Source organism: Glaciecola sp. 33A, assembly GCF_002836745.1.
In the GTDB taxonomy this organism is placed as follows: domain Bacteria; phylum Pseudomonadota; class Gammaproteobacteria; order Enterobacterales; family Alteromonadaceae; genus Glaciecola.
Map to the genome: position 1 here is coordinate 1 of NZ_PJAR01000044.1, position 115,343 is coordinate 115,343.

Here is a 115,343-nt window from a genome sequence, read left to right on the forward strand (position 1 = left end):
GTTAAAAGATGTGTTATCAGAAATTTTAAACATAGACACCTCAAATTTTATGCATAGTACGAAGTTATTGGGAGAACTAAGCGAGCTGGACTCAATGTCCATTGTCTTAGTCTTAATAGAAATAGAAAAACGATTTTCATTGGAGATTGATATCGCAGACCTCGAAGCTAAACACTTTGAAACGTTTGGTAACTTAGCATCATTCATTAAAAACCCATTAACGGTATGAAAGGTTTAACCTTATCTCAACGAGTCGCCGCTAAGACGATATTAGTGATAATTTTCTTATTTAAGTTAAGAAATAGAGCAGCAAGAAAGAAAATAGCGTTTGGCATTGCCCGACTAATCTTTGCTTTCTCACCAAAAACCAGAAAACGTTCGATCAATAATTTACGAATGGCGATGCCGGATCAAAAAAGTGATGACAGAATACGATATTTAGCAGTCACTGCTTATCAGTATATCGTTTTTGGCGTTTTAGAAAATTTTTGGTTTGAAGATATTGAATACACGTTTGAGATGGATGCAGCAACAAAAGCCTTAATCACATCAGGTGGTCCTCTTAGCATCGCGACTATGCATCTTAGTTGCTACGAAGCGGTTCCATTTGCCTTGCAAAAGCTAACAGGAAGAGTTACTACCCTTTCCAGGGTCCCAAAATTCGCTGCTGGCCTGCATAGTGTTTATGCCAAGAACGGTGTCTGTTGTGTGGATAAATCTCAAGCGGGTGCGTTCTTATCTCTGCTGGGTAAAATCGGCTCAAATGGCGTTGTTTGTTTGCATTCGGACCACTTTGGAAGTGACACAGACCTTGACTTCTTTCAGCAAAAAACTAGCGCTCCTGCTGGTTCAGCTATGTTATCCGCCTATGCAAAAACGCCATTGCTTATTGCTTACGCCGTACTACAAAAAAATAATACTTATACAATACACATTGAAACGGTTTCTGAATTTCCCATAGGACAATCACCAAAAGCGTTTCAGTTCGCAATGCAAGCAATATATCGACAGTTCGAAACTATCATCCTCCAATACCCAGAACAATGGTGCTGGTTTTACAAAAGATGGCGATAGAGTTGCATACCTTTTAAGGAGGCAGCAACTCAAATTTATTCAATTACACACTTACAACAGCATTAGTATATTAGGTTCTAAATGATAAAAACAATTCATCAGCTGGTAAAAGTTCAAGCCGAGATACGACCTTATTGCCCTGCAATAGGCGAGAAGAAACGATGGTTAACATATGCGCACTTAAATGAAGAAATAGAAACTCTCGCGCGTTCTTTCTTGTCGCTAGGTCTGAATCAATCAGAAAGAGTGGCTGTTTTCTTACCCAAATGCTTTGAAAGCGTGATCAGTATCTTTGCCACAAGCGCTGCTGGAGGAATATTTGTTCCTATCAACCCTGTGCTTAAATCACCGCAAGTAGGACATATTCTGTCTGATTGTTCAGCAACAATTCTTATAACCAGTAAGGCCCGATATGAAACCCTAAAGTCGGTTTTACCAGCAGCAATAAAATATATTGTGTTAACCGATGATACTGATGAATACGCCAGTTCCTCAACCGTTTTATCATGGTCCCAACTACACACACTCGCATTGCGTGATAGTTCTCTTCCAGACATTCTAGAAAGTGATACCGCTGCAATATTCTATACATCAGGAAGTTCAGGTCCAGCTAAAGGCGTTACCTTAACTCAGCGTAATTTAATTCTTGGTGCGCAAAGTGTTGCTCAATACCTAGATAGTTCTTCATCTGATCGCTTGTTACTTGCGCTACCAATTAGTTTTGACTATGGCTTTAGTCAATTGACTATTTCGTTTTTATCTGGCGGTAGCTGTTATTTATTTGACTATTTGTTTGCAGCAGAGTTGATTAGAGTCGTGCAACAAGAATTGATTACAGGGCTTGCTTTAGTGCCTACAGCGTGGAATCAACTTGCCAATTTGGAATGGCCTAAAGAAGCATCGCAAAATCTCCGATATATAACGAACTCTGGCGGCTCCTTATCAGAAGAAACTTTAAAAAAGCTTGTAAGGGAAATGCCAAACGTTAAGCCCTTTTTGATGTATGGGTTAACCGAATCTTTCCGTTCTTGTTTTCTTCCGCCAGAACAAGCCTTGAAGCGTCCTAAGTCAATCGGTAAAGCAATACCAAATGCGAAAATTTTTATTATAAATGCCAATGGTGAAGAGTGTGAGCCCTATGAGCAAGGAGAGTTAGTTCATGCTGGACCTCTCGTAGCCCAAGGATATTGGGCGAACCAAGAAATGACTGACTACAGATTTAAACCAAGCCCAAATACAATCACTGAAGTACCTAGCGAGCAGTTATCCGTGTGGTCAGGTGATATTGTTACCAAAGACAAAGAAGGCTTCATGTATTTTGTTGGACGTAATGACGACATGATCAAGACCACCGGGTATAGGGTGAGCCCGCAAGAAATTGAAAGCGTTATCGATAAACATGATTCGGTAGTAGATATCGTGGCATTTGGCGTACCACACACACACTTAGGCCAGGGTATTGTTGCACTAATAGCCGTTAAACCTGGTTTGCAGGTTAACGATCTGTTGCTCTCTATTAGGCGTTTTTGCAGCCTACACTTACCTACTTATATGAGCCCACATTACATAGATTTTTGCGTAGAAATACCCAGAAATCCTAATGGCAAACATAACAAGACAGCACTGAAAGAAAAGTATCAAAATATTTTTCAGGAGATATCTTCTAAATTGGAATTACAGTAAATGTTATCAATCGATAAAAAACACAATCAACTTATTTTTGCCGGTAAAACGCCCAGTGAACTAGAGCATATAGCGGGTGGTACTCCCTGCTATATATATGATCGCAATAAAATTAAAAGCAATATTATAGCCCTAACAAACTTACTACCGAAAAAGGTAAAGCTACATTATGCAATTAAAGCAAACCCGATGCCTAACTTGGTTGCGCATGCCGCTAATTATCTTGATGGCTTAGATGTAGCCTCTCATCAAGAGTTGCTAACTGCACTAAGTACAGGTATAGATCCTCGTAAGATCAGCATTGCAGGGCCAGGGAAAACGCAAAAAAGTCTGCTGGCAGCAATTATTTCTGGTGCCGTTATAAACGTTGAATCAAAGACTGAATTGGTTCGGATCCAGCAAATGTGCACCTTACACAACAAAAAAGCAAACGTTGCATTCCGAATCAATCCTGATTTTGAACTTAAGGGAGCCGCCATGAAAATGTCTGGAGGCGCTAAACAATTTGGTATCGATGCTGAAGTATTTGCTGACGTTTTTTCGACTATGAATGAGCAATCAATAAATTTCGTCGGATTTCATATTTTTAGTGGGTCTCAAAATTTATCAGTTGATTCACTATTGGAGTCTTACCGAAAATCATTGGTATTAGCCTTTGAGTTATCTAAGCAAATCAATGTTATTCCCAAACAAATTAATATAGGCGGTGGAATTGGTATTAATTATCATAGTGGCCAAGTACCAGTGGATATTGAAAGTTTGTGCATGGGTTTACATAAAATAGTAGAGGAATTAGATAAAGAGTTAATGGATATAGAGATCCACTTAGAGTTAGGTCGTTTTTTAGTCGCAAATGCGGGTATGTATTTATGTAAAATAGTTGATATTAAAGAGTCAAGAGGTAAGACCTTCTGGGTATGTGACGGTGGAATGCATCATCATTTGGCTAACTCTGGTAACTTAGGGCAGGTATTTAGAAAAAATTATCCAGTTCTGCTGGCCAATTGCATAGAATCAAAAGTAACCCACGATGTCGATATTGTTGGTCCTTTATGTACTCCACTCGATATTATTGCATCGAATATATCCCTTCCGATTTCTGAAATAGGAGGTTACGTGGCCGTAATGTTATCAGGGGCTTACGGCGCATCAGCAAGTCCCCAAGGATTTTTAAGTCAAGGAGAAGCATTGGAAGTGCTTCTCTAAAGAGCGTAAAAGTAGTATTAGTCGTACGTGGATTAGTTTTACATTGCGGATGACAGAAAATAGTATGAGCAACAACAAAATGAAGGTATCAGTCTTTTCTGCGGTCGTTGTCAATATAAGGCAAGTAACATTAATATAAAAAGAGGGTGATTATATGAATTTAAGAGTGCTTTTAGTTGAAGACAATATTGATTTAGCCAATAGTATTTTGGAGTTCTTTGCTCTCAAAAATATTATACATGACTTCGCTGGCAACGGTAATATTGGGCTTTCTTTAGCCAGTAGCAACGTTTATGACGTTTTGGTATTAGATGTGAATTTACCAGGTATCAATGGTTTAAAGGTTTGTTCGCAATTAAGACTGAAGGGAATTGATGTACCCGTGCTCATGTTAACAGCAAGAGATACTCTGTCTGACAAACTGGACGGGTTTGATTCTGGCGCTGATGATTACTTAGTAAAACCATTCGCGTTAAGCGAATTATTAGCCAGAATATACTCGTTATCAAAACGAAAAAGTGGGCTAAGTAAGTTTTTCAAAGTTGATGATCTGGAGATGAACATCCAAAAAAAGACCGTTTTTCGAGGCGGTATAAAATTAGAACTTACGCCTATTTGTTGGACGATTTTAGAAGTGTTAATGCGTAATTCACCGGACCTCGTTCCTAAAGAAGAATTGCTTTTTGCTATTTGGGGGGAAGAACAGCCAGATAGCGATAATTTAAAAGTTCATATTCATAAGCTTCGACATGTTTTAGGGCCGGGGCCAACGCTTATTCAGACAATACGAGGGCATGGTTTTGCTATTAGAGAACAGAAACTGGAGTGTTAAAAATTACGTTTTATCCGTAAGCATAATAATCATTTCGATATTATTGGCTTTTTTTGTTTGGAAAGGGGCTACAATTTTTGATAAAGGCACCGATATTCCAATCATCTATATTATGGATTCAATGTCTGAAAATTATCTGGCTGAATATCAGTTGGACCGCGCTAGTCCACTGCCCAAAGATGCAGATTTTTTGTTTTATACTGAGGCCGAAAAAATGCCTCAAGACTTAGCTTTGTATATAAGCAAAGATACTTCATGGACGGGTTTTAGGTCTATTAAGTTATCCGAACGGATTTATTTAATTGGTCGAAAAAAGCTAAACGTGGATGATTTTCTGACAATCGCTTATCTTAAAACTGATGATTCAGAACTGTCAATGTCAGTCAATTCCTATTTGAATGAGGCTTTTGAACCCATTTTATGGGCGGTCATTGTCACGTTTGTTTTATCTATTTTCATGATTGTCTATATGACGTTAAAATTCATTCGCCCTCTTAGAGATCTAAACGAATGGACAGCACAATTAAACGAAAATAATAAGATTATAAATATTCCTAATTTTAAATTTGAAGAGCTCAATGAACTTGCCAGCACATTAGCAGTGTCATTGAATGAAAATTTACGATTGATTGAAAAAGATAAGTTTTTTCTCAGAGCGGCTAGTCATGAATTACGAACACCAATATCTGTTTCCTCAGTGAATATTGAGCTAATGAACATGTATTTAGAAGTTCAACATGTTTCTCCAAAACTCACTGTACCACTTTTAAGAATAGAAAATGCAGTGAAGGACATGCAGCAGCTCTCAGAAACACTTCTGTGGTTAGATCACGATGGAGGCTCATCCATTGAAACAACGCAGTTTGATTTAAAGTCGACCATACACTCAATTGTCTCTGATAGTCGTTATCTATTGACCAATAAAAATGTTGATATCGCGATCAATTGTGTCAATGCCAACATCACCTGCAACTTTCCCTCATTCAAGATAGTTTTGGGCAATATCGTACGAAATGCCATGCAGTACACAAACAATGGTCGAATTGAAATTAATTTGGATGAACGAGTGGCACTTATAAAAAATGTAGATGCTAATGAAACTCCGATTAGTGTGGATAATTCCGACTATGGTTATGGCTTAGGTTTAATACTGGTTGAAAAAATTTGTAATAAAGGAAGCTGGAAATACTCAACACGCAACATTGTTGGCGGCAGGGAAGTTCAAATATTGTTTAAGTAAAATGTCAGGTCGAAGAAATTCGACCAACGTATTCGGTCATGATTATAAGTGCGACATTGAAGATAAAGGTAATAATAATCAACATTACGTTTCGGTATTGCATGATTATTTTAGTCATTACATTTTATGTTTTATAGTAAATAGCCCATTACTATTAGCTATTTGGAGTTCAAAAATATAGGGGATATCGTTTTCATCGACCGCAAACCAGATATTAAGAGGTGGCTTGGTTTCTGAAGTTAGGGCGTAGTGTTTTGTTGATACTTCATTGCCGCCTAAAGTCTTCATTTTAAGCCCTAGGTCTTCAGTTTTCATTTGAGTAATTGACGTTGTTTCAATATCTAATAAGCGTATTTCGGCGGGTAACGTTTGTCGATGAATTGACCAGTATTTTGGTAAGTTGGCTAACGTGGTGTGATGCGATTTTTTAGGCAATCGTAAACTTATTGGTGCCGCTTTTGTATCGGCGAACAGAAGTTGAGAAAGTCCGAGAACTTCGCCTGCCTGGGGGATGAAATTATCTAAGACTGCAATGGAAAAACCAAGCAGTTCACTCTCTTCCTTTTCTGCGAAATTTTTTATTTCTGAAAAACTCATCCAAAGATCGGCACCAGAGTTATCTATTTTTGACCAGTAGGCTTTTGTTTGATCAAAGGTCTTTTTATCTGCGCTAACAAGATTATTTTCACGCGAATACAATTCATTTGCTGTTGATTTGAGGTTTATTTCATCCCAGTTACTGCTTTTTTTAATCGTTGTGCTCTCTAAAATTTGATACCCACCTTTTGGTTTTTTTATGATTTGAACCTGCATATCTCCGATGTCATCGCCTTCAGCAAAAATATCGTAGCTAAATGTGGCGTGCACTTTGTCCGCCGCTTGTAGTCCTTGGATTGATGTGGTGGCAATAAGCATTGCAGCTAAAATGGGTGTTCTGAGCATTATTTTTTCCTGTTTGAGTATAATGTCCCTATTCAAAACGAATAGGGATGGGTTAAATTATGATGGTTTTTTTTATTGCGCCTACATTACAGATGAAGATTGCTATCACGGCTATTTTACCATTTTTCGAAACACCCACTCTAATGGACCAACATCAAAAAATCTAAGCCATACAACACTGAAAGCTATACACCCCGAACAAAATATTAATGCGCTGAGTAGAGAAAAATCGATACTTTGGTTTTCTAAGCGTCCAATAGACTCGAGGAAACCCATGCCAACGATGATGTGTGCAAGATATAAGGTAAGAGACAGTTGCCCTGTTCGATAAAGATACTGGGTGATCTTTCGTCCAGAGAATCGTTCTGATAAATATAGACATGCTATGAGAACTAAAACGGCAGAGCTGCCAGCAGAAATAATATATTGGGGCAACGGAGGAATCATGGATGTGGAAAAAAGGAATGTGATTTCTTCAGCCGTCATTGCTAATCCGCTAGAGTCGTCGAGCATGTTTCGTAAGTAATAAAAACTACATTCAGTGATAACTAAAGTAATCAGAGCGCCTAAAAACAACTTTTTTCTTATTAACTTTAGGCAAAGGTCTTGTCTACCCAGCCACATACCAAAAGTCATGAAAGCGGCCCATGGAAAGACAGGGTGAAAACCGTTAAAAAATATGTGCCTAATCATTCCATCAACTGACCAAAAGTTATTATACGTTAATGTTGCCCAATTCCAGTTCTGTTCAAAATTAAACAGCAGCATCAACACTGGAAAAATCAACATGATAATTATCGATATCCACAATAAGGACTTCTCTCGAACCATAAAAATAGCGGCTGCAAGTAAGAAATAAAATCCGTAAAAATGAAGAATGTCGGCGGCCCATATTGGCGTAAATATGAGGCCCATGACCACAAGTAATAAGCCGCGTTTCGCCACTGAGATACGAGTTTTTAATACCAATGTTTTATCAACTGAATTTCTTGCTTTCGCGGTTAAAAAAGTGATACCAACACCTGCAAGCATCACAAATAAAGCAGATGCACGCCCTTCAAGCAGGGTTGCAAAATTTATCAACAATGCATGACCCGTTTCAGCACTCATTGCGACTTTAAAGTTAACAATAACCATGCCGAATAACGCTAAAGCTCTTGCGAGATCATATCCTGCTACTCGTTGCTTCATCGAAATACCTCTTAAACATAAAATCTATTAATAGGGATAATAAATTAACTAGCTAACTAATCTTTGGATGAGATAGAAAGTGCCTAACGAATTTGAAATTCTAAAGATGAAGAATAACTTCAATGCAAGCATGTTATATCGAGCCAAGTTAACAATCGGTTAATTGGGTCTACAATTTTTACTGTAAGAAGAGTGAATTCCAGCGATGCTCGCAAACAGCATTTTAGTGTTAACCGATTATTAATGTGCTTCGACTTACTCTCGCTTTGGTATTAGCGACAACACGACTGTCCGATAAATTAGCTGACTTCCGGTAAAACAAGGCATCCGCAATGTTCGTTCTACTCTCTAGATTACTAATTGCGACTATTTTTATTAAGCTACACGATATTAGCGAGTATAGAAAACCAGCAACGACAAAGGTTGATATCTTGTAATTTTGTACTACAGTTAAATGGACAATTAATATGGCAAAAAAAATTTGATTATAAGAGCAGAGAAAAATACAACTTAAGGGAGGAAATATGTTCAGTTCTGGCCGGACGGCAGAATCTAAGAAGGAGAGTAAAAATAAGGTTACCGAACCTCATCAAATTGGTGAACGCACCATAGCAGACAATTTCTGTTCTACGTATTGTATTTTATGTTCAAAGCAAGTACATCCTATCTATATAGACACAGATGTGTTTATTGAACGATACGCTATAACAATACGAGGGAGTAAATACAGAATATCTAATCCTACGTTCAGAATTCTATGTGCTTTCAACGAGCACAAAGGAAAGACACTCAGTAGAGCGTTCTTATTAGTATATGGTTGGGGAATAGATAATAAAGTTAACAATAATGTCACTGTGGCGATTTCTGAATTACGCGCTTTATTGAAAAACAAGTCTAACTTAGAAATAATCACAATCCATGGAAAGGGATATCAGCTGTTTAATCAAAACAAAAGTATATTTAAGGGATAATAATCCCTTCAACATTTATCAAAAAACCAGATATATAATACCTTGTTTATCCCTGAGTTGATAACAGATTGCATGTCAAAACAAGTAGCGTGTTAGAAGCGCTGTTTGTTGAGCATGCATCCTCAATTGCATGAAACCACCATTAAGACTGATGCATTACCACCTGAAGTGAAACAAGACGCTTCACTTTTCATAATATACCTTTGTCATTATTAGCCATATCACGAAGTTCAAACTTTTTGATTTTACCAGTTGAGGTCTTTGGGAGATCCGCAAACACGACTCTAGTAGGGGCTTTGAAATGTGGCATACGGTCGCGACAGAAATTAATAATATCATTTGCAGCGGTCGACTGTCCGGGTTTTAAGGTCACAAAAGCGCAAGGGGTTTCACCCCATTTAGCATGCTCCATGGCAACAACTGCAGCTTCCTGTATTGACGGATGGCGATAAAGTATATCTTCTATTTCGATACTGGAGATATTTTCTCCTCCAGAGATGATGATATCTTTTGAACGGTCCTTAATCTCGATGTAACCATCTGCATGCCACACAGCCAAATCGCCAGAATGAAACCAACCTCCCTCAAACGCCTTGTTAGTGGTTGTAGGATTTTTCAGGTAACCCTTCATAACTAGGTTTCCCTGCATAAAAATCTCACCCATAGTTAAGCCATCTTGTGGCACGGGCTTAAGGGTGACTGGATCGGCTACCATCAGGCCGTCTAGCATGGGTGCGCGTACCCCTTGACGTGATTTCAACTGAGCTTGTTTTTCTAGTGGCAGTTCGCTCCAATCATTATGCCATGCACAGACAACTGAGGGGCCGTAGGTTTCGGTCAAACCGTAAACATGGGTCACTGTAAACCCGAGCGCTTCCATCCCCTGTATCACTGCAGCAGGTGGAGGCGCGCCAGCAGTCATGACGTTAACCTTGTGTTCGATACCAGACTTGAGTGAATCATCAGCTAAATTGAGCATATTCAACACGATTGGCGCGCCACAAAAGTAGCCTACCTTTTCCTGCTTGATTGAATCGAAGATGGCATCAGCCCGCACATGACGCAGACAAACGTTAACGCCGGCCATCAAGGCCACGGTCCATGGAAAGCACCATCCGTTACAATGGAACATCGGCAGCGTCCAAAGATAAATTGGGTGCTGATGCATGCCCCAAGACATTGCGTTGCTGATCGAATTGAGGTAGGCACCGCGATGATGATAAACGACGCCTTTGGGGTCACCGGTAGTGCCCGATGTATAATTTAGCGTAATTGCATCCCACTCATCTTTGGGCGGCTGCCAGTGATAACTGAGTTCACCGGTTGCTAGAAACGCTTCGTAATCAATTGAGCCAATCAACTCGCCGCCCTGCCAATAAAGATCGTCTATATCGATGACCAAATACTCATTGGGTATGATCTTGAGCGCGTTTGCGACCATTTCACTGAACTCTCTATCGACAAACAGTACTTTGGCCTCGGCATGCTGCAGGATAAAGGCAAAGGTTTCCGAATCGAGTCGTGTATTAATGGAGTTGAGCACTGCACCGCACATAGGCACGGCAAAATGCAATTCAAAATGTTCAGGAATATTTGGGGCAATGAGCGATACAGTATGGCCCTTACCAATACCATATTTACTCAATGCACTGGCCATTTGCTGGCAGCGCTGGTAAGTTTGGGCCCAGTTTCTGCGAGTGTCACCATGAACCACCGCAGTACGTTCTGGGTATAGCTTGGCGGCTCGATCCATAAACGTCATCGGTGACAGGGCTGTAAAATTTGCACTGTGCTTGTCGAGATGGTCTTGGTAAGGGTTACTATTATCGGTCATGGTGAAGCTCCTTTATATATGTTCTACTCAGAACTTTGCCTTTCTCAGTAGCCTTAGTTTGTGATCAACCTAACAAACTTTTTTCAACAAAAACATCGTTGAGTAAAGCGGTCTTAAAACAAAATAACTAAAAAGGTCTGGGCCGTTTTGGCTGTTGTAGTGGTGCATTCTGATATCTTGGCGATGGGGCAGGTTGCATAACTCCATTTAGCGATATAAATGCACCTCTGGCTGAATTTTGTGGGTGTTCGACTGCCTGTCTGATAGAAAGAACGGGGGCAAAACAGGCGTCGATTCCTTCCAGACTTCTACACCATTCACTCTGCGTTTTAGTTTTGAAAATATCAGTGAATAATTTGGATAGCCTAGGCCAATGTTTTTGGTTTAGGTGATCATTTATGCATGGGTCATCAGACAAGCCTAATTCCGCCATTAAGATGTGGAAAAACTCTTGTTCTAAAGCGCCAATGGCAATATGTTCACCATCTAATGTTTCGTATGTGTCATAAAATGGCGCGCCGGAATCTAGCAAATTTTTGCCTCTTTCCATTTCCCAGCCATATGTTTCTTGAAAGGCCCAAACGGTGCTCATTAAAAGAGAACTGCCTTCTACCATTGAGCAATCTATTATTTCCCCCTTACCGGTTTTTTCTGCCTTGAGCAGTGCAGCAGTCATTGCAAAAACTAACATCATTGCACCGCCCCCAAAATCACCAACAGTATTAACCGGAGGAGTGGGTTTTTCGCCAACTCGACCAAACGCATGGAGTGCACCTGAAATAGCAATATAGTTAATATCATGCCCTGCTGTTTGGGCGATAGGGCCATTTTGCCCCCAACCAGTCATGCGTCCAATGACCAATTTCGGATTACTTTGAATTAAATTATCGGGTGCTAAATTAAGGCGCTCAAGCACGCCAGGTCTAAATGCTTCAATTAAACCATCCGCAGAATTAATGAGCTCACGCACCATTTCTAGGTCGTCTTTGTCTTTGAGGTCTGCAGCGACGGTAAGGCGAGATCGATTTAAAGGATCGCGGGGGTTAAGAGGTGCTCCTGGGCGGTGAACTGTAATAACTTCTGCGCCGTGATCCGCAAACATCATAGCCGCAAAAGGTCCAGGCCCAATACCGGCCAATTCCACTATGCGTATTCCTTCTAATGGCCCTGACATGTTCTTTCCTTATTGAATAGTAAAATTTGTGCCTGACGCTATTGCCATTAGCTTATATTGACGCGACTGAGTCTGATAATCTTAGTCGGCAGCGGGATTTGTCTATCCATCAATACTTAGTATCTCGACTTAAACTCTATTTTTTTTATATGAAAGCATTTTTAAAGCCTCATATCAAAGTATATATATTTAAAAAATATACTCAATAGTATAATTAAATATTTCCGATATAATTTAATACTATCAGTATAAAAAAATAATGTCAGTATTTAAAAAATGGTAGTAGTATGTAAAAAATGGTAGTAGTATGTAAAGATAATGTTAGTAAATGTAATGTATTTAGTAAATTTAAGTGATTTTTAAAAGAGGAAATAGTTATGTCTGGGTCGCATCAGGTAATTTTAGCGGCAACCGAACAGGTCATGTTTGGTCGCCCTGCTAGTGAATGTGTAAAAGAGTTAGTTCAGCAACATGATTTTAAACGAGTTCTGATTTTGGCTAGTAGCTCGCTCAAGAATAATACGTCTGAGATCGCTGATATAGAGTTAGCACTTGGAGAACGCCACGCGGTAACCATTGATGGCATAAAACCACACGCACCGAGAGCGGACGTTGTCAGAGTTGCAGATGCAGCCCGCAAAGTAAACGCTGATCTAATACTAACCGTTGGTGGCGGCTCGGTAACAGACGCAGGTAAAATTGCAGCCCTTCTGGTTAAGCATAATGTAACTGATATAGCACAAATGGAAGCATTACGAATAAATGTCACCGATACGGGTGAATGGATAAATCCACTTGATAATATGCCTGATGCAGCTCCTGATATCGCGACTATTTGTATTCCAACAACCTTGTCAGGCGGCGAGTTTAACCCGTTGTCTGGTGCGACCGATGAAGTAAGTGGTCATAAGCAAGCGTACATGCATCGAAATATGGCGGCCAAAGCTATCATTCTTGATCCAGCAATGACGGTGCACACACCAGAGTGGCTATGGTTATCAACAGGAGTGCGGTCGGTTGATCATTGTGTTGAAACACTAGCTTCACTTTTATCCAATGATTTTGCTGATGGCTTAGCATCAAATGCCCTGCAAATGCTGGCTAAAGGCTTGAAGCAAGTAAAAGAAAATCCTGAAGATCTTGACGCACGGTTAAAATGTCAAATGGGCGCATGGCAATCAATGGTGCCAATTATAGGAGGAGTACCAATGGGGGCTAGCCATGCTATTGGTCATATTTTGGGAGGCGCGTGTGATGTGCCTCACGGCTATACATCCTGTGTAATGTCCCCTTATGTATTGAAATGGAATGAATCGCACAATGCAAGCCGTCAGACTCGAATATCTGACGCTTTAGGTGCCGGAGACAAAACTGCGTCACAGGCGCTTGATGAGTTAATCAGATTTCTTGGCATGCCGCGAACATTGACTGAAGTTGGTGTTAGCAAGGATAAGTTTGACATGATTGCTAATTTGACACTTGAAGACATTTGGGGACGCACAAATCCCCGACCTGTTGAAGGTGCCGACAATATTAAAGAAATTCTTAGAATGGCGATGTAATAATTATGAGTTTAGATACTGAAATAAAACCAGGCGATAGCAAAAAGCAAGCTGGCGACGCAAAAAGTGTTAAGGGCCACCTTAAGCGTGAACTACTTACTCTTAAGCGCAACCGAATAATAGAAGAAGCAACAATACTTTTCTTTGATGAAGGATATGCGGGTACAACAATTGAGGCAATTGCGGATAGGCTGCAAGTGACAAAACCCTTTATATATAGTTATTTCAAAAACAAAGAAGCAATATTAGCGGCTGTATGTGAAACCGGTATCAGCGAGGCGCTAGAAGTGCTTCAAAGCGCATTGTCAACCGATGGTACTTACCGCGATATTCTTATTCAGACTCTCTGGCAGGTAGGAGATATTGTTATAAAGCGCCAAGCATGTGTCGTGACTTACCTGCGAGAAATTAAAAAACTAAACCCTAAAGATGCTGCACGTATCTTGCAAAAACGTAAAGAATTTGATCATAAAATTGCTAAATTAATTGATGATGGTACGAGTGCTGGGGAGTTTGACCTTGGACCCCGTGCTATGGACGCTATCTGGATTGGGGGTCTTATAAGTTGGTTACCAGTTTGGTTTTCGGCAGCAGGAAAATTATCGAAAAATGATGTTCTATTTGGTTTAGTGAGTGCCGGATTAAAGTTAATTGGTGCGGCAAAAATGTCCGAAGCAGAGAAAAATAATATCACTAGATAATAGACCAAAATTAGACGTCGATTCAAATCGGAGCTAAAAAGCGAATGAAAAAAAGTGACTTTTATGACCAAAGGATACCTGACCGCGATCAGTGTGTAGTGCGATATCTAATTGACCGCTGGGCGCAGGAAGCACCAGATAAAGTATATGTCAGATTTGAAGATGGCGATACTTGGACATATGCCGAACTAAAAGAGCGAGTCGTTAAGACCGCTGTCGGGTTTCAGAAGCTGGGCGTGCAGCAAGGTGAAACTGTCGCTGTTTGGTTACCTAATGGTCCTGATGCATTGCTTTCTTTTTATGCGTTAAATTATATTGGGGCTATATTTGTGCCTTTTAATACGGCGTTTTGCGGCAACATGTTACATCACGTTATCGACAACTCTGACGCCAAGATTATTGTTGTCCACAAAGACTTGGCGCCACGACTGACCGAAATTGATTTGGCTAAGCTAAAGGTCCAGATACTTTGTGGTGGGACCTGTGATACCGATACTGGTTTAGAGAGCCATATTTTTAATGATTTAAAGGCCTTCCCTGATGAGCTTATGCCGCTTGTTCGGGCTATTGAGCCTTGGGATCCACAATCCATTATTTATACTTCAGGAACAACCGGTCCGTCAAAGGGAGTGCTGTCATCATATTTACACATGTACAGCAATGCGGGTCCCGAATCTTGGCCAATGGTTACTCGCGAAGACCGCTATTTAGTCGCCGCACCTTTTTTCCATATCGGTGGTATGGCGCCTCCATTTGTCATGTTAGTCCGAGGCGCATCATTTGCGCTGTTGAGTGGATTTTCGACTGACACGTTCTGGGCATCTGCAAAACAATCACAAGCTACGGTTGTTTTCTTATTGGGCGTAATGGCAACTTTTTTAATGAAACAGCCACCAAGTTCAAACGATAAAGAGCACGGAGTAATGAAAGCATTTATGGTGCCATTGTCTGATGATGCACCCGCCTTTACTGAGCGTTTTGGCATCGATATTTATACGATTTTTAATATGACAGAAATCTCATCACCCATAGTTTCAGAGCCTAACCCGACCGTAAGAGGTACTTGCGGAAAGGTACGTCCTGGCGTTGACGTGCGATTGGTGGACGGCAATGACTGCGAAATTCCAGTAGGGCAGGTAGGTGAAATGATTATTCGCACCGATCGTCCATGGGGCATGAATAGTGGCTACTACAAAAATAGCGAAGCTACAGCCGAGGCTTGGCGAAATGGTTGGTTCCATACAGGAGATGCTTTCCGTCAGAACGAAGATGGATACTTTTATTTTGTTGATCGCATAAAAGATGCCATTCGTCGAAGAGGAGAGAATATCTCTTCGTTTGAAGTAGAAGTTGAGGTTTGTAGTCACCCCGCAATACGAGAAGCGGCTGCGATAGGCGTGCCCAGTGAGGCAACAGAAGACGATGTTATGGTCATAATTGCTCTTGTGGAACACGCAACTATCGAACTGACAGCACTGTGTGAATTTTTGGTAAAGCGGATGCCATATTACATGGTTCCACGGTACATCAGGATAGTAGATACATTGCCAAAAACACCAACCCAAAAAGTGCAGAAAGCTCAACTTCGATCCGAAGGCGTAACAACGGATACGTGGGACCGGGACAAATCAGGTTTGAGGTTAAAGCGAGAAGTGTTGAAACAAAACTAAAAAGTATAAAAATTAAATATTTTGAGCAATATTAAAGGGGTTAAATCATGAAAATACAAAATAAATTTGTTGCGGGAGTCGCAATGGGTGCCGTCATATTGCCTTATCAAGTATGGGCGCAAGACAGTAGCGAAGATGAGTTAAAGGACGTTGAGGTCATTATTGTTCAAGCAACAAGACGAAGCGCAGCCCTTGAGGATATAGCGGGATCATTAAACGTTATATCGGGTACTGAAATTGGCGCAGGAGGTATACAATCCTCGTCTGATCTAGCGCTTGAAATTCCTAATTTTTCGGTTGGTGAACAGTTTGGTGTAAACCGGGCTTTCATTCGAGGTATCGGCTTTAATAGCATCGACCTTGGTGCAGATGGAGCGGTTGCCTTTTTGCAAAATGGTGCGGTTATTACAAGGCCTGCGGCGCAGCTAGCTGGCTTTTACGATCTATCTCAAGTAGAGGTACTTCGAGGTCCACAAGGCACATTATATGGACGCGGCGCAACAGCGGGTGTTGTCAATATGGTAACAACCCGACCTTCTGCTGAATTAGAAGGATATAGCCGCTTTACTTACGGAAACTACGATGCTCTGAGTTTTGAAGGCGCGGTGGGCGGTCCGATAAACGATAAATTGATGTTCCGTTTTGCTGGTGAGTACGAAAGCAGAGATGGTTATGGGGTCAACCGGGCAACAGGTAACTCTGTTGATGATCGTGATGCATATGCAGTGCGTGGTTCACTTTTATATGATGTAAGTGATAACTTGGAAGTATTAGTGGTTGCCGACTTTTTCCGTGAAGACGATTTCAACTATGCTTTCCATGATTTTGGGCCGTCTATTGTGCCTGCTGAATTAATGCCTGGCCCTGTTTTTGGAGGGAGTACCATTTTTGATTTGACAGGTGATCCTGAAACACGCGACATTAACTCGGATCAAGATGCAGTCAATGACCGAAAGGGTTTGGGCTTACAGAGCATAATCACATGGCGCCCCGGCGATTTAACAGTTGAATCAACAACCTCTTATCGTCAGTTCGAGCGCTTTAATCGGAACGATCTTGATGTTACTGATGTTGATGCTTTTGGACAAAACAATTATACCGAAGATAGTGAAGCGTTCACACAGGATATTACCCTGAATTATGTCCAAGATGGATGGTCATTACTCGGCGGTGCCTCATATCTTTATGAAGAGCTCGATGGCGAAGTGCTGGTGGTCTTAAATAATCTCGGTCCTATTGTTTTTGGTGCCCCTCCAGGAGTTATCCCAGACGGAATTTTCCGTCAAAATGGGACGGTAACAACCAATGCTTTGGGCCTATTTATTGAAGGTACATTAGAAATTTCTTCAGAATTCCGGGTAACTGCTGGTGCGCGCTACAACTATGAAAAACGCGAAGGGAAAGGTGATTTTACTTTCTCGGCGTTTGACACCTTTGTTAATACTGACAAGACAGAAAGTTGGAATGCAATTACCCCCAAAGTGATGTTGGAATACGATGTAAGCGACGACGTGATGCTTTATGCGGGCGTTACGAGAGGCTTTAAAAGTGGTGTCATTAATATTGGTAGTGTCAATCCTATCATTGAACCAGAATTTATTTGGAGCTATGAAACAGGCTTTAACCTGCATGACAAAGCAAGCGGTTTCACCTTAAATGGCGCTGCGTTCTATTACGATTATTCTGATTTACAAGTCGGGTTCGTCAATGCGGCTAGCCTTGTCGAAACTATCAATGCGGCATCAGCTAAAATATGGGGCATAGAACTTGATGCGTCTTATGATGTTACTGATCAATTTTCAATTCGTGCTTTTGCAACTTACCTCAATACGGAATTTACAGATTTTTGCAATGGTTATTATGCTAATGGACAAGCATCAAGACGTCAGTTCCCGATATGCCCTTCGGACCCTACTATTAGTGATCTGTCAGGTAATCAATTACCAAATGCGCCTGAGTATACAGTAGCGATTTTTGCTGACTATTATGTCGACTTGGGTGATTCTGGTCAGATGGACTTTTCTATCGACGCCAATTACCAGGACGATGTGTATTTTACTGAGTTTAATAATCTCGACGCTTTTCAGGAAGGTTTTATTAATATCAATGCAAATCTTACTTTTTCACCTAAAAGTGATGATTGGTCCATTTCTGTATGGGCACGTAATTTGACGGACGAATATATCGTGGCGAACAATATTACCGCAGCCCCGTTGTATAGCTTCGCGCGTGTAGGTTCGCTGCGCCCACCAAGAACATTCGGTATTACTTATAATATGACCTTTTAACTTTTCGCCTGCTGCGGACGTATCGTCTGCAGCACATTATTTTTTAAGAAATTAGTACAGGAATCTGCCATGTCAGACTGGATAAATACTCAAATCGATCCCGCACTTGAAGTTCGACTTCGCAAAGCAATCTGCACAGCCAATATTCCTACTTTACTAATGGTACTGGTTCAATTGACCGGTGATAAAGCTTGGCTTTCTGCGCCTTATATGCCAAGCAGGGCTCGCGGTTTAGATGATAACGACAGCGGTGGTCTACCAGAAGATATTCAAGGTGAAATTCGGATGGTTGCGGCTGATGCGATTATTGACTGGAAAAAGGGAAAACCCGTCGCCATTCCTGATCCCTCGGCTGACTTATTAACCCACATGATCAGTGTATCGACGGGGGAAAAAGTTCCCGAAAACTACGGAGAGATTATTGCTGCAGAACTATCGCCATCTGTTCCGCAAAAAAATGCTCGCACTTTTTCAGGACAAGTTCCTGAAGATTTTAAAGCTATCATTATTGGCGGTGGCGTTTCCGGCATATGCGCTGGAATACGACTTCAGGAATATGCTATCGATTTTACTATAATCGAAAAAAATGCTGGCTTTGGCGGAACATGGAAAGACAATAAATACCCTGCAGCAGGAGTAGATACCCCCAATCATTTATATTCTTTCTCCTTTGCACCGAACGATTGGAGTCGTTATTTTGCCCTGAGAGGCGAGATTATTGCTTATATTGAAGCGGTAGCTTTGGACTATGAGTTATCGAAAAATACACATTTCGAAACAACAGTGGTGGATGCAAAATTTGAAACCGGTTCTAAGAAGTGGCATGTGCGAACACGGGGTCCCAATGGTCAGCAAGAAACGTTGATTGGTAACGTAATATTAAGCGCTGTTGGATTATTAAGTGTCCCTTTTGTGCCAGATATTGCAGGGCTCGATACCTTTACAGGAAAGACCTGTCATACGGCTCAATGGCCAAGCGATTTGGATTTAACTGGTAAGAAGGTGGCTATCGTCGGTAATGGAGCCAGTGCCATGCAGGTTGCACCGGCAATAGTAGATAAAGTAAAAAGCTTAACGATTTTTGCGCGTTCAAAGCAATGGGCCGCGCCTTTCCCTCAATTCCAGCAACAAGTTCCTGAACATATACGCTTTCTGCTAAAAGAGGTGCCGCTTTATCAAGGCTGGTATCGTCAGCGTCTTGCCTGGACATTTAACGACCGTTTACATGGTGCGTTGCAGCGGGATCCAGAGTGGCCGGATAAAGCGCGTTCCATTAATGCTACAAATGACCGTCATCGTAAAATTTTTCTCAACTACATTGAAAACGAATTAGGTGATAGGCAAGACCTGCTGGAAGATCTAGTTCCAGATTATCCTCCTTATGGAAAAAGAATACTTCTTGATAATGGATGGTATCGAACGGTCGCAAAGCCGCATGTCAAATTAGTTCCGGAGAGACTAAAAGAAGTTAAAGGGGATACACTTGTTGCCGACAGCGGAAAGAGTTTTGATGCCGATGTTTTGATAATGGCGACGGGTTTTAAAAGTACGGAGATATTATCTTCTCTTGATGTCATCGGATCTCACGGCCAGCATTTGAAAGACGCATGGGATACTGATAATCCCAAAGCATATATGGGCACATTGGTACCAGATTTCCCTAATATGTTCGTTTTACTTGGACCAAATACAGGCCTTGGTCATGGGGGCAGTATTATTCCGGTGGTGGAGCGACAAATAAATTATGTATTATTGTTGCTTGAAAAAATGTTTGAAAATCACAGCAGTACAATCGAAGTTCGCAGGAATATCTTCGAAGATTACAATGAAAAGGTAGATAGTGCGCATGCTAAAATGATCTGGACGCACGAAGGTACAACCAATTGGTATCGTAATAAAAGAGGTCGTGTTGTTGCAATTACACCGTGGCGTAATGATGATTTCTGGCGAATGACTAGGAAAATAAACGCCAAAGACTATATTTTTGAAGGTGATGCCTGCGCAACAAAATCAAGCTAAATAAAACAATGAAATAGAAGCCTCATGATGACTTTCATATCTTCATTAATAATAGTTACAGTTAGCCGCACAGTGCTTGGTTAAGCCAGCACTGTGCGGTACTCGTCAATACAGGTTGGTAAGTGCGTGTATTTGACCTAAGCAAAGACAATGACTAGAGACTTTGGATCGGTAAGTAGGCGCGTGAATATAATCACGAGCCAAAGGTATCTGTTGCTTCCTTATTATTTGATTTGTTGTATTGTTTTATTAAGAAAATTACTTATCGCATCGCTTGTGCCATTAGGGTCAAGATAAGGTTCAAAATTAGACCCTTTTAACTCCACTGCACAAGCAGCAGGTCTCGCCTCTTTTGCTCGCAAATAACCTTGATATAGCACGTCGTCAGGCGCTGACATAAACAGCATAGGACATTTTAGTAATTCAAAAAAATTCTCAAACGGATAGTCCCAAACGCAGCCATAAACCATACCTCGAGCTCTCCAAGAACGCAGTGCTTGCCAGAATTCTTCATGAAACATTTCCAAATTCACACCTGCTCCGTTAGTTTCTAAGTATTCCCATGTGGCCTTTAAATACTGCGCATCTTTGTCAGGTTCGGCAGAGCCTTTAAAATTATCACGATACCACTGTTTTTCTTCATTTGTTAACAGGAGCGGTCCGATCATCATTACTGAGCGCACGCGTTCTGGTAAAAGCACACCAATCTCTGCCGCTATGCCAGCTCCAGTATGTTGCCCACATAAGTGAAATTCATCTATTTCCAGGCCATTGATCGCTTCTATTATCGGCAGTGTTAGCTCACTGATGGAGTCGAAATCAGGTGGTTCATAACTCTCGCCAAACCCAGGCAAGTCAAAAGCGATAACACGGTGAATATTGCATAATTTTTCCATAGTGCGTTCGAACATTTTTGAAGAACTGGTGTTCTGATGCAAAAAAATAATAGGAATAGCTTCAGTAGGCCCGCCGTAACGAAAATGTATCTGCCCTGATAAGGTATCAACATATGCTTTTTTGATTGTCATAAAATTTTTTCCTTAGTTAAGTAAGTAAACTATTCCAAACCCAGAGAGCCAGGATTTACTTTTCTTTCTGGGTCTACAGCATCTTTGATTTTATTTAACAAGCTCCACAGCGGTTTTCCCCGTCCCTCAAGTGCTTCTTTGTAAGGGTAGTATTTCCCATTTTGCATATGATATCCGCCATGTTTAAACATAATGTCACGAATACCAACTCGCAGTTCCAATGCGATTGCACGCGCTTCTGGTTGTTCAGGACGATTTTTCCACTTTTCCTGATATTCTTCTTCAAGAAATTCGGCACGAAAATCACCAATTTTATCAGGCCAGTACATGGATGGCTCGATGAGAAACTCATGAGCTGAAGTACACATAAGATAAGAATACCTTATTTCATGTTTATCCATCCGTTCCTTGTTTTTAGCGTAATACTCTTCGATTTCCAGCGATACCTCTATTGCTTTTGATAAAGGGAACATTCCATGGATCGGAAACCAGCAAGCGCCGTCTGAACCTAAAATGTATTGTCTTACAGGTTGAAACGGCACGGCACGAATAAGAACAGGAATGCTTGGTGTCAATGACTTACCCTGGTATTTTCTGCAAATTTTTCTGGCAATTTTGAGTGATGCTGACGCTCCCTGTTTTGTATTGCTATCGATCGTAAGATGAATTGAGTATTTAACTCGCGCCAAAAATCCTTGTCCCCCGATGCCCACCTTTATGGCATTCCATAACCCCGCTTCCTTAATGATCTGTTTTCCAACCTCTTTTTTCTGGGATGGTGAGACCTCCATCTTGGAAAAGTTCATATTATAATAAGGGTCGAAGCCGTAACATTCTCCAGCAATTCGCTGACGAGCTATCTCTTTTTGTGCACCGAGCATATCCTCTAGCTTTTCAAAACCATAAGAAGCAAATCCTGTTGCCTTTGGAAATGGAATTAAGCGAAGCGTTGCAGTGGCTTTGAATCCCATTGAGCCGGTATCTGAGGTAAATATGCCGGTTAAATCTGGGCCAAAGTGTCTTGCAAAAGGCACTCCGTTCTGATGAGCTTCAGATCCTGTAACCAGAACGCTGCCGTCCGCCAATATAACGTGTAAACCAATGACGCTATCTGCAGCACTGCCGTATAAGCCTGACCCCATAAAAACACTATTTTGCGATAATGCCCCGCCAACAGTCGAATATAGTCCGGATAAGGGCCCATAAAATGGAGTTCTGAGGCCTAGCTTTTTAAGTGCTTCATAAATTACAGACCAGTTACAGCCGCACTCTACAGTGATATACATATCTTCTTCATTGATTTCAAGAATACGATTCATCCGACGCATATCAATAGTAATCGTGCGTTTGTGAGCAGGTGTGTAACCGAGCGAATAAGACATTCCGGCACCGCGAGGTACACAGTTAAAGCCGCCAGCTATTGCTGTCTTAACAACGGAAACTAATTCTTCACTTGAATTAGGGGCCACTGCCATTTCACATATCTCTACAGAAAGCCAGCTTAGATCGGTCGAAACTAGCGTGCGGGGCTCCTCATTAATAGAAACATTGCCATTGCCAACAATTTGTAGAAGTTCTTCAATCATAGACTCTACGCTTTCTTTTTTTAAATTAAGTTCTGTCATATACCTTCCCCCCAAGTTTAGATTTTTCTTTGTGGTTAAATAATATTAATATACTGTTAAGTATATTAATATTATTTAACATTTATTTTATACTCTGTTAACATTATCTATACCATACATATTTTATATTGTATAGCGAGTATGTGATGGCTTTGATTAATTAATTAGTTCTTGAGGTGTTTTATGGACAAATTTCAAATTGGAAATATTAGTGTAAGACGAATTGAAGAATGGCAAGGCGATTTTATGAAGCCAGTAGATTTTTTTGTTGGCTATGAAAAAGCGTTATTCGACAAATATAGTGTTGATTTTCCAGCGGATGTATATGATAAGGAAAGCGGTCTGTTTTACGCTTTTTTACAGAGCTGGCTTATCGAAATAGGTGATAAAAAAATCATTTACGATACAGGCGCAGGAAATAATAAGGAAAGACCTGGTATACCGGTATTCGGTGGCTTACAAACTGACTTTATCGAGAGACTTAAAGCTATTGGCATCGAGCCAGAAGACATCGATATTGTTATTTGTTCTCACCTCCACATTGACCATGTTGGCTGGAATACAACACTACAAGCGCAACATTGGGTACCAACGTTTCCAAATGCTCGATATCTATTTTCAGCTTCTGATATTGAATATTGGGATCCAGCAAACATCAAAAAATTTCCTGATAAAATTGGTGAAAAGGTCAACCAAGGTGTCTTTGAAGATAGTGTGCAGCCTATTATTGACGCAGGAAAGGTTGAGTCGATAACGGGCCGTTTCGAGGTTTTACCAGGAATAGTACTTGAACCCGCTCCGGGACATACCCCAGGGCACATGGTGATGAAGGTAGAATCGTGCGGCGAACATGCAATATTTGTAGGTGATATATTGCATCATCTTATCCAAATTCATTGCCCAAACTGGAACAGTATTTTTTGTGAAATGGCTGAAGATGCGCGTAATACAAGGCGAAATGTTTTGTCTTATGCAGCACAAAACAGTGCACTAATTTTTCCTGCGCACTTTGGGGGCCAGCATGCAGTGTGGGTGACTGAAAAAGACAACCGTTTTGATGTCGCCTATACCAAGCCGATATAATGTTTGATATGACGTTATGGTGTCCCCAGCTGGAATCGAACCAACATCTAAGCCTTAGGAGGGCCTCGTTTTATCCATTAAACTATGGGGACAACTTTACATTTTAATGCGCACTTAAAATGACACTTCTTAAGCGGCCCTGCTTCAAATTAAGGTCTGCAGGACGAGCGGTAGTGTGCGCGAAAATGAGAAGTAAAACAACAGTGCTTTTGATGAAGTGAGCAAATCCAACCTTATTGTCGCGCAACATAGTCATTTGCTTGAATATTCGCCAGTAAACTGCGATCGCGGCTAGTCACCGTTGCTGTTTCGGCAAATACTTGAGTGACCACAAGTGCGGTAGGGTGCAATACAAATTGCTTATACTCTTGACCAAAAGAATCCCTAATTTGTTTTACGCTAAACAGAGTTAATGTATCGCCTGCTTTCACTTTTTGATTTTTACCTAGGTTTATTTGCAACTGATTATTGGCGACCGCCAAAATTCTGCCCATCGTGGGTTCACAAACCGCAAACTCTTCTACATCTATTGCTGAGGTCTGCATGGTTTTAAGTATGGCTCGGCCATAACGACTTCGCCAAAATTGGTCTGAATTGACATCCAGTTTACGGGTCATATCAAATTCCCAAGCCTCTGACGTACGATATTGTTTAGTCATTAGTTCTTCGCCTGACGCCCCATTCAAAAGAGTTAATGTGTAAGCAAAGTTACGCACAGCGTGTTCACCTTCCCAAAATTTAAATGCATTTGCTTGATTACGTTCAACACTAATATCATCTATAGTGACGGCAATTACATATTGTACATCTGTTTTCTGAGCTAATTTACTGGCTTGAATTTGTTGGTCAGTATTGTGCCAGTTAAGCGTGTAGGGCTCGACTTCACTGAGCGTTAATGTGGTACTTATTTGCGAAAATATTTCTTGCAGCTTTAATGCTGCCGCAGCGCCTAATTTATGTATTTGTCCATCTGCTGCTTGTGAACCATAACGAATAGGGAAATAGGTTGTAGCCAATCTTTTTGTATAGTCAGCGGCTGAACATTGAGTCTCTTGTGAAAAAATATCGGCGCGAATAGACACCGTGACATAGCCATCCGAATAGACCTCGTCTATAAGTTCAAGAGTGTTAACTTCACCGCTTGAGCGAATTTCCAAATGATCATCCAATAACAAACCGTTTGTCATTTGTTGCACGCTTCTAACTGATGCGCCCGCAAAAAGTAATGCTTGCTTAATAGCCTCTTCGGTAGCCTGTTGTTTTGCAGCTGTTTTATCACCATTTAAAATAGCAGCTTGCCCTGTTGCTGAAAACCATGCTGCACTGGCTGTTTGGCCTAAGGTTAATGTGGTTAATAATAATGTGTAAGTTATACAGTGTACAAATTTCATTGGTCATTTCACTTTTTGGCTTGTATGGTGACTAATCAGTGGCGCGCATCAACAATTGGTTATTAGCACGCAGGTGCTTTCTATACACAAAGCTATACAATTTATGTGCCACACTATTCAATTTTCAGTTCTGTGAAAAATGGTGCATATTTTGCATTGATCCTTCTATCGACAAACGTTGAGTAAACGCACTGATTTATGGCCCTTAACTAGCCGCATAATCAATAAAAATATGGATAGGTAGAAAATGCCAAAGATGAAAAAAATACGCGTCACTGTAGCTTCTGTTGCAGTTATCACTTGTTTAGGCCTATCAGGCTGTAGTTCACTGTTTACTAAACATGTAGAGTGGGAAACCATTGAGCCGGCGAGTTATCCTGTGCTAACCGCCGTAGGATATGCGCCAATTTCAGCACAACTTGGCAGTGATGAGTCTACAAAAACACTAATGGCGATAAAAGCATCGAAATTAGATGCTTATCGAGAACTTGCTGAGCAGGTTTTTGGCCAAAAAGTTGACGGTGAGCAGGAGTTGGCAAACCTAATTTTAACCAACAATCAATTGAAAAGCTCAGTCGAGGGTGTAATACGCGGCGCAAGAGTGCTAAAAAGTTACCCTGTAGGTGAAGACACTTATGCAACTGAACTTGAGCTTGATATGTCTCGTGTTTTTGATATTTACCTGTCGACAGCAAAACCTAAGAAAATTAGAAAAGTGACCTATTATTAAAGCGTACTAACTAGAACAATATGCACAGTTCTAGGATAAGTTAACTTTTATTAAGCCAGCATTGTTCGCTGGCTTTTTCATGTGCAAAAAAGTCTTATTGCCCTGCAATAGCCGCAACAATAGTGATAACAAGAATAGTGATAACAAGAATTGTGATAACAAGAATAGTAGTGAGAAACAAAGAATAGTAGTGAGAAACAAAGAATAGTAGTGAGAAACAAAGACGGTAGTGGTAAATGAAAGTAGTCGTCCAATTAGGGTATTTTATTCCTTTTTTTAAGCATTGGGCATATCCGGTGATTTTGTATTACCGTTATGCAGTATATCCTTTTGACCCACTATCACCTGTAGTTTTGCCACTTCGATCATAGGTCATGGACTCGCGAGCGCGAAGTTCCATCATAAGGTTACGAAGATGCGTTAGCCGCAATTGACCTTGCTCAACCGATTTTGCGTTTATTTGAGTTAGATACTTACATTCATGAATAATTTTGTCACAACCGCCCATCGCTGCTAAGGATTCATCGATACTTTCACCGCTCGTCCTTGCCTTCTCGAACAACGAAGATATAGAGTTGTCTTGCTCTTCAATCAGGGTAAGCATTTCTTCTTTGTCTTTCAATAGGGCCATCAATTTTTCAGGCTCTCTTGAACTGATCAAGTGAAGCTCATTTTCCAACAATGCTTTCAGCGCAGCTAACTGCTCGGATTGTTTATCAATTGCACTTAATAAACTCATCATCATTTAGACCCTAAGCTCCATTCCCGAATATTTGCGATTCCAATTTGGCAATTTTCTGCGCCAATACTTCAGGATTTATTTTATAATCGCCGTTAGTGATAGCCTGCTTAAGCTTATCTACTTTTTCTTGATTTACTGGTGCCTCTACGTCCTTCTTCTGCGCCTGTGAAAGCTGTTGTGCAGATGGCGTTAAAGACACAGAGTCTTGACGCAACACAGCTGGCTGTGTCGCAACTTGTGCTGCTTTTGTATCCGTCGATTGACCCTGCGTCTGCTGTTGTGCCAGCTTTTGCCCATCAATTTGCGGTTTATTTATGTTGTTGTTTATATTGTTTATAGTCATCATTTTTTCCAGAACCAATAACACCTCGTTAATGTTATCGACTTCGTATACCTTAACTTTAGCAAGAAAGTGAAATAAAATCACATTTTCTGCAGCTTTTGCTCAAAATACCACGTCTTATTTTCATTCATAACGCCAAAGCGTCAAAATTTTATCTTTTTTTATTAAATTTGGATACTAACTTCACGCGTACTGGACACCGTTGCCGATACTATTTTTTTGGAAGAGGCGTTCTGCACTCTTATCGTGTCACCTAAGTTTCCATCCTGTTGCGCAATACCCGATACCTTTAGGCTTAAACCAACAGATACCGCCATGATAGTTACTTTATCACCTTTACAAACGAAGCAAAGCATACCGTCATTAATAATTTGGCCTGGTCTAACTCGGCGCTTAAGTCTTGCTCCCACTAAGTTTTCAGTGCTGCTGTAAGTCGATCCTCTAAGCCTGTTAGTTGGTATATCGGCAATGTATAGATTTTTTTCAGTTAAAAGTGAGCCTGGACTCATTGTTTCTGACGTAACTACCACCGGTTTCGTTTGTTCTACCTGAACCGACGTAAAAAGATACCAGTTCGTATTAGGGCAAGTTACTTTTACCGATACGTTTGATTGTTTAAGACTAGCAGTGGAGGATTCAAATTCAAATGGTGCCTTACAGGCGGGTATATGTATTCGACTATCAACTTCGGCTGCTTGAATATTTACATCAGCGCTATTGTCAATAAATGCATTTTGTTGAACATACAACGCTGCTTGATGCTGTATACTCTGATGCATAGACGCATTTGCGGTAGTCGCAAATACGAATAAAAAATAGGTCAAGCCAACGCCTAATGCTGTCGATAACGACTTACTTGTGTTTTTTTGCATTTGTCTTTTACCTATTTTTCTCTTGTTGGGATGAATAAAACTGCACAGCACAAATCGCACTGCATAGAGAGTGTCAAAAGTTCGGCGCATTTAACGCTTAAACGTGCTTCTTTAATACGCTATATTAGATAAGGCAACAATCATGCCTAAACTGAAATTGGAGGTAATGAATGTCCAGTATTATGGATTCGGTTAATCAACGAACGCAGTTAGTGGGTCAAAACCGACTGGAACTTCTGCTGTTCAGACTCAATGGTAAACAGCGCTTTGGCATCAACGTATTTAAAGTGCGTGAAGTATTACAATGCCCTCCACTAACGCAAATACCAAGACTTAACGCATTGGTTCGCGGCATTGCTCACATCCGCGGCCAAACCATCTCAATTATTGATTTGAGCCTAGCAACTGGCGGGCGTAAGATTGAAAACTTGGAAAATGGGTTTATTATCATCGCGGAATATAATCGCTCTGTACAAGGCTTTTTAGTCGGCTCAGTTGAACGCATTATCAATACTAATTGGGATGCTATTCTGCCACCACCCAAAGGAACAGGGAAAGCAAGCTACTTAACGGCAGTTACTGAAGTGGAAGATGAGCTTATCGAAATTCTCGACGTCGAAAAGATTCTAAATGAGATTTCGCCATTGAAAACTGACATTAGCGATGCCCTAGCCGCTACCTTAAATGTGAAATCAAGTGCAGGCAAAATTATTTTTATTGCCGATGATTCTTCAGTGGCAAGAAATCAAGTTAAAAAAGCGTTAACTACGTTAGGCCTGGAAATTGAAACGGCGAAAAATGGTCAAGAGGCGCTGACTCGGCTTAAAGAGCTCGCCAGTGAAACCGGCGATGTTACTGATAAAGTGGGTATTCTTGTATCGGATATTGAAATGCCAGTAATGGACGGTTATACACTAACAGCCGAAATTAAAAATAACCCTGAATTAGCGAAATTACGCGTTGTATTACATACGTCATTGAGTGGTGTATTTAATCAGGCAATGGTCAAGAAAGTGGGCGCAGATGATTTTATTGCAAAATTCCATCCAGATGAACTCGCCACTGCCGTTGAGAAATGGTTGGGTTCAGACTCAAAAGAGAAATAATGCGGCGTGAATAAACAATTATCTCCAGTTTCATATGAACGATTCGGCCATTTTTTACATTCAAAAAGTGGCATCGTATTAGGCGCAGCTAAACAGTATTTAGTGAGAAGTAGAATGGTGCCATTGATGCATCGTTTTGCCAGTACTGACATCGACAGTCTGATTCAAAAAGTCATATCGCAACAAGACCCTGTATTAACACAAGCTGCTCTTGAGGCGATGACAACTAATGAAACTTTGTGGTTTAGAGATAAATACCCTTTTGAAATCCTGCTCAGCAAGCTATTGCCGGAGCTGGCAGAAAAACAAGATAGAATAAGAGTTTGGAGCGCGGCAAGTTCCACAGGGCAAGAAGCGTATTCTATTGCTATGACGATTGCTGACTTTTCAAGGGTAAATAGAGGCGCTTTTAATCGCGGTATCGACATCATTGGTACTGACTTATCAAGCAAAGTAATAAAAATTGCGAGCGCTGGCACATATGACACGTTGTCATTGAATCGGGGCTTAACTGATGACGTTAAACGTCGCTATTTTACGTTAAACTCAGATCAGAGTATGACCATAAACGCCGATATTAGACAATGGGTTTCGTTCCGCCAGTTTAACCTGACCTCAAATTTTTCTACCCTTGGTAAATTTGATATCGTATTCTGCCGTAACGTACTCATTTATTTTGATGCGGAAAGAAAAACGGTAATACTGCAAGATATTTCCGCTTGTTTGCAGTCAGAAGGTACTTTACTACTTGGTGCATCTGAATCGTTAGGTAATGCTAGTAACAAATTTAAAATGATCACCCAGCCTGCAGGCCTCTATTATCTTAAGGTCTAGTCTTTACTCTTTGCAGTAAAACCATTTCTTTTAGTTCCACTTTCTATATTGGCACATGATTTGCTCAACACTAGCAAGTAGGTTTGTAATTGAGCAAAAACACATGGCCATTAGTTTAGACCGATTAGTTGGATTTCATCAAAAAGCATTGTCTGTTCGCAGTGACAGGATGGAAGTGATTTCTGGTAATTTGGCGAACTCAAATACCCCAGGATATAAAGCACGAGATATCGATTTTAATAAGGCGATGAAAAGTGCTCAGTATGACCAAGGAGGCTTGGTTAAAACTCATGATAAGCACCTTTCAGGTCGTTCACAAATGCAAGCAGAAATTGAATTCAGAGTACCTGATCAGGCGGATACCGGCGATGGCAATACCGTTGATGCTCAGGTTGAAAGAAATAACTTTCTAGAAAATGGTATGCGTTATCAAGCCGGCTTAATGATATTGACTGGCAAGATAAAAGGCATGAGAAAGGCACTAGGCGGGGGTCAAGGCTAATGAGCTTATTTAATATTATGAAGATAGCGAGTACTGGAATGGGCGCAGAAAGTGTCCGTTTGAACACAACGGCAAGTAATATAGCCAACGCGAACTCGGTCAGCAGTAGCTATGAAGAAACATACAAAGCACGCCACCCAGTATTTGCCGCAGCGTTAGATCAAGCTAGCTCCGATATGACTAAAGGCGCTGGTGTTAAAGTGCTCGGGATCGTCGAAAGCACCAAACCCTTGATGGTTGAATATGCTCCAGGCAATCCACTTGCTGACGCGAATGGTTATATATACAAGCCGAACGTGAATATTGTAGAGGAAATGGCAGATATGCTGTCAGCTTCCAAAGGTTACGAAACGAATGTACAAATTGCAGACACAACAAAACGTATCTTCAGACGAGTGTTGCAGTTAGGTCAAGGTCAATAGAGTTAGGTTAACGTTGTTAGTTATAGCGGAGATAATCAAGTGAATACATTAGAAAGTAAACAAACTGGTTTAAATACAGACCTCTATTGGAAGCCAGAGGCTGTAAAGGTAGCGGACGGCACAGAGCAAAGCTTAAAACAAGCAGACTTCTTTGCCCTGCTAACCGAGCAGTTGGCAAATCAAGATCCAACAAAACCAGTTAACAATGACCAGCTTGTTGCACAGATGACGTCATTTACAATGGCAGATGGTATTTCGCAGTTGAATACCAAATTTGGTGACTTTGCGGCATCAATGACATCTAGCCAAGCGTTGCAAGCATCTAGTCTGATTGGGCAAAATGTACTGGTAACCGGCAACATTGGCCATATGTCCGAGCCTGGTCAAGGTGTGACTGGCGTTATTATTAACGAGGAAACATCGCAAGATACTAAAATTGCGATTCAAAATAGCCAAGGTGAAGTTGTACGTACAATGAATATTGGCACACTTGCAGCGGGCAATGTGCAGTTTAATTGGGATGGCACAGACCAAGACGGCAATCCATTGCCGGCAGGTGACTACGCCATTCAAGTTCAAGGCGATGTGCTTGGAGAACCGACATCTTTGCCAACAGCCATAAATCGACATGTTGATAGCGTTAGTCTTACTGGCGCTGGCCAAGGTGTTATTCTTAATTTAGACGGTGACGTTAGCATTAAGCTTGATGACGTTATCCAAATCGGTAATTAACAGGAGTTTTTCCCCATGTCATTTAATATTGCACTCAGTGGTGTCTCGGCCTCTCAAAAAGACTTAGACACAACAGCTAATAATATTGCAAACGTTAATACGGTTGGTTTTAAGGAGTCTCGGGCAGAATTCGGCGACGTCTATGCTGCCTCTCTGTTAGCGTCAGGTAAAACCAAAGTAGGAGACGGTGCTTTGACGCAAGAAGTTGCGCAGCAATTTTCTCAGGGTAGTTTAAGTTTTACCAACAACTCATTAGATTTAGCCATTACGGGCAACGGATTTTTCGCCACTATCCCAGAAATTACATCGCGTGACTTTTCTTTTACTCGCGCCGGTCAATTCAAATTAGACTCGAATAATTTTGTGGTTAACTCTGCTGGTGACAACTTGCTGGGTTTCCCTGTAAACAATGATGGAACGTCTGCGTCTGTCGCGTTAAGTACAACGGTGCCTGTGCGCATTCCTGATTCATCGGGTTCACCACAGCAGACAACTGAAGTTGACGTTCGCTTTAACTTACCAGCAGGTGACCAAGCTAAAGTCGCTGCTGACTTTGATCCAACTGATCCATTAACATACAACGCGGCAACGTCGGTAACTATTTATGACTCGCTGGGCGACAGCCATGTTATGACTTACTACTTTATAAAGGACAACGATCCTGCGGTAGTCAACGAATGGTATGTTGCTACTGCAGTTGATGATCAATTGGTAGATGCAACAAACTCGGATGGCTCTGACTCTGACCCTACAACAGCCACAAATGCGGTTGGGACGAATACGGGTAATGGTGTGTCGACGGCTAAAATTTCATTTAGTGAGGGTGGTGACTTCATCGGTATTGCGTCTGCGGATGGTCTACCACAATTAAATTCTAAGTTTCAAACTGAAGCCTTAGGTGCAAATATCTTGAGTAACGGTTCTTCTCCTTTACAACAGATTACGATCGATTTTAACCTCGATCGAACCAATGCGACACCGAATGAGCCAACACAGTTTGCGTCTGCATTTGAAGTAACGTCACTTGAGCAAGATGGTTTACCAGTAGGACGACTGACCGGCATTGATATTGGTGCTGATGGTCTGGTTCGTGCCACTTTCTCCAACGGAACATCTGAGCCTATAGTGCGTGTGGCACTGGTACGCTTTTCAAATGAACAAGGCTTAACTCAGCAAAGTGGAACGCAATGGAAAGAAAGCATTCTTTCTGGTGAAGCCCTAGCAGGTGAAGCAACAACGGGCACATTTGGTGACATTAACTCGTCGGCACTCGAACAAGCCAACGTTAACTTAACCACAGAACTGATTGACATGATCATCGCTCAGCGTAACTTCCAAGCCAACTCAAGAGCGCTTGAAGTCAACAACCAGCTCAACCAGACAATCCTGAACATTCGATAAGCGCTAGACAAAACACCTAGCCGACATGACCGTCGGCTTTTTTTTGCGTGCGCGAGATATAATTATTGTTGATACACTTTAATAGTAACTAGTTCCCTCCTCAATCTGCACCGCTATGCTAACTAGACAAGCAAACCTTAAAAAATAAATTAGTGAGCATGACCTCAGATCAACCTGTAATAAGTCACAAACAAACCTTGGCATCGTCCTTGCAAACAAATTTGTATTCACATCTATTTACGTCAAAAAAGAGTCGAATACAATGGATAAAATGCTCTATATCGCTGCCAGTGGTGCCAAGCAAGACCTGCTTGCTACCGCGGTGCGCGCCAACAATTTGGCTAATGCCCAAACGAATGGCTTTAAAGCGCAGTTAGAACAAGCGCGAGCTATGCCTGCATACGGCGCTGGTTTGCCGTCTCGTGTGTTTAGCATGACCGAAAGCCCGACTAATAACTACGAAAGTGGACCGCTAATTACGACGGGTCGAGAACTTGACGTTGCTATCCAAGGCGAAGGTTGGTTTTCAGTGCAAACACCTAAGGGCGAAGAGGCTTATACGCGCAGTGGTAGTTTGACAATGACTGTCGATGGTGCGCTGCAAGACTCCAAAGGCAATTTGATTATGGGCGAAAACGGCCCCCTGTTTTTGCCGACGCCCGTGAGTAATATTACGGTCGGTAACGATGGTCGAATTACGGCTCGATTGCAAGGTGCGCCTGAAAATCAGATAGATGAAGTCGGGCGACTTAAACTCGTCAACCCGCCTATTGAAACAATGAAACAGCGCACAGACGGTTTGTTTGATCTTAAGGACGGCAGTATTGCGCCGCAAGACATTAGAGTGGGAGTGGGTTCTGGCATGGTCGAGGGCTCAAACGTAAATGCAGTAGAAGAGATGGTTAGCATGATCAGTTTGCAACGTCATTATGAAATGCAAGTCAAGTTGATGAAGAAAGCAGACCAAATGGTCACCAGCTCTAACACCTTACTCAGAATTCTTTAATAAATTAGTCAATAGGCGAAAAATGTTTCGCGGAGGTTTTTATGCACCCAGCATTATGGATAGCAAAGACAGGTTTAGATGCAGCACAAACTGATGTGTCTGTGGTTTCGAACAATTTGGCAAACGCCAGTACAATAGGCTTTAAGAAAGACCGTGCGGTTTTTGAAAGTTTACTGTATCAAAATATCAATCAACCGGGCGGTCGCTCGTCAGCGGACACCGAATTACCTTCGGGTCTAATGTTAGGCGCAGGCTCAAAAGTCGTGGCAACTCAAAAAGCACATACTCAAGGTAATTTGCTGACCACAGAAAATGCATTAGACCTGTCTATTCAGGGTCGTGGCTTTTTTGAAATTCAACAGCCTGACGGTAGCTTGGCTTATACACGTAATGGTCAATTTACCTTAAATGACCAGGGTAATATAGTGACGCCTGGAGCTGGTTTCGTGCTACAGCCTGTTATCACGCTTCCGCAAGATGCACAGCAGGTGACTATTTCGCAAGACGGTGAAGTGTCAGCGCAACTGCGTGGTCAAGCAACGCCACAAGTCTTAGGTCAGTTAAACCTTGCCGACTTTATTAACCCAGTGGGTTTGCAGCCCATCGGTCAAAACCTATACGTTGAAACCGCAGTTTCTGGCGCTCCTGTGCAAGGAGTACCTGGCTTAGAAGGGCTGGGTACATTGTCCCAAGGCACACTTGAAACCTCCAACGTGAATGTGACTGAAGAACTGGTGAATTTAATCGAAAGCCAACGTTTGTATGAGATGAACTCGAAAGTCATTTCGTCAGTCGACCAAATGCTTGGTCAAGTCATACAGCAACTTTAGGAATAAACTCATGAAATTATTTTCATCAATCGGACTCTTTATTACTGCCATTGTCAGCCTCACGGGTTGTGAGTCAACGGCGGTTAAGCCGGTTACCGCGAATGACCCATATTATGCACCGGCAGTGCCGACCATGACGCGAGATGAAATAGTTGAAGATGGCAGCTTATTCAATAAAGCCATGGCAAATAGTTTGTATTCAGACGTCAAAGCGCGTCGTGTTGGCGACATTATTACCGTGCGATTAAGTGAGAACACTAATGCCTCAAAGTCAGCTGGAACAACAACGAGTAAAGAATCGACGGTTGATATAAATCCGATCATTGGTTTAGGTGGCAACGTCATCAACATAGGGAAAGATAGTATCCAATTGGGCGTCGATTCTAGCAGTGACTTTTCAGGTGATGCTCAAGCGAATCAGAGCAACAGTCTTACGGGTAATATTTCGGTGACAGTGGTTGAAGTGCTACCTAATCAAAACTTGATTATTCGTGGTGAAAAGTGGTTAACCCTTAATAATGGTGATGAATACATTCGCCTCACTGGTGTTATTCGTGCTGCTGATATATCGCCTAGTAACCAAATCCAGTCAACCAAAATTGCTAATGCTCGCATTCAGTATAGCGCAAAAGGCTCATTCTCTCAGTCTCAAGAAAAAGGCTGGTTAACTAAATTTTTCTCTTCAACGTGGTGGCCACTCTAGGATTTTATGATGAAGTTATTGTCTGTTTATGTATCTGTTATTATCATACTAAGTCTGTTGTTGACGCCATTTAAATTGCAGGCTCAACGGATTAAGGATTTAGCAACCATTCAAGGCGTTCGCGCTAACCAACTGGTTGGCTATGGTCTGGTTGTGGGTCTCCCGGGAACGGGCGAAACGAGCCCTTTCACGGAACAAAGTTTTAGGACCATGTTAGCGAGCTTTGGTATTTCACTTGATGCGAATGTGAAGCCTAAAATCAAAAACGTAGCGGCTGTAGTCGTGCATGCAACCCTACCTGCATTTACAAAGCCCGGACAAACGATCGATGTGACCGTGTCCTCAGTTGGTGAAGCGTCTAGTTTGAATGGTGGCACTTTATTACGCACTTTTTTACGCGGCATCGATGGCGAAATTTATTCCGTGGCTCAAGGTAGTTTAGTCGTCAGTGGGTTTGGGGCACAAGGCAATGACGGTTCAAGGATCGTGTCTAATACACCCACCGTAGGTCGTATCGCAAACGGTGCGATTGTTGAAAGAGCTATCCCTTCTGGATTAATGCAAAATGATTACCTTACACTCAATTTAAACACGCCTGATTTCAGCACCGCGCAAGCATTAGCTGACGTTATTAATAGTCGCTTAGGTGCGGACGCGTCAAGCGGCACAGCTATCGCACAGCCAATGGATGCGGCATCGGTAAAAGTCATGGCTCCGCGTGATCGCAGTCAGCGAGTTGGTTTTTTAGCCACAATTGAAAATTTTGAGTTTCAACCGGCAGCTGCGCCAGCAAGAGTCGTGATTAACAGCCGAACAGGCACCATCGTTATTGGTCAAGACGTTAGGCTTCTGCCTGCTGCGATTACGCACGGTGGTCTGACGGTGACTATCTCTGAAAACATACAAGTCAACCAGCCTAATGCACTGGCAAATGGTAATACGGTCATTACCCCACGATCCATTGTTGATGTGCAACTTGATGATAGTCGTATGTTTTTGTTTGACCCCGGCGTTAGCTTGGAAGAATTGGTGCGCGCAGTTAACGAAATTGGTGCTGCACCAGGTGACTTAATGGCAATACTTGAAGCGCTCCGACAAGCGGGTGCGTTGCAAGGTGAATTGGTGATCATCTAATGGACTTAAGCTCTATAACCAAGACTAAACTAGAGATGTCGCGCAACTATCACGACATGGGTAGTGTTAACAAATTGCGAGAAGCAGCTCAATCCGGCGATAAAGGCGCTTTGGAAGAGGCTGCCAAGCAATTTGAGGCGATATTCGTTCAAATGATGTTGAAGTCTATGCGTAAAGCACAAGATGCGCTTGCAGATAAAGACAGCCCTTTTAGCACGGAACAAGTTAAATTTTATCGTGAAATGCATGATAAACAAATCGCAACGGACTTAAGTGCGAATGGCAGTATAGGGCTTGCAGAAGTTATTATGCAACAGATGAATCCGGGTAACGGGGTTATGCCGGCAGGCGTGGTTCGTGCAGACGGCGATTTATCGGTGCTGAATAGGCACAATGTTGCCGCAATTCAAAATGCACAAAACAGAGTCATGGGAAATAACAACGACAATGTCTCCCAAGGCGCATTCAAATCTGCTGCATTTGCCTCTCCAAAAGAATTTGTAGACGCCTTATACCCGCACGCGATTGAGGCAGCCAAAGCGCTCAATTTGGATCCTAAGGCGATGATTGCACAAGCAGCGGTTGAAACCGGATGGGGTAAAAGCCTGATCCATAAAAATGACGGTGAAAACAGTCACAACTTGTTTGGTATTAAAGCGGATAAACGTTGGGACGGAGAAAAAGCCACGGTTGATACCTTGGAGTTCGTTAACAACGTACCAGAAAAACAGCAGGCATCGTTTAGAAGTTACGGCTCGTTTACACACTCTATGGAGGATTATGTAGACTTCATTAAGTCAAATCCTCGTTACGAACAAGCGATCCAAAAAACCGAAACACCAAAAGACTATTTTAACGCACTGCAGGATGCCGGCTATGCAACCGATCCACACTATGCGGAAAAAGTTATGTCGGTATTCAATGGCAATGTGTTAGATGAGTTAATACCATGATCAAAACAGCAGACTTATTTTCAATTGCTAAAACGGGGGTTAATGCAAGTAGTCGCTTGTTAAACACCACCAGTAATAATATTGCTAATATCAATACCGAAGGTTATGTCCGCGAACGCACAGAATTTAAAACCATGTCAACTGGCGGTGTTAATCAAGGTTTTACTGATCGCGTATTAAGCCAGTTCGCCATGAATCAGTTGCGTCGAGACACTACCAGTGTGGGTGAAGCTCAGGCATTTTTTGACGGTGCACGAAGCCTGGATAATGCGCTAGCAAGTGAAGCCAACTCGGTTTCTGGTGCGATTACGAGATTTTTCGCGTCAATTCAAACCGCAGCAGATGACCCGACCAATATTACCTCTCGTAGTTCTGTGTTGGGCCAAGCACAAGGTTTAGTTAATCGGGTTAATACCCTTGGCGATTTTATCTCGGTAAAAGAGAGTGAAGTTGAGCAGCAGATTAAAGACAGCGTAAATACATCAAACGCGTTGATAAAACAAATTGGTAACTTAAACAAAGCGATTCAAATTGTGGGTAACTCGAGTGATGTTGATACACCATCAGCATTAATGAACGAGAGAGACTTAGCGATCCGTAAATTGGCTGAATACATGTCAGTTGAAACACGTCCAAGCCCAAATAGTGATTTAGGTTTAGTGGTAAATTTAACCTCTGGTGAGTCGTTAGTACTAGCCGACGGTACGTTTAACTTATTAGCGATTGGCGGTGAGCCTGATTTTACCAATTCCCAACTCAGATTGTCGACAAACTACGCACCACCAAAAAATAACACCACGTTGAATGTTCAAGAACAGAAACTAGGTGGCGCCTTAGGTGGCTTGTTTAGATATCGTGAAGAAATTTTAGAACCTGCACAACGTGATTTAGGGAAATTGTCAGTTGCGCTAGCAGACTCGTTCAATACTCAAAATCGACAAGGTATGGATCTTGATCAGCAATTGGGCGGTGATATTTTTAAAATCCCTGAATTTAGAGGTATTAATTACCCCGATAACGCTGATTTAAGTTTGGGTATTAAAGGGCGCTTTACACCCGGTGCAAGCGCAGAGATAACAAATACAGACTATCGAGTTGAAGTGCTGAGCAGTCCATCCGGCTCACCACCAACATTCGATTTACAAGTGTCGGCGCTCAATTCTGACGGCACGGCTCAGCTCGATGAAAGCGGTAATCCAATTATACAAACAACCACCGTTACCGCTGAGCAGGGAACTTATAATAAAGTTATGGGTGGTATTGAAATTGAATTTTCTAGCGGTGCAGGTTATGCAGTCGGCGATGAATTTTTGTTTCAACCGTTGCGAACGGCAGCAAATGATCTAGAACTGACCACCACTAGAGGTGAAGATTTAGCTTTCGCCAAGCCGTTGAGAGTTGACACTAATGCAGCGAATTTAGGTGATGCCACCATTCGTGCTGTCACGGTTAGCAATACCAATATTGATAATACGTTGTCCAATTTGCAAGCGTCTGGGTTTAATGGTTCGGGTAATATTCAAAGTGCATCAGAATTACCCACAAGCGTTGGCGCTCCAGCCTCTGTTTTGTTTACGAGTGCTTCAGAATTTCAAGTACTGGATAACGCAGTGCCACCGAATATCATTTCTACGGTGACCGGGGTAACTGATTTAAATAATTTATTGCAGCAAGCAAAAGACAATGGCGCAGCGCCACCTTGGCCTGCTGATTTTGCTGCGTTGGATGATTATCCCGGTTACGATTTTAGCTTGGAAGGTATTCCCAAAGCGGGTGATTCTTTTGACATTAGTTTTAATACTAACGGCATAGCTGATAACAGAAATGCAGTTGATCTTGCTGGTTTACAGCAAGAAGATGCTGTACGACAAAGCATTGGTAGTAGTGGCAACAAGGCCACCTTCAATGAAGCATATGCCAACCTTGTTGGCAGTATTGGTGCGTTAACTGCGAATGGCCAAGTTGAATTAGAGGCGTCCAAAGTCTTGAAAACACAGTCTTCAGATTGGTTTGAATCTACTTCTGGGGTGAGCTTAGATGAAGAGGCTGCGAATCTTATTCAGTTTCAACAATCATATGCAGCAGCAGCCAGAATATTGAGTACAGCACAAGAGTTGTTCGACACCATATTGAATGCAGTAAGGTAATAAATTATGCGCATAACAACAAATTTAATTTACAATCAAAACTTAAGAAGTATTGATACAAACCAAGGTAATTTGGTTGATATTCAGCAACAGTTGGCGACCGGTAAAAAATTACTACGCCCCAGTGATGATCCAGTGGGTGCAGCTCAAGTTATTCGCTTGACCGAAGAGTTGGACAAAATCACCCAATACCAACGTAACAATGACTTAACCTCAAGTGCACTTGAACAGCAAGAAACGGCGCTTCGTAGTATTAAAGATGTGGTCAATAGAGCACGCGTGCTTACTGTACAATCGGGAAATGGTATTTTAGCGGGACAAGATAGAAAAGCCATTGGTGCTGAAATTGAACAAATTCGTGATCAAGTTTTAGACTTAATGAATACCCGTAACGCCAGCGGTGACTATGTTTTCTCTGGTTATCAATCATCAAATCAAGCCTTTGAATTTAACCCCAGTGCGAGCGGCGATAGAGTCTCGTTTTTAGGTGATGATGGTGAAAACCAAATACAAATTTCAGATAGCGTCACACTGCAAAGTACCTCGTCGGGTAAGTCTATTTTCCAAGAAGTATTTGCACGCTTCAACTTTGAGGTTACTGCGCAAAGTGCAGGCGTCTCAGTTGAAACAGCAAAAATAGATGAGCAAGGCACGTTTGATAATTTCCATAAGCAGAATTTTGATCCTGTCAATACACCGAATAATCAATATCGTTTCGACGTGTTGGCGGGTGATCAGGTCTCAGTCACCAACGTTGGGAACGGGAATGTTGTGTCTACCCAACCATTTCAGTCAGGGCAACCAGTGCGCTTTGCCGGCATGGAATTTAATTTCAACGGCAGTACCGGTGATTCTCTAGAAATTAGTTTAAACAGACCGCAAAAGAAAAATCTAGCGGAAACGCTAAACGACATGTTCATTGCACTTACGTCTGATTCAATAGCTGAATCGGATTTTGTAAATGCAATAGACAACACGCTAGTGGGTTTAGATAACGGCTTGGAAAAAATGTCGTTTGAAGTGTCGTCTATTGGTGCGCGATTGAATATTGCTCAGTCGATTAAGGAAGCCAATTTAGACAGCGAACTTTCGCTGCAGTCCGCCCGTTCCAGCATTCAAGATGTCGATTTTGCAAAGGCTTCTACTGAGTTTGCAAAGCAAGAAACAGCGCTTGAAGCCGCGTTTAAATCATTCCCCAGAGTCGTCAATTTGTCACTGTTTAATTATATTAACTAGCGTATCCAGGATTAACACGATCCAATTTACGTAATATACCAGGCCAAGCTAACGAGCCGCCAGCAGAGCGTGTTACTTGTTTAGCTTGCGCTTGTATTCCCGCCAGAATTTGATCAGAAATTTTAATCATAGCTTGTCCCGTTGCTTGTGCTTTTAATTGGATCTCACATGCACGCTGTAGCAAAAACATCGCGGTAAATGCTTCGGCAACCGACGAGCCACAAGTAAGCAAACCATGATTGCGCAAAATCATAAACGAAGTATCAGCTAAATCGGCAACCAGACGTACTTTTTCCTCAGGATTTAACGCAACCCCCTCATATTCATGATAAGAGAGTGACGATAACGCAAAGAGTGATTGTTGACTGTAAGCTTGCAGTCCATTTTTGAGTGTCGATACAGCGATACCTTCGATAGTATGTAGGTGCATTACACATTTTGCATCATCGCGAGACTCATGCACGGCGCTATGAATAATGAAGCCTGCGGGATTAGTTTCATACTCTGATTGCATGACCTTTTCGCCATTAATATCAACTTTTACGAGGCTCGATGCGGTTACTTCGTCAAACATCATGCCGTAAGGATTAATTAAAAAGTGATGTTCAGGGCCAGGGACTCGAACGGAAATATGTGTAAAAACTAAATCATCCCAACCGTAATAAGCCACGATCCTGTATGCCGCCGCTAAGTCGACGCGAGCTTGCCATTCTTCTGCACTTACGTTTTGTTGCACTGAACTCATGATTTAACGCCTTTTAGTGTCATTCTTATTACTAATAGCTTAACGTATATAGAAGAATTGAACTGTCGCCTATTTGACAATTGGAGCTATATCATGCGATCACAAAGTTACTATCAACAACTCGCCAATAACCCTTGGTTTGCCAATTTACCTGGGGTGGTTATTGATAAACTGGTACTACTTTGCAAAGTTAAAAGCGTAAAAAAAGGTGAGCAATTACTTGCTAAAAATGCGCCTGCAGACGGATTGTTTTGCGTATTAAGTGGCAAAATTAAGGTAAGCAACGTGAGTCAAAATGGTAAAGAACTAGTACTGACCTGGCTTTCGCCGGGAACGTGGTTTGGTGAAATTTCATTATTTGATGGTTTGCCTAGAACGCATGATTCGTTTGCACAAACAGAATCAACCTTGCTGATGCTACCCTCGGCGGCTTTCCAGCAATTGTTAATTGAGCATCCAGAATTATACCCTCACTTTATTCGTCAACTATGCCAACGTATTCGCACATTATTTTCGTTATTAGATGAAACCACTGGATTAGGGCTCAAAGAAAGACTAGCTAAACGCTTAATTATGCTATCAAACAACTGGGTTGGAATGGCTAACAGCCAAATTAATGACGTTGCCATTGAGCAGAATAGAGCGATATCGTTTGATACCTTGCCGAATCAGGCTGAATCTTACCAAGAAGAGGTCATGATTTCGCAAGAGTCGCTGGCGAGTATGTTGAATGTTTCTAGGCAGACAATTAATAAGCTATTGCAGGAAATGAAAAATGAACAGTTGATTGATCTTCGGTATGGAAGGATCGCGCTGAGTAATCCGCGTGGTTTGCAACAGTTAGGGGAGCTTTGAAAACCTAACTATCTGCATCCGATGGTTGCTTATCATTTGCTAGGTAAGCTACATAAACCTGAGTCTTTCCTATTTCAGGTGTTGAATAGTAACTGATCCATAGTCCGATTTCGTTGAGCCCTTTTCTGTCAATGACCACACCAGGATAGCCATTATCGTCAGCGCTAGGCAGTGGCAGTAAAAATGTAAGTTGCTGAGTTTGTTTGTTTAATGTAAACAGACCCGTTTTCAATTCCCCATTACTATAATCTTGTTTTTCTTTACCACTACCAAAGTACTGAATAGTATGTTTTTGCTGCTGCGTTGGTGACGTCAATTCAGTATGCTGATATCGAGCCGCAATCACAAAGTTAGTTGCATTAAATGACATTAAGCGCGGACTAGCCAAATACAAAGGTAAATCTTGCCATTGCCAATGCATAAATGGGGCAACACTGGTGCCTAATTGTGTTGAATAGGTGTCGGCGTCTCTTCGAACTATGGCAATAGCGCGCGTTCCGGCTTGCTCGTCGACAAAATACAAATCACTTTCATTCGGGTAACCAAGGTCATGTTCAGCTTTTGATAACACAGGATTAGGATATGCTTTGAGTGTACTTAGGTCTGCGCCGGTATATAAATGTAAGCTCTCTGTTTTAGGTTCGTAAGCCAAGCTAAATATGCGTTGTTTGTGCCAACTTAAACGCCAACACCAATGAAGCGGTTTTCCAAAAAAACCTTGGTGCTGCCAATGCAGATCATCGCCGCAATACCAATAGGTGTTTTGGCCACTCTTTTTTTCATTACCTAATTCGTCTAACTCTGTTTTACCTGCGAAAGCGGCAAGCAATAGCTTATTATTTTCTAAAATATATATTTTAGGATCGCGTAAATCACTGTTTTTTAGTTTGAATTCATCTTGCGAAATTAATTTACCTTGCAGGCTAAGACGTTGTAAAACAACTTTTCCGTCATTGCTGTGGTGGTCTGTAGCACGACGAAAACATAAAAGCAGATGATTATCTAAACGACTTAAGTCAGTGAAAGCATCGTGATACTTTTTATTAGATATTTTTTTTAGCCAATTTATATTCATTTTAAATACTCTTATATCATTGTTTTTATGTGCTATTTATTGTTGTTGTTGTTGTTTTTGACTTTAGGGGCGGCAATTATTTGCCGCAAACATAGAAAAAAAGCATCTTTTAGCTAAAGAGAATTAAACGTTTGTCGATAAACCTTTACGAGAGAGCCAGCACATTAACTTATCATTTGGATGGTTATTGTTCTACAAGTAGTTATTAAACCACCGGAGTCACGTCCGGGGACCAGCAAGCCGCTGGACTGAGAGTGCAGGAGAGACATATGTCCTTGTTCGTAAATACAAATGCGTCGGCGTTGAATGCTCAACGTTCATTAATGAATTCATCAAACAGTTTGAACACTTCGTTCGAACGTTTATCCTCGGGTTTCCGTATCAATCGTGCTTCAGATGATGCAGCAGGTTTGCAAATTTCGGATCGTATGACAACGCAAGTCAACGGCTTAAACCAAGCCGTTCGAAATGCGAACGATGCGATTTCATTGACGCAAACCGCTGAAGGTGCATTATCTGAAACCACAAGTTCTTTACAGAGGATCCGCCAGTTAGCAGTTCAATCACAGAATGGTATTAACTCTTCTGCTGATAGAACAGCGCTTCAAAAAGAGGTTTCTGCTCTAAAAACAGAGATATCAAGAATTTCGACTGACACTCAATTTAACAGTGTGAACTTGTTGGATAGTAACTTCTCTGCTGCGTTCTTAATAGGCGCCAACAGTGGACAGACAATTTCAGTTAACTTGCAAGGCAGTTCACTGGCTGGTATCAGTGGTTTCTCTACCGCGGGTCTAGGCATCGATGATTTATCGGTTTCAAGTTTCGGTGGCGCTTCTGCAGCTCTAGTTGCAATTGATGCGGCAATCTCTGGAGTAGGTGGCGCAAGAGCCGACCTAGGTGCATTAACAAATCGGTTCCAATCAACAATCCGCAACTTGACTAACATTTCTGAGAACGTACAGAGTGCAAGATCCCAAATCCGTGATACAGATTTCGCATCTGAAACGGCTGAGTTGACACGTAATCAGATTATTCAGCAGGCTAGTACAACCATACTATCACAGGCTAATCAGCGTCCTCAGGCCGCTCTTCAGCTTCTTGGTTAAGTCTAACTGACCCTACTGTTTGGGGAATGAAGCCAGGAGGTAGTATCTAGCGTCACCATCCAGACAGAAGAGAGTCCGCTCACTCTCGACATACAAAGAGCGATAGGCCAGGCATTGCCTGGCCGCTTATTTTTTTATAACTTTTATTTTTACGTTCTATTCTCTTAACTAATTGATATAAATAATAATTATATTTTTTATGGTTTTAATCCCGCAATTTTTTCAATATAATTTAGTTTTATGACTAAAGGTTTTTGCGTATCTGCACGATAAGTATTTTAAGCATGGAGATAACAACAATAAATACTCTGGCCATTTAATAAACGACGCTAAGCAACATGATGTTAAACGCCAAAGAGCGAAAGCACATAATTCAATGAAAGTCGAAAGACACGAAAACAATAATAATCATTGAGGCTGAAATATCGTAATGCTGAATGAGCAACAGCCCAAAGAGGTTCGCCGTTCAACATGAATAAACCGTTAGGAGAAATATCATGAGTCTATTCATAAATCGCATACGACTGCTGCTTAATCTGCAGGTGTTACCATTCTCAGCGGCAGCTTTTAGTTCATATTTTTAGTAAGCGAAATTTCAGGGCAATAGATTGCCTCTGTAGCTCTGTGCTATGCGCATACAGCAATTTCAAAGGCTAAACAGAACAGCTCAACAGAACGGCAAAAAAAGACATTAAAAAAGATTGATAGGCACATTTGTGAAGAATAAGTGTGGGTGATAAACGCCAAAATACTGATTTACCTGAGAAATTAAGGATTTGCTGACTGACAGGAATGATGCCAGGAGGTAGTGAGAGGTATAGAGGTCTGGAACACCATATACCCGTCAGTCAGCAAGAGCTTTCGCTCTGTTACAGCAATTGCATCATCAGGCGAGTGACTGCTTGATGAAATAAGTCAGTCCATGACTTAATTTATGTAATGCACCAAGTGTGCCAAAAATGAAAATTGCGTATAAAAATAATAATAAATGCGCTTAATTATTAAAATTTACTATTTGAAAATCGTTAGGAGATTATCATGAGCTTATTCGTCAATACTAATGTGTCTGCATTGAATGCACAAAGACAATTACAAAGTACATCAACTAGTTTAAATACTTCTTTTGAAAGATTGTCTTCGGGCTTTCGGATCAATAGTGCAAAAGATGATGCTGCTGGGTTACAAATCGTAGACCGAATGACATCGCAAATTCAAGGTCTCGATCAGGCTGTACGCAATGCCAATGATGGTATTTCATTATCACAGACCATTGAGGGAGCATTACAGGAAACAACGAATGCTTTACAACGTATTCGTGTTTTGGCTATTCAGTCACAAAACGGTATTAATTCATCGTCTGACCGCGGAGCCTTACAAAAAGAAGTGTCAGCGTTAAAAGTCGAAATGAGCCGGGTTTCCACAACGACTCAGTTTGGTGGTGTTAACGTCCTTGACGGCAGTTTTTCATCCGCTTTTCTGGTCGGAGCAAATGCAGGGCAGACGATTAACGTTAATGTATCTCGACCTGATGGATTTGGTACTTTGGGTTTATTCGGTAGTGCCACGCTGAGTGTTGCAACGCCCGGTGATGCCTCAAGAGCATTAACTCAGATTGATACTGCAATTGAGATTATTAATGGCAAGCGCGCTGATTTAGGTGCGGTGCAAAACCGTTTTCAGTCAACTATTCGTAATTTGTCCAATATTTCTGAGAATGTGTCAGCAGCGAGGTCTCAAATAAGAGACACAGACTTTGCCAAGGAAACGTCTGAATTAACTCGCGCACAAATAATCCAACAGGCAAGTACGACTATCTTAAGCCAAGCAAACCAGCGTCCTCAAGCGGCATTAAGCCTGCTTCAGGGCTAAAAAATTATCCACTAGAAGGTGCTGCTGATGTTTGAATTACTTTGTTTACTGATGGTGAGTCGTTTGTTATTTAGATTCGCATTGCGAGTCACTGCAATCTAAAATCAAGCGGCAATCAATAGCCGAAACGGCAAATTAATGTCATTAAAGGTTAGCAAGCCAGATATTGATAAGCATTTGATTAATTGGAAAGCGTTGAGAGGCTTATATTGCCAAGGACGGCGGCCGAAAGGCTAAGCAGGAATGTGATAGAAAGACACATCGATAAGCGCCAAAAGATGTATATGCTGACCAAAGTAAAGTAGAAACGATGACTTTTACCAAATAAAATGCCGACTTACAAGACTGAGAGTATAGAAGTTTAGGTTGAGAGGCCAGTAACTTGTTCTACAATCCTGCAAGCCGACGAAACTGCTTTGCTCCACTCCTAACGTGAGCAAGTTGGTCGGGCCGCCCCATGGCTCGGCCTTTTTTCCTTCCCAATAGTTCAGTGTTGCAAACTATTAGTTTTCACCTCGACAATTAACACATGCATGTACCGTGCCAATGGCATAGCATTCAGGCGAATATTTTTAATCGCTCACGCTAAATGCCTTTTTTGTATCTTCTTTTATATTTGGTAAAGATCACAAACGCGATATAGGTGCCCATAAATACTGGGGTTTTTGTCAGCAGAAAGGTATTATCCCACTCGTTTGTAACGACACTAAATATAGCTATTAGCACGAAAATACCACTGAAAATCCCAAAAAGTGTCAATACCACTCCCCAAGTGACAGCCATATGAAAATATTTTTGTTCCGTGACCGTTTCATTTTTCAGCACGTAATATGAATACAAACACAGACAACAAAAACCAATAATACTGAGTGAAATGAGATATTCCAATGAAATTTTACTCCTTAAAATAGCGCTTCTTGTATGAAAACTGGATTTTTAACCATTGAAAAGTAGTTATTTTTCAATGGTTAAGTAATTAATAATAATCTTTTAATATAAACAGCTAAAGGTTCTACAGATTTTGCCGATACGGTTAGTAGAGGGGTAATCTAACGTTTTTTTGGTTTTGTGTCGAACCAGTTAAGCGACGAGGCTGCTAACTTGGCCTAGTGAACCAAGTTAGCATGAAAATAGGTTTGAAAAAGAGAGACTAACACTCGTTCTTTTTTGATTGGAGGTATTATGTCAATTTTTGTAAGCACCAACGTACCATCGCTTAACGCGCAAAGACAGCTAAGTCAAACAGAACAAGCACTGAATAAATCCTTTGAGCGTTTGGCATCCGGATTTAGAATCAATAGCGCCGCAGATGATGCTGCGGGCTTGCAAATTTCAGATCGTATGACAAGTCAAATACAGGGATTGAATCAAGCCGTAAGAAATGCCAACGACGGTATTTCGATAACTCAAACTGCTGAAGGTGCGCTAGCAGAGACCACAAGGTCTTTGCAACGGATCCGTCAATTAGCAGTGCAATCACAAAACGGTATTAATTCATCCTCTGACCGCGCGGCCTTGCAAAAGGAGGTGTCGGCGTTAAAAACAGAAATTTCGCGAATTGCGACGGATACCAAATTTAATGATCTGAGTATTTTGAATGCGTCTTATTCTGCGGCGTTTTTAGTCGGTGCAAATAGTGGGCAAACGGTCAGTGTCAATTTGTCAGCATCAAACATTGTTGGCGGGACTGGTTTTAGCGCAACAGGTTTAGGGATTGGCGCGTTATCGGTCGCCACTTTTGGTGATGCTTCAGCAGCATTGGCAAGTATTGATACCGCTATTTCTGCGGTAGGAGGTGTGAGATCGGACTTAGGTGCTGTGCAAAATCGTTTCCAATCAACTATTCGAAATTTGACCAACATTGCTGAGAATTTAGCTGGCGCGAGAAGTCAAATTCGTGACACTGACTTTGCATCAGAAACCGCAGAGCTCACGCGAAATCAGATTATTCAACAGGCATCAATTCTGGTACTGACTCAGGCGAATCAAAGACCGCAAGCGGCGTTGTCTTTACTAGGCTAATGTAAACCGTAACTACGCTTCTTATAAGTTGCATTTAAAAGCCTGTTTACCTGGGTATTGCTGCAACTTTTTTCTCTTTTAATATAAGGAATTAAAAATGGACACAATAATCCCGCAAGCTGGCAACAATGTTGCTAGTCAATTAGTAAAGCCGTCAGGATTGCCGGTGAATGAACGTATTGATAAAGTCGAAGCAACTGATGAAATAAAGTCTCAGAATGCGAAAACTAACGCTAATATCGAGGCCACTACTGAGCAAAATATAGCAGCAAAAATTGCGCAAAGTACTCAAGCAAACGCTAGCGAGGCCGATAGATATCAACGAGAGGGAAGCGTTGTTGAGCTTAATCAAGCGCTTTTAGACATTAGCGAGTTTCTGCAAAGTAGAAATACGAAACTAGCATTTTCAGTAGATGAAGCGTCGGAAAGACCCGTAGTGACGGTCAAGGATGCGGCATCTGGAGATGTGATACGGCAAATTCCTTCCGAGGAGGTGCTAAAATTTGCAGGGCGAATAAACGAATTACAGTCTGAATTTGGCAGTAGTGTTGGTATTCTACTAAAAGGGCAGGCTTAATTAATGAGGTAATATATGGGTATTTCATCGTTAGGGGTTGGTTCAGGTTTAGACCTTGAAGGATTGGTAACGCAGTTACTAGCGGCTGAGCGTGGACCAAAATCAGCTCGATTAGACGCTAGAGACGAGAGAATTGAGGCCGAGATTTCAAGTCTCGGACAAATTAAATCAAAATTATCTGAATTTAAAGATTCAGTAGACGAACTTCGCAAAGACCAATCACTTACTGGGCGCGAACCAACCATACGCAATCCCTCTGAAGATACCGAACCATTCACAGCCAAAGCATCGAACAGTGCGTTAACAGGTGAGTATGCCATTACGGTTGAACGTTTGGCGAGCGGCAGTAGAATCGAATCAGCAACAGCTGCCAATGGTGGTTTCGCGGCGTCAACTGACTCAGTGACTGGCACCGCGGGTTCACTTACTTTTAAAATTGGCGGCACTGGCGATACATTTTCAATTAATGTAACGGCGGGTGCAACGTTAGCGGAGCTTCGTGAACAGATTAACAATGCGCAAGATAACTTTGGTATTACCGCAAATATTATCAATACCGGTACCGCTGATGGTGGCGCTAAATTGATTATTAGTTCAAAAATAACCGGCGAAGGTAACGACCTCTCTATTGTAAATGACGACGATATAGCTGACCTTAATCGCATTGCCACAACTGATTCAGCTGAAACTGCGAGTTATTTAGTGCCCACTAAAACTGCACAAAATTCACAGGCTATTATTGACGGTATTACGGTACAGAGCGATAGCAACGAATTCAAAAACACAATTCAAAATGTAACGTTTACTGCAAGCGCAGTTTCAGAAAAAGATGCCAATGGTGAGTTTCAGGCGTCAACATTGATTATCGGTTTTGATGAAGAGGGCCTGGATGAAAAAATTAAAGAATTTGTTGAAAGCTATAATTCTCTTAATGATGAAATACGCTCATTAACAAAATACGGCGAGTCAGACTTGGAAGACGATGGCGCATTAGCTGGCGACTTCACTGTTAGAGGTATTCAAGCAGGTTTGGGTAGTATTTTAAGTAGTTCTGTTTCTGCATCTGCATTGGGTGGCTTGTTTCAAATTGGTATCGAATTAACCAGTGAAGGCAAACTAGAAATTGGTAACAGTGACTTTGGATTAGGCACCGGCGCTAGTCGTTTGAGCGATGCGCTTGAAAATAATTTTGACGAAGTATCAAAACTGTTTACCGCTGATGATGGGATTGCCAATAAGTTATATGACTTTATCGACCAGTACACTAAATCTAGCGGTATCTTAGCAGGCCGAGAGACTGCAGCAAAAGACCAGCGTGAACAGCTGTTAGACGACAGAGCAGCCTTTGAATTGCGCTTAGTCAGTTTTGAACAGACACTGCGTGGACGCTATTTGAATTTAGACCAAACGGTAGCGAGATTGCAACAATCAAGTTCAGCATTATTAGCAAGCTTGTTTTAGTGCTTCAACTGAGACTTTCATTGCTATAAACAATTATTCTTAGCTGTGTCTTCATATTGAACAGCTCTACTATTTTATTCGGAGATAATACCGCATGGCGCTTAAAGGTATAAACGCATATAAAAAAGACAGTCTGAAACAAGATATTGCAAGTGCGGATCCGCATCGTTTAACACTGATGTTGATGCAGGGAGCACTCGATCGTATGGCATATTCGAAGGGGTGTATGGAACGTAAAGATTTTGCTGGGAAGGCAGAACACCTGTCGAGAGTGAACGCAATTTTACTTAATTTAAGAGATACTTTGGATTTGGATGTTGGCGGCGATGTTGCACAAAATTTGTATGCACTTTATGAGTTTATGATGTGGCAGTTGCAGGATGCTAACGTGCAAAACAACTTGCAGACAATAGATGAAGTGATTAATCTACTACAACCAATAAAAAAGGCTTGGGCTAGTATTCCAGAAGATGCAAAACAAGAGGCATACGAGATTCAACGTCGAAAAAGCCAGTCAATGTGATTAAAGACGACTATTTATCCCATGCGCTAACTCCTGCTGAGCTTAGCGCTATAAACCAATTAATTTGTGCGGTGCTTGGTACTGATCACGTCGATGATGAAGCACTGCGCAGGCTTGTTACTCAGCGTGACGAATCAATCCAGCGTCATCTCGATAACCTAAGTGAAGCTGCGCGTGATCAATTCGCCAAAGCTGAATTGCCGATTAATACTAAACTCCATGCGACCGTGCAGTCGCTTTTTGCTGACTCATTATCTGAATTGAGTGGGTTAGTGCGTGGACTAAAAGCAGTTAAAAAATATAAGTGATTAAGTCTAATTATGTTGAATGATATCCGTGTTCATATTCACTCAAACGAAGAAGTGCAGGAAGAAATCGAAGTACGTTCTGCCGTTCATATAGAAAAAACGCATAAGCAAAACAAACTCGCTTTCTCTAAGTATATTCCCAGTTTAATCAATGAATTACATTCAATAAGTAGCAGTAATGTTTCTATATTTTGTAATCAGAATGAAGAATACAATATTGTTGATTTTGGACTTGGTAGGACACTTTATGGTGAGTCTCCACTAGCCGAAATTGCTGAGCAATGTCAGCAAATGCCCCAACACAGCGCTTATCTGACGTTGTCATGTTCTTCTCCAGGTGCCCCTAATGCAAAGGAAGCTTGGCAAAGTGATGATGCAGAGCAGGTATTGCAGGCGTACCAAACTAATGCAACATTTGTTGAGATAAAAGCAACAACGGCTGATGTATTGGTGGTGTTAGGTTTGGGCTTAGGCCACCATATTGATTGGTTGATTGAGCATTGCTCAGCCAAGCACGTGATTATTTATGAGCCTGAAAGACAATACTTTAAAAGTTCATGTATGGTTAAAGACTGGCAAAGTGTGCTGGAAAAAGTGATGCAAACTGGCACAAGTCTGTATTTTCAAATCGGCAAGAGCAGCCAAAATGTTATTCAAGACTTATCTGAATTATCAACGCAGGTCGATGTAGGAGACGTAATGCTATTTCAACATTATTACGAGCCTACCTTTGATGCGGTTATGCATGCATTTCGAACCCAATCTTGGCAAGAAATGACCGCATCTAGTGCCCCATTTTCTATGCAAGGTAAGTTCACCCAGTACACGCCGCCTTGGCTGGACAGCCCGAATGTTCACTCATTATCGGTGGTATCTAATGAACAGTCACGGTTTCAAACTAATTTAGCTGCTTTTCTACAATATTATCCTAACATTCATGCAGAGTTTGCCGACTATAAACCACAAACTTGGGTTGTGGTTGAAAATCAAATTAACCAGATCAATTTGTTTAACCGTGATAATGGCGCGTGTTTGTATGGTAAACATCCTGCAGAAGATGGCCATAAGCACTATAAGAGCTTTGAGAAATTCCCCAATAAAGACGGTTTGATTCTTGGCTATAAAGGTGAGAAGTTAAAGCATTACTATCACTATCGATTGGTTAAAAAAACCGAACAATTGTTACTAAAAGCTGAAGATGAAGCTGGCTTCTTGCCAGATACGATCAAATCTCTGATCCTTTTTGGACTGGGTGCAGGCTATCAGTTAGAAAGTTTATTTGAACATAAAGAACTTGAGAAACTGTTTATTTGTGAGCCCAACAGAGATTTTTTCTATGCATCTTTGTTTGCTATAGATTGGGCTAAGATACTAGAAAAGGTCGACGAGTCGGGTGCTAATCTATATATTAATATTGGTGATGATGGCACTCATTTATTTCGCGATTTATTAGGTCAGTTTTATAATATTGGTCCTTATGTTCTCAGCCAAACTTTCTTTTATCAAGGTTATTACAATGCCGCTTTAAATGCATCCATTATGCAGTTGCGAGAGCAATTACAGATAGTGGTTGCGATGGGCGAGTATTTTGATCACGCTTGTTATGCGATTGAACACACCAAAGAAGCGTTACGTAACAACATTCCTTTTTTACGTGCCAAACCCAGCCAATATCTTAGCAACCAACAACGCGAATTACCTATTATTTTTGTTGGCAATGGACCATCGTTAGATTACAGCATTGATACGATTCGGGAGTTGAAAGAGCGCGCTATTATTGTGTCTTGCGGTACGTCATTGCAAGCATTGCAACGCAATAATATTACCCCCGACTTTCATGCCGAAATAGAGCTCAACCGTGCAACTTACGATTGGGCATATCGAGTTGATGACCTTGAGTTCCTCAAGAAAATCACCTTATTGAGTTGCAATGGTATTCACCCTGATACCTGTAACTTATACAAAAACGTAAAATTTGCGTTTAAAGAAGGGGAATCTGCGACGGTTTCGATGCTTAATGTAATCGGTGCAGATAAGGCTGAGTCACTTGAATTTTCCTTTCCCACGGTCAGCAACTTCGCCATAAATTTATTTTTAAAACTCGGCTTTAATCAGATTTATCTTTTTGGCGTTGATATGGGATTTGTGGATAACCAAAAACACCATGCATCGCAATCTGGTTACTATACTCAGCAGGGCAAAGAGCTTTATAAATATACAGACGAGAATAATACGGGGCTGCTAGTACCGGGTAATTTTCGCCCAGTGGTAAGCACAAAATATGAATTTAAACTGGCTAAAACTATCATAGAACAGGCGTTAGCAGCGCATAAAATTGATTGCTACAATACAAGTGACGGCGCTCGAATAGAAGGAGCCTCTGCGCTCAATATTGATAATATTTTATTGATGAGTACACCTGACCAAAAGCAAGATGTTTTACAAAACCTTGAGTTGTGTTTTTGTACATTGCCTGCTGATAAAGTGATCGATGACTTCGAAAGCAAATATGATAGCCAGTTAGTTTTGGATGAAATTAGTCAACTACAAATCATGTTGCAGAGCACAATTAGTGATCAAGACGATGTATTCAACATCATTGAAAAACAAAAGCAGTTTTTATTTCATTCTTATAAAAAAGGCAACTCTTTGTTCTTCTATTATTTTTATGGAACCATGAATTATATCAATTCTGTGTTAAGTAAGGCAGCGATGCACCAGAACCTTAACATTGCCGTGGACGTCGCGCAGCAAACTATTGAAATTTGGAATGACAGCCTCGGTGATGTCAAGTTGCTATTGCAAAACACCAACAAATTGTTTGATACCTCTTCTAGTTTTCCAGTTATACGTGAGCGTCTTGTGTTAAGAAAACAAGACACCTGTCAACTATCGGTGAACACCTTTGAGCCTCAGTTAAGCCACTTGGTAACTGAATGTTTAAGTACGCTTGCTACTATTTATCCTATTACGTATTCGGTTCATACGATTAAGCAAAGCAGCGAGCAATATTCAATAAGCTCAGCGGCTGCGGGTAAAGAGCCCTCAGCTATATTTTGTGTTCAAAATAAACAGGATTGGAAAAGTGTAACCTCATGTCTTGAGAAACGCGATGAGCACGCGCAGATGCATAATTATGCCGGCAATGTACTCATTTGTTTGATGGGAGAATACCAATCTATCTGGTTTGAGCAAGTCGCCATCTATACACATTTAGTGGTTTCATTTCAGGTTTTACCACAAGTGTTAGAGTTAAGCAGTGCGGCAGATTATAAGCAAGGCAGGATCCCTTTTTCGCCTCTAAACCTGCATCTTGAATCAGCAATTAAACATCTACACGATACCGCAGACTACTCAATTTTTATCGAAAAACTGGATTTTTCAGATGTTGGCTTAAAAAATGCATTAAAAACCAATGAAACAGCTGAATTGAATAAGACTGAAAATTTAGCCGGTGTTAGATATGAAAATGACGTATCTGAAAAGTCATTTAGTGAAGACACCAAGGTAAGTGATGCATTGACATCTTCGTTGAAAGTTTCATTAGAGGGTGGATCAGCAGCGCACAAATATATTGAACGTAACATTGTAGAGCTTATCTCTGCACCAGCGTTCATCGATTATAAGACGTATATTGGAATACCTAGAAAGGCGCCACAGCTCACGGCTAATGCCACTGTTTGTGACTCTGCTAATTCTCGCGGTCTTAAGGTTAATAGACAATTTGACGCAGTAGAATTATTCCAAATCTGGCAAACACAAAGCGTTGTAGAATCTAATATTAGTGTCTACACAAAGGCAAAGTAATAATGTTTGATAACAAAACTATATTAATAACTGGTGGCACTGGGTCTTTCGGACATCGTTATGTATCGCATATTTTAGCAAGCTACAAACCTAAAAAAGTGATTATTTACAGCCGAGATGAACTCAAGCAATATGAAATGCAGCAACTGTTTTCTGACCCTTGCATGCGTTATTTTATTGGCGATGTTCGTGATGCGAGTCGCTTACTTACTGCTATGAGAGGTGTGGACTACGTTATTCATGCTGCAGCACTAAAGCAAGTTCCCGCGGCAGAGTACAATCCAAACGAGTGCATTAAAACAAATATCAATGGTGCGCAAAACGTCATTGAAGCGTGTATTGAAGCTAAGGTACATCGCGTTATTGCGTTATCTACTGACAAAGCCGCCAACCCCGTTAATTTGTATGGCGCCACAAAGTTGGCGTCAGATAAACTGTTTGTAGCGGCGAATAACATCGCGGGTGCAGATGGTCCAAGGTTTGCGGTAGTAAGATACGGCAATGTGGTTGCCTCAAGGGGCTCAGTTGTGCCGTTTTATCGTCATTTGCTTGCACAGGGAAAAACAATCCTACCGGTAACGCATCAAGAAATGACGCGCTTTTGGATTACCCTAGATGAAGGCGTAGAATTCGTCCTCACCAATTTTAAAAGAATGCAGGGCGGAGAAATTTTTGTTCCTAAAATCCCTTCCGTTCATATTTTAGATTTAGTCGAAGCAATGAGCGGTACGCGAGAATGTGAGCTTATTGGTATTCGACCGGGCGAAAAATTACACGAAGTTATGGTACCTGAAGAAATGGCCCATCATTCCTTAGAGTTTGATGACCATTTTGTGATTACACCTTCTATTAAATTTTTCGATAAGACGATTGATTACTCGAAAAATAAATTGGGTGAAATGGGTAACAAGGTAAGTGAAAAGTTTGAGTATCATTCTGGCACAAATCAACACTTCCTTAGCATCGATGACTTAAAAGCGATGGACAAACAGACGTTATGATCCCCTACGGTAAACATGACATCAGCGGTGACGACATCGACGCAGTCGTTGATGTGTTGGAAAACCACTTTTTGACTCAGGGCAGTAAAGTTCCTGAGTTTGAACAAGCACTTTGCGACTATACTAGCGCGCAATTTTGTACAGCGGTAAATAGCGCGACTTCCGGTTTACATGTTGCTTGTTTAGCTGCGGGAGTGACACACGGGGATATTGTCTGGACGACTCCTAATTCTTTTGTGGCTTCTGCAAATTGTGCTCTTTACTGTTCTGCAAAAATTGATTTTGTGGATATGGATGAGCACACTCGTAACATCGATATAGTAAAATTAAGCGCAAAGCTAGCGTATGCAAAACAAGCAGGCCAGTTACCTAAAGCACTCGTGGTTGTCCATTTCGCCGGTTTCAGTTGTGACATGCAAGTAATTGCCAATTTACTCAGTGGTCTGGGCATCGTGTTAATTGAAGATGCAGCACATGGTTTAGGCGGCTCATACAATGGCCGTAAAATGGGTAGCTGTGAATACTCTGATATCACGGTGTTGAGCTTTCACCCCGTAAAATCGATAACAACCGCCGAAGGTGGCGCGGTGCTAACTAATAATCCTGAATTAGCACAAGAAATCGTGTTGTTCGCTAAGCATGGAATTACTCGCGAGCAAGGTTTGTTTGATGCTGAGACCACAAAAATATCCTTAGCTGGCGATTGGTATTACCAACAACTCACACTAGGCTACAATTATAGATTAAGCGATATGCAGGCGGCACTGGGTATATCGCAGTTAAAAAAGCTAGATGACTTCATTGTAGCCAGGCAACAAAAAGCGAATTTTTATTTGCAAGCACTTGCCCATTTACCGCTTATATTGCCTCAGCAAACCAGCATCGATAATCAAAGTGCTTGGCATATATTCGTTGTTGAGCTAAAAACCCAAGGTGGTGATGCCAATCGAGCGCAAACAAGAAAATCCGTTTATCAGCAGTTAGTTGAGAAAGGTATTGGCGTAAACGTACACTATATTCCGATTCATTTGCATCCGTTCTATCAGCAATTGGGCTTTAAGTATGGTGATTTTCCTTGTGCTGAACGCTACTATGAACGTGCAATTACACTGCCGTTATATCCGAGCCTGACGGGGCAGCAGCAACAAGCCGTGGTTGACGCATTGACTGAGATATTAGTATGAAAGTCGCTGTTATTCCCGCTCGCGGCGGAAGTAAGCGCATTCCCAAAAAAAATAGTAAAGAATTTGCAGGACTGCCACTTATCGCATACTCAATTGAGGCGGCTAAGAAGTCGGGCTTGTTTGATCATATTATTGTCTCTACTGATGATACTGCGATTGCAAATATAGCTAAAGCATATGGCGCGCAAGTGCCATTTATGCGTCCCGAAAACTTATCAGACGATATAACGGGCACGCGAGACGTGACTAATCATGCTATTGAATGGGTCAAACAACACATTGGTGAACCGGCGTTTTGTTGCGCTATTTATGCCACAGCTCCTTTTTTGCAAGCTGAATATCTGCAACAAGGATTGCAGGCACTGGTCGAGCAATCGGATAAAAGCTTTGCCTATTCTGTCACCAGTTTTGCGTTTCCAATTCAAAGAGCGTTGTTGATGAAAGACGGTTATGCACTGCCTGCTTTTGAAAAAGATATTGCGAAGCGCTCGCAAGACCTACCCGAGGCTTATCATGACGCCGGACAGTTTTATTGGGGTAGAACCGAAGACTATCTCTCCTCAAAGGCGATTTTTTCTGAATACGGTATTCCCATTATATTGCCGCGACACTTAGTACAAGATATTGATACCCCAGAGGATTGGTATCGAGCCGAACTGATGTATCAAGCTTATATTGCTAGACAACAAGATAATTCGAGGTAAGCGACATGCTTGTAACTACTGAGGCCGACTCTCGCAAAGAGAAAATATTGGTTATCCGCATGCTAGGATTAGGCGATGTCACGTGTATTGGAGTGCCAAGCGTAAGATATATTAAACGCAAACACCCGAGCGCTGAAGTGCATTTTTTAACCTACGCTACTGGGTTTGAAGTGATGGCATTAGCTGAGCCGCAAGTAAAAACCTTTGGATTGAAAAAGGGTGAATGGCCAGAAGATATAATAAAGGCAATGGAAGTATTTTTGGGTCTTGCTGAAATCATTGTTGGTGAGGCTTATAGCAAAATAATTAATCTCGACACCTGGTTTATGCCTGGCTTTTTATCGCGTTTCTTAAAAGATGCAGGGGAGCCTGTTGAAGGCAATTATATTGGTATGTCAATTACTGATTTAATTACCCAATTCCAAAACCAAACATTGTCTGCTACTTTTGTAAATGACCCTGCTCAGTACCTGCAGAGCACCTGGTTTAGTATGATGAGATGGCATACTACATGGTGGCAATCTGATTACTTGCCAGAGCGCGGTTATCCTGAATTTTATTTACGAACCTGCTGCGGATGGCAAGATATCGATTTAGATATGCAAATACAAATCACGCAGGACAAGCAGATCGCTAAAAAGGGTAAAAACAAAAAGGTCATAGCATTAGCAACTCAAGCGCGCACAGCAGAGCGTAGCTACAAGTTGACAGAGCAATTAGAAAAAGCACTTAAAGAGGCAGGATTCGAGGTTTGGTCAAAATTTGACGGTAGTCAATCGATGCGTCAAACCTTAGCGATGTTGAAATCGAGTGATTTACTTATTTCTGTGCCATCAGCTCCACAATGGCTGGCGACAGCGGTTGGCTGCCCTGTGATGATCATCAGCGGTAATGTTGATCCGCGTACCTTAATGCCAGATTATGCAACCGATATGTCAAGTCAACCGGCAGAAGTGCAAAGTTTAATTGAGGGTGTACTCAGTATTTTTGATGGCAGCGTCGATGCGGTTGAAGAACCCAGCTTTTAGCGCGGGCTCGTACAAATCACATTTTATTAATGCATTTTAAAAAGCCCATAAGGTCAAATATATGTCCAGTAACACTACAATTCGAATCGGCAATGATGATCTTTTCTTCGATGTCGGTCCAAATCAAAAGCCGTTTATCATTGCTGAACTCAGCGGCAATCATGGGCAAAGTTTACCCTTAGCTAAAACAATGGTTGTGGAAGCAGCTAAAGCGGGGGCACATGCGATTAAGTTGCAAACTTACACCGCCGACAGTATGACACTTGACGTTGATTCTCCGGATTTTGTGATTAAGGAACGTGACAGTTTGTGGGCGGGTGAAAAGCTTTTCAATCTGTACGCCAAAGCATCAACTCCGTATGAGTGGCACAGTGAATTATTCGCACTTGCTAATAGTCTTGGTATGCTTGCATTTAGTTCGCCATTTGATGAAGACGCGGTTGATTTTTTGGCGCAATTAAATGTGCCATGCTATAAAATTGCGTCATTTGAACTGACCGATATCCCGTTGATCACAAAAGCAGCTGCGCAAGGCAAACCGCTTATTATGTCAACCGGTATGGCCAGTATTAGCGATATTGAAGAAGCACTAACAGCGGCCAAAATTGCAGGTTGTGAAGATATTATACTGCTTAAATGCACGAGCACTTACCCAGCGTTACCTGCAAATACAAACTTGGTGACTATTCCCAATATGCGCGCTGCATTTAATTGCCAAGTTGGTTTATCAGATCACACTGCGGGTATTGGTGTGTCAGTTGCCAGTGTGGTTTATGGTGCGAGTGTGATTGAAAAACATTTTGTTTTATGCAGAGATGACGGTGGTGTAGATGCTGCTTTTTCACTGGAACCGAGCGAATTAGCTCAGCTAGTTATCGAGACCGCAAGAGCATCACAAGCCATTGGTAGCGTGACTTATGGCGGTAGCCAGGCCGAGGAAAAATCGAAACAGTATCGTCGTTCAATATATATTTGCAAAGATATAAAAGCGGGGGAAATATTGACTACTGAACATGTTAAAATAGTGCGACCGGCACATGGCTTAGCGCCCAAACATTTAACGACGGTTGTTGGCAGTGTTGCCTCCGTTTCGATGCCAAAAGGCACGCCATTGAGTTGGGCGAAAATTAATTCAGTGCAGTAGATAAGCCTAATGCGGCTATTTTTCAGAGTAGAAGGTAATGAGCATATTGGGTTAGGGCACTTAATGCGTTGTTTTGCGCTGTCAAAAGCGGCGCAACAGGCTCAAATTGAGGTTGTGTTTATATGCAATCAAATCAGTAAACGCTTTCTATTAAGTCGACATCAATGGCAAGGTGACATTGTGGTTATTGATGACAGCCATTGGCATAAAAATGTCGCAGCTGATGCCATAACTGACCGTAATCAGTGTGATGTTGAGTTTATTGCAAGGTGCATGTCTCGGGCTGCTTCAGAACAATCATCTAACCACCAACAGATCCTCGTGCTTGATGGCTATCAATTTGATCACTCTTATCAACAGGCGTTAGCAACCGCTGGTATTTGCTTTGCCTACCTTGATGATATTAACCCGTTTGCACAAGAAAATCAGAAGCACTTAGCGGATATAGTGATTAATGGTGCCGCAGCAGCACAGCAACTAGCTTATGAAAAGAATGCGCCAAATAGCCGACTGTGTTTAGGACCTCAGTTCCTTTTATTACGTCCTGAATTTATTAACTTGCCGGTAATACCGATAGCAGACAGGCATTCACTACTGCTTTGTTTTGGCGGCGGTGATGCCCAAAATCATACCCTGGGAATGCTTGCCGCATTGAGTCAGTTGAAGTTTCAGTATCCAGTTAAAGTGATTACTGGTGCAGCCTACAAATGCCAAAAGCAGCTGATAGAAAATATTCAAAAGGGTTGGCTAAACCACGATAATGTGAAGCAAAAAATAAGTATGCCTATCCACTATATGCATGATGCTCAAGATATGGCTGAGATTATGTTGCACAGTCGTTTAAGTATCAGTGCGGCGGGTGGAACGCAATTCGAACTAATGCACTGTTATACGCCAAGTTTCCTGGTGGTGGTCGCCGATAACCAAATGCCTGCGGCTGCGTTATCTGCGCAGCAGGGCTGGTGCAGTATGGTCGACTGGCGCCAGCAAGTTGATTATATCGGATTAGCAAAACAAGTAATTACTAATTATGATAATACTGAGTGCTTGATGGTGAAGCAGAATAAAGCTTATGAATGCATACAAAACCAAGCTTATTCGGGTGCTGACAATGTGTTAAATGTATTTACTGATGTGCTTAGCTTACGCGCTTAACGTGCGATCTTCATGCGTGATTTTAACATCTATGGCGCTGATCACGCTTATTCGCTTGAACCAGGCGCTGGCTAAAATCGAAAATAAATTTTTACTTTGATAGACTATTCATTCGACGACAGGAGGCACATCATTTGGCTAATCAATTACATCTAAGGCAGGCGAAATTAACCGATGTTGATCTGATTTTTGAGTGGTCTAATGATCAATTGGTTCGACAACAATCGTTTAATTCTGATGTTATTGTCTATGAACCTCATTGCGAATGGTTTACGCATAAGTTAAATGATAAAAATTCTTTACTGTCTATTCTTGAATCTGACAACAAACCGGCCTCTTTTCTGCGTATTGATATAAAAGCGAATAATGCAACAATAGGCGTTTTAACGGCCCCAGAATTTAGAGGGAAGGGCTTGGCAAGTGTGTTTATTCAAAAAGGCGTTGCTGAATATTTTAAGTCCAACAGTTTGCCAATTTTAGCATCAATAAAAAAACAAAATATAGCATCCATAAAATCATTCGAAAAAGCCGGTTTTAGTTATTTAAGAGATGAAGAAATTAATCAAATAGACAGTGTTGTATATCAAATTATTAAAAAATGAGTTTTTTAGATATCAACCATCTTTATACTATTGCAAAAATGTCACTGCATCGTGAAGATAATATCAATATTGAAACAACGATGCGGCTAATGTAAGCGTACCGGCTCGTTTATTTATAGCTATTTGTCTACTGTTTATCCGCGACTGGTAGCGAGTTGTAAAAATATGCCAAATACGCTGAATGAGCATTAACAGGGGTAGTGATGCCAATCGTGTTAGAGAACTTTCAGTGCAAGCTCAGGCCAATCAACAACAAAGCCAAGTGCAGGCGTTGTTGGGGTAAACAGATAGCGCGCTGATGTGAGTTCTGCGACATGTGATGGCGTTAGTTAGGCTTATAAAAAAAGGCTGGGTCGCTTTTTTTTATGGCTTTACTTTATTTATCAGATACCATGTATAAAAATAGTATAAATTAGACACGCTTAATACCATTTTTATACCTATCAAGAAATAACTCCGCACTGAGGTAGCAATGAAGGAAATTCTGATTATCAGCGATAATGAAGTTCGTAAAAATAATCTGAATGTAATACTGACTTTTATGGGTGAGGCTTGTAGCCTTAGTGATTTTAGTCAATGCATTAAGACGATTGAGGTAAAAAACGACGTAGTGGCTGTTCTTATCGACGGTGAACTTCCAGAGTTGGCGGAAGACGTAATTGAAAAATTCCCTTTAATTCCATTTATCAATATTGGGTTTCAATTAGGCGGCGACAAAAACTATCAGAATATGATGGGGTCATTATTTGAACCTATTATTCAGCCCACAATGCTTGAATTACTTAAAAAGTGTTATGACTTTCGGCGTTTAAATACTCCCTCTTTGGACGTGACTTCCGGTAAAACCCGTTTATTTAGAAGCTTGGTTGGCAACAGCGGCGGAATTAAAGAGGTTCGCGCTCTGATAGAGCAAGTAGCTCCCTCCGATGCCAACGTGCTTATATTAGGCGAATCAGGCACGGGTAAAGAGGTGATCGCCCGTAATATTCACTATATGTCAAAGCGTCAAAAAGGCCCGTTTATCCCTATAAACTGCGGTGCGATCCCAGGTGAGCTATTAGAGAGTGAACTATTTGGTCATGAAAAAGGTGCATTTACGGGTGCTATTGGTTCGCGCAAAGGACGTTTCGAATTAGCGGAAGGCGGCACTTTATTTTTAGATGAAATTGGTGACATGCCACTGCAAATGCAAGTAAAACTGCTTCGTGTAATTCAGGAACGCATCTTTGAAAGAGTCGGTGGTACAAAAACAATTAACTGCGATGTCCGTATCGTCGCAGCAACGCACCGTAACTTGGAAGATATGATAGTCGAAAGTAGTTTCAGAGAAGACTTATACTATCGCCTAAACGTTTTCCCTATTGAGAGCCCCGCATTGCGCGAACGAGCAGCAGACATTCCGTTGTTGCTGCAAGAATTGGCGCACCGTTTAGAAAACAATAACGAAAATATGGTTAAATTTAACGATGACGCAATGCGATCGTTAATGTCACATCCATGGCCGGGCAATGTTAGAGAGTTATCAAATTTAGTTGAGCGCTTGGCAATATTGTATCCTAAGAAATTAGTCGGAATTAAAGAACTACCGATAAAGTATCAATATGGTAGTGCACCTATTGCCGTGAGTTCGCTATCTGAAGAACAACAAGAGCGAGAAGTATTAACTGAACTTTTCATAAACCAAGGTGACGAAACATCAGAAGCAAGCCAAGTCGGTGTATTAAGCACAGCATTACCCTCTGTTGGTGTAAACTTAAAAGAATATTTATCCGACTTAGAAATTAACTTGATTTCACAAGCGTTGGAGCAGCAAGAATGGGTCGTTGCAAGAGCGGCCGATCAGTTAGGCATGCGCAGAACAACCTTGGTTGAAAAAATGCGTAAATACGAAATAAGCCGTCAATAAGTCCTCAAAATTTACCGCCTTAGTCATTTTATTGACAGTGATTAAGGTGTTAAGAATCACATAAAAACGTTAAAAATCAAAGGTATAAATATTGGCATGCCTCGTGCATTATCTCAGTACACCCCGTAGTTAAGGTAGTCAGAGGATTATGTCGCAGTTAACTAACAATTTTTTCGTTATTGATCCACAAAATCAATTTTCATTTGGTGCACCTCAACGTGCAGTTTGTCAGCCTGATAATTTAGAAAAACCGGTATTGGTGACTACAGTATGCGCGCAAGCTATCGCAGAACCGCAAATAGTGGAAAGTGATGATACGGTTGAGGAACTCAAAAACAAAGCCAAACGACTTAATCATTTATTAGAGGTAATGCCAGCAGGCGTGGTTGTGCTCGACCAAAGAGGTCACATAAAGCAAGCTAATCAACAGGCCGTTGAATTACTCGGAGCGCCGCTTGAAAAAGAACTTTGGCGTGAAATTATTTTACGATCATTTAACCCCCAAGCGGATGATGGACATGAAGTCTCATTGCGTGATGGGCGTAAAGTGAAAATCTCCATTACGCCATTAGTTGAAGAAAAAGGTCAACTTATTGTACTTACTGACCTCACCGAAACTCGCGAACTGCAGAGCCGGATAAGCCATTTACAGCGTTTGTCATCTTTAGGCAAAATGGTCGCATCTTTAGCTCATCAAGTTAGAACGCCTTTATCCTCAGCCATGCTATATGCAGCTAACTTGCGTTCATTGAATTTGAAAAATGAGATGGCAGACCGTTTTACGACAAATTTACAAAATCGCCTAAAAGATTTAGAAAGCCAAGTAAATGACATGCTGTTGTTTGCGAAAAGTGGTGAGCAACAAATTGTAGCGCCGCTAACCGTAACGCAAGTTTTGGTAAACAGCACCGAAGTCGTTGATGCGTTATTAGCGACGAAGTCAATTCATTTAGAAATCGATAATAAACCGTCACACCACCAGTTAATGGGAAATCAAACAGCATTAACCGGTGCGATTAGCAATTTGCTTCACAATGCGATTGAAGTATCGCAAGAAGGTGATGTGATTGAAGTGATAACCGACATAGTCGAAAAAAACGGTGCATCGTTTATTAGTATACAAATTAAGGATCAGGGTTGTGGTTTATCGCTCGCTCAAACAGACAGCATCTTTGAACCCTTTTTCACCACAAAAACGCAAGGCACAGGATTAGGATTAGCGGTTGTTAAGTCGGTTGCAAAATCACATCAGGGTTTTGTTAGCGCAATCAACAACCCGGAAGGTAAGGGGGCTTGTTTTACATTACTACTGCCATGCATCGATCCTAAAATCCATTTTCAAACATACTCAACTGACTTACATCAAGGAGTAGCAATATGAGTAAAACCAAAATTCTAATAGTCGAAGACGATGACGGGCTGAGAGAAGCCCTTGTCGACACGCTACTATTGGGTGGTTATCAAGTTACTCCGGTCGATTGTGCTGAAAATGCGATGATCAAACTTGCCGATAATAATCAATTTGATTTGGTCGTTAGCGATATTCAAATGGGCGCAATGAGTGGACTCTCTTTACTCAAGAGTGTGAAAGCCAAATATCCCAAACTCCCAGTATTGTTAATGACGGCATTTGCCAATATCGATGATGCTATTCAAGCCATGCGTGACGGAGCAACTGATTATTTATCAAAACCGTTTGCACCAGAGGTATTGCTAAATTTAGTTGGACGCTATGCACCATCACAAAAAGTAGAGTCGAGAACTCCCATTGTCGCAGACCCCTCAAGTATTCGTATGCTTGAATTGGCCAGAAAAGTAGCTAAATCAGAAGCGACAGTGATGGTATTAGGCCCTAGCGGCTCTGGTAAAGAAGTCTTGTCACGTTACATTCATGATCAGAGTTCACGCAGCCAATCGGTATTTGTTGCTATTAACTGTGCGGCAATTCCTGAAAATATGTTGGAAGCGACCTTATTTGGTTATGAGAAAGGTGCGTTTACCGGCGCAGTTCAAGCTTGCCCGGGTAAATTTGAACAAGCCCAAGGCGGCACGTTATTGCTAGATGAAATAACTGAAATGGATTTGGCGTTACAAGCTAAGATTTTGCGCGTATTACAAGAAAGGGAAGTTGAAAGACTGGGTGGGCGTAAAACTATTTCGCTAAATGTCAGAGTGATTGCGACAAGTAACCGTGACTTAAAGTCAGCCGTTGACGACGGTAAATTTAGAGAAGATTTATATTATAGACTCAATGTGTTTCCCATTACATGGCAGCCACTTGCACATCGCATTGGCGATATAATCCCACTGGCTAAACATATGATCCAGCGACATGCCGCTGCACAGGGGATCCCTGCACCTGATATAACCATATCAGCGCAGCATAAACTAATGCAACACACTTGGCCGGGTAACGTCAGGGAGCTGGAGAATGTAATCCAGCGGGCTTTGATTTTGAGTGATAATGGCGAAATCGGTAATGAAGATTTAATGATTGAAGCGGCGCATAATGTTGAAAGAACCACATCGACTATGTTTACCCTACCATCTCCAGATATTTCAAAAGATACTTCAGATTTTGATAATAATGTCGATAACAATTTATTAGGATCAGAACTTCGATTCCAAGAACATCAGATTATTTTGGACGCGTTGCAGGCCTTCAATGGTAAGCGTAAAGACGTTGCTGAGAAGCTTGGGATAAGCCCTAGAACATTGCGTTACAAGCTGGCTCGCATGCGTGAGTCTGGTATTGAAGTGCCCAGCTAAACTGTTTCTCCAATATGCTTATTCATAAGCAGTACCGACAGGATGTCAATCCCTATTTGCCGCTGACTTCTAGCGGCATTTTTTTGTCACCTAAAAAGTAACCCCCTCAAATAAATACATAACATATTGAATTTATTAAATTAAATAAAGTGGCATTGTATTTGCTAAATTCAGTGTATACGAAGTAATTCATTCAAAATAATGACACTAGAGGTTGTGTGATGGACATCAAAGCGAATTCTATCTACCAAGAAATGCAAGCGATGGTTGGTGATATAAAGCCAATCAAAATGGATGTGCCGGCAATTCAAGGCAATACATCTGCCAGCGACTTTTCCGACTTGCTTAGCCAAGCGGTTAACAACGTTAACGGATTGCAAAAACAATCACGTGAGATGCAAACTGCATTTGATATGGGCGATCCCAATTTAAGTTTGGCGGACATGATGATAGCTAAAGAAAAATCCGGTATTGCTTTTGAAGCAACAATGCAAGTGCGCAATAAAGTGCTTGAAGCCTACAAAACTATAATGAACATGCCTGTTTAAGGAAGTAACTCGTGGCTGAAGCAGCAAGCACAGAATTAGCACTCTCCAGTAGCCTAGACGGCATTGATGATTCGATTGATAGCAGGCCGACTCTCATGGATCAGTTAGGTACGACTGAAATGGTGCGTCAAATTACCTTGGTAGTCACGTTGGTTATTTGCATCGTTATTGCCATTTTTGTTTTTCTTTGGTCAAAAGAACCGTCTTTTCGTCCATTGGCACAAATGCCAACACAAGAACTAATTGAAACACTCGATTTTCTTGATCAAAGTGAAATTGAGTACAAGTTACAAGGCAATACAGTTTACGTTGTTGAATCGCAGTTTAATGACGCAAAATTTGGTATGGCGCGCCAAGGTATCAGTAGTGAAGCTTCCCAGGGCACAGACATCATAATGCAAGACATGGGTTTTGGCGTGAGCCAACGTGTTGAAATGGAGCGTTTGAAACACGCTCGCGAACAACAGATTGCACGCACTATTGAAGACATGAACTCCATAGCTAAAGCACGCGTGCTGCTGGCCTTGCCTAAAGAGAATGTATTCTCACGGCGTGAAAAGAAAGGCAGTGCGACGGTAGTTGTTACCGCTAGACGAGGTAATGTTGTTTCCGCTGAAGAAGTAAACTCTATTGTCGATATCGTTGCTTCTGCAGTGCAAGGTATGGAGCCTAGCAAAGTGACTGTAACAGATAATAATGGTCGTCTATTAAATTCAGGTTCACAAGATGCAGGGACTTCTGCAGCGCGAAAAGAATACGAATTAGAGAAGAAACGAGAAGCGGAATATATGGAAAAAATTGACTCCATTTTGATCCCCGTTTTAGGTTTAGGAAACTACACGGCACAAACCGATGTGACTATGGATTTTACGTTTGTTGAGCAAACTCAACGCCGCTTTAACCCCGACCTTCCGGCAATTCGAAGTGAAATGATTTCAGAACAAAATAATGTGGGCAACGTCATTGCTGGTATACCAGGAGCGCTATCAAATCAACCTCCTATGGATGCAACCATTCCTGAAAACGCAACGGGTGGGGGTAATGGTTCGCCTATACCTGGCAGCAACAGCAAAGAACAAACTCGTAACTATGAATTAGATACAACGATTAGTCATACTAAGCAGCAAACTGGTGTTATTCGTCGTTTGAGTGTGTCAGTTGCAGTGGACTATACAACGACTAAAGCAGCTGATGGTACTGTTTCAAATACGCCAGTGAGTCAACAGCAATTACTTAATATCCGTCGCTTGCTGCAAGGCGGCATCGGTTTTGACGTGACACGGGGTGATTCACTTGAAGTCGTCAGTATTCCATTCAACAAAGTGGAGATAGGTGAAACTCGAGAAACACCGCTCTGGGAACAAGAACGGTTTATGCCTATACTGAAGTTAGTACTTGGCGCGCTGGTGATTATTATTTTAATATTCTTTGTCGTTCGCCCGATGCTAATGAAGCTTATCTTCCCCGAGAATAGCATTTCAGATGACGAGTTTGACGAGTCAGATTTAGATTTGGGTGAGGATCCTTTAGCAATGCTAAACGAAGAATTTGATGAAACGCAGATTGGCTTTGCCGCTGACGGTTCTTTAAAGTTGCCTAATTTACGCAAAGACGAAGATGTGCTAAAAGCCGTACGTGCTCTCGTCGCTAACGAGCCTGAATTATCAGCGCAAGTGGTTCGCGGTTGGCTATTACAGGACGAATAAGGAATAAAATGATGGCTGAAGATGATAATGCAAAACCAGCAGTTCCAAAGTACGACGTCAATAAATTAGACGGCGTAGAAAAAGCCTCTATATTACTATTGAGCTTATCGGAAGATGATGCTGCACAAATTCTAAAATTTATGGAGCCAAAGCAAGTCCAGAAATTAGGCGCCGCTATGGCGGCAATGGATGACATGACACAAGATAAAATTACGTCAGTGCATACGCATTTCATTGACGAGATCCAAAATTATTCAACCATTGGATTCAAGAGTCAAGATTTTGTGCGTGGCGCATTAATCTCAGCATTAGGCGAAGATAAAGCGGCTCACTTGCTTGATCAGATACTCACCGGTAGCAGTGCAAAAGGCCTAGAATCACTCAAATGGATGGATTCAAAGCAAGTTGCAACGATCATTCGTAACGAACATCCACAAATTCAAACTATTGTTATGTCTTATCTCGAGCCAGAGCAGTCAGCCGAAATTTTGGCGCAATTTCCTGAAAAAGTAAGACTAGACTTATTAATGCGTGTAGCTAACCTTGAAGAGGTACAACCAGCAGCATTACAAGAACTAAACGAAATTATGGAGAAACAGTTTGCTGGTCAAGCCGGAGCGCAAGCTGCGAAGATGGGTGGACTGAAATCGGCGGCGAATATCATGAACTACCTTGATACTAATATTGAAGGCCAGTTAATGGATGCTATCCGTGAAACTGACGAAGAAATGAGTCAACAAATTCAAGATCTCATGTTCGTATTCGACAATCTTATTGATGTCGACGATAGAGGTATGCAAGCGATATTGCGTGAAACTCAGCAAGAGACGCTAATGAAAGCGATCAAAGGTGCAGATGAAGAATTGCGTAATAAAATTACGGGTAACATGTCTAAACGGGCCGCTGAAATGTTACTTGATGATATCGAAGCCATGGGGCCTGTTCGCTTAAGTGAAGTTGAAACGGCACAAAAAGAAATCCTGTCTATTGCTCGTCGTTTGGCTGATGCCGGCGAAATCAATTTAGGCGGTGGCGGCGGTGAAGAATACATCTAATGAGTATTTCTAGCAGTAAACCAAAATCACAGTCAGTCAAAGTGACATCGGTCGACTCTTTTGACGATGCCAAAACTTGGGATCTACCGAGTATTAATTCTGATGTGCAAAGTAGTGGGACCAATGCGTTTAACAAAACACGTACTTGGAAATATGAACCACCAGAGGTTGAAGAAGATTTAGTACCGCTCACCGCAGAAGTTATCGAATCCATTCGCGCTGCAGCATACGATGAAGGTTTTGCGTTGGGTAAACAAGAAGGCTACGACGCTGGTTTGGAGCAAGGAAAGCAAGAAGGCCTTGAACTGGGCACTAGCGAGGGCAAAGAACAAGGTTTAGCCGATGGCATGTTGGCGGGGCAAGAGCAAATGGACGAGTTAGCGCGCAGTTGGCAATCTATCATCGATCAAACCGCCAATCCTTTGGCTCAAGTTAGTCAAGAACTTGAAAATGAACTGGTTATCCTTGCTGTTAAATTAGCAAAAGCGGTGATCAATGTGGAAGTAACCACGCAAAATGATGTGCTTCTGAGTGCGATAAGCGAAGGTATAAAAGTGCTTCCAATACAAGAAAGTCAGTATCAATTTCAAATGAATCCGGTTGACGTTGCCATGGTTAAGGGACATTTTGGCGACCAAGTAATAGCCGAAAATAACTGGAGACTAATTGAAAATCCTGCCATTGAACGCGGTGGTTGTGAACTCAGTACACAAAGCAATGCGGTTGATATGTCAATTCAGCGCAGAACTGCCGATGTATTTACCCAATTTTTAAATGCCCAAGGATTACAATATGACCCTCGCAATAGCTGATAAAATTAAGCAATTGCAGGCGCAGATCCCTAAAGCACCGGCGATCTCTTCAGGCAAGCTTATTAGAGGTGTTGGTTTAACCCTTGAGGCTGTTGGTTGCCAAGTGCCCGTTGGCGGACGTTGTTTAGTACAAACAAGTCACGGACAAATTGAAGCTGAAGTAGTCGGTTTCTCGGGTGATGTTACCTATTTGATGCCCACTCAATCGGTCAAAGGAATTGTCCCTGGGTCGCGTGTGCAGCCTTTGTCACATGAAAATGGACTGGCGGTTGGCGATGAGTTATTAGGTCGCGTTATTGATGCAAATGGCGAACCTCTGGATGGTAAAGGCCCGATAAAATGTAAACAAAAAGCATCGTTGACACCACCGCCAATAAATCCATTAACACGAAAACCAGTTAATCAACCACTTGATGTTGGCGTTAGAGCTATCAATACTGTATTAACGGTGGGCAAAGGTCAGCGTATGGGTCTGTTTGCTGGCAGTGGCGTGGGTAAAAGTGTCTTAATGGGTATGATGACACGAGGCACAACAGCGGATGTTGTTGTGGTTGGCCTTATTGGCGAACGTGGCCGCGAAGTAAAAGAATTTATTCAAGATATTTTGACTGCAGAAGAACGAGAAAAAGCGGTTGTCGTTGCTGCGCCAGCCGACACCTCACCTCTAATGCGTCTTAAAGGATGCGAGGCTGCAGTGACCATTGCAGAATACTTTAGAGACCAAGGGAAGGATGTGTTGTTATTAGTTGATTCACTTACAAGATACGCAATGGCACAACGTGAAATAGCCCTAGCAATAGGCGAACCGCCAGCAACTAAAGGCTACCCGCCTTCGGTTTTTGCAAAATTACCAGCATTGGTGGAGCGAGCTGGAAACGGCACTGAACAACAAGGCTCTATTACTGCGTTTTATACTGTATTGACCGAAGGAGATGACTTGCAAGATCCGATCGCAGATTCAGCACGTGCAATCTTAGATGGTCATATTGTACTGTCGCGTCGGTTAGCTGAATCGGGGCATTATCCTGCTATTGATATTGAAGCATCGATTAGCCGTGTTATGCCTCAAGTTGTGAATGAAGAACATGTACTTCAAGCGCGCAATATTAAGCAAGTTTATTCAACCTATCAACAGAATAAAGATCTAATTAGTATTGGCGCATACGCGCGAGGCAGCGACAACAGAATTGATTTATCGATAGCTGCTGAGCCCGCGATTAACGCATTTTTACAACAAAAAACGAGCCAAGTTATCTCGTTCGAACAGTGTGTTGAGTCAATGGGCACATTAAGTGGTGGTTTAAATGCAGCTTCAGCACATGGGCAGAACGCCCAACAACCGCGGTAATGTATAGAATTGATGAACGATCATAATGAGTAATCTTAACCAATTACACATGGTTTCTGAGCTTGAAACCAAGAAAGAACAAAAATTGGCGCAAAACTACCAGTTTGCTGCAAAGAATCTACAAGATAATCAGCAAAAATTGACTGGGCTTGAGCAATATCGCCTTGAGTACTTGCAACTCATTCAGCGAAAAGGACAACTTGGCGTTGAAGCTAAAAAACTGCATCAGCACCAATCTTTTGTCGCAAAGCTCGATCGAGCCTGTGAACAACAAATCCAATTTGTAAGCCAAGCTGTTTTGGTTGCGGACCAACGCAAACGGCAGTGGCTTGAGCAACAAAAGCGTCGTAAAGCGATTGAAATGTTGATTGCTTCCAAAACAAAACAAGCAATTGCGGTCGAAGCACGCAAAGAACAACAGTTGTTTGACGAAATTGCGATTCAAAAATATGTCCGTCGTCCACCCGTTTTACGCTAGTTGGTACAACCTTTGCAAAACATCCTATAACCACTTATTTTAATAATCTCAAGCTATTGTAATTGTTGATTAAATCTAAATAAGTTCGAATAAAACGGTCAGGATGAAATTAGTATTATGCAACAATTTGCCACTACTCAAACAAGTATTGCCGCTAACAAACTGCCATTTGAAGATGTAAAACTGTCTTCATCGGTGCCCCATGATACAAGTAGTTCATCATTAAACGGCAGCGCTCAAAAGAGCGCCTTTGAAGAAGCGCTAGCGAGACAGGAAAAATCGAGTAGTCCTAGCGCACAAAACGGTCGTAATGACAAAGAAAATGCAGCTCAGCGAGTAGCAGACGAAGCCAAAAACAATCAAGCCAAAGAGGCTAGGCAAGATAGCGTAGCGACGCCAAGAGAACAAAGCCGCGCAAATCAACAGAATAGAGATGTGACAGAAACGCAGGCTGAAACGGATGATCGTAAGCAAAGTGAGTATGCTCAGCAAAATAAAAAAATGACGAATGCAAAGCTGACTAACGATAAAGTGCAAGCGCCACAGCAACAAGTTGATAGCCCTACACTTAGGGATAACAGTGAAATTGCCGTAAAGCCGATATCGAATGAAAAAATAACGGCTGAAAATATTACTGATGACTTCGACTGGGTTGCGTTCGTAAATCAAGTTAAGGATTTATCTGCTTCATCCGACTCTATTCCCAATGATTTATATGTTGAAGATAAATCCTCAGCACTCGACATTTTTGCACAAACCATGGCTTCATTAAATTCAGACAATAACGTCGTTGTTAATACTAAACCAGTTGATGCAGATATTTTAAATGCAGGAGCTGGTCCTGAGTTCTTAGAAATCAGTTTGACGCAAGAAGAACGCGCTACATTAATCAATGCAGCGGGTGGTGACCCTGAAGCTCCGGATACAGCAAATGATGCTGACTTGTTAAAGGATTTATTACAAACGGCAACGCTCGATACACCTGACCAGCAAAAAGTACCGATGCCACCTGAAGCAGTTATCAATGAGCTAGATGTAACGATAAAATCCGAGCTCAAGTTCGAACAAGCTCAAAAGCCAATTGATAACGTTATATTGACACCGACTGATACAAAAGCAGAAATAGCTGAAGCTGATCTAACAACAGAAAAAGTTGATGAGTATTTAGTACCAAAACCACTGGGATCCACTGATAGTAAAACAGCTATCTTGGCTGATGTCGACGCTGAAGTTGTTAATGCAACAGTAACTCAAGCGGCGAAGCCGTTGATCGATAATAGCAACAAACCTGATGCATCATCTTTGTTTTTGCCAGTCGATAAAGCATCAACTAAACAGCAAGCGCAGTTATTAGCAAAATTAACCCCTGATGCACAAAGCAGCGCGATTGACAATATTGCCACGCGAGTCGAATCAGTGATCTCGGCGTTAAACACAGAGGGTAAATCAACTGAATTTATTGCGGCGTTGCAGTCGGGCGTCAAAGAAATGAAAGAGCAGTTAAAGCAAGGCAGAGAACCTGGTATTGATTTAAAAAGTTTAGTCACAGATGCGCTTGCTGCAGTCGACGTAAAAGTGAGCGGCAATACTGAAGTTGCATTAGATAAACAGCTCAATCAAGTCACCCATATTTTGGCAGCAGCTGCGTCGTTAAATCAAAGTAATCAACAGCAAAATTATTTGAATACTGGGGTGAGCGAAGTACAGGGCATAAAAGAAATCGCGCAACAACAAATAGAAAGTACCCGACTTGTGCAGCAAACCACGACTAACGATAAAGGGATCAATATGTTTAAGCCTGAAGGCCAGCAACAGTTGACCGAAAAAGTACGCTGGATGGTTAATAGTCGAAATATAAGCGCTGAAATTAGGTTAGATCCGCCTGATTTAGGCGGCATGAATATCAAAGTTAATCTGTCAGGAGATTCGGCCTCAGTCAGTTTTGTTGTGCAGTCGCAACATGCTCGTGATGCACTTGACCAAGCAGTGCCTAGATTACGAGAAATGCTCGAAGAAAATGGTATTGAGTTGGGTCAGTCATCGGTTCAGCAAGAAAGTCCAGGTACTGATGGGCAAGCTGAGGAAGGTAGTTTAGCAAATAATTCGGACGGCTCGGACAATTTGGCACAACAATCGCAAGATGAAATTCAAGACACAAATAAAGATGGTTTTGCCGATGATAACGGCGCTATTGAACAACGTATTAGTGGCGGCAGAATAGGCGGTATTGATTATTACGCATAAAAATAGCGACAAATAGCATGAAAATGGCGTAAAAGAGATATAAAAGAGGCGTATGATGCGAATGGGTCTTATTGACTACTCATTGTCACAATTCTGACAACAGCGTCAGTAACTTGTTAAACAGTCTGATTTACGCATAAGTATGAATATAAGAGAGTAATGGCATGGCGGATAAAGAGTTAGAAATTGAAGAAGGTAGTAAAAAGAAAAGCAAATTAATGCTGATTACTATTATTATCGTTGTTGTCTTACTTGGCGGCGGTGCGGGTGCTTATTTCTTTTTATTTACCGGAGATGATAGCAACGCAACTGAGAACGACGGTGGTGCTGCAGATGCCGTCATTGAGAATGTTGCTGCACCGTCAGGTGAAGCCCTATATGTTGCCATGCCCAGACCTTTTACTTTCAATGCACCGGGCGTGGCTCGCGAGCGCATTGTGCAAATTGAAGTGCAACTCATGGTCAGAGGCGCAGCGAATGAAGACTTAGCAAAACGTCATATTCCAATGATTGAAGGCTCTCTGTTGCAAGTATTTAGTGCATCTAATGCTGATGATCTGGTTACTGATGTTGGTAAAATTGAGTTGAAAGAACGTGCTACCGCGCAAGTTCGCCAAGTGATGACAGAGTTAGAAAGTTCGCCTGTTGTTGAGCAAGTTCTATTTACAGGTTTTGTTATTCAGTAGACGCAAACTAACCTGCAAAAACTGTTTTAGTAATGCGGTAACTGCATCACTAAGTGTGAGCGCTGTGTCTACGGTTAGTTAATTAAGTTACTTGTTGTTGAGTAACCCCAAACGAGAATTAATGTGAGCGACTTATTATCACAAGACGAAATTGACGCGCTACTCCACGGCGTTGACGATGTTGAAGAAGAAGAAATCGAGGAAGTCGAAGATGATGGTTCGGCTATGGAGTACGATTTTTCCTCTCAAGACCGCATTGTTCGTGGACGGATGCCAACACTGGAAATCGTGAATGAACGTTTTGCACGGCACATGCGCGTGAGTTTATTTAATATGATGCGCCGTTCTGCGGAAGTGTCTATTAATGGCATCCAAATGATTAAGTTTGGTGAGTATATTCACACTTTATTTGTTCCCACTAGTTTGAATATGGTGCGTTTTCGTCCACTCAAGGGAACGGGCTTAATTACAATGGAAGCGCGACTAGTTTTCATTATGGTTGACAACTTCTTTGGTGGAGACGGTCGTTATCATGCAAAAATTGAAGGCAGAGAATTTACGCCAACTGAGCGACGTATTATTCAGATGCTACTTAAACTTATTTTTGAAGATTACAAAGAGGCCTGGGGACCCGTCATGGATGTGTCGTTTGAGTATCTAGATTCAGAAGTAAACCCAGCGATGGCGAATATTGTGAGTCCAACTGAGGTTGTGGTGATTAGCTCGTTCCACATCGAGCTTGATGGCGGTGGCGGTGACTTCCACATTTCATTGCCATATTCAATGCTTGAGCCTATTCGTGAATTGCTAGATGCAGGCGTTCAAAACGACAAAGAAGACACCGATTTCAGATGGAGTAAAGCGCTACGTGATGAGATTATGGATGTTCAGGTAGGTTTAACAACCCATTTACTTGATATGACTCTGACACTAGAGCGCATCATGAATTTTGAAAAAGGTGACATTATTCCAATTGAGATGCCTGAGACAGTGACTGTGTTAATTGAAGATTTACCCACGTTCAGGGCTAAATTGGGTAAGTCTCGAGAAAATATTGCATTAAAAATTACAGAAAAAATTCCAAGGCCAACGTCGGTGAAATCTGAACTCCAGCTATTGACTCGAAATGGCAAAGTCATAGACAACGACGCTGAATTACAAGTGTTAGAAGACGATTTATAAAAGATAGGAAAATATTATGAGTGAAGATGGCGAAGGCTTAGATGATTGGGAAGCAGCGATGGCTGAGCAAGCAGAGGCAGAAGCAGGCGAAGGTGAGGGCGGTGGTCCGCAAGATGACATCGATGCCATTATGAATGAACAATCTGCGGGTGGCGGCGCTAAGCCGGCAGAATTTGACGAGTTGAAAGAAGATGCACCTATTACAGTTGCAGAAAAGAAAAAACTCGACACCATATTAGATATCCCTGTCACCATTTCAATGGAAGTTGGGCGCAGTATAATAAGTATCCGAAATTTACTGCAATTGAACCAAGGTTCAGTGGTCGAATTGGACCGAGTTGCAGGCGAACCTCTAGATGTTTTAGTAAATGGCACGTTGATTGCTCATGGAGAAGTAGTAGTCATCAACGATAAATTTGGGATTCGGTTAACGGATGTTATTAGTCAAGTCGAGAGAATTAAAAAACTTAGATAGAAACCTATATAAAACAGGTGCTTATACTCTTTTATTGTTTTTATTTAGCAGCGTGGTCAACGCGGAGGCTTCGGCCTCCAGCCCTCAAACACTACAAAACCCCTCATCTATACTGTCAATTTTTCTTAGCCTTTTACTGGTAGTCGCCATTATTTTTGCGCTCGCATTCATTGCGCGTCGATTTAATGTCACTCAAGCAGGAAATGGTCAATTAAAAGTGATTGCGTCGATGGCCGCGGGTGCCAAAGAAAAAATCATGGTCGTCGATGTCGGCGGCGAACAATTCTTAATTGGCGTTACAGCGCACAATATTAATCAATTGGGCAAGCTAGATAATCCAATTGCAACGTCAAGCACCAGCAAAAACAACGGACAACCAGCTAGTTTGGCATTCAAAGATAAGTTGGTAAAAGCGATGGCTGAAACAATGGTCGGCGTAAAAAAGGAAAAGGCGCATGATTAATAATATGTTTTCTTTATCGTTTATCGCCAAACTTGCTCTGTTGATAACACTCAGTATTATTTTTGCCGGCAGTGCTATGGCTGAGCAGGGTATTCAAGCGATTACAGTAACCACAACAGATGCGGGTAATCAAGAATATTCGATGACGTTACAAGCATTATTCATCATGACCGCATTGAGTTTAATTCCAGCCTTTATCATGATGATGACGTCTTTTACGCGCATTATTGTTGTACTGTCAATTTTACGTCAAGCCATTGGGCTTCAACAATCACCGTCAAATCAAATTTTGATTGGTGTCAGTTTGTTTTTATCAATGTTTATCATGGCGCCAGTATTTGACGAGATCAATGTAAAAGCATTGGAGCCTTATTTAAGCGAGGAATTGACGTCAAAAGAAGCGTTTAATATTGCAAAGGAACCGATGCGTGCTTTTATGTTGTCACAAACGAGGGTAAAAGACTTAGAGACATTCGTGCAAATCGGCGGTTACGAAGGCTTGTATGACGATCCTGCTGATGTTCCGTTGACGGTTTTAATTCCCGCATTTGTTACCAGTGAGCTAAAAACCGCATTCCAAATTGGCTTTATGTTATTTATTCCCTTTTTGATCCTTGATTTGGTGGTGGCATCAATATTGATGGCCATGGGTATGATGATGTTATCGCCCATGATTGTGTCGTTGCCATTTAAGTTAATGCTATTTGTTTTGGTTGACGGTTGGAATCTGATATTTGGCACCTTAGCCACTAGTTTCGGCATGGGAGTTTGACCTAATGAGTCCTGAGGTTTTTGTCGAAATTTTACGTGAAGCTATGCTAGTTGTCATTCTTCTGGTAACAGCAGTTATTGTGCCCGGTTTGATCGTTGGTTTGGTCGTCGCTGTTTTCCAAGCAGCGACTTCCATCAACGAACAAACCATGAGTTTTCTTCCGCGCTTGGTGGTGACCTTATTGGCGGTTAGTTGGCTTGGCAGTTGGTTGGTGCAAATGATGATGGATTTCTTCTTTGAGATGGTTTATCGCATTCCGATGGCAGTAGGTTAGATAGATGGAAATACTAGAGTCAACAATTACTAATTTTCTGGCAGACTACCTGTTGCCATTTATGCGCATATCGGGTTTGTTCTCTGCAATGGTAGGAATAAGTGCGAAAACAATACCTACGCCAATCAGAACACTATTAGCAGTGTTGTTGACCTTCATGATTGTGCCTAATATCCCGCCTGTTCCTGTTGATGATTTGGTAAATTTAAGGACTTTTTTGTTGGGTATTAAGCAATTAATTATTGGTATTGTGATTGGCTTTATTTCTATGATGGTGTTGAATACGTTTGTTCTAGCAGGCCAAATTATTGCGATGCAAACCGGTTTAGGTTTCGCTTCGATTGTCGATCCAATCAATGGTATTAGCGTGCCAGCAGTCGGTCAATTTTATCTTATTTTGGCGACACTTTTATTTTGGACTTTCGATGGTCATTTAGCCATGATCCAGATGATTGTGATGAGCTTTAAGGCCTTTCCTATTGACTCACCTTGGTGGACAGGAGAACAGTTTCGTTTAGTTGCACACTGGGCTGGGTGGATGTTTATTTCCGCAGTTACCATGTCGCTAGCACCTATTGTTTCACTTTTAATTGTAAACTTAGCATTTGGTGTTATGACCAAAGCGGCACCACAGCTAAATATATTTAGTTTGGGTTTTTCAATCGCGCAAATTACCGGATTGGTTATTATTTACATTACCTTGAGTAACCAAGTTTATCACTTTGAGCAACAATGGCAGCGAGCGCAAGAATTTATGTGCAAGCTATTGTTGACCTGTTAACGCTATTTAGGATGATAAGAAATGGCTGATGACTCGTACGAAAAGACCGAGGAACCCACACCCAAAAAACTCGAAGATGCCAGAGAAAAAGGGCAAGTTGCTCGGTCCAAGGAATTGTCCACCGCCTTGGTCTTAATTTCCAGTGCAATCGCTTTCTTTTTCGTTGGAAGTTATATCGCAAAAGCCATGTTCGACGTTATGCAACGCTCTTTCACGCTCTCGCGTGATGAAACGTATGACACAGTGCACATGTTTCAAATATTAGAGATGTCAGTATCAGAATCCAGTTTGCCAGTGTTGATGTTTATGATTATTTCTATGATAGGCGGTATTTATGGAAGTATAGCCCTAGGAGGATACAACTTTTCATGGAAATCTGCAGGGCCTAAAGCTAATCGATTGAGCCCCTTAGAGGGCTTCAAGAGAATGTTCGGCGTCAATGCCTTGGTCGAATTAATTAAAGGTGTTGCGAAAGTCGTGGTAATTGGGTTTATGGCGTATATGGCCCTATATATTTTTAGAGATGAAGCCCTACATCTCGACATGGAACTGTATCCGTTAAACTTATTCCACGCTCTGAATATGATTGAATGGGCTTTTTTACTGTTATGTTGCGGTATGATCCCCATCGCCTTAATTGATGTTCCATATCAGAGCTTCAAGCATAATAAAGAAATGAAAATGACGTTGCAGGAAGTCAAGGACGAACGTAAAAATTCCGAAGGTGACCCGCAGGTCAAAGGCCGTATTCGAAGACTACAGTATCAAGCCTCAGCTAATCGTATGATGCAAGCAGTGCCAGAGGCTGATGTTATTGTTACCAACCCGACACACTTTTCGGTGGCAATAAAATACGAGCAAAATGGTGATCGTGCACCGGTGATGGTAGCAAAAGGGGCTGATGAACTTGCCATGCACATTCGTAAAATCGCAAATGCACATGATATTCCTATTATTGAATCTCCTATGTTGGCGCGTGCTATTTTCTACAGTACTGAACCCGATAATGAAATTCCGGCGAAACTGTTTATGGCAGTGGCTCAAGTGCTTGCTTATGTGTATCAAATGAAAGCATATAGAAAAGGCAAAGCAACGCGACCGAAGGCGCTGAAGAAGAACCTACCGATACCGCCAGAATTGCGTCGTTAACAAATGGGCTTGATGCGGATATTGTGTGTTTTTATTTTTTTAAGCTGTTTTCTCAAGCTGTTGAATCGACAACTTGCTTAAAAAATGAAAGGCAATATAATTAGCACGAGTAAATAAAAAAACTCAAGTATTGACGATTGATATGCTCAGCACGGATGCAAGCTTTCGATGTTGCTTGTTAATTATATATTTAATTTTGAAACTGAATTAGGTATGCATTTGATATTATTAATCACAAAGAGTTTGCGTTGTTGCCTTCTAGGTATGGTGTTTTTTGGAATTATTTCTAGCTTTTCAGCTGAGGGTAGTGAGCCAGCAAAATTTCACTTGCCTACAATCAAGAAGTACAGCGTTATTGACGGTCTCTCTCAGACTACCGTCTATGACATAGCGCAAGACAATAATGGCTATATCTGGCTGGCAACGCAATCAGGCATCGATAAGTTTGACGGTTACACGTTTACCCATTTTGGACCCAGTAGAGACCTACAAAAGGGACTCTCCAGTTCACTTGTTCATTCCCTTGAAATACAACCGAACACTGGCGATCTTTGGATAGGCACAATTAATGGCCTCGATGTTTTGCGTGCAAGCGATAAAATTTTTGAAAGTATCGAACTGCGTAATCATCAAGGAGAATTGGATAAAGACATACGAACTATCTTGGTTGACCAACAAGATAACGTGTTTGTTGGTACTGTAAAAGCATTGTACTTGCAAAAAAGTGGCCAAGCTGGCTTTGTACCCATTTCAATGCCACATCAATCAAATACTATCCATGACATTATTTCCCAGAAGAATCAAAGGTTATTAGTCGCCACTAGTAACGGCATCTTAAGCTACGATATACAAACGGGACTTTGGCGAGATGAGTTGCTACCCCGCATTGAAGCCACCGCGATTAAAATCGATAGCGCTGGATATTTGTGGGTAGGGACGGCTGGTCAGGGCGTTTTTCGGGCTGAGACTCGCGGCAACAGTTTTTTGAATGTTACTAATATAGCGGCAAAAGATGGCTTGTCTGATAATGTTGTTAATGACATTGAGCAAATGGCAGATGGTTCAGTCTGGGTTGCAACAACCAACGGAGCGTCAATATTCTCCGATCCCAATGAGCTAATCTTTACGAATATATCAACTTCGTCAAGCCCCCAAAACTCAACAATTTCAGACGCCATAATTACCTTGTTCAACACTGCATCTGGCTTGATATTATTTGGCACCAGTGCGCAAGGGTTTGGGGTTCTCGATACTAATTCTACTATGTTTACAAATCTCGGGTTGGAGCAAGGACAGTTTTACTATTTCGTTGCTAAACAAGCAGATGATACCTTGTGGTTATCAACCAAATCGGGTGTGTTAAAGTTGAATACGGATTATTCTGTTGAAGGTCCTTGGAAATATGAAAAAGACAGTCAGTCTGCGACCAAAATGCGCTCGCTGGTTTTTGATGAAAAAAATCAAAATTTGTGGGTAGCATCAAAGCTAGGACTTGGGAAAATAGCGCCTGAAAGTAAAGTCATTGAGGACGTTGCCTTACGCGACACTGCCATTTACTCAATTACAATCGGGCCGAATGGAAATCTTTGGCTCGGGTCCGAATTTCAGGGCTTGCTGGTATTGGACGTCGACACTCACAAAATAATACAAAACTATGACATGCCGATGGTCACTTATATTTTACCAATTTCGACGGATGAACTCTGGGCTGCCACTATCGATGGTCTTTTTCTGATCAATCCTGAGACTAATGAAGTCAGCAAATTTGTTAACCAAGCTGATAATCAAGACAGCCTTGTGCACAACGTCATTACTTGGATTTCAAAGCGTGATGAAACCAGCTTTTATGTGGGTACCCTAGGGCATGGTTTGTCGCTGTTGGAGTTAGGTGTCGGTAATGCTGAGCCAAAATTTACGCGCTTATTTTCGAATGAAAGACTATCTAATTCATCTATAGGAAGTGTGGTAAACGACAATCTGGGTTACCTTTGGATAGCAACAGAGAAATACATTTTTAGGGCTAATATTGAGTCTGGTAATGTTGATATGTTTGATGAGAACGAAGGGGTCAACTCCACTGGATATTACATTGGTGCTACTGCGACAAAAGACGATGGAACTATCGTATTTGTCGGTGATGAGGGCGTGACATACTTTCAGCCTAAAGATATTAAAAAACCAGATACCATGCCTGCTCTTCAATTTACTAGCGTTTCCATTTTAAATGGAAGAGACAGCCATAGTATTGAAGAAAAGTATGGCCAATTTATAAGTCTAGCCGATTCGGTTATTAAGGTGGTTTTGTCACCCGATGATATTTTACTGAAAATTGAATTTGCAGCGCTTGAGTTTGCTAGCCCTCAAAGCATCGAATATGCCTATCGACTCATTGGTTTTGATGATCGTTGGCAATATTTAGATAGCAAAAATAGAGCGGTGACTTACACTAACTTAGACTCAGGTAGCTATATATTAGAGGTTAAATCCACTAACCGTTATGGCTTATGGAATGACAAACTGCAACGCATGCCCATTTTAGTGACACCACCCTGGTGGCAAACCATATGGGCGATCATTGTCTTTGGTATTATCGCGCTACTAACTGTTTTTACGGTATTCAGATGGCGTACCTATGCATTGCATAAACGCTCGGTGATGCTGTATCAAAACGTACAAGAAAAAACCCTTGAATTGCAGCTTGCTAATGAGCAACTAAGATTGCTGACTACGTTGGACCCTCTCACTCAAGTGTATAATCGTCGCGGTTTTACAGATGCGGTTGGGAAAGAATTCTCAAAGTATAAGAGAAGCAATGAATTGTTTTCCATCATTTTGATAGATATTGATTTTTTCAAACGGATTAATGATGAGCATGGCCATGAAGCCGGTGATCAGGTTCTGATCAAATTTGCTAATATCCTGTCACAATGTACTCGAGATTACGATATTTTGGCGCGTTGGGGTGGCGAAGAGTTCATTGTGTTGCTACCCAATACTCAACTTAAAGATGCGATTAATATTGCGAACAAGTATCGCGATATCATTCGCAAGGAAAAATTCATGGTGGCTAACACGTCAATTAGAGTGTTACTGACCGCGGGTGTGGCAAATATTCAAGACTATGCATCTATTGATGAGTGCATAAAGCGTGCGGATAATCTTTTATACGAGGGTAAAAACTTAGGTAGAGACCAAGTACTGCCGATGCTTTAATTTTTTTCACGCATCTGAGCGAATTGGCACAATAGTTGTATCGCATCCAGTATTATTACCTAGCTGTCAAAAGTCTGTTCTATGCAATTAACGTCCGCTTTCCAAAGTATAGATAAATCAAAATTAAAGAATATAGCGGGTGGCATGGGTGCCCCCATTGTAGTTTTAGCTATTATGGGCATGGTTATCCTGCCCATGCCGCCAATGTTATTGGATGTGCTTTTCAGTTTTAATATTGCACTGTCACTGGTCATTATTTTGGTCTCAGTATTGACTAAACGGCCCATCGATTTTGGCATATTTCCATTAGTTCTGTTAATTGCTACCGTTTTGCGTTTAGCGCTCAACGTGGCCTCTACGCGAATTGTACTATTGAATGGACATGAAGGCGGAGACGCCGCAGGTAAAGTAATACAGTCGTTTGGTGAAGTTGTTATTGGTGGTAATTACGTTGTCGGTGTTGTGGTATTTGCAATCTTGCTTATCATCAACTTCAAAGTGGTTACAGCAGGTGCTGGTCGCATTTCTGAAGTAAGTGCCAGATTTACGTTGGACGCAATGCCCGGCAAGCAAATGGCGATTGATGCTGATTTGAATGCGGGCTACATCGACTCAGATCAAGCGCGAACGCGCAGAGAAGAAATCACCGCTGAAGCTGATTTTTATGGGTCGATGGACGGCGCATCAAAATTTGTAAAAGGGGACGCGATTGCGGGCCTTTTCATTATGCTAATCAATATTGTTGGTGGTCTGTTTGTTGGCATGTATCAACATGATTTAGATTTTTCTACTGCGATGGAGGTGTATACCATTCTTACCATTGGTGACGGTTTGGTGGCGCAAATCCCATCACTACTGCTTTCTGTCGCTACAGCAATTATCGTTACTCGGGAAAATGATTCGCAAGAAATGGGTCATGAAATTCGAGAACAATTAGCCAACCGCAAAGCACTTTATATTACCTCAGGAATATTATTTATAATGGGTGTTGTGCCAGGAATGCCACACGTGGCCTTCCTTGGTTTTTCTGCTGCTGTTTTCGCATATGCTTTTTTCAGAGACAAAATGAAAGCCAAGGAAGCGCAAGAAAAATCACTGGTGGAAGCAATGCCAGATACGAACAAAGGACCAAGTGAAATGAAAGAACTCGGTTGGGACGATGTTCAACATGTCGACACTATTGGTTTAGAAGTTGGCTACCGTCTCATTCCACTGGTGGATAAGTCACAGGGTGGTGAACTATTGACGCGAATTAAAGGTGTGCGTAAAAAACTGTCGCAAGAACTTGGTTTTCTTATTCCCCCGGTACATATTCGCGACAATTTAGACTTTTCACCCAATGCGTACTCTATCTCAATGATGGGGGTTTCAATCGGTGATGCTGAGATTAGTCACGACAACGAACTTGCGATCAATCCGGGCCAAGTATTCGGCGAGCTTTCAGGCACTAAGACAAAGGATCCTGCTTTTGGGCTTGATGCGATTTGGATTAAAGCGAATCAACGCGAACATGCGCAAACGTTGGGTTATACGGTTGTTGATTCAGCTACTGTTGTGGCGACACACTTGAGTCAGTTACTGACAACCAATGCTTATCAATTATTGGGACATGAAGAAGTGCAGCAGCTTCTCGATATGCTTGAGAAGACTAATCCGAAGTTAGTTGAAGGACTAGTACCTGATATTTTGTCACTAAGCACCATGGTTAAAGTATTACAAACCTTATTGTATGAAGGTGTGCCAATTAGAGATATGCGGACTATTTGTCAAACACTCTGTGAGTATGGACCTAAGAGTCAAGACCCTGACGTACTAGTGTCTGCATTGCGTATTGCGTTGAAGCGTTTGATTGTGCAAGACATTACGTCAGGCGGTGATGAAATACCCGTTATTACATTAGCTCCAGACTTGGAACAAATGTTGCATAAGTCATTACAAGCAGGTGGTGAAGACGGCGCTGGAATAGAGCCTGGCCTTGCAGAAAAGATCCAGCAATCATTAACTGAAGCAAGTCAGCAGCAGGAACTCGCTGGCGAACCATCAGTGTTATTAACATCAGGGATGCTACGTCCGGTGTTATCAAGATTCTTAAAACACGCTGTTGTAGGTTTACATGTCTTGTCTTATCAAGAGATACCAGACGACAAACAAATAAAAATAGTGTCATCAGTCGGTCAATAAACTGACGCATTACATACACTAACGAGGGCATCATGAAAATTAGACGTTTTTTTGGCAAAGATATGCGTGAAGCGCTCAAGCAAGTGAAAGACGAGCTTGGCGGTGATGCAGTTATTATGTCTAATAAAAAAGTAGCAGATGGCGTCGAGCTAGTTGCAGCTGTTGATAAAGAGACTGAGATGACAAAACCAGCACCGACCATAAGCTTGGGTAGAAAGGCAAAAAGTACGCCCACGTTAAGTGAAATAATCGGTGATGATGGACCCGATAGTCTCAAAGCACTGTTGGAAAAACAGCATGCGGGTAAACTTGGTGAAGAAGGGAGTGTTGGTTTTACCAGCGTACAACATGCAAATGCGAATGCAGCGCATACGCAACAACAAAACAGTGGTTCGGGTCACTCTGCACCAGCGCCAAGTCAACATCATCCTCGTGTTAGTAAGGCATACGCTGATTCACAGCAGGCAGAAAAGCGTCTTCATGAAGCTGAGCTAACCCACCAATATGTGAGAACGCCAGTGCATAAACAGGGTGACGACTTTCCAATTAATCAAGACTTTTCTGATAGTCAAGCATCTGATTTATTCAGCCAAGAGAATAAGTTACCCGCCAGTGACGGGCTTGAATTAATTAAATCAGAACTTGCCTCCATTCGTAATGTTTTACAATATCAAGTCAATGGCTTGAGTGACGAAAAAAATAAACGTAAAAACCCAACGCATTATTTTCTAGGTAATAAATTGTTAGGTATGGGCATTAGTGAAAAGCTTTGTGCACAACTAATAAGCTTTCTTCCACCCCAAGCTTCTGAGACAGAAGGCTGGGATTATTTACTTAATCTTATCTCAAACCGGCTGCATATAGGTGGTAATGATATACTACAGCAATCGGGTATTGTTGCATTAGTTGGCGCAACAGGCACAGGTAAAACCACAACAGTGGCTAAACTAGCGGCTAAATATGCGCAAAAATTTGGTGCAAATGAAGTTGCTATGATCACCGTTGATACATATCGAATCGCGGCTTTTGAGCAATTGGCGACATATGGGAAAATTATTGGCTGTACTGTGAAAAAAGCACAGACTTCTGAAGAGTTAGCCCATATACTTTACCAATTAAGACATAAAAAATTAGTCTTGATTGATACTGCTGGTTTCAGTCAGCGTGATGCTCGTTTAGTGACGCAGCTTAACGACTACGAGAAAGAAACAACGGCTAATATTAAAAAATATTTAGTGTTACCAGCAGGTGCGCAGTATCAAGTGTTACATCAAACCATACAAGCGTATAAGAATATAAACCTAACAGGTTGTATTTTTAGTAAATTAGATGAGTGTTATAGTCTTGGCGAAGCGCTTAGCGTAGTAATTGAAAACGACCTGAGACTAAGCTACGTAACGGATGGACAGAGAGTGCCAGAAGATATAAAACTTGCAGATGCAAAAAATTTAATAATGGTCGCGTCAAAACTTTATAAAAAGTATGCTTTGGCGCATACTAATGCGTCAAGTTTTGACGCGGGTGTCAGAGCCGTATGATAGAAGATCAAGCGAGTAGCTTAAGAAAAATGAATCAGTCCAAATTAATTAAGGTCATGGCAGTCACTGGTGGTAAGGGTGGCGTAGGTAAAACCAATGTGTCTTTAAATCTAGCTATATCCTTGGCCAAACAAGGGAAACGTGTGTTGGTACTCGATGCCGATTTAGGCCTAGCGAATTGTGACGTTTTACTTGGATTGCGTGTAGATAAAAATTTATCACATGTGCTTCGAGGTGAATGCACCTTGGACGATATTTTAGTGACCGGTCCGCATGGGGTTAAAATTGCGCCAGCCACATCAGGTTCACAGTCAATGGCCGAACTAGGCTCAACAGAGCATGCAGGCCTAATTAGAGCCTTTAGCGAGCTGCGCACTGATATTGAAGTGCTTATTGTTGATACGGCAGCGGGTATTTCTGACATGGTCATGAGTTTTTCTCGCGCAGCGCAAGACGTGCTTGTGGTGGTGTGTGATGAACCTACATCGTTGACCGATGCTTATGCATTGATAAAAATTCTGAACCGTGAGCATGGCGTTTTTAAGTTTAAGATTATCGCTAATATGGTTCGCAGTGAAAAGGAAGGGAAAGAACTCTTTAGTAAGCTTTCCAAGGTGACAGGGCGATTTTTGGATGTTGCATTAGAGTTGGTGGGTATTATTCCATTTGACGAAAACATTCGTAAATCAGTACGCAAACAAGCTGCGATCGTTGATGCATATCCATCATCGCCTGCGGCATTGGCGATCACTAGCTTAGCTCAAAAATCCATGACATGGCCTATTCCGGAGCAACCGGGTGGACATTTGGAGTTTTTTATTGAGCAGTTAGTATCGAGAAACGAGTAGGTAACTAATTAGTGAGTAACAAAGTGGCTGTCTATCAACAACAAATTGATAAAAACCAATTGGTCGAGCGGCATGCTCCTTTGGTTAAAAGAATCGCTCACCATCTTATAGCAAGGTTGCCGGCAAGTGTCCTCGTGGACGACTTGATTCAAGCAGGGATGATTGGTTTGCTTGAAGCAGCAAAAAACTTTGATGGTTCTAAGGGCGCAAGTTTCGAGACTTTTGCTGGTATTCGCATCCGCGGTTCTATGCTTGACGAAATTCGAAAAGGTGACTGGACTCCGCGCTCAGTGCACAAGAATAGTCGCGCAATAACGCAAGCTATTTCTCAAGTAGAAAAAGCCACCGGTAGAGACGCACGCGATATAGATGTAGCTGAACGGCTACAAGTATCTGTGCAAGAGTACCACCAGATGTTAAATGAAGTGAACGCGGGTAAGCTTGTTGGAATTGAAGACCTTGGTGTCAGCGAAGATGTTCTTACAACGGACGCAACGAAAGGTGAAAACAGTCCTTTTGAAAATATGGTGCAAGGATCATTTCAGAAAGCCCTAGCACGGGCGATAACAACGTTACCAGAACGCGAGGCAATAGTGCTCTCACTCTATTATGATGAAGAACTAAATTTGCGCGAAATTGGCGAAGTGCTCGAAGTAAGTGAATCTCGAGTGAGTCAAATTCACAGTCAAGCGATGTTAAAGTTAAAGTCGAAAATGCAGTCTTGGCGAACAGCCGACTAATTTTTCTCCGTCTTTTTGTAGTTAATTTGTACCTCAGCGGAGGCAGTTTTGAATAAAAATATGAAAATCCTAGTTGTTGATGATTTTTCAACCATGAGGCGTATCATTAAGAATTTGTTAAAAGACCTCGGCTTTACTAGCATTCAAGAGGCCGACGACGGCAATACGGCTTTGCCGATGCTCCTGCAAGGAGACTTCGATTTTGTTGTAACAGATTGGAATATGCCAGGTATGCAAGGTATTGATCTTTTACGTGCTATTCGTGCCAATGATAATTTAAAGCACTTACCTGTTTTAATGGTAACGGCGGAAGCAAAAAAAGAGCAAATTGTCGCCGCGGCGCAAGCAGGCGTGAATGGTTACGTAGTTAAACCTTTCACAGCAGCGACATTACAAGAAAAGCTTGAAAAGATTTTTCAACGTCTAGGTTAACAGCGATATTTCTCAATGGGGTAACGTTGGATGACAACGACAGAAAGAGACTTAGTTTCGCTGGATGAAGCGAAGCTGCTAGTACGGTATCTAGAGAAAGGTGATCGCGAGCAAGCGAATGCGCTTGTCGATACAATCACGATGAGGGAGTCAACTGAGCTTTTTTCTGAAGTAGGAAAATTGACCCGCCAGTTACACGACTCACTTAACAACTTCCAAGTAGACGAGCGGATTGCGAATTTAATGCAAGATGAGATCCCAGACGCTCGAGCACGACTGATATACGTTATAGAAGAGACAGAAAAAGCAGCGAACACTACCATGGACGCTGTTGAAGCAAGCATGCCTCTGGCTGAAGGTTTGAATCAGCGGATCACTAGTATTATGCCCGAATGGCAAAAATTAATGGGACGTCAAATTGAATTAGGTGAGTTTAAACACTTGTGTCATAAACTCGATAAATTACTATCCGATGTAGCCATTGATGCTGATGTATTAAATTCGTTGCTTACTGAAATATTGATGGCTCAGGGCTATCAGGATATAACTGGGCAGGTAATTCGTCGCGTTATTGAATTGGTTGAAGAAGTTGAAGATAGCTTAGTGTCGATGCTAACTGCATTTGGTGATGTTGGAGAATTGACGCTCGTTGAAGATAATCCTCAAACTTCTAAGAAAAAGACCGATATAGTAAAGGCCGAAGGGCCAATTATCGATGCAGATACTCGCGACGACGTGGTTAGTGGACAAGACGACGTCGATGATTTGCTGTCAAGTCTAGGGTTTTAGGGGAGCCGACGAATGTCGTTTGAGTTTGACGAGGAAATAATGCAAGATTTTCTGGTGGAAGCCGGAGAAATACTTGAACAACTCCAAGAACAACTTGTTGATCTAGAAAATAGGCCTGAAGATACTGAGTTACTGAACGCAATATTTCGGGGTTATCACACGGTCAAGGGTGGTGCGGGGTTTCTAGCATTAACAGAGCTCGTTAATATTTGCCATGGTGCGGAAAACGTTTTTGATGCGATGCGCAACGGTCAGCGCACACTAACGCCAGAACTAATGGACGTTATTCTTCAAGCAACCGATGTTGTGGTTGATATGTTCGAAAAGGTGAAGCTAAGAGAACCACTCGAAGCAGCACCAGCCCAACTTATCGCCGTGCTGCATAAGTTAAGCAAGCCAGAGACAAGCGACGAAAACATTTTCTCACCGGATCTCTTGTCAACCGCCATAGAGGGAGCGACCGGCGCAGCCATTGACGAGGGTGAAGAACTCATTACAGAAGATAACAAGTCTGGCGGCGTTGATGAGATTTCAGAAGACGAATTCGAAGCTTTGTTAGATGAATTACATGGTGGCGGCAAGGTAACTAAAGTCTCAGCACCGCCTCCTACCGCATCTGACATTGATGACATTAGCGACGATGAATTTGAAGCATTGCTAGATGACTTGCATGGAAAAGGCCAATTTAAAGTTGAAGAACGCACGGTAGACCCAAGTGCAGCAACAACGATGGGCAGTAATTCAGACGAAATTACCGATGATGAGTTTGAAGCCTTACTTGATCAATTGCACGGTGAAGGTAAATCGCCGATTGAAGCCGCGGATAATAAACCCGCTGTGAAATTAGCAGACACACCTGCGGTTGAAAAACCAGTTACGGCTGCAAAAGCGGAACAAAAATCAATTGCCAAAGCATCTTCTAATCTGCAGCCAGCAGCTAAAACAGCTGTTCCACAGGTCGTGAAAAAAGATGAAAAAAGATCAAGTGCATCTCCGCAAGCTGAAACAACGGTTCGCGTAGATACTAAAAGACTTGATCAAATTATGAACATGGTTGGTGAACTCGTGCTAGTACGTAACCGTTTATTGAGCTTAGGCATAAGTAATCCTGATGAGAGTATGTCAAAAGCAATCGCTAATTTAGACGTGGTAACTGGCGATTTGCAAGGTGCGGTAATGAAAACCCGCATGCAACCAATTAAGAAAGTGTTTGGCCGTTTTCCTCGTGTTGTTCGCGATTTAGCCAGAACACTCAAGAAAGAAATTACACTTGAATTAGTCGGCGAAGAAACAGATTTAGATAAAAACCTGGTGGAAGCGCTTGCTGATCCGTTGGTGCATTTGGTCAGAAACTCGGTTGACCATGGTATTGAAATGCCAGAAGAGCGTGAAGCTCAAGGTAAGCCTAGAATGGGTATCGTGAAATTATCAGCTTCGCAAGAAGGTGATCATATTCTGCTCACCATCGACGATGATGGTAAAGGAATGGATCCTGAAAAGTTGAAAGAAATTGCGATTAGTCGAGGTGTTTTGGATGCTGATTCAGCAGCTAGAATGTCAGATGTTGAAGCCTTCAATTTAATCTTTGCGCCGGGTTTTTCTACCAAAGTTGAAATTAGTGAAGTATCTGGTCGTGGCGTTGGTATGGATGTGGTCAAAACCAAAATAAACCAACTTAACGGTTCGGTGAGCATTACTTCCGAGCTTGGTAAAGGCACTAGATTAGCAATTAAAGTGCCCTTAACGCTGGCTATATTGCCGACATTAATGATCATTGTAGGTGCACAAACATTTGCGCTGCCGCTGGGTTCGGTTAGTGAAATCATTAATATGGATATCAGTAAAACGCATAAAGTTGATGGTCAACTAACCATGATTGTCAGGTCTAAAGCTATTCCGTTATTCTATCTTGGTGATTGGTTAAACCGTATTCCGGTAGATGTTGATCGCTCAAAAGGTCACGTTGTTGTGATGCAAATAAGCACTCAGCAGGTCGGGTTCGTGGTTGACTCACTCATAGGCCAAGAAGAAGTTGTGATTAAGCCATTGGATGCTTTATTGAAAGGTACACCAGGCATGGCCGGAGCGACGATTACCTCTGACGGTGGTATAGCATTAATATTAGACGTTCCAAGTCTACTGAAAAGGTACGTTTAGATTAACATTCTGATAAACTAAACGTAGATTTCAAATCAGCAAAAAGGGCTTTACAAAAACGATGCTATACCGAGTGTTGATTGTTGATGATTCGACGTTTTATAGAAAGCGTTTAACATCTGTTTTAGAAAAAGACCCAAGCATACAAGTTATTGGTCACGCTGTTAACGGTTTAGAAGCGGTTCAAAAAGCCATTGAATTAAAACCGGATGTCATCATGATGGATGTTGAGATGCCGATTATGGGCGGTATTGAAGCGGTTGGCAAAATTATGCGGGCTTCGCCTACTGCTATCCTTATGTTTTCTTCGTTGACGCAAGCGGGGGCCCAAGAAACATTTGATGCCTTGGAAGCAGGTGCGATCGACTTTATTCCCAAAAAATTTGATGATATAAGTACTGAACGACCTGAAGCTATTTTGTTTATTCAACGCCGCGTGAAAGCACTTGCTCGTGGCCGCTCAGTGACACTAAATGCGCATACAAAAGCTGACGTTTCTCCTTCTTCTGCTGCGATAGGAAGCTCGCAGGCAAGTACTGATTTGCCGTTACAACAGCGAATATCAGCAAAACTTGAAACTTCATTGACGCCGCTGCCAGCCTCTGGAAAACGCTATAAATTGTTGTTTATTGGTGCAAGCACTGGTGGTCCAGTTGCTCTGCAAAAAATAATTAGTGACCTGCCCAGCGACTTTCCTTATCCTGTTATTTTGGTCCAGCATATGCCAGGCACATTTACATCGGCTTTTGCACAACGCCTTGATAAGCATTCTCAAATGAGAGTGAAGCTGGCTCAGGACAACGATAGGCTTGAAAAAGGGACCGTATATTTAGCTGAAGGCGGAAAACAAATGCAGGTTGTCGGTGTCGGTGCATTTGCTAAAATAAATATTATCGATACGCCAAAAAATAGCACGATCGTTTACCATCCTAGTATCGATTTCACAATGGCGTCGTTAGTGTCTGCATTTTCTGGTGATATATTGAGTGTGATATTAACCGGAATGGGAGCTGAAGGAGCCCTTGGTGGACAGCTGTTGAAAGCCAAAGGGGCAACAATTTGGGCGCAAGATGAAAAATCCTGCGTGGTCTATGGTATGCCCAAAGCGGTCGCTGAATCGGGAATTTGTGATAGAGTAATCCCATTAGATAATATTGCACAGCACATCATTACTGAAATGAGCGTGTGAACGAATAAAGCATACATGAGTTTGTAGCAAATTGAATATTTGGACAGTCGCAAATCAGAAAGGAGGCGTGGGTAAAACTACCACAGCCGTAACACTTGGTGGGCTTTTAGCTCAGCAGGGAGAGCGTGTTTTGCTTGTTGATACCGACCCGCATGCCAGTCTTAGTTATTATTTTGGTATTGATTCAGAAACCCTTGATATCAGTATTTATGATGTTTTTGCGCAACCAGAAAAATATACGGGACAGGCCTTGCTTGACTCGCTCTGTCTCACAAAAGTGAAGGGCCTTGTGGTGTTACCGGCAACGATGGCATTGGCCACGCTTGACCGTAAAATGGGCATGGAAAGTGGTAAAGGCTTGATATTAAAAAAGGCACTTGCCTCTATTCAGCGTCAATTTGATTACGTGATAATTGATTGCCCACCCATATTGGGTGTATCCATGGTCAACGCGCTAGCATGCAGCAGCAGGATAATAGTGCCGGTGCAAACGGAGCATTTAGCACTGAAAGGGTTGGACAGAATGATGCGCACTCTCAAAATAATGCGCAAAACGATGCCAAATAGTATTCCTATTAGTATTATTGCGACCATGTTTGATAAACGAGTAAATGCCACAATTCGGGCCTATACAAGACTTACCGAGGATTATCCTGAACAACTGTGGCGCGGATTTATTCCTGTCGACACCAAGTTCAGAGACGCTAGCGTAGCGCAAGTTCCAGCGTCTCTTTTTGCACCAAAATGCAGAGGTGTTTTTGCATACCAGAAGTTTTTAAAGGATATAGCGAGTGAAGGATAAGAATGAATTTGCCAGAGAAAGCGTCGTAGAAGACTATTTGACTGATTTGCTCACCGAACCACGTGCTGAATCAACTTTTGATAAAGCCATGACCCAAAGGATGCTAGATAACGCGATTGCAGAACCGCCTTTTAATGATTTTTTGACCCCACCGCTTGAGCCACAGCCCACTCATTTGGATGCGCAACCGCAGATAATTCAACAAGAAAATAAAGAAATTCAAATTCAGGTCGAAACAGAGACAAGTCGTTTGGAAGTTTTAGCGCCAATCAGCTTACAAGATTCGCTCGACGACCGTTTTCAGGCGCTGTTTTTTAAAGTGGGTGGATTAACGTTGGCAGTTCCACTTATTGAGTTGGGTGGAATACATGAAATAACCAAAATAGCGCCCATAATAGGAAAGCCGGAGTGGTTCATGGGTGTTATGTTAAAGAATGAAGACAGCTTTAACGTCATAGATTCAGCGCGTTGGGTAATGCCAGAGAAATATGATGATGAAATGGCGGAGAATCTACATTATCGATTTTTAATTAACTTGGGTAAAACGCCTTGGGGCCTTACTTGCGAAAAGTTGATCAATACCGTTGAACTGAATAAATCGGATGTAAAATGGCGGAATAATTCAAATAAGCGCCCATGGTTAGCAGGCATGGTTAAAGACAGAATGTGTGCTTTAATTAATGTTGCGGAGCTTGTTGTAATGTTAAAAGCAGGTCTTAACAGCAAGTGACAGTTAACAAATAGCAAATTATGTTGTGTGACGGAGTAAAGTAAATGAGCCAAGATAGAACAAGGGTTACTGCGAGCGACCCAAATGACGAGGTGTTGCAATGGGTGACTTATCGCTTAGATGAGGAAACTTATGGGATCAATGTTATGCAAGTTCAGGAAGTCTTGCGCTACACAGAAATAGCGCCGGTCCCAGGAGCACCAGAATATGTACTTGGCATTATCAACTTACGTGGTAACGTTGTAACTGTCATTGATACTAGGTCGCGCTTTGGTTTGCCACCAACCGATATTACGGATAATTCGCGTATTGTTATCATTGAGTCTGACGAGCAAGTGGTCGGCATTTTAGTCGACAGCGTTGCCGAAGTTGTGTATCTGCGTTCATCCGAAATTGAGAGTGCTCCCAACGTAGGTACCGAAGAAAGTGCCAAATTTATTCAAGGCGTTAGTAATAGAAGCGGCGAATTACTTATTTTAGTCGACCTCAATAAATTATTAAGCGACGATGAGTGGGATGAAATGAGCAGTCTATAGCGACTTTTTATTGGCCGGGTCATACGTTGCAATCCGAATTTAATGAAAAAAATACCGTGCCCTGTCACGGTATTTTTGTATTTATTCGTGTGAATGCGTTACATTTAAATATACTCATAAAAAAATAATAAGTAAGTGTATCAATGCAAGAAATTTCCGTTACAAATATGCTGCTTCTGTGTATTTCCTTTCTTGGCTTAGGCCTCGCCATTATTGCCATTCAGTCGAATAGAAAGCTTAGTCTGCGACTTAATAAAGCTCTGGAACTAGTTAATACCCTGCATAAATTCAACGAAACTCATCAAGCTAAATTCAACATGCTCGAGCAAAATCATCAGACATTGCATGAAAAATACAAACAAACATTAACCTCAGAGCTGGAAGATATGCTGTGTAGCTTGAAAACGAGTACGTCCAAAGCGCACGCTTCTGAAATAGAGATGATCAAAGTAGATGTTGATAAGCTAATGGCCAAAATCGATGAGCTGTCACAACAAGACCCGGCTGCTAAAATGTACGCAAAGGCGCACAGCCTAGTGGCATCCGGTGCCACGATAGATGAAATTATGGACGCTTGTGACTTACCCCAAGCCGAGGTTGAAGTACTGATTGGATTTCAGAAAAAGGCACGCAAATAAAAGAATAGCACCTATCTACGCTGCTGCCTGACCTTGATGTGTTGCCTAGTTTCTGATGTTATGCGGCTTTATGATGCAGCCTACCGGGCAATGATACTTTGTGATAGGCCCTTTGATGTGCAAGTGCTGGAGGTTAAGTGCTGGAGGTTAAGTGCTGGAGGTTAAGTGCTGGAGGTTAAGTGCTGGAGGTTAAGTGCTGGAGGTTAAGTGCTCGAAGGTATAAGCTTTCATGATTTGGTAGATCAAGCTGCGGTTACTAGTGCGCTGAGACACAAAAACCAAGTTTACTTAATTTAGACGTCTAGACGTAAATATATTGACTTTTTGCTTGATATAGCCACAATGATACCTTTATTGAAAGAGAGACATGCATTTGCAATTCGTATGTATTTAAAGATAGGTGGTATTCATGCCCATTAAAATTCCTTCCGACCTGCCAGCATTAGATGTGTTGTTACAAGAAAATATTTTTGCCATGGACAGTAATCGAGCAGCTAGCCAACATATTCGTCCGCTAGAAGTTGGGATATTGAATTTAATGCCAAATAAAATCGAAACTGAAATTCAGATTTTGAGATTATTGTCCAATACACCCATTCAAATTAACGTCGACTTAATTCGCTTTGATGAAACCACACCAAAAAATACATCTAAGTCACATATGGACGCGTTCTACCACGAGTTTAGTGAAGTGTCCCATAAAAACTATGATGGCTGGATTGTGACTGGCGCACCTTTAGGTATGTTGGAATATGAAGACGTTAAATACTGGGACAAAATGACCGAATTGTTAGATTGGGCAGAAGGAAACGTGCAATCAACTATTTTTCTTTGCTGGGCGGCGCATGCCGCAATGTATCATTTTTATGGTGTTCAACGTCAGTTACGAACAAACAAGTTATCCGGGGTATTCGAACACGATGTTGTGCATCCGAATGACGAACTAATGCGTGGTTTTGACCCTCGCTTTTGGGCGCCTCACAGTCGCGTTGGTGAAATTCTTAAACAGGATTATGACGAGGTGCCGGGATTAAGTATATTGGCTCAATCAGCCGAAGCAGGGACCTATATCAGTGCAACAGATGACCGCCGCCTGGTTTTTATTACAGGCCATCCAGAGTATGACTCCAATACATTGGCGCAAGAATATGAGCGTGACCTTGAAGCAGGCCTTGAACCTGTTGTTCCTGAAAATTATTTTATTGACAATGACCCGGGTAAAGAGCCTATTGTGCGCTGGAAGTCGCACGGAAATTTACTCCTGACTAATTGGCTTAATTATTACGTGTATCAAAATACGCCATATGATTTAAGCACACTAAGACGACGTGAATGCTAGATTTATTTGACATCGCTTAAGCAACATACAGTGCAAAATTGCAAAATAAAAGAGAGACACAGTGAGCAAGACCTCCAATAGCCTAAATCGCTTAACTAGCATAGCAAAGCAACGCATATTGATACTAGATGGTGCGATGGGAACCATGATCCAACAGCAGCAATTGGATGAAGCTGATTATCGGGGCGAACAATATAAAAATTGGCATTGCGATGTGAAAGGCAATAATGATCTATTAGCCATTACTCAACCTGATATTATTAAGAATATTCATCGTCAATATCTCGCGGCAGGTGCTGATATCATTGAGACCAATACATTTAATGCGACCACCATTTCGATGTCGGATTACGACATGCAAGACGAAGCGCGTCAAATTAACTTAAGCGCAGCCAAATTAGCGCGTGAAGCGGCTGACGAATTTAGCGTTAAAACGCCAGATAAACCGCGTTTTGTTGCCGGCGTTATTGGCCCAACTAGTCGTACAGCGTCTATTTCACCGGATGTTAATGATCCCGGTAAGCGCAATGTACACTTCGATGAGCTTGTTGAAGCATACAAAGAATCAACACATGCGCTTATTGAAGGCAAAGTAGATTTACTATTAATCGAGACGATTTTTGATACCTTAAATGCGAAAGCCGCTGTTTATGCAGTAGAAGAGGTGTTTGAAGAATCCGGCATCACCTTACCAGTGATGATTTCAGGCACAATTACTGACGCATCAGGGCGTACATTGTCAGGCCAGACGTCGGAAGCTTTTTATTATTCAATGCGCCATGTTAACCCATTCTCGGTTGGTTTAAATTGCGCGCTAGGGCCTGACCTATTGCGTCAGTACGTAGCTGAAATTTCGCGCATTGCGCAGTGCAATGTCTCCGCTCATCCGAATGCCGGTTTACCTAATGAGTTTGGTGAATATGACATGGAAGCTGAAGAACTTTCTGAGCACTTAAAAGAATGGGCCGAATCAGGCTTAGTCAATATTTTAGGTGGTTGCTGCGGCAGCACGCCTGAACATATTCGACAAGTTGCCCAGGCCGTTTCTGGGATATCTCCTCGTCAATTACCTGACATTGAAATTAAAATGCGTTTATCGGGCTTAGAGCCCTTCGTTCATTAGGATTTTTTGTGACTACTGATTTTTCTAGATTTATTAATGTAGGTGAGCGAACCAACGTAACAGGCTCAGCTATGTTCAAGCGCTTGATTTTGGAAGATGATTTCGAAACAGCCCTCGACGTTGCGCGTCATCAGGTCGCCAATGGTGCGCAAATTATCGATATCAACATGGATGAAGCCATGTTGGACTCCGAAGCTGCAATGGTACGTTTTCTTAATCTAATTGCATCTGAACCAGATATTTCTCGTGTTCCAATTATGATTGACTCATCTAAATGGTCAATTATTGAAGCGGGGTTAAAATGCGTTCAAGGCAAAGCGATCGTTAACTCAATTAGCTTAAAAGAGGGCGAAGCACTCTTTTTAGCGCAAGCGAAAAAAATTAAACGTTACGGTGCTGCAGCGGTTGTTATGGCATTTGATGAGAGCGGTCAAGCCGATACGCAAGTACGCAAGTTCGAGATATGTAAACGCAGCTATAAACTGTTAATTGAAAACCTCGATTTTCCGCCTGAAGACATTATTTTTGATCCCAATATATTTGCCGTTGCCACCGGTATTGAGGAGCATAATAATTATGCGGTGGACTTCATTGAGGCAACACGTCAAATTCGTGAACATTTGCCGCATTGTCATGTGTCAGGTGGTTTATCTAACATATCGTTCTCATTTCGTGGGAACAATCCTGTGCGTGAAGCCATGCACAGCGTATTTCTGTATTATGCAATTCGCGCCGGCATGGACATGGGAATTGTCAATGCGGGCCAATTAGAAGTTTACGATCAGATCCCCGCCGAGCTAAGAGATGCAGTCGAAGATGTCATACTCAACCGTTATCCTGGCGCCACTGATAAATTACTGGAACTAGCTCCTAAATATCAAGGCGATGGTAAAGCGGCTGCAAAAGAAGATTTAACGTGGCGCGAGTGGCCGGTTAGCAAACGCTTAGAACATGCATTAGTCAAAGGCATAACCGATTACATCATTGCTGACACCGAAGAAGCTCGCCTCGCCGCTGAGCGTCCACTGCACGTCATAGAAGGTCCGTTAATGGATGGAATGAATGTGGTTGGTGATTTATTTGGTGAAGGTAAAATGTTTTTACCGCAAGTGGTGAAGTCCGCGCGTGTGATGAAAAAAGCGGTGGCCCACTTACAGCCTTACATTGAAGCCGAAAAGTCTGGTGTGCGCAGTTCAAACGGCAAAATCATAATGGCAACAGTGAAAGGCGACGTACATGATATTGGCAAAAATATCGTGGGTGTTGTATTGCAATGCAATAATTTTGAAGTCATTGACTTAGGTGTAATGGTACCGGCAGCCAAAATTTTGCAGGTGGCTAAAGACGAAAATGCTGACATGATTGGATTATCAGGACTAATAACGCCATCGCTAGATGAAATGGTGCAAGTTGCCAAAGAAATGCAGCGCCTAAAAATGAATTTGCCTTTATTAATTGGCGGCGCGACAACGTCAAAAGCGCATACAGCAGTAAAAATAGAACAGAATTACGATCATCCGGTTATTTATGTTGCCAACGCAAGTCGCGCTGTTGGTGTATGTCAGAAGCTAATTTCACTGGAACATCGTGTCACTTATGCTGCCGAAATTTCCGCAGAATATGAAAAGGTCCGCATCGCGCATGCGAAGAAAACGCCACGCACCAAAGCGATTCATTTTAGCGATGCAAAAACCAATAAATTTAGCTGTGACTGGTCAAATTATGCGCCGGTTAAACCTAATTTTCTGGGCGTTAAAACCGTTGAAGTGGACTTAAATATGCTAAGAAAGTATATCGATTGGACGCCCTTTTTCTTGACCTGGTCGCTTGCTGGTAAATACCCTCGCATTCTCAATGATGAGGTTGTTGGGGATGAAGCAAAGAGTGTTTTTAAAGACGCAAATGACATGCTTGATAGTCTTTGCGCCAGCAAAAAGCTCAAAGCGAAAGGCCGCGTGGGTATTTTTCCTGCTAATTCTCAAGGTGAAGATGTCTTGGTTTTTAGTCCAGATGCGCATGGTGATGACAATGCGCATAACAATAATATGCAGAATTTAACTGGGTCCCATATAGGAGTTGCGCATCATTTACGTCAACAAACACATAAGCCAAAAGGTCCAAATTACTGCCTAAGTGATTTTGTTATGCCTTTATCGCAACGTCGTACCGATTACATGGGCGCTTTTGCTGTCACCGCTGGCATCGGTGAGGAGCAGATAGCTAAAGCGTACGAAGATGACGGCGATGACTACAACGCTATCATGAGTAAAGCGATTGCAGACAGACTGGCGGAAGCCTTTGCTGAATACCTGCATGAGCAGGTGCGGACAGATTTGTGGGGCTACAGCAAAGATGAACAGTTGGATAACGAGGCCCTGATCGGTGAAAAGTATCAAGGTATTCGTCCTGCTCCGGGCTACTCCGCTTGTCCGGAACACACTGAAAAGCAACTGATTTGGGACTTGTTGGATGTTGAAGCCAGTATCGGTATGCAGTTAACATCTAATTACGCTATGTGGCCTGGCGCATCGGTGTCAGGCTGGTATTTTGCACATCCAGAGTCGCGTTTTTTTGCGGTTGCAAAAATTCAACAAGATCAGCTTAAAGATTATGCTCAGCGTAAAGGTTGGTCAACAGCAGAAGCTGAAAAGTGGTTAACGCCGAATTTGAACGACTAAGCTTTGTTGCCTTGAATAAGGTGGGAATATACAGTTACTTTTGTGCTGATGAGTTTTGTATTAGGGAGTTTTGAGCATACTATTTGTATTAGGTCGTTTGAAAAAACCACTATTGACGAGACTGTTTGCTATTTAATAGGATAAAAGATGCAACCGAAACCGTTTAGTCAAGCTTGTGAAAACAATAAGAAGCCGATCCTACAACAGCTTAAGAAAGCATTTTCTAAGGTGCATAGTGTGCTTGAAGTTGGCTCAGGTACAGGCCAACACGCGGCGTACTTTGCAGCTAAGTTACCGCACGTGCAATGGCAATGTTCGGATGTTGAAGAATACCACGATGGCATTAATCAGTGGATTGATGAGTTTCCAAGCGAGAATCTGAATCGACCATTGGTTCTAAAACTAGCGAGAGACGAGTGGCTTAGTCATTGTACCGTGTCGAATGAGCCGTTTGATGGCATATATACTGCGAATACGGCTCATATAATGCTCGAGCAGGAGATTAAATTATTAATGCAATCAGTTGCTGCCAACTTACCTAAAAATGGCGTATTTTGCCAATACGGGCCTTTTATTATGGATGGTCAGTTTAGCAGTCAAAGCAATCAAGAATTCCATGAAAAACTAATTTCCAGTGGATATGGCGGTTATCGTGATATTGAAGAGCTAGCTTGCTGGGCCCCGCAACTTGTATTGAACGCGAAAATTGATATGCCGGCTAATAATATGATGTTGGTATGGCGATCTAAATAAGCGTAATTAAATATAAAACAGTATGAATGATGCATCCGTTGTGAACGTTATTTCGCTTATTAAGATGTTGCGCTAGTTACTACAAATGCTGAAACGAAAAAAAGCCCCACATAAAAATGTAGGGCTTTTTTATCCTCAATTTGAGAGACTTGCGCTCACAAATTGCAATGGCTAATAAAAACTAATTTTTAGTTAGCGGCCGCAATGTCGTTATTATTAAAGCACCGGTTATCAAACCAATCAATCAACTCACCATAAAATTGCATTTTGTGCTCATAATATAATGTATTAGAGAAATGGTCTGCACCTTCAAGTTCAGTATATTTAAAGTCGGTTGTATACTCTTTCAAAGCGTCAACAAATGTTCTACTGTGCTTAATTGGAACTCGTTGGTCAATGTCTCCATGTACAATATATATAGGAATATTTACATCTTTAACATGATCGATTGGGTCAATTCCTTGAACCGTTGGTGCTTGGAATATTCGCAGGTAACGACTGTTATTGATACTAGACAACACTCTGTCTAAATCGCCAACGCCCGCCCCAGCTACAGCGCACTTATAAATATTATTTTTGCGCAAAGATGCAACAAAAGCGGCATAACCACCGTAGCTCCAACCAAACATACCTAGTCTGTCTTCATCGGCCAAGCCTTTTTTGACTAACCACATTGCAGCATCGTCAAGGTCGTCTTGCATTTTTTTACCCCATTCTCCATCACCCGCTTTCCAAAGTTCAAGACCAAAGCCTTGTGAACCTCTGAATTGGGGCTGAATAACTAAGTAACCATTGTTTGCAAGCATTTGTGACCAAGGGTCAAATATATTGACGTCCCTAGACCAAGGCCCGCCATGAGGGTTAACGATAGTAGGGAAAGGACCTTTGCCCTGCGGAATAGTAACGTACGCAGGAATGACCAAGCCATCTCTGGCTTTGTATTTAACATACATCACTTTAGCTAACTTGCTTTTATCAATAAGAGGCGCAGTATCGCCAATTAAACTCAGGTCTTTTTTATTAATTAATAAATAATAAGTACCCGGATTGCTGTCGCTCTGAGTGTATATTACCATTGCATTATCATCTTCTGAACGACTGGATAAGCGAACAAATTGTCCTGGGAATTGGTCTTCAATGGCTTGATACAGGCTTGCTTCGTTAACCGCAGCTTCTGTATTGCTTAAGAAAAAGCGAATTGGATGCTTTGCTGTATAGGAATAACCCAAAAGCTCGCCGCGATTTGCTAATTTTTGGCTTAAAATTAGACCGTCGGTGTCAACTGATTCTAAACCAAATAATCTTTCCGAGAATTTTTTGGTTTCAATATTATAGCTGTATATACCAGCAGTATTGCGATCCAGTGTTGCACTTACCATAACTTCATTCGGGTTTTCTACAGATAGGCCAAGAAAATCAAATACTTCTCTATTTTCTGGTTTGTTTTGATGTATCAACTCCCATTCGTCTGAACCTTTTGCTCTAACATATAAATTAATAGAAGATGCTGAAATATCGTAACCAGTGCCGGCTCTCACATCGCCATCAAAATCGGTAAGGAATCCGCCACTTACCTTTTCGTTTCCACGATAAATAGTGCGCGTTGAACCCGTATTTATATTATATTTTATAACGTCTGTTTTACGATCATCATTAATGTCATAACTTAGTAGTATATGTTCAGGATCTGCAATCAATGTTGAGATAACAGTATAGTTAGTAAAATTCTCTTTTGCGAAAGGAACTAGCCATTTACCGGTACCATCGGCATTAACAATTGCCCTTTTAGTTGCCCAGTAATTTTCGTTCCCATCTTGAATGTTTTGACGAAAGCTGACCATAATTTTTTTATTGTTTAGCCAAAAAAAACTAGTTAGCTCCATTTTATCAGCAGCAAAAGTGACCGGTTGCGTGGTCATATTGTTAGTTGGCCTAACTTCCAATATGTAGTCGCCCCGTTTGCTAGTGGCTTTCATGTAACCAATGCTTTTACCGTTATTACTTAACCTTACAGACTTGATTGCAGCCTCAATCGCAAATGCTTCAATTGGCATTTTTATCGATGCTGGCTCTACTTTAGTAACGTTGTCTTCGGCTACTGCATTTTGCAAAATCAGCATCGAAACAACGCTGAACAAGCCTATTTTAAAAAAGTGTCTCTTTAACATTATCTTTCTCACTTGTAAAAAAAAAGACCCTCGGACTAAAGCCCAGAGAGTCCTTCATATTAAGTAACGCTGCTAATTAAAACGAGTAACTAACCGTTCCAAATACAGTTCGACCAAACAAGTCATAGCCAACACCCAACGGAATGTTTCGGGTAGAGAATACACCTGCGTCATCAACTTTTGGTGGAGCTTCGTTAAAGACATTTGTAACACCTACAGTGACAGCCCAGTTGTCTTGGCTATAGTTGATTGAAGCGCTGTGCGTGTAGTAGCTAGCAGTGTAATACACAGGACGACATAAAACGTCTAAACCATCGCACGGAGCATAAGTGTCAAAATCGTCTGGCTCATCTACTTCACCTTTACCTATGTAACGAGTGGACCAGTTAAATCTAAAATCACTATACGCTATTCTTAAACGGGCACCTCCTCTCCACTCAGGATAAGTAGGCTCACCGAAGTTGTCATCAAAGTCACCCAATATATCCTGCTCTGCAGATTTGAGTTTGGTAGCCTGCACATCTAAAGACACGCTTAGTTCGTTGTCACCAACAATGAAATCTTGTTCATAGTAGATATTGAAATCCGTACCTTGAGAACCTTCAAGACCGATGTTGATGAATGAAGCATCAATAGACTGCAGCCGATTAGTCGTTGCATCACGATTAATACTGCCGCAGAACGCACTTGAACCATCAGGACGGTCAATGTTGTCGTAACAATTAGCAACAATGAAACCACCACTTGGCTCAGCGACACTGTCAGTGATACGAATGTCATACCAAGTTGCAGATACTGTTAGGTCAAATGCGTCAGTAAACGGTTGTTCAAATATGAAACCATAGGTTTCAGATACTGACCGCTCAGCGGCTAGTGATTCAGAACCACCTGTGCTTACTTCTGTAGATGTTCCCGCTTCAAAACGGTCTTGCGTGGCAGTTTGAAGGCCAAGAGACGTGGGGTCAATACCGTTAGCGGAGCAAGCAGTAAGAATACGTTGTGCACGTTGGTCTTCTGCTGCATCGTAAGTTTCGCTTGAGTTAATATCTAGTGGATCAGAAATTCTCGCTGAGTTAGGGACAACACAAGGATCCGATAGCGTTGAAAAACCAGACGTACCGTTTAAGAAACGTTCACGTAGGTTCGGAGCACGGTAAGACGTACCACGAGTCCCTCGAATTGTGAACCATTCTGTTGGACGATAGATAGCTTTTAAGCTAAACGTCGTCTCCGGATCATAAAAAGTCTCGTCAGTCCAACGACCAGATGCCGTTACAGTTAGTTCTTCAGCCCATTTTTCGCCTCGTAACAACGGTGCTTCAGTTTCAAAGAACACTTCTTTCAGGTTTCTAGAACCATCAGCACCTTCATCGGAGAAGTAACCCCATAACAAGCCTTCGGCAGCTACTGGGTTGGCATCTGTAATGATTTCGTCTTTACGGAACTCAGCACCAAGTACTAAAGGCACTATCTGATTATTCCAAGGCAACGTAAACGCATCACCCGTAATATAACCAGTTAACATTGTCTGCTTAACTTCAGTTGAAATTTCACGGCTATCGAACAGGTATGCACCTTCAGCAGCAGTCAATGTACCGCCGCCTTCTTGATAGATGTTAGATGAGAATAAATTTACTGGTACGCAACCATCTGAACCGGTGCCACAAGTAATAGAATTATCAGCGTTACGGACAGAAGTATCCAAAGAATTCAATAAATTCGCTTCATTAATACCGATGATGCTGTTATCGCCCTTAGAAGCGCTATAAATAGCAGATACCTCATATGTCCAGTTGCCTTCACCGACGTCTGCCAGTATACCGAGGTTACCTTGCACACCACCCACTAGACGATATTGAGAAACATCAACAACGTTGGTGTCTCTATCCCCTCTGATACTGACAATTGGGCGTACTTCTTGAGAACCGTATGGGAAGCCGACGCCAGCGCGGCAATCTATGCCGTTTTCAATGTCTGTACCACATGGGTTGAATGGATTTTCAGCACCAACGAACTCAAATAACTGACCGCCTGGGCTAAATACGTTTGTATCACGCTGAGCATAAAGTGCCTCATAAAAGATACGCGTGTCATTATCATCTTGCAGTAAATAGTCACCGTGTGCATACAGGCTCAAACGTTTGAGCGGGCTAACCCAATCTCTTGAATTAACATAGTCAGAACGCTCTAACGAATAGAACGGGTCTTGGAAATTAAAATCTAAGAACCCATCACCGTTACCGTCCCAAATGGCATTATCTATGATGCCGTCACCATTAGTGTCAACTTCAGTAACGAAACCTGGGAAGAATGCTGCGTTTCCTAGGCCGCTTGTTGAATCACTCCAATTTGGAATGCCGATATTCGTAGAACCTTCAGTACGGTAAACACTGCCGAAGAAAGGAATACTCATACGGTTTGAGAGCGGAAAGATGTCACAGGCATCAGGGGGCGTCGTATTTGGACCAATGCCACGGTAATCAGTGTAAATGTTACCATCATCGCCTTCATAGACAAATTCTGTACACTCATTAACGTACTCACTTTCGGCGAAAGTTTGTGAGCGACGCTCATTATACTCAGCAGCAATGTTAAATGAATAGTTGTCACCTGACATGCCGTACATTGCTGACAAGATAGTCTGTTCACCACCTTCGTTTGGTGCGGCTACTGTTGCTTGAAAGTCAAAACCTTCTACGTTTGAACGTAATATTATGTTTGAAACACCCGCGATAGCATCAGAGCCATAAACCGCAGAAGCACCGTCAAATAAGTTTTCAATGCGGTCGATGAGGACCGATGGAATTAGGTTCAAATCTGGAGAGGTGGGTGCACCACCCACACCAGCAGGAGCAACTCGGCGTCCATTGACTAGCACCAAGGTACGAGCAGCACCAAGACCACGGAAACCGACCGTCGCGGCACCCGGACCATTATCTAGCACAAAGCCAGAAAACGTGTTGTCGATTTGTTGGCCTGCACTTTGTGAAGCTGATTGCAGCATTTCGCTTGTATCAAACATTCCCAGTTCGCGTGAAATGTCACCACTAATAATTTGAATTGGGGAGGCGTTTGAAAACTCTTCACGCTTTATACGCGAGCCAGTAATGGCAATACGTTCTACCACTTCCTTTACTTCTTCTTCTTCTTCTTCAAGAAGACTATCAGTTTCCTGTGCGTACAAATTTGGGGCTGCTAAGCATCCTAGAGCGACTAAAACCGCTATAGATACCTTGTGCAACTTAGTATCGTTACTTTGATTCATGTTGATTCCCTGTTACCGCTTTATAGCGATTAATATTATTGTTTTAACCCAAAAGATATTTTTTGGTTTAAATGTGCAACTTTTGTAATTTCCATGTGTCCTATGCAATGCATGACAGCAGTTTCTCTTATAATTTGGGAAGCTTTTGTCATTGCCAAAAACAGACATGTAAAAGAGTCGCTTTATTTACACGGCCTAATCTAATCAATGTGGTATGAACAGTCAAACTTCTGCATTCCACATTATTGTGCGTTTTTTAATCGAAATTGTGTATTTTTTTTAGAATATAGTTATGAAAATAAAAATAGCTAATAAAAACAAAAAGATAAAAAGTGAATCAATGGTCCAAATTCTTTACAGAAACTTTAAAAAAAATATTTTTTTTTAGAAAAATGCAAGCCAGCTTATTGATCGGCCTGCACTTTGTTGTTTTTATAAATCCTCATGTTAATGCTAATTTATGTTACTCAGCTGATTTTTTGTTTTAAAAATCTAAATTATTGTCACTTGCAGCTCAGCACAACATTACCAAATCCGCACACGATCCTGTGGTGTAAGATACAGAGCGTCACCCGGTTGCACATCAAACGCTTTGTACCATGCATCGTGATTTCGTGGTGCTTGCGCTCTATACTTGCCGGGAGCATGAGTACCTGCGCGAAGTTGATTGAGCATACTTTGTTCTGTGCGCTTTTCTCGCCAAACTTGGGCCCATGCTAAAAAGAAACGTTGATCACCAGTTAAACCCTCAATAACGGGCGCTTGTTTTCCATTTAAAGATAATTGATAAGCGTGGTAAGCCATCGCTAGCCCACCTACATCTCCAATATTCTCACCTAAGCTATTACGACCATCCACAAAGTTACCAGCGATAGGTTCATATTCACTGTACTGAGCGGCAAGTTTGTCAGCTTTAGCATCAAATGCAGCACGGTCTTTCTCAGTCCACCAATTACGTTGAATTCCATTAGCATCAGATTTTGAACCTTGATCATCAAAACCATGTCCCATTTCATGTCCAATAACGGCCCCTATAGCACCGTAGTTAACTGCATCGTCAGCATTTGGATCAAAGAAAGGGGCTTGCAAAATGGCCGCAGGAAATACAATTTCATTGAATGAACTATTGTAATACGCATTAACTTGTTGCGGTGCCATGCCCCAGCGATCACGATCTGTTTTTAGTTGTTCTCGCTGAACACTTTGGGCCTGGAAAAATTGACGTAAATTTTGCACATTACCAACAACGTCATCATCACTAATTGAAACGCCTACAAAAGATTGCCACTCATCTGGGTAGCCAATTTTGGGACGAAAAGCCATTAGCTTCTCTTTCGCATTTACTTTGGTTTCGCCGCCCATCCAATCAATATTATCAATACGTTCACCAAGCGCTGTACGCAGGTTCTCAACCAAGGTTGCCATCTTTTCTTTGGAGCTTTCAGGAAAATATTTGTCTACATAAACTTTCCCAATAGCAAAACCTAATGACTGTGTTGCTGACATTTCAGCAATTGCGCGTTTCCAACGCGGTCTTGGTTCTTTTTGGCCATTCAGCACGGTTCCATAAAAACCAAAGTTGGTCAGGTATACTTCATCAGATAGCATGCCTGCGTTGTTACTAATGGCATGATAACGCAAGTAGTCCTGCCAAACTGATAGGGGCTGACTGTTAACCAGTTTGATTATTTCCTTTAGGGGGTCTGGTTGGGTAATGTTTAGCTCTGGAATAATATAACCTGAAGAGGCAAAGTAGGTATCCCAATCAAAGCCGGGATAGTCCTTTAGCAAATCACTGCGAGCAATTTGGTTAAGCGTAAGGTCACGGTTTCTGCGTTTTGCACGGGGCCACTGTGCCTTTGCAATTTTTGTTTCTAAGGCAATGATTTGATCTGCCTTGGTTGCCGCATCGTCACCTCCTATAAAAGAAAGGGTCTGAATGATGTTCTCTTTATAAGCGGCTAAAATATCGTTAAAACGCGGCGTATCTGTCAAATAGTAGCTGCGGTCAGGCAGACCAAGACCGCCCGTGCCAACCGACATCTGATATGCGTTCGGGTCTAGACGGTTAACACCAAGCCCGGCGTTTACTGGACTGTTTACCCCTGATAGCCATGCATTTCCAAAAACCGAGGTTAAATCGATAACCGAATCGATGTCGTCGATTTGATCCAATACTGTTTGGATTGGCTGTAATCCTTTGGCATTTATTGTATCAATGTCCATGTAAGCTGTGTAAAAATTAGCAATGAGGTGTTCTTCAAACGACAAGTCTTTTGCTTTGCTAATGTCATCAATAATTTGCTTAACACGTTCTTCATTGCGATCAGCTAAGACAGAAAAAGCACCATAACGTGTTTTATCCGATGGCATTTCAAAATTGTCATACCAAGTGCCACTGGCATACATGAAAAAATCATCACCGGGCTTAATCGTTACATTACGCGCTGCTAATTCAAGCCCAAAGATCCCCAACTCAGGTTCGCCGGTTGATTGCGCCAATTCGGTTTGAACATTTTGCGTTTTTTGTTCAAAGGTTGAATGGCAGGCCCCAAGGATAAAACTGCTGGCGATAGCCATGGTTAAAATCGATGTTTTCATGAATTCCCTTTTGTCGTTTATTTCTACTTTGAATTTTTTCGTCAAATTGTTTCTTTTCAAATCAATAAACTATTGATTTATTGTGCGCAAACTTCTGAATGATGATGGCGGCTCTTTTCCGTCATTAAATCGTTACCTTTTGCGTCAAATGGACCTACTTTGTTGCTAAGCAGGTCTGATTAGAAGGTGTAAGTCGATTTTCAGGCCTGTTTAAAGGGGAGGACGCTTTCACTTTGTTGTTTATATTGTTGAATACCTATTCTTTCGCGTTGCAAAAAGTCGCGCACAGCGGTTTGAAAATCGGGTTGCTGCAAGTAATGGTTTGAATAGCAAAAGGTGGGTTCAAAGCCCCTAAGTATTTTATGCTCGCCTTGTGTACCCGGATTAAATTGGCGCAGTTGCTTTTCTATCGCAAAGTCTATTCCCTGATAATAACAACATTCAAAATGCAAGCCTGACACTTCCTGCAAAGCTCCCCAATAACGACCGAATAATTGCTGGTCATTATAGAAAAATAGTGCGCTGGCAATACATTTCTCTGCATGATAAGCCATTACAATCATTATATTGTCTTGCATGTGGCTTTGGAGATAATCAAAAAATTCACCCGTTAAATAGCCGTTGTGTCCACTTCGTTTCAAATAGGTTTGTTGGTAACACAAATAAAAGTCATCCAACACTTCCTTAGTCAGCATGTCTCCAGTCAACCTTTTGATAATAATAGTGTCAGTCTCTGATATTGTCACTGCTGCCGTTCTTTCTTTGCGAATAGAGCGGCGCTTTCTTGAAGTCATTTGCTGCATAAAATCATCGAAAGTATTGTATCCTCTATTATGCCAAACGAACTGCACGCTGAGGCGCTGCAATAACTTGTCCGCAGCAAACTGTTTGCTTTGGTATTCTGGCAAAAATAAATAATGAAAGGATGAAGCGCGTGCTTGTTCCAATATATTGTCGGTACTTGCGAGAATGAATGCCGTTATTTGTTCAAATGAATAGTCACACTTGTTGTTAATAAGTAGGCGACTGCCAGTAACCGGTGTAAATGGAATGCAAGCAACGAGTTTAGGATAATAAGGGATTTGATGATGTTGATATGCGTTAGCCCAAGCGTGATCAAAAATATATTCACCGTAGGAGTGGGTTTTTAAGTAACAGGGAATGAAGCCAATGAGTGTTTTGATTGAATCACTGGCTTCAATAACATCTTGTTTTCCAACGTCGCCTTCGATACCCTTTTGACTTTTTTCAGAATGCTCATAAATGCCAATATGATAACTGTGCCAGCCTGTTTCGCCATTGACACACTCAGCTTTTTCTAATCCTTTAAGGAAAACATAGCTTAGAAAGGGCGTTGAATATGCTTCATCATGATCGGTCAGTTGATGCCATTGTTGTTGGGTTATATCATCTACACTAAGAATAGGTTGCCAGCTTAACGCCATATTAGAAATTTACTTATTAGGAAGTATACTAGTCACTATGTCAGATAACGATGCAAAGATCATTAGACACAAATTAACTCGACTGTTGTCTCGTCGCGAGCATAGTCAAACAGAACTGCGTAAAAAGTTATCCGATTTGGACGTTGACATGAGCATAGTCGACGACACGATTGCAAAATTCGCTAAAAAAGATATTCAAAGTGACATTCGTTATGCTGAGGCAGTTGTGCGCACGGCTTACCGAAAGGGCAAGGGACCGGTATTTATTGAACGCACATTGTATAATCATGATATTGATTTGCAACAGGTGAGAATACTTGTTAGTGACGTGAGTTTTGATTGGTTTGAATCCTCAAAAGCAGTCAGAGTGAAACGATTTGGTGACCCATTACCAGCTGATTGGACGGATAAACAAAAGCAAATGCGTTTTTTGCAATACCGTGGTTTTACACAAGAACAAATTAAATACGCATTTGAGTGAAAGTTTGCGCAAATAGGGCGCTTAAGAGACTTAACAAACTTACCGTTAACATGATATCTTCTGAGTTTGTATAAACAGTATTTTTTGTTTTGGTTTTTAACACGCGTCGCAGCACCAAGGTAAAACATGATTTATGGCTAACACTGCTCGTTAAAACTGCGCTTTGTAAAAGAAAGCGGGTTAATAGCAACGTTTTGTAAAAATAAATCTACCAAATGGTGAAAGCACGCGAAATCAATATAAAAGCTACTTCAACATCTTTCCCACATAGAACGATTTAGGAACATAAATGGTACGCTCTACAGCCGATTTACGACGCACTTTCTTTGAATACTTTCAACAACATCAACATCACCTTGTTTCAAGTTCATCGCTTGTTCCACATGATGACCCAACGTTGCTATTTACGAATGCTGGCATGAATCAATTTAAAGACGTTTTTTTAGGTGCGCAACAGCGTAACTATACTCGCGCAGTCTCATCGCAACGATGCGTTCGCGCTGGCGGTAAACACAATGACTTAGAAAACGTTGGCTACACAGCAAGGCACCATACTTTTTTTGAAATGTTAGGGAATTTTAGTTTCGGTGATTATTTCAAAGAACAAGCGATTAAATTTGCATGGCAGTTCTTAACCGGCGAACTCGGTTTAGACAAAGACAAGTTGTTAGTGACTGTGTATCACGAAGATGATGAAGCCTTCGATATTTGGGAAAAAACAATCGGTATACCTGCCGAGCGTATTATTCGAATTGCAACCGCTGACAATTTCTGGTCAATGGGTGATACGGGGCCTTGTGGTCCTTGTTCTGAAATTTTTTATGACCATGGCGAGGAAATTTGGGGGGGGCCACCGGGCTCACCTGAAGAAGATGGTGACCGCTTTATCGAAATTTGGAACTTGGTTTTTATGCAATTTAATCGTCAGAAAAATGGTGACATGTTGCCATTGCCTAAACCGTCGATTGACACTGGAATGGGTTTAGAACGGATTTCAGCAATACTTCAAGGTGTGCATAGCAATTATGAAATTGATCTGTTTCAACACTTAATTTCAGCGGCAGCAGAGATTGTCGGAACGCAAGACTTAGAAAATAAATCACTGCGCGTTATTGCCGACCACATCCGTTCATGCAGTTTTTTAATATGTGATGGCGTAATGCCATCGAATGAAGGTCGCGGTTATGTATTGCGTCGTATTATTCGTCGTGCTGTGCGTCATGGTTATAAAATGGGCGCAGACGACATTTTCTTTTACAAGCTAGTCAACACATTAGTAGCCGAAATGGGCGATGCTTACCCTGAACTTTTGCAGCAACAGGCAGTGGTTGAAAAGGTGTTAAAAGTTGAAGAAGAACAGTTCGCAAAAACGCTAGAACGCGGCATGGCCATATTAAATGATTCATTGAGTCAATTAGAAGGTAAGCAAGTACCCGGTGAACTCGTATTTAAATTGTATGACACCTATGGTTTTCCCGCCGATTTAACCAATGACGTTGCGCGTGAACAAGGCTTGACCATTGATGAAGCCGGATTCGAAACGGCCATGGCACAACAAAAATCACAATCTCAGTCGGCGAGTAAATTCGGTGCTGATTATGCGAACGTGTTGAGTATTGAGCATAAAACTGAATTTACGGGTTACACCGACGTAAACGGTGCATCTATTGTGATGGATATTATCGTTAATAATGCAGCCGTAACCGAGGCCAGCGACCAAGCATTAATATTGCTGAAACGAACTCCTTTTTATGCAGAATCCGGCGGTCAAGTAGGCGATACCGGTTTTATGTCATCGAGCAGCGGTAAAGCCGTTGTCATCGATACGGTTAAGCTAGGCCAAGCGTTTGCGCATAAAGTCAAAATCGAGGGTGTTATCAGGGTGGGTGATAAAGTCGAACTTGTTATTGACCAAGCACGCCGTGAGCGCATTAAAGCGAATCACAGTGCTACGCATTTGTTACACGCAGCTTTGCGTCAACTGTTGGGTGACCATGTAGCGCAAAAAGGGTCTTTAGTTGATGCCGAGAAACTGCGTTTCGATTTTTCACATTTCGACTCTATTTCTGCAAAACAACGGATTGAAATTGAAAACTTAGTTAACGCTGAAATTCGTTTAAACAACGCATTGACTACTCAATTGATGGAACTCGATGAAGCAAAAGCGTCTGGCGCAATGGCGTTGTTTGGTGAAAAATATGACGAAAAAGTTCGGGTTGTAAAAATGGGTGAGTTTTCAACTGAATTGTGTGGCGGCACACACGTCGCTCGAACCGGCGATATCGGCTTGTTAAAAATAACATCTGAAGGTGGCATTGCATCTGGCGTTCGTCGTATTGAAGCGACAACGGGGCAAATGGCACTGGACTTTGCGAATGATGAATCTAACAAACTTCATGCTATTGCGAGCTTACTAAAATCGGATAAAACCTCTGTTGTCGACAAAGTATCAACGGCATTACAACAGGTTAAGCTATTAGAAAAAGAACTTACTCAGCTTAAGCAGTCAATGGCTGGACAGAAAAGCAAGGACGTCATGTCCAATGTGATCGATGTGCAAGGCGTCAAGCTCCTTGTGGCGAATATGCAAGGCGTCGAACCTAAGGCATTGCGAGGTATGATGGATGACCTTAAAAACCAACTGCGCTCTGGTGTTATCGCATTAGGCGTAGC

Annotated in this window: 97 protein-coding genes and 1 tRNA gene (1 of these 98 running past the window's edge); 80 read left to right on the forward strand and 18 right to left on the reverse strand. The window is 41.7% G+C overall.

The annotated features are described in order from the left end of the window. The 6 genes from CXF81_RS16040 to CXF81_RS16065 all read left to right on the forward strand — a co-directional run. Window positions 1–229: acyl carrier protein (locus CXF81_RS16040; protein WP_101182356.1), on the forward strand; the 229-nt coding region annotated here is incomplete at its 5' end. A gap of 44 nt (window positions 230–273) precedes the next feature. Beyond that, entirely contained in the window at window positions 274–1,074 is an 801-nt protein-coding gene (locus CXF81_RS16045; protein WP_232771973.1) for a lysophospholipid acyltransferase family protein, read from the forward strand. Window positions 1,075–1,155: 81 nt separating this feature from the next. Next, entirely contained in the window at window positions 1,156–2,757 is a 1,602-nt protein-coding gene (locus tag CXF81_RS16050) for an acyl-CoA ligase (AMP-forming), exosortase A system-associated (protein ID WP_101182358.1), read from the forward strand. Beyond that, complete coding sequence (locus CXF81_RS16055) at window positions 2,758–3,963, forward strand: pyridoxal-dependent decarboxylase, exosortase A system-associated (protein WP_101182359.1); 1,206 nt, start codon at window positions 2,758–2,760, stop codon at window positions 3,961–3,963. It begins immediately after the preceding gene. 154 nt (window positions 3,964–4,117) lie between these two features. Continuing rightward, window positions 4,118–4,795, forward strand: a complete 678-nt coding sequence (locus tag CXF81_RS16060; RefSeq protein ID WP_101182360.1) for a response regulator transcription factor — start codon at window positions 4,118–4,120, stop codon at window positions 4,793–4,795. 121 nt (window positions 4,796–4,916) lie between these two features. After that, complete coding sequence (locus tag CXF81_RS16065; protein WP_101183088.1) at window positions 4,917–6,035, forward strand: HAMP domain-containing sensor histidine kinase; 1,119 nt, start codon at window positions 4,917–4,919, stop codon at window positions 6,033–6,035. Window positions 6,036–6,152: 117 nt separating this feature from the next. Here CXF81_RS16065 and CXF81_RS16070 read toward each other — a convergent pair whose 3' ends face one another. Beyond that, window positions 6,153–6,977 (reverse strand): DUF6134 family protein, encoded by an 825-nt coding sequence (locus CXF81_RS16070; RefSeq protein ID WP_198556420.1) that lies wholly within the window; start codon window positions 6,975–6,977, stop codon window positions 6,153–6,155. 111 nt (window positions 6,978–7,088) lie between these two features. Next, window positions 7,089–8,168: a DUF418 domain-containing protein gene (locus tag CXF81_RS16075; protein WP_101182361.1), complete on the reverse strand. Its 1,080-nt coding sequence runs from the start codon at window positions 8,166–8,168 to the stop codon at window positions 7,089–7,091. Between the two features lie 524 nt (window positions 8,169–8,692). Between CXF81_RS16075 and CXF81_RS16080 the strand changes: the two genes are divergently transcribed. Then, window positions 8,693–9,139 (forward strand): winged helix-turn-helix domain-containing protein, encoded by a 447-nt coding sequence (locus CXF81_RS16080; protein ID WP_101182362.1) that lies wholly within the window; start codon window positions 8,693–8,695, stop codon window positions 9,137–9,139. Between the two features lie 190 nt (window positions 9,140–9,329). On the opposite strand, the gene CXF81_RS16085 is transcribed toward CXF81_RS16080, so the two are convergent. Beyond that, window positions 9,330–10,973 (reverse strand): acyl-CoA synthetase, encoded by a 1,644-nt coding sequence (locus CXF81_RS16085; protein ID WP_101182363.1) that lies wholly within the window; start codon window positions 10,971–10,973, stop codon window positions 9,330–9,332. A 127-nt stretch (window positions 10,974–11,100) separates the two neighbouring features. Beyond that, the gene (locus CXF81_RS16090; protein WP_101182364.1) at window positions 11,101–12,147 is read right to left on the reverse strand and encodes a CaiB/BaiF CoA-transferase family protein; all 1,047 of its coding nucleotides are present in this window, start codon (window positions 12,145–12,147) and stop codon (window positions 11,101–11,103) included. Between the two features lie 377 nt (window positions 12,148–12,524). Here CXF81_RS16090 and CXF81_RS16095 point away from each other — a divergent pair, with 377 nt between their 5' ends. From CXF81_RS16095 to CXF81_RS16115, 5 genes are all read left to right on the forward strand, one after another. After that, window positions 12,525–13,709 carry an iron-containing alcohol dehydrogenase gene (locus CXF81_RS16095; protein WP_101182365.1) on the forward strand — a complete coding sequence of 395 codons (1,185 nt, stop codon included), beginning with the start codon at window positions 12,525–12,527 and terminating at the stop codon, window positions 13,707–13,709. Window positions 13,710–13,714: 5 nt separating this feature from the next. Next, the gene (locus CXF81_RS16100; RefSeq protein WP_101182366.1) at window positions 13,715–14,410 is read left to right on the forward strand and encodes a TetR/AcrR family transcriptional regulator; all 696 of its coding nucleotides are present in this window, start codon (window positions 13,715–13,717) and stop codon (window positions 14,408–14,410) included. Between the two features lie 44 nt (window positions 14,411–14,454). Beyond that, a complete protein-coding gene (locus CXF81_RS16105; protein WP_101182367.1) occupies window positions 14,455–16,080 on the forward strand; it encodes an AMP-binding protein in 1,626 nt (541 codons plus the stop codon). Window positions 16,081–16,127: 47 nt separating this feature from the next. Next, window positions 16,128–18,368, forward strand: a complete 2,241-nt coding sequence (locus CXF81_RS16110; RefSeq protein ID WP_101182368.1) for a TonB-dependent receptor — start codon at window positions 16,128–16,130, stop codon at window positions 18,366–18,368. A 69-nt stretch (window positions 18,369–18,437) separates the two neighbouring features. Next, entirely contained in the window at window positions 18,438–20,387 is a 1,950-nt protein-coding gene (locus CXF81_RS16115; protein WP_101182369.1) for an NAD(P)/FAD-dependent oxidoreductase, read from the forward strand. Between the two features lie 224 nt (window positions 20,388–20,611). On the opposite strand, the gene CXF81_RS16120 is transcribed toward CXF81_RS16115, so the two are convergent. Together CXF81_RS16120 and CXF81_RS16125 are read right to left on the reverse strand one after the other, a co-directional pair. Further along, complete coding sequence (locus tag CXF81_RS16120) at window positions 20,612–21,415, reverse strand: alpha/beta fold hydrolase (protein WP_101182370.1); 804 nt, start codon at window positions 21,413–21,415, stop codon at window positions 20,612–20,614. Window positions 21,416–21,444: 29 nt separating this feature from the next. Next, window positions 21,445–23,040 (reverse strand): FAD-binding oxidoreductase, encoded by a 1,596-nt coding sequence (locus CXF81_RS16125; RefSeq protein ID WP_101182371.1) that lies wholly within the window; start codon window positions 23,038–23,040, stop codon window positions 21,445–21,447. Between the two features lie 183 nt (window positions 23,041–23,223). On the opposite strand from CXF81_RS16125, the gene CXF81_RS16130 reads away from it, so the two are divergent. Continuing rightward, on the forward strand, window positions 23,224–24,123 hold the full coding sequence (locus tag CXF81_RS16130; protein ID WP_101182372.1) for an MBL fold metallo-hydrolase: 900 nt from the start codon (window positions 23,224–23,226) through the stop codon (window positions 24,121–24,123). Between the two features lie 17 nt (window positions 24,124–24,140). On the opposite strand, the gene CXF81_RS16135 is transcribed toward CXF81_RS16130, so the two are convergent. Both CXF81_RS16135 and CXF81_RS16140 read right to left on the reverse strand, forming a co-directional pair. Next, window positions 24,141–24,215: transfer RNA gene (locus CXF81_RS16135), tRNA-Arg, on the reverse strand. Between the two features lie 141 nt (window positions 24,216–24,356). Then, window positions 24,357–25,514: a flagellar assembly protein FlgT gene (locus tag CXF81_RS16140; protein WP_101182373.1), complete on the reverse strand. Its 1,158-nt coding sequence runs from the start codon at window positions 25,512–25,514 to the stop codon at window positions 24,357–24,359. A 256-nt stretch (window positions 25,515–25,770) separates the two neighbouring features. On the opposite strand from CXF81_RS16140, the gene CXF81_RS16145 reads away from it, so the two are divergent. Further along, complete coding sequence (locus tag CXF81_RS16145) at window positions 25,771–26,244, forward strand: LPP20 family lipoprotein (RefSeq protein WP_101183090.1); 474 nt, start codon at window positions 25,771–25,773, stop codon at window positions 26,242–26,244. Between the two features lie 313 nt (window positions 26,245–26,557). Here CXF81_RS16145 and flgN read toward each other — a convergent pair whose 3' ends face one another. The 3 genes from flgN to flgA form a co-directional block, all read right to left on the reverse strand. Then, the gene (flgN, locus tag CXF81_RS16150; RefSeq protein ID WP_101182374.1) at window positions 26,558–26,989 is read right to left on the reverse strand and encodes a flagellar export chaperone FlgN; all 432 of its coding nucleotides are present in this window, start codon (window positions 26,987–26,989) and stop codon (window positions 26,558–26,560) included. A 7-nt stretch (window positions 26,990–26,996) separates the two neighbouring features. Further along, the gene (gene flgM, locus CXF81_RS16155; protein ID WP_101183091.1) at window positions 26,997–27,329 is read right to left on the reverse strand and encodes a flagellar biosynthesis anti-sigma factor FlgM; all 333 of its coding nucleotides are present in this window, start codon (window positions 27,327–27,329) and stop codon (window positions 26,997–26,999) included. Between the two features lie 164 nt (window positions 27,330–27,493). Next, window positions 27,494–28,201, reverse strand: a complete 708-nt coding sequence (flgA, locus tag CXF81_RS16160) for a flagellar basal body P-ring formation chaperone FlgA (RefSeq protein ID WP_101183092.1) — start codon at window positions 28,199–28,201, stop codon at window positions 27,494–27,496. 170 nt (window positions 28,202–28,371) lie between these two features. Between flgA and CXF81_RS16165 the strand changes: the two genes are divergently transcribed. The 13 genes from CXF81_RS16165 (at window position 28,372) to flgL (ending at window position 41,207) form a co-directional block, all read left to right on the forward strand. After that, a complete protein-coding gene (locus CXF81_RS16165; RefSeq protein WP_101182375.1) occupies window positions 28,372–29,307 on the forward strand; it encodes a chemotaxis protein CheV in 936 nt (311 codons plus the stop codon). A gap of 6 nt (window positions 29,308–29,313) precedes the next feature. Next, on the forward strand, window positions 29,314–30,141 hold the full coding sequence (locus tag CXF81_RS16170) for a protein-glutamate O-methyltransferase CheR (RefSeq protein ID WP_101182376.1): 828 nt from the start codon (window positions 29,314–29,316) through the stop codon (window positions 30,139–30,141). Between the two features lie 103 nt (window positions 30,142–30,244). Beyond that, window positions 30,245–30,643, forward strand: coding sequence for a flagellar basal body rod protein FlgB (flgB, locus tag CXF81_RS16175; RefSeq protein WP_101182377.1), 399 nt, complete (start codon window positions 30,245–30,247; stop codon window positions 30,641–30,643). After that, window positions 30,643–31,065, forward strand: coding sequence for a flagellar basal body rod protein FlgC (flgC, locus tag CXF81_RS16180; RefSeq protein ID WP_026843596.1), 423 nt, complete (start codon window positions 30,643–30,645; stop codon window positions 31,063–31,065). Before flgB ends, flgC begins: the two co-directional genes overlap by 1 nt. Window positions 31,066–31,104: 39 nt before the next feature. Then, window positions 31,105–31,797, forward strand: coding sequence for a flagellar hook assembly protein FlgD (locus CXF81_RS16185; RefSeq protein ID WP_101182378.1), 693 nt, complete (start codon window positions 31,105–31,107; stop codon window positions 31,795–31,797). A gap of 15 nt (window positions 31,798–31,812) precedes the next feature. Next, window positions 31,813–33,198 (forward strand): flagellar hook protein FlgE, encoded by a 1,386-nt coding sequence (gene flgE / locus CXF81_RS16190; protein WP_101182379.1) that lies wholly within the window; start codon window positions 31,813–31,815, stop codon window positions 33,196–33,198. 262 nt (window positions 33,199–33,460) lie between these two features. Then, window positions 33,461–34,204, forward strand: coding sequence for a flagellar basal-body rod protein FlgF (flgF, locus tag CXF81_RS16195; protein WP_101182380.1), 744 nt, complete (start codon window positions 33,461–33,463; stop codon window positions 34,202–34,204). A gap of 41 nt (window positions 34,205–34,245) precedes the next feature. Further along, window positions 34,246–35,034: a flagellar basal-body rod protein FlgG gene (flgG, locus tag CXF81_RS16200; protein ID WP_006008518.1), complete on the forward strand. Its 789-nt coding sequence runs from the start codon at window positions 34,246–34,248 to the stop codon at window positions 35,032–35,034. A gap of 10 nt (window positions 35,035–35,044) precedes the next feature. Further along, window positions 35,045–35,737, forward strand: a complete 693-nt coding sequence (gene flgH, locus CXF81_RS16205; RefSeq protein ID WP_101182381.1) for a flagellar basal body L-ring protein FlgH — start codon at window positions 35,045–35,047, stop codon at window positions 35,735–35,737. A gap of 9 nt (window positions 35,738–35,746) precedes the next feature. Beyond that, complete coding sequence (locus CXF81_RS16210) at window positions 35,747–36,871, forward strand: flagellar basal body P-ring protein FlgI (RefSeq protein WP_101182382.1); 1,125 nt, start codon at window positions 35,747–35,749, stop codon at window positions 36,869–36,871. Further along, a complete protein-coding gene (gene flgJ / locus CXF81_RS16215; protein WP_101182383.1) occupies window positions 36,871–37,824 on the forward strand; it encodes a flagellar assembly peptidoglycan hydrolase FlgJ in 954 nt (317 codons plus the stop codon). Before CXF81_RS16210 ends, flgJ begins: the two co-directional genes overlap by 1 nt. Then, on the forward strand, window positions 37,821–39,971 hold the full coding sequence (gene flgK / locus CXF81_RS16220) for a flagellar hook-associated protein FlgK (RefSeq protein WP_101182384.1): 2,151 nt from the start codon (window positions 37,821–37,823) through the stop codon (window positions 39,969–39,971). The genes flgJ and flgK overlap by 4 nt, the downstream gene beginning before the upstream one ends. 6 nt (window positions 39,972–39,977) lie before the next feature. Next, window positions 39,978–41,207, forward strand: coding sequence for a flagellar hook-associated protein FlgL (gene flgL / locus CXF81_RS16225; RefSeq protein WP_101182385.1), 1,230 nt, complete (start codon window positions 39,978–39,980; stop codon window positions 41,205–41,207). Here the strand turns inward: flgL and CXF81_RS16230 are convergent. Next, complete coding sequence (locus tag CXF81_RS16230; protein WP_101182386.1) at window positions 41,200–41,952, reverse strand: class II aldolase/adducin family protein; 753 nt, start codon at window positions 41,950–41,952, stop codon at window positions 41,200–41,202. The genes flgL and CXF81_RS16230 overlap by 8 nt on opposite strands. 93 nt (window positions 41,953–42,045) lie before the next feature. On the opposite strand from CXF81_RS16230, the gene CXF81_RS16235 reads away from it, so the two are divergent. After that, on the forward strand, window positions 42,046–42,807 hold the full coding sequence (locus CXF81_RS16235) for a Crp/Fnr family transcriptional regulator (protein ID WP_101182387.1): 762 nt from the start codon (window positions 42,046–42,048) through the stop codon (window positions 42,805–42,807). A 4-nt stretch (window positions 42,808–42,811) separates the two neighbouring features. On the opposite strand, the gene CXF81_RS16240 is transcribed toward CXF81_RS16235, so the two are convergent. Next, a complete protein-coding gene (locus CXF81_RS16240) occupies window positions 42,812–43,882 on the reverse strand; it encodes a hypothetical protein (RefSeq protein WP_101182388.1) in 1,071 nt (356 codons plus the stop codon). Window positions 43,883–44,151: 269 nt separating this feature from the next. Between CXF81_RS16240 and CXF81_RS16245 the strand changes: the two genes are divergently transcribed. Then, complete coding sequence (locus tag CXF81_RS16245) at window positions 44,152–44,991, forward strand: flagellin (protein WP_101182389.1); 840 nt, start codon at window positions 44,152–44,154, stop codon at window positions 44,989–44,991. A 1,038-nt stretch (window positions 44,992–46,029) separates the two neighbouring features. Then, window positions 46,030–46,860 carry a flagellin gene (locus CXF81_RS16250; RefSeq protein ID WP_101182390.1) on the forward strand — a complete coding sequence of 277 codons (831 nt, stop codon included), beginning with the start codon at window positions 46,030–46,032 and terminating at the stop codon, window positions 46,858–46,860. A 585-nt stretch (window positions 46,861–47,445) separates the two neighbouring features. Here the strand turns inward: CXF81_RS16250 and CXF81_RS16255 are convergent. Beyond that, complete coding sequence (locus CXF81_RS16255) at window positions 47,446–47,748, reverse strand: hypothetical protein (RefSeq protein ID WP_101182391.1); 303 nt, start codon at window positions 47,746–47,748, stop codon at window positions 47,446–47,448. A gap of 294 nt (window positions 47,749–48,042) precedes the next feature. On the opposite strand from CXF81_RS16255, the gene CXF81_RS16260 reads away from it, so the two are divergent. The 48 genes from CXF81_RS16260 to CXF81_RS16495 all read left to right on the forward strand — a co-directional run bounded on the left by CXF81_RS16260 (window position 48,043) and on the right by CXF81_RS16495 (window position 102,710). Next, window positions 48,043–48,882, forward strand: a complete 840-nt coding sequence (locus CXF81_RS16260) for a flagellin (RefSeq protein ID WP_101182392.1) — start codon at window positions 48,043–48,045, stop codon at window positions 48,880–48,882. 97 nt (window positions 48,883–48,979) lie between these two features. Beyond that, window positions 48,980–49,459: a flagellar protein FlaG gene (locus tag CXF81_RS16265; protein WP_101182393.1), complete on the forward strand. Its 480-nt coding sequence runs from the start codon at window positions 48,980–48,982 to the stop codon at window positions 49,457–49,459. A gap of 15 nt (window positions 49,460–49,474) precedes the next feature. Continuing rightward, on the forward strand, window positions 49,475–50,920 hold the full coding sequence (gene fliD, locus CXF81_RS16270) for a flagellar filament capping protein FliD (RefSeq protein ID WP_101182394.1): 1,446 nt from the start codon (window positions 49,475–49,477) through the stop codon (window positions 50,918–50,920). Between the two features lie 94 nt (window positions 50,921–51,014). After that, complete coding sequence (gene fliS, locus CXF81_RS16275) at window positions 51,015–51,443, forward strand: flagellar export chaperone FliS (protein ID WP_101182395.1); 429 nt, start codon at window positions 51,015–51,017, stop codon at window positions 51,441–51,443. Next, on the forward strand, window positions 51,440–51,751 hold the full coding sequence (locus CXF81_RS16280) for a hypothetical protein (RefSeq protein WP_101182396.1): 312 nt from the start codon (window positions 51,440–51,442) through the stop codon (window positions 51,749–51,751). The genes fliS and CXF81_RS16280 overlap by 4 nt, the downstream gene beginning before the upstream one ends. Window positions 51,752–51,763: 12 nt before the next feature. Then, a complete protein-coding gene (locus CXF81_RS16285) occupies window positions 51,764–55,558 on the forward strand; it encodes a 6-hydroxymethylpterin diphosphokinase MptE-like protein (RefSeq protein WP_101182397.1) in 3,795 nt (1,264 codons plus the stop codon). A gap of 2 nt (window positions 55,559–55,560) precedes the next feature. Beyond that, window positions 55,561–56,559 carry a UDP-N-acetylglucosamine 4,6-dehydratase (inverting) gene (gene pseB / locus CXF81_RS16290; protein ID WP_101182398.1) on the forward strand — a complete coding sequence of 333 codons (999 nt, stop codon included), beginning with the start codon at window positions 55,561–55,563 and terminating at the stop codon, window positions 56,557–56,559. Further along, on the forward strand, window positions 56,556–57,743 hold the full coding sequence (gene pseC, locus CXF81_RS16295; protein WP_101182399.1) for a UDP-4-amino-4,6-dideoxy-N-acetyl-beta-L-altrosamine transaminase: 1,188 nt from the start codon (window positions 56,556–56,558) through the stop codon (window positions 57,741–57,743). Before pseB ends, pseC begins: the two co-directional genes overlap by 4 nt. Then, complete coding sequence (pseF, locus tag CXF81_RS16300; protein WP_101182400.1) at window positions 57,740–58,447, forward strand: pseudaminic acid cytidylyltransferase; 708 nt, start codon at window positions 57,740–57,742, stop codon at window positions 58,445–58,447. Before pseC ends, pseF begins: the two co-directional genes overlap by 4 nt. 5 nt (window positions 58,448–58,452) lie before the next feature. Then, window positions 58,453–59,475 carry a glycosyltransferase family 9 protein gene (locus CXF81_RS16305; RefSeq protein ID WP_101182401.1) on the forward strand — a complete coding sequence of 341 codons (1,023 nt, stop codon included), beginning with the start codon at window positions 58,453–58,455 and terminating at the stop codon, window positions 59,473–59,475. Window positions 59,476–59,536: 61 nt separating this feature from the next. After that, window positions 59,537–60,619 (forward strand): pseudaminic acid synthase, encoded by a 1,083-nt coding sequence (pseI, locus tag CXF81_RS16310; RefSeq protein WP_101182402.1) that lies wholly within the window; start codon window positions 59,537–59,539, stop codon window positions 60,617–60,619. A 9-nt stretch (window positions 60,620–60,628) separates the two neighbouring features. Beyond that, the gene (gene pseG, locus CXF81_RS16315; RefSeq protein ID WP_101182403.1) at window positions 60,629–61,774 is read left to right on the forward strand and encodes a UDP-2,4-diacetamido-2,4,6-trideoxy-beta-L-altropyranose hydrolase; all 1,146 of its coding nucleotides are present in this window, start codon (window positions 60,629–60,631) and stop codon (window positions 61,772–61,774) included. 134 nt (window positions 61,775–61,908) lie between these two features. Next, a complete protein-coding gene (locus CXF81_RS16320) occupies window positions 61,909–62,376 on the forward strand; it encodes a GNAT family N-acetyltransferase (RefSeq protein WP_157825578.1) in 468 nt (155 codons plus the stop codon). A 472-nt stretch (window positions 62,377–62,848) separates the two neighbouring features. Beyond that, window positions 62,849–64,282, forward strand: a complete 1,434-nt coding sequence (locus CXF81_RS16325; RefSeq protein ID WP_101182405.1) for a sigma-54 dependent transcriptional regulator — start codon at window positions 62,849–62,851, stop codon at window positions 64,280–64,282. A gap of 148 nt (window positions 64,283–64,430) precedes the next feature. Then, entirely contained in the window at window positions 64,431–65,663 is a 1,233-nt protein-coding gene (locus CXF81_RS16330) for a PAS domain-containing sensor histidine kinase (protein ID WP_101182406.1), read from the forward strand. Then, the gene (locus CXF81_RS16335) at window positions 65,660–67,051 is read left to right on the forward strand and encodes a sigma-54 dependent transcriptional regulator (protein WP_101182407.1); all 1,392 of its coding nucleotides are present in this window, start codon (window positions 65,660–65,662) and stop codon (window positions 67,049–67,051) included. The genes CXF81_RS16330 and CXF81_RS16335 overlap by 4 nt, the downstream gene beginning before the upstream one ends. A 221-nt stretch (window positions 67,052–67,272) precedes the next feature. Then, window positions 67,273–67,599: a flagellar hook-basal body complex protein FliE gene (gene fliE, locus CXF81_RS16340; RefSeq protein WP_101182408.1), complete on the forward strand. Its 327-nt coding sequence runs from the start codon at window positions 67,273–67,275 to the stop codon at window positions 67,597–67,599. 11 nt (window positions 67,600–67,610) lie between these two features. Then, the gene (fliF, locus tag CXF81_RS16345) at window positions 67,611–69,305 is read left to right on the forward strand and encodes a flagellar basal-body MS-ring/collar protein FliF (protein WP_101182409.1); all 1,695 of its coding nucleotides are present in this window, start codon (window positions 67,611–67,613) and stop codon (window positions 69,303–69,305) included. 11 nt (window positions 69,306–69,316) lie between these two features. Next, the gene (fliG, locus tag CXF81_RS16350; protein WP_101182410.1) at window positions 69,317–70,360 is read left to right on the forward strand and encodes a flagellar motor switch protein FliG; all 1,044 of its coding nucleotides are present in this window, start codon (window positions 69,317–69,319) and stop codon (window positions 70,358–70,360) included. Continuing rightward, entirely contained in the window at window positions 70,360–71,172 is an 813-nt protein-coding gene (gene fliH / locus CXF81_RS16355) for a flagellar assembly protein FliH (RefSeq protein ID WP_101182411.1), read from the forward strand. Before fliG ends, fliH begins: the two co-directional genes overlap by 1 nt. After that, the gene (fliI, locus tag CXF81_RS16360) at window positions 71,153–72,520 is read left to right on the forward strand and encodes a flagellar protein export ATPase FliI (RefSeq protein ID WP_101182412.1); all 1,368 of its coding nucleotides are present in this window, start codon (window positions 71,153–71,155) and stop codon (window positions 72,518–72,520) included. The genes fliH and fliI overlap by 20 nt, the downstream gene beginning before the upstream one ends. Window positions 72,521–72,545: 25 nt before the next feature. Further along, window positions 72,546–72,998: a flagellar export protein FliJ gene (gene fliJ, locus CXF81_RS16365; protein ID WP_101182413.1), complete on the forward strand. Its 453-nt coding sequence runs from the start codon at window positions 72,546–72,548 to the stop codon at window positions 72,996–72,998. Between the two features lie 117 nt (window positions 72,999–73,115). Further along, window positions 73,116–75,242 (forward strand): flagellar hook-length control protein FliK, encoded by a 2,127-nt coding sequence (locus tag CXF81_RS16370; RefSeq protein WP_101182414.1) that lies wholly within the window; start codon window positions 73,116–73,118, stop codon window positions 75,240–75,242. Between the two features lie 164 nt (window positions 75,243–75,406). Next, complete coding sequence (gene fliL / locus CXF81_RS16375; RefSeq protein ID WP_101182415.1) at window positions 75,407–75,928, forward strand: flagellar basal body-associated protein FliL; 522 nt, start codon at window positions 75,407–75,409, stop codon at window positions 75,926–75,928. 123 nt (window positions 75,929–76,051) lie between these two features. After that, the gene (gene fliM, locus CXF81_RS16380) at window positions 76,052–77,110 is read left to right on the forward strand and encodes a flagellar motor switch protein FliM (RefSeq protein WP_101182416.1); all 1,059 of its coding nucleotides are present in this window, start codon (window positions 76,052–76,054) and stop codon (window positions 77,108–77,110) included. A gap of 130 nt (window positions 77,111–77,240) precedes the next feature. Beyond that, the gene (gene fliN, locus CXF81_RS16385; protein ID WP_369828734.1) at window positions 77,241–77,585 is read left to right on the forward strand and encodes a flagellar motor switch protein FliN; all 345 of its coding nucleotides are present in this window, start codon (window positions 77,241–77,243) and stop codon (window positions 77,583–77,585) included. Further along, entirely contained in the window at window positions 77,545–78,048 is a 504-nt protein-coding gene (fliO, locus tag CXF81_RS16390) for a flagellar biosynthetic protein FliO (protein WP_101182418.1), read from the forward strand. Before fliN ends, fliO begins: the two co-directional genes overlap by 41 nt. A 76-nt stretch (window positions 78,049–78,124) precedes the next feature. Further along, on the forward strand, window positions 78,125–78,820 hold the full coding sequence (gene fliP, locus CXF81_RS16395) for a flagellar type III secretion system pore protein FliP (protein ID WP_101183093.1): 696 nt from the start codon (window positions 78,125–78,127) through the stop codon (window positions 78,818–78,820). A 4-nt stretch (window positions 78,821–78,824) separates the two neighbouring features. Further along, window positions 78,825–79,094: a flagellar biosynthesis protein FliQ gene (gene fliQ / locus CXF81_RS16400; protein WP_101182419.1), complete on the forward strand. Its 270-nt coding sequence runs from the start codon at window positions 78,825–78,827 to the stop codon at window positions 79,092–79,094. 4 nt (window positions 79,095–79,098) lie between these two features. Then, window positions 79,099–79,875: a flagellar biosynthetic protein FliR gene (fliR, locus tag CXF81_RS16405; protein WP_101182420.1), complete on the forward strand. Its 777-nt coding sequence runs from the start codon at window positions 79,099–79,101 to the stop codon at window positions 79,873–79,875. Between the two features lie 21 nt (window positions 79,876–79,896). Next, window positions 79,897–81,024, forward strand: a complete 1,128-nt coding sequence (flhB, locus tag CXF81_RS16410) for a flagellar biosynthesis protein FlhB (RefSeq protein ID WP_101182421.1) — start codon at window positions 79,897–79,899, stop codon at window positions 81,022–81,024. A 213-nt stretch (window positions 81,025–81,237) separates the two neighbouring features. Beyond that, window positions 81,238–84,237: a diguanylate cyclase gene (locus tag CXF81_RS16415; protein WP_232771974.1), complete on the forward strand. Its 3,000-nt coding sequence runs from the start codon at window positions 81,238–81,240 to the stop codon at window positions 84,235–84,237. 81 nt (window positions 84,238–84,318) lie between these two features. Further along, window positions 84,319–86,418, forward strand: coding sequence for a flagellar biosynthesis protein FlhA (gene flhA / locus CXF81_RS16420; RefSeq protein WP_101182422.1), 2,100 nt, complete (start codon window positions 84,319–84,321; stop codon window positions 86,416–86,418). Between the two features lie 32 nt (window positions 86,419–86,450). Further along, window positions 86,451–87,956: a flagellar biosynthesis protein FlhF gene (flhF, locus tag CXF81_RS16425; RefSeq protein WP_101182423.1), complete on the forward strand. Its 1,506-nt coding sequence runs from the start codon at window positions 86,451–86,453 to the stop codon at window positions 87,954–87,956. Further along, a complete protein-coding gene (locus tag CXF81_RS16430; protein WP_006008420.1) occupies window positions 87,953–88,804 on the forward strand; it encodes a MinD/ParA family protein in 852 nt (283 codons plus the stop codon). Before flhF ends, CXF81_RS16430 begins: the two co-directional genes overlap by 4 nt. A gap of 11 nt (window positions 88,805–88,815) precedes the next feature. Continuing rightward, on the forward strand, window positions 88,816–89,544 hold the full coding sequence (locus CXF81_RS16435; RefSeq protein ID WP_006008418.1) for an RNA polymerase sigma factor FliA: 729 nt from the start codon (window positions 88,816–88,818) through the stop codon (window positions 89,542–89,544). A gap of 48 nt (window positions 89,545–89,592) precedes the next feature. Beyond that, a complete protein-coding gene (gene cheY, locus CXF81_RS16440) occupies window positions 89,593–89,976 on the forward strand; it encodes a chemotaxis response regulator CheY (protein ID WP_006008416.1) in 384 nt (127 codons plus the stop codon). Window positions 89,977–90,006: 30 nt separating this feature from the next. Then, window positions 90,007–90,765 (forward strand): protein phosphatase CheZ, encoded by a 759-nt coding sequence (locus tag CXF81_RS16445; protein ID WP_101182424.1) that lies wholly within the window; start codon window positions 90,007–90,009, stop codon window positions 90,763–90,765. A gap of 12 nt (window positions 90,766–90,777) precedes the next feature. After that, window positions 90,778–92,922, forward strand: a complete 2,145-nt coding sequence (locus CXF81_RS16450) for a chemotaxis protein CheA (protein WP_101182425.1) — start codon at window positions 90,778–90,780, stop codon at window positions 92,920–92,922. Window positions 92,923–92,983: 61 nt separating this feature from the next. Then, on the forward strand, window positions 92,984–94,111 hold the full coding sequence (locus tag CXF81_RS16455; RefSeq protein ID WP_101182426.1) for a chemotaxis response regulator protein-glutamate methylesterase: 1,128 nt from the start codon (window positions 92,984–92,986) through the stop codon (window positions 94,109–94,111). Window positions 94,112–94,142: 31 nt separating this feature from the next. After that, window positions 94,143–94,913, forward strand: coding sequence for a ParA family protein (locus CXF81_RS16460; RefSeq protein WP_101182427.1), 771 nt, complete (start codon window positions 94,143–94,145; stop codon window positions 94,911–94,913). Next, window positions 94,903–95,643, forward strand: coding sequence for a chemotaxis protein CheW (locus tag CXF81_RS16465; protein ID WP_101182428.1), 741 nt, complete (start codon window positions 94,903–94,905; stop codon window positions 95,641–95,643). Before CXF81_RS16460 ends, CXF81_RS16465 begins: the two co-directional genes overlap by 11 nt. Window positions 95,644–95,687: 44 nt before the next feature. After that, window positions 95,688–96,179: a chemotaxis protein CheW gene (locus CXF81_RS16470; RefSeq protein WP_101182429.1), complete on the forward strand. Its 492-nt coding sequence runs from the start codon at window positions 95,688–95,690 to the stop codon at window positions 96,177–96,179. A gap of 143 nt (window positions 96,180–96,322) precedes the next feature. Next, window positions 96,323–96,817, forward strand: a complete 495-nt coding sequence (locus CXF81_RS16475) for a DUF2802 domain-containing protein (protein WP_101182430.1) — start codon at window positions 96,323–96,325, stop codon at window positions 96,815–96,817. Between the two features lie 409 nt (window positions 96,818–97,226). After that, the gene (gene metA / locus CXF81_RS16480; RefSeq protein WP_101182431.1) at window positions 97,227–98,156 is read left to right on the forward strand and encodes a homoserine O-succinyltransferase; all 930 of its coding nucleotides are present in this window, start codon (window positions 97,227–97,229) and stop codon (window positions 98,154–98,156) included. Between the two features lie 61 nt (window positions 98,157–98,217). After that, window positions 98,218–99,279 carry a homocysteine S-methyltransferase family protein gene (locus CXF81_RS16485; protein WP_101182432.1) on the forward strand — a complete coding sequence of 354 codons (1,062 nt, stop codon included), beginning with the start codon at window positions 98,218–98,220 and terminating at the stop codon, window positions 99,277–99,279. Between the two features lie 8 nt (window positions 99,280–99,287). After that, window positions 99,288–101,957 carry a methionine synthase gene (metH, locus tag CXF81_RS16490; protein ID WP_101182433.1) on the forward strand — a complete coding sequence of 890 codons (2,670 nt, stop codon included), beginning with the start codon at window positions 99,288–99,290 and terminating at the stop codon, window positions 101,955–101,957. A 147-nt stretch (window positions 101,958–102,104) separates the two neighbouring features. Beyond that, window positions 102,105–102,710, forward strand: coding sequence for a DUF938 domain-containing protein (locus CXF81_RS16495; RefSeq protein WP_101182434.1), 606 nt, complete (start codon window positions 102,105–102,107; stop codon window positions 102,708–102,710). A gap of 188 nt (window positions 102,711–102,898) precedes the next feature. On the opposite strand, the gene CXF81_RS16500 is transcribed toward CXF81_RS16495, so the two are convergent. The 4 genes from CXF81_RS16500 to CXF81_RS16515 all read right to left on the reverse strand — a co-directional run bounded on the left by CXF81_RS16500 (window position 102,899) and on the right by CXF81_RS16515 (window position 112,189). Further along, entirely contained in the window at window positions 102,899–104,878 is a 1,980-nt protein-coding gene (locus tag CXF81_RS16500; protein WP_101182435.1) for a S9 family peptidase, read from the reverse strand. A 76-nt stretch (window positions 104,879–104,954) separates the two neighbouring features. Next, window positions 104,955–108,143: a TonB-dependent receptor domain-containing protein gene (locus tag CXF81_RS16505; RefSeq protein WP_101182436.1), complete on the reverse strand. Its 3,189-nt coding sequence runs from the start codon at window positions 108,141–108,143 to the stop codon at window positions 104,955–104,957. Between the two features lie 525 nt (window positions 108,144–108,668). After that, complete coding sequence (locus tag CXF81_RS16510; protein ID WP_101182437.1) at window positions 108,669–110,744, reverse strand: M13 family metallopeptidase; 2,076 nt, start codon at window positions 110,742–110,744, stop codon at window positions 108,669–108,671. Window positions 110,745–110,944: 200 nt separating this feature from the next. Further along, entirely contained in the window at window positions 110,945–112,189 is a 1,245-nt protein-coding gene (locus tag CXF81_RS16515) for a GNAT family N-acetyltransferase (protein WP_101182438.1), read from the reverse strand. 37 nt (window positions 112,190–112,226) lie between these two features. Here CXF81_RS16515 and CXF81_RS16520 point away from each other — a divergent pair, with 37 nt between their 5' ends. Further along, complete coding sequence (locus tag CXF81_RS16520; protein WP_101182439.1) at window positions 112,227–112,670, forward strand: regulatory protein RecX; 444 nt, start codon at window positions 112,227–112,229, stop codon at window positions 112,668–112,670. A gap of 289 nt (window positions 112,671–112,959) precedes the next feature. Continuing rightward, a protein-coding gene (alaS, locus tag CXF81_RS16525) for an alanine--tRNA ligase (protein ID WP_101182440.1) crosses the window boundary here: on the forward strand, window positions 112,960–115,343 show its 5' portion. 208 nt of this gene lie beyond the right edge of the window; the window shows 2,384 of its 2,592 coding nt (coding positions 1–2,384); it begins with the start codon at window positions 112,960–112,962; its stop codon lies off the right edge, out of view.

Bases quoted from the DNA above. Each gene is read 5' to 3' on its own strand.
- CXF81_RS16050 (WP_101182358.1), top strand. From the start codon at position 1,156: ATGATAAAAACAATTCATCAGCTGGTAAAAGTTCAAGCCGAGATACGA.
- CXF81_RS16055 (WP_101182359.1), top strand. From the start codon at position 2,758: ATGTTATCAATCGATAAAAAACACAATCAACTTATTTTTGCCGGTAAA.
- CXF81_RS16060 (WP_101182360.1), top strand. From the start codon at position 4,118: ATGAATTTAAGAGTGCTTTTAGTTGAAGACAATATTGATTTAGCCAAT.
- CXF81_RS16065 (WP_101183088.1), top strand. From the start codon at position 4,917: ATGTCTGAAAATTATCTGGCTGAATATCAGTTGGACCGCGCTAGTCCA.
- CXF81_RS16070 (WP_198556420.1), bottom strand. From the start codon at position 6,977: ATGCTCAGAACACCCATTTTAGCTGCAATGCTTATTGCCACCACATCA.
- CXF81_RS16075 (WP_101182361.1), bottom strand. From the start codon at position 8,168: ATGAAGCAACGAGTAGCAGGATATGATCTCGCAAGAGCTTTAGCGTTA.
- CXF81_RS16080 (WP_101182362.1), top strand. From the start codon at position 8,693: ATGTTCAGTTCTGGCCGGACGGCAGAATCTAAGAAGGAGAGTAAAAAT.
- CXF81_RS16085 (WP_101182363.1), bottom strand. From the start codon at position 10,973: ATGACCGATAATAGTAACCCTTACCAAGACCATCTCGACAAGCACAGT.
- CXF81_RS16090 (WP_101182364.1), bottom strand. From the start codon at position 12,147: ATGTCAGGGCCATTAGAAGGAATACGCATAGTGGAATTGGCCGGTATT.
- CXF81_RS16095 (WP_101182365.1), top strand. From the start codon at position 12,525: ATGTCTGGGTCGCATCAGGTAATTTTAGCGGCAACCGAACAGGTCATG.
- CXF81_RS16100 (WP_101182366.1), top strand. From the start codon at position 13,715: ATGAGTTTAGATACTGAAATAAAACCAGGCGATAGCAAAAAGCAAGCT.
- CXF81_RS16105 (WP_101182367.1), top strand. From the start codon at position 14,455: ATGAAAAAAAGTGACTTTTATGACCAAAGGATACCTGACCGCGATCAG.
- CXF81_RS16110 (WP_101182368.1), top strand. From the start codon at position 16,128: ATGAAAATACAAAATAAATTTGTTGCGGGAGTCGCAATGGGTGCCGTC.
- CXF81_RS16115 (WP_101182369.1), top strand. From the start codon at position 18,438: ATGTCAGACTGGATAAATACTCAAATCGATCCCGCACTTGAAGTTCGA.
- CXF81_RS16120 (WP_101182370.1), bottom strand. From the start codon at position 21,415: ATGACAATCAAAAAAGCATATGTTGATACCTTATCAGGGCAGATACAT.
- CXF81_RS16125 (WP_101182371.1), bottom strand. From the start codon at position 23,040: ATGACAGAACTTAATTTAAAAAAAGAAAGCGTAGAGTCTATGATTGAA.
- CXF81_RS16130 (WP_101182372.1), top strand. From the start codon at position 23,224: ATGGACAAATTTCAAATTGGAAATATTAGTGTAAGACGAATTGAAGAA.
- CXF81_RS16140 (WP_101182373.1), bottom strand. From the start codon at position 25,514: ATGAAATTTGTACACTGTATAACTTACACATTATTATTAACCACATTA.
- CXF81_RS16145 (WP_101183090.1), top strand. From the start codon at position 25,771: ATGAAAAAAATACGCGTCACTGTAGCTTCTGTTGCAGTTATCACTTGT.
- flgN (WP_101182374.1), bottom strand. From the start codon at position 26,989: ATGATGATGAGTTTATTAAGTGCAATTGATAAACAATCCGAGCAGTTA.
- flgM (WP_101183091.1), bottom strand. From the start codon at position 27,329: ATGACTATAAACAATATAAACAACAACATAAATAAACCGCAAATTGAT.
- flgA (WP_101183092.1), bottom strand. From the start codon at position 28,201: ATGCAAAAAAACACAAGTAAGTCGTTATCGACAGCATTAGGCGTTGGC.
- CXF81_RS16165 (WP_101182375.1), top strand. From the start codon at position 28,372: ATGTCCAGTATTATGGATTCGGTTAATCAACGAACGCAGTTAGTGGGT.
- flgB (WP_101182377.1), top strand. From the start codon at position 30,245: ATGGCCATTAGTTTAGACCGATTAGTTGGATTTCATCAAAAAGCATTG.
- flgC (WP_026843596.1), top strand. From the start codon at position 30,643: ATGAGCTTATTTAATATTATGAAGATAGCGAGTACTGGAATGGGCGCA.
- flgE (WP_101182379.1), top strand. From the start codon at position 31,813: ATGTCATTTAATATTGCACTCAGTGGTGTCTCGGCCTCTCAAAAAGAC.
- flgF (WP_101182380.1), top strand. From the start codon at position 33,461: ATGGATAAAATGCTCTATATCGCTGCCAGTGGTGCCAAGCAAGACCTG.
- flgG (WP_006008518.1), top strand. From the start codon at position 34,246: ATGCACCCAGCATTATGGATAGCAAAGACAGGTTTAGATGCAGCACAA.
- flgH (WP_101182381.1), top strand. From the start codon at position 35,045: ATGAAATTATTTTCATCAATCGGACTCTTTATTACTGCCATTGTCAGC.
- CXF81_RS16210 (WP_101182382.1), top strand. From the start codon at position 35,747: ATGAAGTTATTGTCTGTTTATGTATCTGTTATTATCATACTAAGTCTG.
- flgJ (WP_101182383.1), top strand. From the start codon at position 36,871: ATGGACTTAAGCTCTATAACCAAGACTAAACTAGAGATGTCGCGCAAC.
- flgK (WP_101182384.1), top strand. From the start codon at position 37,821: ATGATCAAAACAGCAGACTTATTTTCAATTGCTAAAACGGGGGTTAAT.
- flgL (WP_101182385.1), top strand. From the start codon at position 39,978: ATGCGCATAACAACAAATTTAATTTACAATCAAAACTTAAGAAGTATT.
- CXF81_RS16230 (WP_101182386.1), bottom strand. From the start codon at position 41,952: ATGAGTTCAGTGCAACAAAACGTAAGTGCAGAAGAATGGCAAGCTCGC.
- CXF81_RS16235 (WP_101182387.1), top strand. From the start codon at position 42,046: ATGCGATCACAAAGTTACTATCAACAACTCGCCAATAACCCTTGGTTT.
- CXF81_RS16240 (WP_101182388.1), bottom strand. From the start codon at position 43,882: ATGAATATAAATTGGCTAAAAAAAATATCTAATAAAAAGTATCACGAT.
- CXF81_RS16245 (WP_101182389.1), top strand. From the start codon at position 44,152: ATGTCCTTGTTCGTAAATACAAATGCGTCGGCGTTGAATGCTCAACGT.
- CXF81_RS16250 (WP_101182390.1), top strand. From the start codon at position 46,030: ATGAGCTTATTCGTCAATACTAATGTGTCTGCATTGAATGCACAAAGA.
- CXF81_RS16260 (WP_101182392.1), top strand. From the start codon at position 48,043: ATGTCAATTTTTGTAAGCACCAACGTACCATCGCTTAACGCGCAAAGA.
- CXF81_RS16265 (WP_101182393.1), top strand. From the start codon at position 48,980: ATGGACACAATAATCCCGCAAGCTGGCAACAATGTTGCTAGTCAATTA.
- fliD (WP_101182394.1), top strand. From the start codon at position 49,475: ATGGGTATTTCATCGTTAGGGGTTGGTTCAGGTTTAGACCTTGAAGGA.
- fliS (WP_101182395.1), top strand. From the start codon at position 51,015: ATGGCGCTTAAAGGTATAAACGCATATAAAAAAGACAGTCTGAAACAA.
- CXF81_RS16285 (WP_101182397.1), top strand. From the start codon at position 51,764: ATGTTGAATGATATCCGTGTTCATATTCACTCAAACGAAGAAGTGCAG.
- pseB (WP_101182398.1), top strand. From the start codon at position 55,561: ATGTTTGATAACAAAACTATATTAATAACTGGTGGCACTGGGTCTTTC.
- pseC (WP_101182399.1), top strand. From the start codon at position 56,556: ATGATCCCCTACGGTAAACATGACATCAGCGGTGACGACATCGACGCA.
- pseF (WP_101182400.1), top strand. From the start codon at position 57,740: ATGAAAGTCGCTGTTATTCCCGCTCGCGGCGGAAGTAAGCGCATTCCC.
- CXF81_RS16305 (WP_101182401.1), top strand. From the start codon at position 58,453: ATGCTTGTAACTACTGAGGCCGACTCTCGCAAAGAGAAAATATTGGTT.
- pseI (WP_101182402.1), top strand. From the start codon at position 59,537: ATGTCCAGTAACACTACAATTCGAATCGGCAATGATGATCTTTTCTTC.
- pseG (WP_101182403.1), top strand. From the start codon at position 60,629: ATGCGGCTATTTTTCAGAGTAGAAGGTAATGAGCATATTGGGTTAGGG.
- CXF81_RS16325 (WP_101182405.1), top strand. From the start codon at position 62,849: ATGAAGGAAATTCTGATTATCAGCGATAATGAAGTTCGTAAAAATAAT.
- CXF81_RS16330 (WP_101182406.1), top strand. From the start codon at position 64,431: ATGTCGCAGTTAACTAACAATTTTTTCGTTATTGATCCACAAAATCAA.
- CXF81_RS16335 (WP_101182407.1), top strand. From the start codon at position 65,660: ATGAGTAAAACCAAAATTCTAATAGTCGAAGACGATGACGGGCTGAGA.
- fliE (WP_101182408.1), top strand. From the start codon at position 67,273: ATGGACATCAAAGCGAATTCTATCTACCAAGAAATGCAAGCGATGGTT.
- fliG (WP_101182410.1), top strand. From the start codon at position 69,317: ATGGCTGAAGATGATAATGCAAAACCAGCAGTTCCAAAGTACGACGTC.
- fliH (WP_101182411.1), top strand. From the start codon at position 70,360: ATGAGTATTTCTAGCAGTAAACCAAAATCACAGTCAGTCAAAGTGACA.
- fliI (WP_101182412.1), top strand. From the start codon at position 71,153: ATGACCCTCGCAATAGCTGATAAAATTAAGCAATTGCAGGCGCAGATC.
- fliJ (WP_101182413.1), top strand. From the start codon at position 72,546: ATGAGTAATCTTAACCAATTACACATGGTTTCTGAGCTTGAAACCAAG.
- CXF81_RS16370 (WP_101182414.1), top strand. From the start codon at position 73,116: ATGCAACAATTTGCCACTACTCAAACAAGTATTGCCGCTAACAAACTG.
- fliL (WP_101182415.1), top strand. From the start codon at position 75,407: ATGGCGGATAAAGAGTTAGAAATTGAAGAAGGTAGTAAAAAGAAAAGC.
- fliN (WP_369828734.1), top strand. From the start codon at position 77,241: ATGAATGAACAATCTGCGGGTGGCGGCGCTAAGCCGGCAGAATTTGAC.
- fliO (WP_101182418.1), top strand. From the start codon at position 77,545: ATGTTATTAGTCAAGTCGAGAGAATTAAAAAACTTAGATAGAAACCTA.
- fliP (WP_101183093.1), top strand. From the start codon at position 78,125: ATGGCTGAGCAGGGTATTCAAGCGATTACAGTAACCACAACAGATGCG.
- fliQ (WP_101182419.1), top strand. From the start codon at position 78,825: ATGAGTCCTGAGGTTTTTGTCGAAATTTTACGTGAAGCTATGCTAGTT.
- fliR (WP_101182420.1), top strand. From the start codon at position 79,099: ATGGAAATACTAGAGTCAACAATTACTAATTTTCTGGCAGACTACCTG.
- flhB (WP_101182421.1), top strand. From the start codon at position 79,897: ATGGCTGATGACTCGTACGAAAAGACCGAGGAACCCACACCCAAAAAA.
- CXF81_RS16415 (WP_232771974.1), top strand. From the start codon at position 81,238: ATGCATTTGATATTATTAATCACAAAGAGTTTGCGTTGTTGCCTTCTA.
- flhA (WP_101182422.1), top strand. From the start codon at position 84,319: ATGCAATTAACGTCCGCTTTCCAAAGTATAGATAAATCAAAATTAAAG.
- flhF (WP_101182423.1), top strand. From the start codon at position 86,451: ATGAAAATTAGACGTTTTTTTGGCAAAGATATGCGTGAAGCGCTCAAG.
- CXF81_RS16430 (WP_006008420.1), top strand. From the start codon at position 87,953: ATGATAGAAGATCAAGCGAGTAGCTTAAGAAAAATGAATCAGTCCAAA.
- CXF81_RS16445 (WP_101182424.1), top strand. From the start codon at position 90,007: ATGACAACGACAGAAAGAGACTTAGTTTCGCTGGATGAAGCGAAGCTG.
- CXF81_RS16450 (WP_101182425.1), top strand. From the start codon at position 90,778: ATGTCGTTTGAGTTTGACGAGGAAATAATGCAAGATTTTCTGGTGGAA.
- CXF81_RS16455 (WP_101182426.1), top strand. From the start codon at position 92,984: ATGCTATACCGAGTGTTGATTGTTGATGATTCGACGTTTTATAGAAAG.
- CXF81_RS16470 (WP_101182429.1), top strand. From the start codon at position 95,688: ATGAGCCAAGATAGAACAAGGGTTACTGCGAGCGACCCAAATGACGAG.
- CXF81_RS16475 (WP_101182430.1), top strand. From the start codon at position 96,323: ATGCAAGAAATTTCCGTTACAAATATGCTGCTTCTGTGTATTTCCTTT.
- metA (WP_101182431.1), top strand. From the start codon at position 97,227: ATGCCCATTAAAATTCCTTCCGACCTGCCAGCATTAGATGTGTTGTTA.
- CXF81_RS16495 (WP_101182434.1), top strand. From the start codon at position 102,105: ATGCAACCGAAACCGTTTAGTCAAGCTTGTGAAAACAATAAGAAGCCG.
- CXF81_RS16500 (WP_101182435.1), bottom strand. From the start codon at position 104,878: ATGTTAAAGAGACACTTTTTTAAAATAGGCTTGTTCAGCGTTGTTTCG.
- CXF81_RS16505 (WP_101182436.1), bottom strand. From the start codon at position 108,143: ATGAATCAAAGTAACGATACTAAGTTGCACAAGGTATCTATAGCGGTT.
- CXF81_RS16510 (WP_101182437.1), bottom strand. From the start codon at position 110,744: ATGAAAACATCGATTTTAACCATGGCTATCGCCAGCAGTTTTATCCTT.
- CXF81_RS16515 (WP_101182438.1), bottom strand. From the start codon at position 112,189: ATGGCGTTAAGCTGGCAACCTATTCTTAGTGTAGATGATATAACCCAA.
- CXF81_RS16520 (WP_101182439.1), top strand. From the start codon at position 112,227: ATGTCAGATAACGATGCAAAGATCATTAGACACAAATTAACTCGACTG.